Source organism: Streptomyces sp. NPDC048506 (assembly GCF_040651315.1).
GTDB lineage: Bacteria > Actinomycetota > Actinomycetes > Streptomycetales > Streptomycetaceae > Streptomyces.
In genome coordinates this window covers 1-114,381 of record NZ_JBEZIX010000014.1, presented here as the reverse complement: position 1 = coordinate 114,381, position 114,381 = coordinate 1, and the positions used below count along the sequence as shown (strand labels likewise).

Annotated in this window: 97 protein-coding genes, 6 pseudogenes and 1 riboswitch (1 of these 104 only partly in view); of the genes and pseudogenes, 50 read left to right on the top strand and 53 right to left on the bottom strand. The window is 72.1% G+C overall.

Annotation, left to right across the window (positions count from 1 at the left end; all coding sequences use genetic code 11):
• From AB0C96_RS14040 to AB0C96_RS13975, 14 genes are all read right to left on the bottom strand, one after another.
• Positions 1-71: the beginning of an ABC transporter permease gene (locus tag AB0C96_RS14040; RefSeq protein WP_362917012.1), read on the bottom strand. The gene continues 880 nt to the left of window position 1, outside the view; only the first 71 of its 951 coding nucleotides appear in the window; the start codon lies at positions 69-71; its stop codon lies beyond the left edge, outside the window.
• The gene (locus AB0C96_RS14035; protein ID WP_362917010.1) at positions 58-864 is read right to left on the bottom strand and encodes an ABC transporter ATP-binding protein; all 807 of its coding nucleotides are present in this window, start codon (positions 862-864) and stop codon (positions 58-60) included. The genes AB0C96_RS14040 and AB0C96_RS14035 overlap by 14 nt, the downstream gene beginning before the upstream one ends.
• 31 nt (positions 865-895) lie before the next feature.
• Positions 896-2,005: an aliphatic sulfonate ABC transporter substrate-binding protein gene (locus AB0C96_RS14030; protein ID WP_362917008.1), complete on the bottom strand. Its 1,110-nt coding sequence runs from the start codon at positions 2,003-2,005 to the stop codon at positions 896-898.
• A gap of 213 nt (positions 2,006-2,218) precedes the next feature.
• Positions 2,219-3,574 (bottom strand): GTP-binding protein, encoded by a 1,356-nt coding sequence (locus tag AB0C96_RS14025; RefSeq protein ID WP_362917006.1) that lies wholly within the window; start codon positions 3,572-3,574, stop codon positions 2,219-2,221.
• Between the two features lie 2 nt (positions 3,575-3,576).
• Positions 3,577-4,527 carry a sulfate adenylyltransferase subunit CysD gene (gene cysD, locus AB0C96_RS14020; protein ID WP_362917004.1) on the bottom strand — a complete coding sequence of 317 codons (951 nt, stop codon included), beginning with the start codon at positions 4,525-4,527 and terminating at the stop codon, positions 3,577-3,579.
• 91 nt (positions 4,528-4,618) lie between these two features.
• Complete coding sequence (cysC, locus tag AB0C96_RS14015; RefSeq protein WP_362917002.1) at positions 4,619-5,152, bottom strand: adenylyl-sulfate kinase; 534 nt, start codon at positions 5,150-5,152, stop codon at positions 4,619-4,621.
• 20 nt (positions 5,153-5,172) lie between these two features.
• On the bottom strand, positions 5,173-5,865 hold the full coding sequence (locus tag AB0C96_RS14010; RefSeq protein WP_362917000.1) for a phosphoadenylyl-sulfate reductase: 693 nt from the start codon (positions 5,863-5,865) through the stop codon (positions 5,173-5,175).
• Positions 5,862-6,062 carry a hypothetical protein gene (locus AB0C96_RS14005; RefSeq protein ID WP_362916998.1) on the bottom strand — a complete coding sequence of 67 codons (201 nt, stop codon included), beginning with the start codon at positions 6,060-6,062 and terminating at the stop codon, positions 5,862-5,864. The genes AB0C96_RS14010 and AB0C96_RS14005 overlap by 4 nt, the downstream gene beginning before the upstream one ends.
• Positions 6,059-7,756 carry a nitrite/sulfite reductase gene (locus AB0C96_RS14000; RefSeq protein WP_362916996.1) on the bottom strand — a complete coding sequence of 566 codons (1,698 nt, stop codon included), beginning with the start codon at positions 7,754-7,756 and terminating at the stop codon, positions 6,059-6,061. The genes AB0C96_RS14005 and AB0C96_RS14000 overlap by 4 nt, the downstream gene beginning before the upstream one ends.
• Positions 7,757-7,969: 213 nt before the next feature.
• Positions 7,970-8,053 carry a putative leader peptide gene (locus AB0C96_RS13995; protein WP_350257049.1) on the bottom strand — a complete coding sequence of 28 codons (84 nt, stop codon included), beginning with the start codon at positions 8,051-8,053 and terminating at the stop codon, positions 7,970-7,972.
• Positions 8,054-8,148: 95 nt separating this feature from the next.
• Positions 8,149-8,763 (bottom strand): GNAT family N-acetyltransferase, encoded by a 615-nt coding sequence (locus AB0C96_RS13990; RefSeq protein ID WP_362916994.1) that lies wholly within the window; start codon positions 8,761-8,763, stop codon positions 8,149-8,151.
• A 146-nt stretch (positions 8,764-8,909) separates the two neighbouring features.
• The gene (locus tag AB0C96_RS13985) at positions 8,910-9,488 is read right to left on the bottom strand and encodes a class F sortase (protein WP_362917108.1); all 579 of its coding nucleotides are present in this window, start codon (positions 9,486-9,488) and stop codon (positions 8,910-8,912) included.
• Positions 9,489-9,835: 347 nt separating this feature from the next.
• Positions 9,836-10,696 carry an LLM class flavin-dependent oxidoreductase gene (locus tag AB0C96_RS13980; RefSeq protein WP_362916992.1) on the bottom strand — a complete coding sequence of 287 codons (861 nt, stop codon included), beginning with the start codon at positions 10,694-10,696 and terminating at the stop codon, positions 9,836-9,838.
• A 140-nt stretch (positions 10,697-10,836) separates the two neighbouring features.
• Entirely contained in the window at positions 10,837-12,195 is a 1,359-nt protein-coding gene (locus AB0C96_RS13975; RefSeq protein WP_362916990.1) for a GAF domain-containing protein, read from the bottom strand.
• A gap of 278 nt (positions 12,196-12,473) precedes the next feature.
• On the opposite strand from AB0C96_RS13975, the gene AB0C96_RS13970 reads away from it, so the two are divergent.
• Positions 12,474-12,890, top strand: a complete 417-nt coding sequence (locus AB0C96_RS13970; protein WP_362916988.1) for a hypothetical protein — start codon at positions 12,474-12,476, stop codon at positions 12,888-12,890.
• A 195-nt stretch (positions 12,891-13,085) separates the two neighbouring features.
• Here the strand turns inward: AB0C96_RS13970 and AB0C96_RS13965 are convergent, their stop codons facing one another.
• Positions 13,086-14,729, bottom strand: a complete 1,644-nt coding sequence (locus AB0C96_RS13965) for an acyl-CoA dehydrogenase family protein (RefSeq protein WP_362916986.1) — start codon at positions 14,727-14,729, stop codon at positions 13,086-13,088.
• Positions 14,730-14,747: 18 nt separating this feature from the next.
• Between AB0C96_RS13965 and AB0C96_RS13960 the strand changes: the two genes are divergently transcribed.
• The gene (locus AB0C96_RS13960; RefSeq protein WP_362916984.1) at positions 14,748-15,692 is read left to right on the top strand and encodes a YihY/virulence factor BrkB family protein; all 945 of its coding nucleotides are present in this window, start codon (positions 14,748-14,750) and stop codon (positions 15,690-15,692) included.
• Positions 15,693-16,065: 373 nt separating this feature from the next.
• Positions 16,066-16,430: pseudogene (locus tag AB0C96_RS13955) on the top strand (protocatechuate 3,4-dioxygenase subunit alpha); the annotation flags it as partial.
• 112 nt (positions 16,431-16,542) lie between these two features.
• On the opposite strand, the gene AB0C96_RS13950 reads toward AB0C96_RS13955, so the two are convergent.
• A complete protein-coding gene (locus tag AB0C96_RS13950; RefSeq protein WP_362917106.1) occupies positions 16,543-17,547 on the bottom strand; it encodes a PP2C family protein-serine/threonine phosphatase in 1,005 nt (334 codons plus the stop codon).
• Between the two features lie 332 nt (positions 17,548-17,879).
• On the opposite strand from AB0C96_RS13950, the pseudogene AB0C96_RS13945 reads away from it, so the two are divergent.
• From AB0C96_RS13945 to AB0C96_RS13930, 4 genes and pseudogenes are all read left to right on the top strand, one after another.
• Positions 17,880-18,908: pseudogene (locus AB0C96_RS13945) on the top strand (NAD-dependent epimerase/dehydratase family protein); the annotation flags it as partial.
• Entirely contained in the window at positions 18,894-19,781 is an 888-nt protein-coding gene (locus tag AB0C96_RS13940) for a glycosyltransferase family 2 protein (RefSeq protein WP_362917104.1), read from the top strand. The pseudogene AB0C96_RS13945 and the gene AB0C96_RS13940, both read left to right, overlap by 15 nt.
• A complete protein-coding gene (locus tag AB0C96_RS13935) occupies positions 19,778-20,521 on the top strand; it encodes a DUF2064 domain-containing protein (protein WP_362916982.1) in 744 nt (247 codons plus the stop codon). Before AB0C96_RS13940 ends, AB0C96_RS13935 begins: the two co-directional genes overlap by 4 nt.
• A gap of 8 nt (positions 20,522-20,529) precedes the next feature.
• On the top strand, positions 20,530-21,348 hold the full coding sequence (locus tag AB0C96_RS13930) for a class I SAM-dependent methyltransferase (protein WP_362916980.1): 819 nt from the start codon (positions 20,530-20,532) through the stop codon (positions 21,346-21,348).
• Here AB0C96_RS13930 and AB0C96_RS13925 read toward each other — a convergent pair.
• Entirely contained in the window at positions 21,267-21,794 is a 528-nt protein-coding gene (locus AB0C96_RS13925) for a hypothetical protein (protein WP_362917102.1), read from the bottom strand. The genes AB0C96_RS13930 and AB0C96_RS13925 overlap by 82 nt on opposite strands.
• 44 nt (positions 21,795-21,838) lie before the next feature.
• Positions 21,839-23,170, bottom strand: a complete 1,332-nt coding sequence (locus AB0C96_RS13920) for a molybdopterin-dependent oxidoreductase (RefSeq protein ID WP_362916978.1) — start codon at positions 23,168-23,170, stop codon at positions 21,839-21,841.
• 157 nt (positions 23,171-23,327) lie between these two features.
• Here AB0C96_RS13920 and AB0C96_RS13915 point away from each other — a divergent pair, with 157 nt between their 5' ends.
• Positions 23,328-24,719, top strand: a complete 1,392-nt coding sequence (locus AB0C96_RS13915) for a hypothetical protein (RefSeq protein ID WP_362916976.1) — start codon at positions 23,328-23,330, stop codon at positions 24,717-24,719.
• A gap of 7 nt (positions 24,720-24,726) precedes the next feature.
• Here the strand turns inward: AB0C96_RS13915 and AB0C96_RS13910 are convergent, their stop codons facing one another.
• Positions 24,727-24,996, bottom strand: a complete 270-nt coding sequence (locus tag AB0C96_RS13910) for a hypothetical protein (protein ID WP_362917101.1) — start codon at positions 24,994-24,996, stop codon at positions 24,727-24,729.
• Between the two features lie 175 nt (positions 24,997-25,171).
• Between AB0C96_RS13910 and AB0C96_RS13905 the strand changes: the two genes are divergently transcribed.
• Entirely contained in the window at positions 25,172-25,708 is a 537-nt protein-coding gene (locus AB0C96_RS13905; RefSeq protein WP_362916974.1) for a MarR family transcriptional regulator, read from the top strand.
• A gap of 33 nt (positions 25,709-25,741) precedes the next feature.
• Here the strand turns inward: AB0C96_RS13905 and AB0C96_RS13900 are convergent, their stop codons facing one another.
• Positions 25,742-26,935 (bottom strand): serine hydrolase domain-containing protein, encoded by a 1,194-nt coding sequence (locus AB0C96_RS13900; RefSeq protein ID WP_362916972.1) that lies wholly within the window; start codon positions 26,933-26,935, stop codon positions 25,742-25,744.
• A 405-nt stretch (positions 26,936-27,340) separates the two neighbouring features.
• On the opposite strand from AB0C96_RS13900, the gene AB0C96_RS13895 reads away from it, so the two are divergent.
• Positions 27,341-27,958 (top strand): isochorismatase family protein, encoded by a 618-nt coding sequence (locus AB0C96_RS13895; protein WP_362917100.1) that lies wholly within the window; start codon positions 27,341-27,343, stop codon positions 27,956-27,958.
• Positions 27,959-28,095: 137 nt separating this feature from the next.
• Here the strand turns inward: AB0C96_RS13895 and AB0C96_RS13890 are convergent, their stop codons facing one another.
• Complete coding sequence (locus AB0C96_RS13890; RefSeq protein WP_362916970.1) at positions 28,096-28,914, bottom strand: lipase family protein; 819 nt, start codon at positions 28,912-28,914, stop codon at positions 28,096-28,098.
• 195 nt (positions 28,915-29,109) lie between these two features.
• Between AB0C96_RS13890 and AB0C96_RS13885 the strand changes: the two genes are divergently transcribed.
• The 7 genes from AB0C96_RS13885 to AB0C96_RS13855 all read left to right on the top strand — a co-directional run bounded on the left by AB0C96_RS13885 (position 29,110) and on the right by AB0C96_RS13855 (position 36,483).
• On the top strand, positions 29,110-29,496 hold the full coding sequence (locus tag AB0C96_RS13885) for a hypothetical protein (RefSeq protein ID WP_362916968.1): 387 nt from the start codon (positions 29,110-29,112) through the stop codon (positions 29,494-29,496).
• Positions 29,497-29,886: 390 nt separating this feature from the next.
• On the top strand, positions 29,887-30,432 hold the full coding sequence (locus AB0C96_RS13880; RefSeq protein ID WP_362916966.1) for an ATP-binding protein: 546 nt from the start codon (positions 29,887-29,889) through the stop codon (positions 30,430-30,432).
• Between the two features lie 122 nt (positions 30,433-30,554).
• Complete coding sequence (locus tag AB0C96_RS13875; protein WP_362916965.1) at positions 30,555-31,055, top strand: hypothetical protein; 501 nt, start codon at positions 30,555-30,557, stop codon at positions 31,053-31,055.
• A gap of 115 nt (positions 31,056-31,170) precedes the next feature.
• Positions 31,171-31,635, top strand: a complete 465-nt coding sequence (locus tag AB0C96_RS13870) for a hypothetical protein (protein WP_362916963.1) — start codon at positions 31,171-31,173, stop codon at positions 31,633-31,635.
• A gap of 80 nt (positions 31,636-31,715) precedes the next feature.
• Complete coding sequence (locus tag AB0C96_RS13865) at positions 31,716-32,900, top strand: PLP-dependent cysteine synthase family protein (RefSeq protein ID WP_362916961.1); 1,185 nt, start codon at positions 31,716-31,718, stop codon at positions 32,898-32,900.
• The gene (locus AB0C96_RS13860) at positions 32,897-34,192 is read left to right on the top strand and encodes an MFS transporter (RefSeq protein WP_362916959.1); all 1,296 of its coding nucleotides are present in this window, start codon (positions 32,897-32,899) and stop codon (positions 34,190-34,192) included. Before AB0C96_RS13865 ends, AB0C96_RS13860 begins: the two co-directional genes overlap by 4 nt.
• A gap of 233 nt (positions 34,193-34,425) precedes the next feature.
• A complete protein-coding gene (locus tag AB0C96_RS13855) occupies positions 34,426-36,483 on the top strand; it encodes a phosphocholine-specific phospholipase C (protein WP_362916957.1) in 2,058 nt (685 codons plus the stop codon).
• A 79-nt stretch (positions 36,484-36,562) separates the two neighbouring features.
• On the opposite strand, the gene metE is transcribed toward AB0C96_RS13855, so the two are convergent.
• Complete coding sequence (gene metE / locus AB0C96_RS13850) at positions 36,563-38,887, bottom strand: 5-methyltetrahydropteroyltriglutamate--homocysteine S-methyltransferase (RefSeq protein WP_362916955.1); 2,325 nt, start codon at positions 38,885-38,887, stop codon at positions 36,563-36,565.
• Positions 38,888-39,060: 173 nt separating this feature from the next.
• Positions 39,061-39,248: riboswitch (cobalamin riboswitch) on the bottom strand.
• A 141-nt stretch (positions 39,249-39,389) separates the two neighbouring features.
• On the opposite strand from metE, the gene AB0C96_RS13845 reads away from it, so the two are divergent.
• Positions 39,390-40,445 (top strand): aldo/keto reductase, encoded by a 1,056-nt coding sequence (locus AB0C96_RS13845; protein ID WP_362916953.1) that lies wholly within the window; start codon positions 39,390-39,392, stop codon positions 40,443-40,445.
• A gap of 88 nt (positions 40,446-40,533) precedes the next feature.
• Here AB0C96_RS13845 and AB0C96_RS13840 read toward each other — a convergent pair whose 3' ends face one another.
• Both AB0C96_RS13840 and AB0C96_RS13835 read right to left on the bottom strand, forming a co-directional pair.
• Positions 40,534-41,712, bottom strand: coding sequence for an Ig-like domain-containing protein (locus AB0C96_RS13840; protein ID WP_362916951.1), 1,179 nt, complete (start codon positions 41,710-41,712; stop codon positions 40,534-40,536).
• A 232-nt stretch (positions 41,713-41,944) separates the two neighbouring features.
• Positions 41,945-43,288, bottom strand: a complete 1,344-nt coding sequence (locus AB0C96_RS13835) for a DUF6777 domain-containing protein (RefSeq protein ID WP_362916949.1) — start codon at positions 43,286-43,288, stop codon at positions 41,945-41,947.
• A 219-nt stretch (positions 43,289-43,507) separates the two neighbouring features.
• Here AB0C96_RS13835 and AB0C96_RS13830 point away from each other — a divergent pair, with 219 nt between their 5' ends.
• On the top strand, positions 43,508-44,803 hold the full coding sequence (locus AB0C96_RS13830; RefSeq protein WP_362916947.1) for a streptophobe family protein: 1,296 nt from the start codon (positions 43,508-43,510) through the stop codon (positions 44,801-44,803).
• 22 nt (positions 44,804-44,825) lie between these two features.
• Here the strand turns inward: AB0C96_RS13830 and AB0C96_RS13825 are convergent, their stop codons facing one another.
• The 3 genes from AB0C96_RS13825 to AB0C96_RS13815 are packed head-to-tail and all read right to left on the bottom strand — an operon-like array spanning position 44,826 to position 48,863.
• Entirely contained in the window at positions 44,826-45,866 is a 1,041-nt protein-coding gene (locus AB0C96_RS13825) for a serine/threonine-protein kinase (protein ID WP_362916945.1), read from the bottom strand.
• Complete coding sequence (locus tag AB0C96_RS13820; RefSeq protein WP_362916943.1) at positions 45,863-46,504, bottom strand: hypothetical protein; 642 nt, start codon at positions 46,502-46,504, stop codon at positions 45,863-45,865. Before AB0C96_RS13820 ends, AB0C96_RS13825 begins: the two co-directional genes overlap by 4 nt.
• A gap of 16 nt (positions 46,505-46,520) precedes the next feature.
• Complete coding sequence (locus tag AB0C96_RS13815) at positions 46,521-48,863, bottom strand: FHA domain-containing protein (RefSeq protein WP_362916942.1); 2,343 nt, start codon at positions 48,861-48,863, stop codon at positions 46,521-46,523.
• A gap of 388 nt (positions 48,864-49,251) precedes the next feature.
• Here AB0C96_RS13815 and AB0C96_RS13810 point away from each other — a divergent pair, with 388 nt between their 5' ends.
• Positions 49,252-50,811: a nucleobase:cation symporter-2 family protein gene (locus AB0C96_RS13810; protein WP_362916940.1), complete on the top strand. Its 1,560-nt coding sequence runs from the start codon at positions 49,252-49,254 to the stop codon at positions 50,809-50,811.
• Positions 50,812-50,893: 82 nt separating this feature from the next.
• Here AB0C96_RS13810 and AB0C96_RS13805 read toward each other — a convergent pair whose 3' ends face one another.
• Entirely contained in the window at positions 50,894-51,619 is a 726-nt protein-coding gene (locus AB0C96_RS13805) for a transcriptional regulator (protein ID WP_362916938.1), read from the bottom strand.
• Positions 51,620-51,941: 322 nt separating this feature from the next.
• Between AB0C96_RS13805 and AB0C96_RS13800 the strand changes: the two genes are divergently transcribed.
• From AB0C96_RS13800 to AB0C96_RS13780, 5 genes are all read left to right on the top strand, one after another.
• Entirely contained in the window at positions 51,942-52,343 is a 402-nt protein-coding gene (locus AB0C96_RS13800; protein WP_362916936.1) for a hypothetical protein, read from the top strand.
• A complete protein-coding gene (locus AB0C96_RS13795) occupies positions 52,244-52,585 on the top strand; it encodes a glycosyltransferase family 2 protein (RefSeq protein ID WP_362917099.1) in 342 nt (113 codons plus the stop codon). The genes AB0C96_RS13800 and AB0C96_RS13795 overlap by 100 nt, the downstream gene beginning before the upstream one ends.
• Before the next feature lie 11 nt (positions 52,586-52,596).
• A complete protein-coding gene (locus AB0C96_RS13790) occupies positions 52,597-53,007 on the top strand; it encodes a glycosyltransferase family 2 protein (RefSeq protein WP_362916934.1) in 411 nt (136 codons plus the stop codon).
• A 527-nt stretch (positions 53,008-53,534) separates the two neighbouring features.
• A complete protein-coding gene (locus AB0C96_RS13785) occupies positions 53,535-54,722 on the top strand; it encodes a transposase (protein WP_362916932.1) in 1,188 nt (395 codons plus the stop codon).
• A gap of 139 nt (positions 54,723-54,861) precedes the next feature.
• Complete coding sequence (locus tag AB0C96_RS13780; RefSeq protein WP_362916930.1) at positions 54,862-55,212, top strand: hypothetical protein; 351 nt, start codon at positions 54,862-54,864, stop codon at positions 55,210-55,212.
• Here AB0C96_RS13780 and AB0C96_RS13775 read toward each other — a convergent pair.
• Positions 55,110-55,916: a TetR/AcrR family transcriptional regulator gene (locus AB0C96_RS13775; RefSeq protein ID WP_362916928.1), complete on the bottom strand. Its 807-nt coding sequence runs from the start codon at positions 55,914-55,916 to the stop codon at positions 55,110-55,112. The genes AB0C96_RS13780 and AB0C96_RS13775 overlap by 103 nt on opposite strands.
• Positions 55,917-56,081: 165 nt before the next feature.
• On the opposite strand from AB0C96_RS13775, the gene AB0C96_RS13770 reads away from it, so the two are divergent.
• A complete protein-coding gene (locus tag AB0C96_RS13770) occupies positions 56,082-56,303 on the top strand; it encodes a hypothetical protein (protein WP_362916926.1) in 222 nt (73 codons plus the stop codon).
• Positions 56,304-56,423: 120 nt separating this feature from the next.
• Here AB0C96_RS13770 and AB0C96_RS13765 read toward each other — a convergent pair whose 3' ends face one another.
• Positions 56,424-58,403, bottom strand: coding sequence for an amino acid transporter (locus tag AB0C96_RS13765; protein WP_362916924.1), 1,980 nt, complete (start codon positions 58,401-58,403; stop codon positions 56,424-56,426).
• Between the two features lie 250 nt (positions 58,404-58,653).
• On the opposite strand from AB0C96_RS13765, the gene AB0C96_RS13760 reads away from it, so the two are divergent.
• Positions 58,654-59,118 (top strand): DUF4118 domain-containing protein, encoded by a 465-nt coding sequence (locus tag AB0C96_RS13760; protein WP_362916922.1) that lies wholly within the window; start codon positions 58,654-58,656, stop codon positions 59,116-59,118.
• A gap of 42 nt (positions 59,119-59,160) precedes the next feature.
• Here the strand turns inward: AB0C96_RS13760 and AB0C96_RS13755 are convergent, their stop codons facing one another.
• The gene (locus AB0C96_RS13755; protein WP_362917097.1) at positions 59,161-59,649 is read right to left on the bottom strand and encodes a hypothetical protein; all 489 of its coding nucleotides are present in this window, start codon (positions 59,647-59,649) and stop codon (positions 59,161-59,163) included.
• A gap of 101 nt (positions 59,650-59,750) precedes the next feature.
• Positions 59,751-62,327, bottom strand: a complete 2,577-nt coding sequence (locus tag AB0C96_RS13750; RefSeq protein WP_362916920.1) for a SpoIIE family protein phosphatase — start codon at positions 62,325-62,327, stop codon at positions 59,751-59,753.
• 478 nt (positions 62,328-62,805) lie between these two features.
• Here AB0C96_RS13750 and AB0C96_RS13745 point away from each other — a divergent pair, with 478 nt between their 5' ends.
• Positions 62,806-65,412: a SpoIIE family protein phosphatase gene (locus AB0C96_RS13745; protein WP_362917095.1), complete on the top strand. Its 2,607-nt coding sequence runs from the start codon at positions 62,806-62,808 to the stop codon at positions 65,410-65,412.
• A gap of 171 nt (positions 65,413-65,583) precedes the next feature.
• On the opposite strand, the gene AB0C96_RS13740 is transcribed toward AB0C96_RS13745, so the two are convergent.
• Complete coding sequence (locus AB0C96_RS13740; protein WP_362916918.1) at positions 65,584-67,092, bottom strand: glutamate synthase subunit beta; 1,509 nt, start codon at positions 67,090-67,092, stop codon at positions 65,584-65,586.
• A gap of 379 nt (positions 67,093-67,471) precedes the next feature.
• Between AB0C96_RS13740 and AB0C96_RS13735 the strand changes: the two genes are divergently transcribed.
• Complete coding sequence (locus AB0C96_RS13735; protein WP_362916916.1) at positions 67,472-68,263, top strand: rhomboid-like protein; 792 nt, start codon at positions 67,472-67,474, stop codon at positions 68,261-68,263.
• Positions 68,264-68,297: 34 nt separating this feature from the next.
• Here the strand turns inward: AB0C96_RS13735 and AB0C96_RS13730 are convergent, their stop codons facing one another.
• Both AB0C96_RS13730 and AB0C96_RS13725 read right to left on the bottom strand, forming a co-directional pair.
• Positions 68,298-68,837, bottom strand: coding sequence for a response regulator transcription factor (locus tag AB0C96_RS13730; RefSeq protein ID WP_362916914.1), 540 nt, complete (start codon positions 68,835-68,837; stop codon positions 68,298-68,300).
• Positions 68,838-69,136: 299 nt separating this feature from the next.
• Entirely contained in the window at positions 69,137-69,487 is a 351-nt protein-coding gene (locus AB0C96_RS13725; RefSeq protein ID WP_362916912.1) for a VOC family protein, read from the bottom strand.
• A 674-nt stretch (positions 69,488-70,161) separates the two neighbouring features.
• On the opposite strand from AB0C96_RS13725, the gene AB0C96_RS13720 reads away from it, so the two are divergent.
• Positions 70,162-70,467 carry a hypothetical protein gene (locus AB0C96_RS13720; RefSeq protein WP_362916910.1) on the top strand — a complete coding sequence of 102 codons (306 nt, stop codon included), beginning with the start codon at positions 70,162-70,164 and terminating at the stop codon, positions 70,465-70,467.
• 162 nt (positions 70,468-70,629) lie between these two features.
• Here the strand turns inward: AB0C96_RS13720 and AB0C96_RS13715 are convergent, their stop codons facing one another.
• Positions 70,630-71,832, bottom strand: a complete 1,203-nt coding sequence (locus tag AB0C96_RS13715; protein WP_362916908.1) for an erythromycin esterase family protein — start codon at positions 71,830-71,832, stop codon at positions 70,630-70,632.
• Positions 71,833-72,293: 461 nt separating this feature from the next.
• Between AB0C96_RS13715 and rsgA the strand changes: the two genes are divergently transcribed.
• Positions 72,294-73,478 carry a ribosome small subunit-dependent GTPase A gene (gene rsgA, locus AB0C96_RS13710; RefSeq protein ID WP_362916907.1) on the top strand — a complete coding sequence of 395 codons (1,185 nt, stop codon included), beginning with the start codon at positions 72,294-72,296 and terminating at the stop codon, positions 73,476-73,478.
• Between the two features lie 355 nt (positions 73,479-73,833).
• Positions 73,834-75,438, top strand: a pseudogene (locus tag AB0C96_RS13705) (AlkA N-terminal domain-containing protein); the annotation flags it as partial.
• On the opposite strand, the gene AB0C96_RS13700 reads toward AB0C96_RS13705, so the two are convergent.
• Both AB0C96_RS13700 and AB0C96_RS13695 read right to left on the bottom strand, forming a co-directional pair.
• A complete protein-coding gene (locus tag AB0C96_RS13700; RefSeq protein ID WP_362916905.1) occupies positions 75,369-75,851 on the bottom strand; it encodes a DUF456 domain-containing protein in 483 nt (160 codons plus the stop codon). The pseudogene AB0C96_RS13705 and the gene AB0C96_RS13700 overlap by 70 nt on opposite strands.
• Positions 75,852-75,909: 58 nt before the next feature.
• Positions 75,910-76,281, bottom strand: a complete 372-nt coding sequence (locus AB0C96_RS13695; RefSeq protein ID WP_362916904.1) for a hypothetical protein — start codon at positions 76,279-76,281, stop codon at positions 75,910-75,912.
• Between the two features lie 195 nt (positions 76,282-76,476).
• Here AB0C96_RS13695 and AB0C96_RS13690 point away from each other — a divergent pair, with 195 nt between their 5' ends.
• The 3 genes and pseudogenes from AB0C96_RS13690 (at position 76,477) to AB0C96_RS13680 (ending at position 79,256) form a co-directional block, all read left to right on the top strand.
• The gene (locus AB0C96_RS13690; protein WP_362916902.1) at positions 76,477-78,072 is read left to right on the top strand and encodes a protein phosphatase 2C domain-containing protein; all 1,596 of its coding nucleotides are present in this window, start codon (positions 76,477-76,479) and stop codon (positions 78,070-78,072) included.
• A gap of 151 nt (positions 78,073-78,223) precedes the next feature.
• A pseudogene (locus tag AB0C96_RS13685) lies at positions 78,224-78,613 on the top strand (thiamine pyrophosphate-binding protein); the annotation flags it as partial.
• 13 nt (positions 78,614-78,626) lie between these two features.
• On the top strand, positions 78,627-79,256 hold the full coding sequence (locus AB0C96_RS13680; RefSeq protein WP_362916900.1) for a recombinase family protein: 630 nt from the start codon (positions 78,627-78,629) through the stop codon (positions 79,254-79,256).
• Positions 79,257-80,450: 1,194 nt separating this feature from the next.
• Here AB0C96_RS13680 and AB0C96_RS13675 read toward each other — a convergent pair.
• Positions 80,451-81,032, bottom strand: a complete 582-nt coding sequence (locus AB0C96_RS13675) for a DUF4352 domain-containing protein (RefSeq protein WP_362916898.1) — start codon at positions 81,030-81,032, stop codon at positions 80,451-80,453.
• Between the two features lie 39 nt (positions 81,033-81,071).
• Here AB0C96_RS13675 and AB0C96_RS13670 point away from each other — a divergent pair, with 39 nt between their 5' ends.
• From AB0C96_RS13670 to AB0C96_RS13660, 3 genes and pseudogenes are all read left to right on the top strand, one after another.
• On the top strand, positions 81,072-81,419 hold the full coding sequence (locus tag AB0C96_RS13670; RefSeq protein WP_362916896.1) for an HNH endonuclease: 348 nt from the start codon (positions 81,072-81,074) through the stop codon (positions 81,417-81,419).
• Positions 81,419-81,742: a hypothetical protein gene (locus AB0C96_RS13665; protein ID WP_362916894.1), complete on the top strand. Its 324-nt coding sequence runs from the start codon at positions 81,419-81,421 to the stop codon at positions 81,740-81,742. The genes AB0C96_RS13670 and AB0C96_RS13665 overlap by 1 nt, the downstream gene beginning before the upstream one ends.
• A 290-nt stretch (positions 81,743-82,032) precedes the next feature.
• Positions 82,033-82,605, top strand: a pseudogene (locus tag AB0C96_RS13660) (thiamine pyrophosphate-dependent enzyme); the annotation flags it as partial.
• A 1-nt stretch (position 82,606) separates the two neighbouring features.
• On the opposite strand, the gene AB0C96_RS13655 reads toward AB0C96_RS13660, so the two are convergent.
• Complete coding sequence (locus AB0C96_RS13655; protein ID WP_362916892.1) at positions 82,607-85,801, bottom strand: glycoside hydrolase family 38 C-terminal domain-containing protein; 3,195 nt, start codon at positions 85,799-85,801, stop codon at positions 82,607-82,609.
• A 325-nt stretch (positions 85,802-86,126) separates the two neighbouring features.
• On the opposite strand from AB0C96_RS13655, the gene AB0C96_RS13650 reads away from it, so the two are divergent.
• Positions 86,127-86,504, top strand: coding sequence for an ATP-binding protein (locus AB0C96_RS13650; protein WP_362917093.1), 378 nt, complete (start codon positions 86,127-86,129; stop codon positions 86,502-86,504).
• A 39-nt stretch (positions 86,505-86,543) separates the two neighbouring features.
• On the opposite strand, the gene AB0C96_RS13645 is transcribed toward AB0C96_RS13650, so the two are convergent.
• Both AB0C96_RS13645 and AB0C96_RS13640 read right to left on the bottom strand, forming a co-directional pair.
• Positions 86,544-87,644: a DUF2637 domain-containing protein gene (locus AB0C96_RS13645; RefSeq protein ID WP_362916890.1), complete on the bottom strand. Its 1,101-nt coding sequence runs from the start codon at positions 87,642-87,644 to the stop codon at positions 86,544-86,546.
• Between the two features lie 195 nt (positions 87,645-87,839).
• Positions 87,840-88,682 carry a (2Fe-2S)-binding protein gene (locus AB0C96_RS13640; protein ID WP_362916888.1) on the bottom strand — a complete coding sequence of 281 codons (843 nt, stop codon included), beginning with the start codon at positions 88,680-88,682 and terminating at the stop codon, positions 87,840-87,842.
• A gap of 174 nt (positions 88,683-88,856) precedes the next feature.
• Between AB0C96_RS13640 and AB0C96_RS13635 the strand changes: the two genes are divergently transcribed.
• A complete protein-coding gene (locus AB0C96_RS13635) occupies positions 88,857-89,555 on the top strand; it encodes a GntR family transcriptional regulator (protein ID WP_362916886.1) in 699 nt (232 codons plus the stop codon).
• Between the two features lie 41 nt (positions 89,556-89,596).
• Here the strand turns inward: AB0C96_RS13635 and AB0C96_RS13630 are convergent, their stop codons facing one another.
• From AB0C96_RS13630 to AB0C96_RS13620, 3 genes are all read right to left on the bottom strand, one after another.
• Entirely contained in the window at positions 89,597-90,478 is an 882-nt protein-coding gene (locus tag AB0C96_RS13630) for a hypothetical protein (protein ID WP_362916884.1), read from the bottom strand.
• Between the two features lie 438 nt (positions 90,479-90,916).
• Complete coding sequence (locus AB0C96_RS13625; RefSeq protein WP_362916882.1) at positions 90,917-91,771, bottom strand: hypothetical protein; 855 nt, start codon at positions 91,769-91,771, stop codon at positions 90,917-90,919.
• Between the two features lie 317 nt (positions 91,772-92,088).
• Entirely contained in the window at positions 92,089-93,750 is a 1,662-nt protein-coding gene (locus tag AB0C96_RS13620) for a PucR family transcriptional regulator ligand-binding domain-containing protein (RefSeq protein WP_362916880.1), read from the bottom strand.
• A gap of 265 nt (positions 93,751-94,015) precedes the next feature.
• Between AB0C96_RS13620 and AB0C96_RS13615 the strand changes: the two genes are divergently transcribed.
• From AB0C96_RS13615 to AB0C96_RS13580, 8 genes are all read left to right on the top strand, one after another.
• The gene (locus tag AB0C96_RS13615; RefSeq protein WP_362916878.1) at positions 94,016-94,903 is read left to right on the top strand and encodes an FAD binding domain-containing protein; all 888 of its coding nucleotides are present in this window, start codon (positions 94,016-94,018) and stop codon (positions 94,901-94,903) included.
• The gene (locus AB0C96_RS13610) at positions 94,894-95,499 is read left to right on the top strand and encodes a (2Fe-2S)-binding protein (RefSeq protein WP_362916876.1); all 606 of its coding nucleotides are present in this window, start codon (positions 94,894-94,896) and stop codon (positions 95,497-95,499) included. The genes AB0C96_RS13615 and AB0C96_RS13610 overlap by 10 nt, the downstream gene beginning before the upstream one ends.
• 2 nt (positions 95,500-95,501) lie before the next feature.
• Positions 95,502-97,889, top strand: a complete 2,388-nt coding sequence (locus AB0C96_RS13605; RefSeq protein WP_362916874.1) for a molybdopterin cofactor-binding domain-containing protein — start codon at positions 95,502-95,504, stop codon at positions 97,887-97,889.
• Positions 97,890-98,131: 242 nt separating this feature from the next.
• The gene (locus AB0C96_RS13600; RefSeq protein WP_362916872.1) at positions 98,132-99,619 is read left to right on the top strand and encodes an NCS2 family permease; all 1,488 of its coding nucleotides are present in this window, start codon (positions 98,132-98,134) and stop codon (positions 99,617-99,619) included.
• 41 nt (positions 99,620-99,660) lie between these two features.
• On the top strand, positions 99,661-100,902 hold the full coding sequence (locus AB0C96_RS13595) for an XdhC/CoxI family protein (RefSeq protein ID WP_362916870.1): 1,242 nt from the start codon (positions 99,661-99,663) through the stop codon (positions 100,900-100,902).
• Positions 100,903-101,060: 158 nt separating this feature from the next.
• Positions 101,061-101,186, top strand: coding sequence for a hypothetical protein (locus tag AB0C96_RS13590; protein ID WP_362916868.1), 126 nt, complete (start codon positions 101,061-101,063; stop codon positions 101,184-101,186).
• A gap of 106 nt (positions 101,187-101,292) precedes the next feature.
• Complete coding sequence (locus AB0C96_RS13585; RefSeq protein WP_362916867.1) at positions 101,293-102,471, top strand: winged helix DNA-binding domain-containing protein; 1,179 nt, start codon at positions 101,293-101,295, stop codon at positions 102,469-102,471.
• Positions 102,472-102,502: 31 nt separating this feature from the next.
• On the top strand, positions 102,503-103,759 hold the full coding sequence (locus AB0C96_RS13580; RefSeq protein WP_362916866.1) for a GNAT family N-acetyltransferase: 1,257 nt from the start codon (positions 102,503-102,505) through the stop codon (positions 103,757-103,759).
• Here the strand turns inward: AB0C96_RS13580 and AB0C96_RS13575 are convergent.
• Positions 103,753-104,337 (bottom strand): GNAT family protein, encoded by a 585-nt coding sequence (locus AB0C96_RS13575; protein WP_362916865.1) that lies wholly within the window; start codon positions 104,335-104,337, stop codon positions 103,753-103,755. The genes AB0C96_RS13580 and AB0C96_RS13575 overlap by 7 nt on opposite strands.
• A 91-nt stretch (positions 104,338-104,428) precedes the next feature.
• Complete coding sequence (locus AB0C96_RS13570; protein WP_362917091.1) at positions 104,429-105,262, bottom strand: helix-turn-helix transcriptional regulator; 834 nt, start codon at positions 105,260-105,262, stop codon at positions 104,429-104,431.
• Between the two features lie 368 nt (positions 105,263-105,630).
• Between AB0C96_RS13570 and AB0C96_RS13565 the strand changes: the two genes are divergently transcribed.
• Both AB0C96_RS13565 and AB0C96_RS13560 read left to right on the top strand, forming a co-directional pair.
• Complete coding sequence (locus AB0C96_RS13565; RefSeq protein ID WP_362916863.1) at positions 105,631-107,172, top strand: AMP-binding protein; 1,542 nt, start codon at positions 105,631-105,633, stop codon at positions 107,170-107,172.
• Positions 107,173-107,522: 350 nt separating this feature from the next.
• Positions 107,523-109,166 (top strand): AMP-binding protein, encoded by a 1,644-nt coding sequence (locus AB0C96_RS13560; RefSeq protein ID WP_362916861.1) that lies wholly within the window; start codon positions 107,523-107,525, stop codon positions 109,164-109,166.
• 60 nt (positions 109,167-109,226) lie between these two features.
• Here AB0C96_RS13560 and AB0C96_RS13555 read toward each other — a convergent pair whose 3' ends face one another.
• From AB0C96_RS13555 to AB0C96_RS13530, 6 genes and pseudogenes are all read right to left on the bottom strand, one after another.
• Positions 109,227-109,607, bottom strand: a complete 381-nt coding sequence (locus AB0C96_RS13555; protein ID WP_362916859.1) for an MmcQ/YjbR family DNA-binding protein — start codon at positions 109,605-109,607, stop codon at positions 109,227-109,229.
• Between the two features lie 53 nt (positions 109,608-109,660).
• On the bottom strand, positions 109,661-110,170 hold the full coding sequence (locus AB0C96_RS13550; protein ID WP_362916857.1) for a GNAT family N-acetyltransferase: 510 nt from the start codon (positions 110,168-110,170) through the stop codon (positions 109,661-109,663).
• A 70-nt stretch (positions 110,171-110,240) separates the two neighbouring features.
• Positions 110,241-110,981, bottom strand: coding sequence for a hypothetical protein (locus AB0C96_RS13545; protein ID WP_362916855.1), 741 nt, complete (start codon positions 110,979-110,981; stop codon positions 110,241-110,243).
• A 495-nt stretch (positions 110,982-111,476) separates the two neighbouring features.
• Positions 111,477-112,934, bottom strand: a complete 1,458-nt coding sequence (locus AB0C96_RS13540; RefSeq protein ID WP_362917089.1) for a catalase — start codon at positions 112,932-112,934, stop codon at positions 111,477-111,479.
• 207 nt (positions 112,935-113,141) lie between these two features.
• Positions 113,142-114,278, bottom strand: a complete 1,137-nt coding sequence (locus AB0C96_RS13535) for a thiamine pyrophosphate-binding protein (protein WP_362916853.1) — start codon at positions 114,276-114,278, stop codon at positions 113,142-113,144.
• Positions 114,279-114,281: 3 nt separating this feature from the next.
• Positions 114,282-114,381: pseudogene (locus AB0C96_RS13530) on the bottom strand (2-hydroxy-3-oxopropionate reductase); the annotation flags it as partial.

Here is a 114,381-nt window from a genome sequence, read left to right as displayed (position 1 = left end):
GCGTCGGGGGTTGCCGAGGCGTCGCCGGCCGGTGCGGCGGCGGACTCGGCCCGGGTCTCAGTGCTGGCCATGGCGGCGGATCTCCCCACGGAGCTGTTCGGTGATCTCGATGGACAGGTCGGCGACCGCGGCGTCCTCGATGCGTCGCGGCTGCGGGATGTCCACCCGCCACTCGCGGGCCACCCGACCCGGACGGGACGACAGCAGCACCACCCGCTGCGCGAGGCGCGCGGCCTCCCGCACGTTGTGGGTGACGAAGAGGACGGAGAGGTTGGTCTCGGTCCAGATGCGCGTCAGCTCGTCGTGCAGGACGTCCCGGGTGATCGCGTCCAGCGCGGCGAACGGCTCGTCCATCAGCAGCAGTTGGCTGTCCTGGGCGAGGGCCCGGGCCATGGCGACGCGCTGCCGCATCCCGCCCGACAGCTCGTGCACCCGCTTGCCGTACGCCCCCTTGAGCCGGACGAGTTCGAGCAGCCGCTCGGCCTCGCCCCGGCGCTCGGCGCGCGGCACCCCGCGCAGCCGCAGCGCCAGTTCGATGTTGCGCCCCGCGGTCAGCCACGGGAACAGCGCGTGTTCCTGGAACATCAGGGCCGGCCGGCCGCCGGGCGTCTCGATGGTGCCGGCGGACGGCGCGTCGAGGCCGGCCACGAGGTTGAGCAGGGTGGACTTGCCGCAGCCCGAGGCCCCCAGGAGGCAGACGAATTCGCCGGGTGCCACATCGATGCTGATGTCGTCCAGCACCTGCTGTTGTGCGCCCGGTCGACCGAACGACTTCGACACATGGTCGATCCGAGCCGCGTACGGCACGGTGGTGTCCGTGTCCGCCGTGGCGGGCTGCTGCTTCGTGAGCGTGGTGGTCGTCATCGGTGTCACCTCCTGGGGAGTGCGGTGCGGACTACTTGCTGCCGAGCCCGGCGTCGTCGACCGGCTGCTTGCCCTCGGCCTTGAGCACCTTGTTCAGCAGCGTGAGGTCGTAGATGCCGTTCAGGTCGGGCGCCTTCAGCAGGCCCGCCTTGACGGCGTGGTCCGCCTCCTCCTGGAGGGTGGCGGCCAGCGGGTCATCGGTGATGTCGATGTTCTTGAACGCCGGGTCGAGCACCTTGTCCGGCAGCGCCTTGCCCGCGATCTGGGGGTCGGCGAGCTTGTCGTTGAGCGCCTGCTTGGCCTCGGCCGGGTGCGACCGGATCCATTCGTTGGTCCTCACCGAGGCCCGCAGCACCGCCTCGACGGCCTTCGGGTGCTCCTTGAGGAACGTCTGGGAGACGATCACGTTCGTGATGACGAACTTGCCGTCCTTCCACAGCTTCTTCTCGTCCAGGATCGACTTGCCGCCGGCCGCGACGAGCTTGGAGGCGGTGGGCTCGGGCACCCAGGCGCCGTCGATGGAGCCCTGCTGGAACGCGGTCGGCGTCACCTTGTTGTCGGTGCGCTGGACGGTGACGTCGCCCTTGCCGGTGGTCGCGTCGACCTGGTAGCCCTTCTCGGCCAGGAAGTTCAGCAGCGCCACGTCCTGGGTGTTGCCCAGCTGCGGGGTCGCGATGGTCTTGCCCTTGAGGTCGTTCAGCCCCTTGATCTTCTTGGGGTTGACGACGAGCGAGACGCCGCCGGAGGCCGAACCAGAGATGATCTTCAGGCTCTTGCCGTGCGACTTGGCGTAGCCGTTGATCGCGGGGGAGGGGCCGATCCAACCGATGTCGATGGCCCGCGAGTTGAGCGCCTCGATCTCCGCCGGGCCGGCGTTGAAGACGGAGGACTTCACGGCCGTCCCGCCCAGTTCCTTCTGGAACAGGCCCTTCTGGAGACCGATCAGCGGGGTGGCGTGGGTGGTGTTGCCGAAGAACCCGATCTTCACCTGATCGAGCCCGTCGATCTTCGCGCCCTTGGGGGCGACATTGGCCGCGGCGTCCTTCTTCGCTTCGGAACCGTAGCCGCAGGCGCCCAGCGCGCCGATGAGCACGGGGACGGTGACGGCGGCCGCCAGCAGGCGGTGTCGAACGGCAGACACGGGAGGAGTTCCTCTCGGAGGGCCGGGGCTGTTCGCGCCCTCTACGGCGCGCCCGGCGGAGCGATGGATCTTCGGAAGGGTGGTGTGGGGGAGGCGGAGTCGAGCATCGTCAGCACACACATCGGCCGACTCCGCCCTGGCCGCTCCCCAGGACGCCGCTGCCGATACGGCCGCCCTCTTTCGCGAAGGTGGAGAACACGTCCTTGGCCATGTTCAGAAGTCCCATCCGTCGTCTTCGGCCTCGTCCTTGACCGGCTCCGGGGAGGCGAACGACTCGCCGACCATCCCCGCGGTGAGCGTGGTGCCGTCGTTCGGGTCGATCAGGATGAACGAGCCGGTGCGGCGCGAGTCGGCGTAGGAGTCGACCGGCAGCGGCTCGGCGGTGCGGATCTTCACCCGGCCGATGTCGTTGGCGACCAGCTGCCCCGGATGCGGGTGCAGGGACAGGTCGTCGAGGGTCAGCCGGGACGGGATGTCCTTGACGATCGCCTTGACCGTCCGGGCCCCGTGCTTGACCAGCACCCGGTGCCCCACGGTCAGCGGCTGGTCGGCGACATGGCAGACCGTGGCCTCGACGTCCTGCGTGGTCGCCGGCGCGTCCTTGCTCGGCACGATCAGGTCGCCGCGCGAGACGTCGATGTCGTCCGCCAGCAGGACGGTCACCGACTGCGTCGTCCAGGCCACGTCGACCGGCTTGCCCAGCAGGTCGATGCCGGAGATCGTGGTCGTACGACCGGAGGGCAGGACCGTGACCGCCTCGCCGACCCGGAAGCTGCCGGCGGCGATCTGGCCCGCGTAGCCGCGGTAGTCCGGGTGCTCGGCGGTCTGCGGACGGATCACGTACTGCACGGGCAGCCGCGCGTGGCAGTGCGCCAGGTCGTGGCTGACCGGGACGGTCTCCAGGTGCTCCAGCACCGTGGGGCCGCCGTACCAGTCCATGTGCGCGGACGGCTCCACGACGTTGTCGCCTTCGAGCGCCGAGATCGGGACCGCCGTGACCTCCGGGACGCCCAGCTCGGTCGCGTACGCCGTGAACTCCTCGGCGATCGCGGCGAACACGGGCTCCTGGTAGTCGACCAGGTCCATCTTGTTCACGGCGAGCACGACGTGCGGGACGCGCAGCAGCGCGGCGATCGCGGCGTGGCGGCGGGTCTGCTCGACGACGCCGTTGCGGGCGTCGACCAGGATCACCGTCAGCTCGGCCGTCGACGCGCCGGTGACCATGTTCCGCGTGTACTGCACATGGCCCGGCGTGTCGGCCAGGATGAACCGCCGGCGCGGGGTGGCGAAGTAGCGGTAGGCCACGTCGATCGTGATGCCCTGCTCGCGCTCGGCGCGCAGGCCGTCCGTCAGCAGCGCGAGGTCCGGGGCCTCCTGGCCGCGGCTGGCCGACGCGCGCTCCACGGCCTCCAGTTGGTCGGCGAGGACCGACTTGGAGTCGTGCAGCAGCCGGCCGACGAGTGTGGACTTGCCGTCGTCGACCGAGCCGGCGGTGGCGAACCGCAGCAGGGTGGTCGACGACAGCTGCTCGACCGACAGCGTCTCGGTGGGTTCGGTGGTGCTCGTCATGGCTAGAAGTACCCCTCGCGCTTGCGGTCTTCCATCGCGGCCTCGGACAGCTTGTCGTCGGCGCGGGTGGCGCCGCGCTCCGTCAGGCGCGATGCGGCGATCTCGGCGATGACCTGGTCCAGGGTCACCGCGTCCGAGTCGACGGCGCCGGTGCAGGACATGTCTCCGACGGTGCGGTAGCGGACGAGCCGCTTCTCGACGGTCTCGCCCTCCTTGGGACCGCCCCATTCACCGGCCGTCAGCCACATGCCGCCGCGCCGGAAGACCTCACGCTCGTGCGCGAAGTAGATCTCCGGGAGCTCGATGTCCTCCTGTGCGATGTACTGCCAGACGTCCAGCTCGGTCCAGTTCGACAGCGGGAAGACGCGCACATGCTCGCCGGGCGCGTGCCGCCCGTTGTACAGGTTCCACAGCTCGGGCCGCTGCCGGCGCGGGTCCCACTGCGAGAACTCGTCGCGCAGCGAGAACACCCGCTCCTTGGCCCGCGCCTTCTCCTCGTCCCGGCGCCCGCCGCCGAACACGGCGTCGAAGCGCTCGGACTGGATCTTCTCCGTCAGCGGCAGCGTCTGGAGCGGGTTGCGGGTGCCGTCGGGGCGCTCCTTGAGCACGCCGCGGTCGATGTAGTCCTGTACGGAGGCCACGTGGAGGCGCAGCCCGTGGGCGGCCACCACACGGTCCCGGTACTCCAGCACCTCGGGGAAGTTGTGCCCAGTGTCGACGTGCAGCAGCGAGAACGGAACGGCGGCCGGCGCGAACGCCTTCAACGCCAGGTGCAGCATGACGATCGAGTCCTTGCCGCCGGAGAACAGGATCACCGGCCGCTCGAATTCGCCCGCCACCTCGCGGAAGATGTGGACGGCCTCGGACTCCAGGACGTCCAGGTGGGAGAGGGCGTAGGGGGAGTCCGCGTCGCCCCGGTCGGATCCGGCGTCGGTGATGGCTGCCGTCGTCATGCTGCACCCCTTTCGTTCGCTTCTCCGCCCGCTCGGCGCAGCGGCGCGGCCGTCGTGGTTGTCTGCGGCCGAACGGCCTGGTGCGCGTCGTTCACAGGAGTCCCCTCTCGGTGAGCAGCGCCCGGACGGCCGCTGCGGACTCCTGCACGGTCTGGGTGTGCGACTCGATGCGCAGATCGGGCGTTTCCGGGGCCTCGTAGGGGTCGTCCACGCCGGTCAGACCGGAGATCTCACCCGCCGCCTGCTTGGCGTACAGCCCCTTCACATCGCGCTCGGAGCACACCTCGACGGGCGTGGCCACGTGTACCTCCAGATACGGGGTGCCCTCCACCTGGTGGCGCCCCCGCACCGCCTCGCGGCTGTCCGCGTACGGCGCGATCACCGGGACCAGCGCCTTCACGCCGTTGCGGGCCAGCAGCTCGGCGACGAAGCCGATGCGCTGGACGTTGGTGTGCCGGTCCTCGCGGGTGAAACCGAGACCGGCGGAGAGGAACTCGCGGATCTCGTCGCCGTCGAGCACCTCGACCCGGTGGCCCTCGCCCCGCAGCTGCCCGGCCAGTTCGCGCGCGATGGTCGTCTTGCCCGCGCTCGGCAGACCGGTCAGCCAGATCGTGGCGCCCGTCATGGATATCTCCTGATGCTCTGTCATCCGTGCAGCCCGCACTCGGTCTTGTTGCTCCCGGCCCAGCGGCCGGCCCTGGCGTCCTCGCCCGCCGACACCCGGCGGGTGCAGGGGGCGCAGCCGACGGAGGCGTAGCCGTCCATCAGCAGCGGGTTGGTGAGCACACCGTGCTCGGCCACGTACGCGTCCACGTCGGCCTGCGTCCAGCGGGCTATCGGCGAGACCTTCACCTTCTGCCGCTTGGCGTCCCAGCCCACCACCGGGGTGTTCGCCCGGGTCGGCGACTCGTCCCGGCGCAGGCCGGTCGCCCAGGCGTCGTACCCGGTCAGGCCCTCTTCGAGCGGCCTGACCTTGCGCAGGGCGCAGCACAGGTCGGGGTCGCGGTCGTGCAGCCGGGGCCCGTACTCGGCGTCCTGCTCGGCCACCGTCTGCCGCGGCGTCAGGGTGATGACGTTGACGTCCATCACCGCGGCGACCGCGTCCCGCGTCCCGATGGTCTCCGGGAAGTGGTAGCCGGTGTCCAGGAAGACCACGTCCACGCCGGGGAACGCCCGCGAGGCCAGGTGCGCCACGACCGCGTCCTCCATCGAGGAGGTGACGCAGAAGCGCGGACCGAAGGTCTCGGCGGCCCACGAGAGGATCTCCAGGGCGGGCGCGTCCTCCAGGTCGCGGCCCGCCTGCTCGGCGAGCTGCTGAAGGTCGGTAGCGGTGGTCACGACGTACCTCCGTCGGGGGAAGGGGAAGGGCCGGTGGTTCCCGGGGCCAGCAGGCCCAGGAACGACAGCCGGAACGCCCGGCTACAGGACCGGCATTCCCACGCTGCGCCCGCCCCGCGGGAGGCCCCCGCCTCGGAGGGGCGCAGGTCCTCGTCCCCGCAGTACGGGCAGTAGAACGGCGCGGCGCGTTCGCTCACTTCAGCGCACCCTCTTCCGCCCGGGCCGCCCACTGGGCGAACCGCTCGCCGTCGGTCCGCTGCTCCTGGAACGCGCGCAGCAACCGCTCGACGTAGTCCGGGAGTTGCTCGGCGGTGACCTTCAGGCCGCGGACCTTGCGGCCGAAGCCGGCCTCCAGGCCGAGCGCGCCGCCCAGGTGCACCTGGAAGCCCTCGACCTGGTTGCCCTGCTCGTCCAGCACCAGCTGGCCCTTGAGGCCGATGTCCGCGACCTGGATGCGGGCGCAGGCGTTCGGGCAGCCGTTGATGTTGATGGTGATCGGCTCGTCGAACTCGGGGAGCCGGCGCTCCAGTTCGTCGATCAGCGAGGCGCCGCGGCCCTTGGTCTCGACGATCGCCAGCTTGCAGTACTCGATGCCGGTGCAGGCCATCGTGCCGCGGCGGAACGGGGACGGCGCGACCCGCAGGTCGAGCGCCTCCAGACCGGCGACCAGCGAGTCGATCCGCGACTCGTCGATGTCCAGCACGATCATCTTCTGCTCGGCGGTGGTCCGCAGTCGGCCGGAGCCGTGCTCCGCGGCGAGGTCCGCGATCTTGGTGAGGGTGGCGCCGTCCACCCGGCCGACGCGCGGTGCGAAGCCCACGTAGTAGCGGCCGTCCTTCTGCCGGTGCACGCCGATGTGGTCGCGCCACTGCTGGACGGGCTGCTCGGGGGCGGGGCCGTCGGTCAGCTTCCGCTTGAGATACTCGTCCTCCAGCACCTGGCGGAACTTCTCCGCGCCCCAGTCGGCGACCAGGAACTTCAGGCGGGCGCGGGTGCGCAGCCGCCGGTAGCCGTAGTCGCGGAAGATCGAGATGACGCCCTCGTAGACGTCGGCGGCCTCCTCACGCGGGACCCACGCGCCGAGCCGGACACCGAGCTTGGGGTTGGTGGACAGCCCGCCGCCGACCCACACGTCGAAGCCCGGACCGTGCTCGGGGTGCTCCACACCGATCAGCGAGATGTCGTTGATCTCGTGCGCGACGTCCAGCAGCGGTGAGCCGGAGACCGCGGACTTGAACTTGCGCGGCAGGTTGGAGAACGCGGGGTTGCCGATGACCCGGCGCTGGATCTCCTCGATGACCGGGGTGCCGTCGATGATCTCGTCCTCGGCGATACCGGCCACCGGCGAGCCGAGGATGACGCGGGGGGTGTCGCCGCACGCCTCGGTGGTGGACAGGCCGACGGCCTCCAGCCGCTGCCAGATCTCCGGCACGTCCTCGATGCGGATCCAGTGGTACTGGACGTTCTGCCGGTCGGTGAGGTCGGCGGTGCCGCGGGCGAACTCCTGCGAGATCTCACCGATCACCCGCAGCTGCTCGGTGGTCAGCCGTCCGCCGTCGATGCGGACCCGCAGCATGAAGTACTTGTCGTCCAGCTCCTCCGGCTCCAGGATCGCGGTCTTGCCGCCGTCGATCCCGGGCTTGCGCTGGGTGTACAGGCCCCACCAACGCATCCGCCCGCGCAGGTCGTTGGGGTCGATCGAGTCGAAACCGGCCTTGGAGTAGATCGTCTCAATGCGTGTCCGCACATTGAGACCGTCGTCGTCCTTCTTGAACTGCTCGTTGCCGTTCAGCGGGGTGAAGTGGCCTACGGCCCACTGGCCCTCGCCGCGGTGGCGGCCGGCCTTGCGGCGGGTCGTGGCGGCTGCGGGGCTGTTCGGGGTGGCGGCCATGGGTGTACGTCCTTCTGGGCGGGCTCAAGGGATCCGGACCTGCGCCGAGCGCCCACGCCGACCTGCGCGGACACAGCGAACGGCGGCGCGTGGCGACGCGTGGCGGGGTCTGCGGGGCGTGGGGTCTCGGCGCGTCCGCGACGACGGGGACGGCGAGAGGTTCGGTGGTGCTGGGCGCTGTCGCGGGGGCTCGTGGCCCCGGACGGTACAGCCTCAGCCCGCCCGACAAATGGCGCTGGACATGCGGCCGAGGTCGACGTGCCGCCGACTCACCAAGGCAATTCCAGCTCGAGACATGACGGAAGCGTGGCACGCCGTTCTCCGGCCAGTCCACCGCTATCCAGAATATGGACATCACTGTCCCGAACTTCGAGACAGTGTGGCGTCGGTCACTACCCGGCGGTGGCGCCCGGTGCATCGGCCGCCCCCGGCAGCACGGGTCCCGCGCCAGGCCAGGGGCCCGGCGCCGGTACGTCGGGCTCCTCGGTCACCGTGGTTTCGTACAGCCGGAAGCCGCGCCGCTCGTAGTTGGCCCTCGCGTGAGCGCCGTCCAAGGTGCAGGTGTGCAGCCACACCCGCTTCGTCGGCACCTGCCCCGGCCACCGTTCGGCCAGGTCCCAGGCCCGCTCGACCCCGTACGTCAGCAAATGGCCGCCGATCCGGCGCCCGCGGAACGCCGGGACGAGCCCGAAGTAGACGATCTCCACGGAGCCGTCCGGCGCCGCCTCCAGTTCGACGAAGCCGGCGGGCGTACCGTGCTCGTACGCCACCCAGGTCTCCACGCCCGGTCGCCCCAGGTGCTCCGCCCACTGCGCGTGGGTCCACGGCAGCCGGTCGGTCCAGGTCACGTCGCCGCCGACCGCCGTATAGAGGAAGCGGCTGAACTCGGGCGAGGGCACCTCGGACCGGACGACCCGGACGTCCTGCTCGGCCGGCGGCCGCTGTGCGGCGGCCAGGTCGGCGCGCGACGTCTGCTCCAGGTACCAGGTGGTGACCGCGATGCTCATGCGGCCAGCACATCACACCGGTGCGCGGGGGCCGGGGCCGGCCCGGTGGAGGAGGAAGGGGCGGCGAGGCGCGATGGCGACCGACACGTCCGAATTGTGAGACATCGGCTCGCCGAGTGGAACGCGGGGGGCGTCCCGGCCCGCGCCTACGGATTCCCGTCGGCCGTCCCCGTCATCCGGGCGAAGACCACCACGTTGCCCGTGTAGCCCGAGCCTGCGGCGTAGACACCGCCGCAGGTCAGGACCCGGAGTTCGGCGCGCCCCGTGTCGCCGTAGACCTTCCGGGCGGGGAAGTTCCGCTTGTCGAAGACCTGGATGCGGTAGACCTCGAAGATCGCGGTCCGCCCGTCCACGCGGGTCACCCGGATCGTCCGGCCCTTCTCCAGGGCGCCCAGACCGTAGAAGACCGCCGGCCCGCTGCGACCGTCGACGTGCCCGACGAGGACCGCGGTGCCGCGCTCGCCGGGCGACGGCGCGTTCGCGTACCAGCCCGCCAGATCGGGGTCCCCGGCCGGCGGGGCCTCGATCCAACCGTCCCCGTCCAGGCCCACTGGCAGCAGCGGAGCCGACACCGCGATCGACGGGATCACCACCCGGGAGGGAACGGAGCGGGGCAGCGGCGGCGGGGCGGGGCCGTCCGGCGGGCGGTCGCCGGGGAACAGGGAGATCACGGCGCGCGGCTGTGGCGGCCCGCTCTCCTCGCCGGACAGCCCGTGCCGCAGCATCCCGAACCCGACGAGTCCGACCAGCGCCAGCACGCCCCACCGGGGACGGCGCCCGGCGGCCCGCCGCTGCGGAGGCGCCGCGGATCCTTCCGGCGCCTCCGCCCCGGGTATCGGGGTCATCACCTCACCTCCCGGACCACGCTCAGGGGCGCACGGTCCCCGGTCGGCACGCTAAGTCCCCACCCCGGCGGCGGCGAGCGCAGCGGGCCGGACGGGTGGCGGGGCACCGGGCACCCGGGCCGCCGGGGTGTCGGAGGTGCGGTGGCCCGCCCGCGCCACGACGGCGCGGGCGGGACGGAGGTGGACGACCGGAGGCGGGACGGAGGTGGACGGCCGAGGCGGGGCGGCTACTCCGTCCCGAACGCCGCGTCCGCCAGCCGCTCGACCTGGTCCGGGTCCGGACACCAGCAGTAGAGCATCACCTCGTCCGCGCCGATCGCCCGGTACGCGGCGACCGCGTCCCGGACCGCGGCGGGGGTGGTGAGCAGCCCGTTCGTGATGTGCTCGGTGTAGTCGTGCGGGCCGTAGTACGCGCGCAGCTCCCGCACGGCGCGCTCGGCGACCGGGTCGGGACCGAGCGCCACATTGACCTGCGCCAGCAGGCGCGGCCGGCCGGTGCGCCCGGCCCGGGCCCACGCCGCCTCCACCCCGCGGAACAGACCGTCCATCTGCCGGGGCGGCAGCGCGGCGCCGAGGAAGCCGTCGCCCCACCGGGCGACCCGCTCCACCACGGCCGGCACGAACCCGCCGAACAGCACCTCGGGCCCGCCGGGCCGCGCCGGAGCCGGCCCGATCGGACCCGCCTGAGCGGAGAGCGGCTCACCCGCCCAGAGCCGCCGCAGCGTCGCCATCTGCTCGTCGAGCCGGCGGCCCCGCCGGCGCAGGTCGACACCGGCGGCCAGATAGTCGTCCTCGCGCCCGCCGATGCCGACGCCGAGCGTGAAGCGCGAGCCGGAGAGCAGATCGAGCGTGGCGGCCTGCTTGGCCAGCAGCGCGGTGCGGTGCAGCGGTGCGAGCAACACCTCGGTCTGCACCCGGATCCGGGAGGTGGCGCCGGCCAGCGTGGCCAGCGTGATCAGTGGTTCGGGGTTGTCGTACACCAGCCGGTCGAGCAGCGCGACGGTGCGGAACGGGGTGGCTTCGGCGCGCCGGGCCCAGCTCAGCAGCTGTGCGGGATCGCCGATGGGAAGGCCGAGGCCTACGGACATGGAGGCTCCTCCAGAAAGGCGTGCGGGCATGCACGATCACGAACTGTCGTGTCGCCCACTCGTTCGGCCACGCGCGTGCCGTACGCGCGGGCTGCTCCCGTTCTGCGACGTCCTTCTGGAGAGCTGTCTTCAGAGCGCCGTCACTCTACGACCACCGCGCGCGCATCCGCACCCGATTTTGTCCCGAGGTCCCCGGTTCCGCCGGTCGACCCGCGCCGCCGCGCCGCCGCCACCGCCGGGGCCAGCGACTGCGGCAGCAGATGGACGGGCCGCGACGGCAGCCGGAGGTCCACCGTCACCCCGTCCGCGAAGCGGTACGGGCGGTGCGCCAGCACGCCCCCGAGGTGGCGGCGCAGCCGGGACAGCTCGGCGCGCACCGTGACCGTACGGCTCGGATCGCCGAACAGGTCCTGGGCGAGCTCGGCGGCGCTGCGCCCCTGCGGGTGCGAGGCGAGGAGGAACAGCAGCTCGGCATGGCGCGGCGTCAGCTCGTGCGACCAGCTGCCGGCCGGCCCGCTGACCGTGACCGTCGAGCCGTCCCGTCCGCTGACGTCCAGTTCCACCCGGCTCGGCCCGGCCTCCCGGTCCGGACGGCCCACCCGGATCAGCCAGCCGCCGGGCAGCGGTTCCAGGGTGCACATGCCGTAGCGCGGCAGCCACAGCGGACCGGCCTCGGGCGCCTTGGGCAGCGCCACCCGGTCCGGCGGCGTCAGGCCCGTCACCCCGGCCACCCAGCCGTTCGGGTCGACGGCCAGCGCCCGCCCGCCGAGCCGCGCCAGCACCGGCGCCGCGCTCGACCGCAGCCGCTCCAGGGACGCGTGGTGGCGGGTGCGCAGTTCACCCTCCGCCAGCCGGGCCACCGCGGACACCAGCGAGAGCGTGGTGGGGTGGAAGCCGTGCGCCGGACCGCTGACGTCCACGGTGCCCAACAGGCGCCCGTCGCGCGGGTCGTGCAGCGGCGCCGCGGCGCAGGTCCACTGGTGGTGGCTGCGGACGAAGTGCTCGGCGGAGTGCACCAGGACCGGGCGGCGGGCGACCAGTGCGGTGCCGATGGCGTTGGTGCCGACCACGCCCTCCGTCCAGTCCGCGCCCTTGTCGAAGCCGAGCCGGTCGGCCATCCGCCGGACCGGCGCACTGCCCTCCCGCCACAGCACCCGGCCCTCGGCGTCGGTGACCACCATGATCTGCTGCGCGGCGTCGGCGGCCGCCAACAGCCCCTCGTTGAGCACCGGCAGCACGGACGCCAGCTGGGACCTGTGTCGACGGTGCTCCAACTCCGCGACGGACAGCAGGTGTTGGGCCTGATCGCCGTCCGGGTCGACGCCCGAGCTCAGCGCCCGTCGCCAGGATTCGCCGATCACCGCACGGGGCGCGTCCGGCGGTGCGTCGGGCGCCACCTCGCCGGCGAGCGCGGCCTCGTGGACGGTCGCGAGACGGCGTGCCGTCGCGCGGGTCTCCTGGGCCGACCACACGGCGCCGTCGATCGGTCTCTCGCTCACGCTGCTCTCCGTTGTGCGACTGCCGCCCGGTCGGTGCCCATCGTGCCGTCACCAGGCCTCCCGGGAGGCGCCATTGTCGAGATCCGCCGCGATCCACTGCAACGCACTGCAACCGTTGTGGCCTATGACGCGTAACCGGGACGCTGGGGCAAGCGGCCGATGGCTTCTCGCCACCACGAGGTTCGCCGGTCACCCGTCGGAGAACCCGCGGGAATGTCGCCGGGATCCCATCGGCCGCCGCGCGCGACGTCGGTTCGGTGTGGGGGAGGGGGCTCACCATGGTGGCCGCTGCCCCGCGCGTCGTGGTGATCGGAGCGAGCGAGGGGGTAAGGATCACGCGTGCCGCCCGGCTGGCCGGCCACTACGGGGTCCCCCGGCTGCCCGCGGTCGACGTCCTGATCAAACGTCAACCACTCCCCGCCGACGGCTACGTCATCGACAGCACCCCCCAACTGCTCGACCGGGTGGCCGGGGTGGGCGGACTGCTGCCCGCACTGGCCTTCGCCGACCTCGTCGTGGCGCTGTGCGGAACGGAGTGGACCGGCACGGACGAGGCCAGCCGGGTGCTGCGGTACTACGAGGCGCGCGGGGTGCTGGTCGCCTTCCCACCGGACGTACCGGACGGCGAGATCATCGTGGCCATAGACGCGGCCCTGCGGGAGCGCACCATGGGCGACCTGCCCCAGGAGCCCTAGCGGGCCCACAGACCGGGAACGGCGCCGAGTCGGCGCGGCACCGCTCCCTGACCGGCGCGGCGGCGGTAACCCCCTGTCCCCGTCCCTCCGCGAGGCGAACGGCCCGGAGCGACGGGGAACCGCCGCCGCGCCGATGTCCTGCCGCTCCGGGGCGCCCCACGGACGTCGAGGGGCCCCGGAGCCGTCGATGGTCCGTCAGTCGTCGACCACCGGGCGCGCCCGCGCCACCACCGCCGCCAGGTCCAGGGTGTGCGGCAGCGTCCCGAATGCCGCCCCGGCGTCGCCGCCCAGTCGGGAGGCGCAGAACGCGTCCGCCACCGCGGGCGGGGCGTGGCGCACCAGCAGTGCGCCCTGGAGCACCAGCGCCATCCGCTCCACCAGGCGGCGGGCCCGGGCCTCGATGCCCTCCAGGTCGGCGAGTTCGGTGAGCATCCCCTTGATCGCCCGGTCCAGCCGGTGGTCCGCGCCGCGTGCGGTACCGATCTCGGTCAGGAAGGCGTTCAGCGCCTCCGGCTCGCGCCGCAGGGCCCGCAGCACGTCCAGCGCCTGGACGTTTCCGGCACCCTCCCAGATCGAGTTGAGCGGCGCCTCGCGCAGCAGCCGTGGCAGCCCCGACTCCTCGACGTAGCCGTTGCCGCCCAGGCACTCCAACGCCTCGGCCACCACCGGCGTGCACCGCTTGGTCACCCAGTACTTGGCCGCCGGCACCGCCAGCCGCAGGAAGTGCCGGTCCTGCTCGGTGCCGCCGTCGTACGCCGCCGCCAGCCGCAGCGCCACCGTGGTCGCCGCCTCCGACTCCAGCGCCAGATCGGCCAGCACATTGCGCATCAGCGGCTTGTCGACCAGCCGGCCGCCGAACGCCTCCCGGTACGCGGTGTGGTGCAGCGCCTGTGCCACCGCCTGCCGCATCACCGCGGCCGAGGCGGTGACGCAGTCCAGCCGGGTCGCCGCGACCATCTCGATGATCGTCGCCACCCCGCGCCCCTCCTCGCCGACCCGGCGCACCCAGGTCCGCCCGTCGAACTCGACCTCCGCGGAGGCGTTCGAGCGGTTGCCGAGCTTGTCCTTGAGCCGTTCGATCCGGAACGCGTTGCGGCTGCCGTCCGGCAGCACCCTCGGCAGCAGGAAGCAGGTGAGCCCTCCCGGAGCCTGGGCCAGCACCAGGAAGGCGTCCGACATCGGCGCCGAACAGAACCACTTGTGCCCGGTCAGCGCATACTCGCCGGGTGCGGCCAGCGGCTCGGCACGGGTCGTGTTGGCGCGGACGTCACTGCCGCCCTGCTTCTCCGTCATGGCCATGCCCGCCAGGGCGCCGCCCTTCTCCGCCGCCGGCCGCAGTTCCCGGTCGTAGATCCGCGAGGTCAGCAGCGGCTCCCACACGGCGGCCAGCTCCGGCTCGGCGCGCAGTGCGGGCACCGCCGCATGGGTCATCGACAGCGGACAGCCGTGCCCGGCCTCGGCCTGGGTCCATACCAGGAAGCCGGCGGTCCGGCGGAGGTGGCCGTCCGGCCGGGACCAGGCGTCGGTCAGGCCCGCCGAGACGGCGTGGCCGAGCAGCCGGTGCCAGGCCGGGTGGAACTCCACCTCGTCGATGCGGTGGCCGTAGCGGTCATGGCTGCGCAGCACCGGCGGGTGGGCGTTGGCCTGTTCGCCCCACTGCTGCGCGTGCGCCGAACCGGCCGCCCGTCCCAACAGGCCCAGCTCCTGCCGTACCTCGTCGAGGCGGGACTCGGCGACGTACCGGGTGACGCCCTCGGTGAGGGCCGCGTCGCTCGCGAAGACGTCGTAGCCGACCAGCGGCGGGGGCTGGTTCATGACGGTATGAGTGGTGGCTGCCATGGCAGATACGGTAAGGAGGTGAAGCCGGCAAACGAACCAACCGAGCGGGCGGGCCGCCTGACCAGGGCTCGCGCCCTCTACCGCAATGTCTCCAAGCGCCGGCTGGCCTGGCTGCTGCTCAAGGACATCGTCCACTCCTGCATGACCTACCGGGTCACCGGACTGGCCGCCGAGGCGGCGTTCTGGTGCCTGCTGTCGCTGCCGCCGCTGATCCTCGGACTCCTCGGGGTGCTCGGCTACACCCAGGCGTGGATCGGGCACGACACCATCGCCGGCGTCCGCCGGCACATCCTCGCCGCCGCCGGCACCGTGCTCTCCGACAAGGGCGTCGACCAGATCGCCCGCCCGCTGCTGAACGACGTCTTCACCGGCCGCCGCCCCGACGTCATCTCCCTCGGCTTCGCCATCGCCCTGTGGTCCGGCTCCCGGGCGCTGAACGTCTTCGTCGACACCATCACCATCATGTACGGCCTCGACGGGCGCCGGGGCATCGTCAAGACCCGGCTGCTGTCGTTCGTGCTGTACCTCGCCGCGCTGGTCGTCGGCGCCGTCGCGCTGCCGCTGATGGTGGCCGGACCGGACACCGTGGTGAGCCTGCTGCCGGCCAGCGAGCACATCATCCGGGCGCTGTACTGGCCGGTCGTGCTGCTGCTGTCGGTCGCCTTCCTCACCACCCTCTACCACCTGTCGGTACCGGTCCGTTCGCCGTGGCCGGAGGACATCCCGGGCGCGGTGGTCGCCCTCGGCATCTGGGTGCTCGGCAGCTTCCTGCTGCGGCTCTACCTCACCGCGACGGTCGAGGGCCCCACCATCTACGGCTCGTTGGCCGCCCCGGTCGCCGTCCTGCTGTGGATCGGGATCTCCGCGTTCGCCGTACTGGTCGGCGCCGCGATGAACGCCTCCCTCGACCGGGTCTGGCCGTCGGTCGCGACGGCGGCGGCGCGGGCGGAGCGAGACGCGTAGCTGCGCTTGGCTTGGCTTCCCACGTTTTTGTCTGCGGCGCCGCGCTTCTTCTCGCCGTTGCGCCTGCGGCGGGCGGGGTGTTGTCGGGTGCGGTGAGTGGGTGGTGAGAGGCCAGTGGGGGCTGGCATCGTCTGTCGACTGCCGGCAGGGGACCACTCGTGCGTGCCCCCACCGGCCTTCTTCCCTCCCACACCCGCAGCGAACAGCCCCGCGCAGCGGGCACCGCCCGCCGCAGACGCAACGGCGGGACAGCCAACAACCGGCCGGCCGCCAGGCCAAACGGCGAGCAACCAGCACGGCGCCGCAGACGAAAACGTGGGAAGCCAAGCCAAGCGCAGCGCCCGCACCGCTCGCCCCGACGCCCTCCCAGACCATCGGCCCGTTCTACGGCATCGCCCTGCCGTTCCCCGGCGGCGAGCGGATCGCGCCGGCCGGCCACCCCGACACGATCACCGTGCACGGCCGCGTACGGGACGGAGCCGGCGCACCGGTGCCCGACGCACTGTTGGAGTTCTGGCAGGCCGGCCCGGACGGGAGCCTCACCGGTGCCCCCGGGTCGCTGCGCCGCGACCCGGCCACCGGCACCGTCATCGGCCGCAACGGCGTGGACTTCACCGGCTTCGGCCGCGTCCCGACCGACGCCGACGGCCGCTACGTCCTGCACACCCTGCCCGCCACCGCACCCGCCGGACGCCCGGACGCGCACCGTACGTGGCCGTGTGCGTCCACGCACACGGCCACGAGGAGACGGTGTTCCTCGCCTTCGCCTGACCGGAGATCGCCGCCGCCCCGCACGTCGCGGCCGGACGCGCGGAGAACTGCACCGGGCTGCCGCTGAAGTGGGTCCGCTTCAGTGGTCGCCCCGGTAGCGGACCAGCAGCATCGCGGCGTCGTCGTTCAGCGGCCCCTCGGCGTGCTCGACCACGTCCTCGCGGACCGAGCGGAGCGCGGTCTCCGGATCGGGGTCCTTCAGGAGGGCGGCGCGCTCGTCGAGGGGGTAGAAGCGGCCCGCCGCGTCGCGCGCCTCGGTGACCCCGTCGGTGTAGAAGAGGAGTTGGTCGCCGGGGGTGAACGGCACCCGGTAGGGGACCGGGGTGTCCGAGCCGTGGAGGGTGAGGCCGAGCGGCAGGGCGCGGTCGGGGGGCGCGGCGAAGGCGACGTCGCCGTCGGGACGGACGACCAGGGGCGACGGATGGCCGTAGTTGAGGAGGGTGGCGTCGGGTCCGTCGCCGATCTCGGCGAGCACCGCGGTGACGAAGCGTTCGCCGGACAGATGGCGGTTCAGGGCCCGTTCGACGCGCAGGCCGACGGCCGGCAGGTCGGGTTCGTCGTGCGCGGCCTCCCGGAAGGCGCCCAGCACCACCGCCGCGCTCTCCACGGCCTCCAGCCCCTTGCCCTGGACGTCGCCGACGATGATCCGCACCCCGGCGGGCGAGGTCACCACCTCGTACAGATCGCCGCCGATCCGGGCCTCGGCCACCGCCGAGGTGTACGAGACGCCGATCCGCAGCGGGCCCGCGCTGCGCGGCACCGGGCGTAGCAGGACGCGCTGGGCGACCTCGGCGATCGAGCGGACGCTGGCCAGCTCCGCCTCCCGGCGCTGCCGCATCACCGCGGCGACCACACCGGCCGCGGTCACTCCGGCCACCGACAGCAGTGCGGTCAGCCCGCGCCGGCTCTCGAACAGGCCGTTGTAGAGCCCCAGACCGAGGCAGAGGACGAACGCCGTCAGCCCGACCAGCGCGGTACGCCGCCAGCCGCCGACCAGCCCCGCGAACGCGGGCCCGAGGGACACCAGCGGCAGGAAGCCCACGCCGGGCCCCGCGGTGAGGTCGACGACGCTGACCACGGCCATGACCGTGTAGGGGAGCACGGACAGCACACGGGAGTCGGTGTACCGCTCCCCGTTCTCCACGGCCAAGGTGTTCTCCGACGGTGTCAGTGAAGCGATCGGGAATGTTTCAGTGAGCGGGAGCCGTCGGCCGTCGGAGTGTCCGAAAATGGCTCCCCAGCCCCTGACCTGAGCATATGCAACATATGCCGTATCGAAATACCTCGGCGGCGCCTGTTACCGAATCGCAGTGGCCACGGTGATCAAGCGGTCACAGAGCCGCCGGATCTTACGGACCCATGACGCGCCGGTCGTGGCGCGCGCCGAAACGCGCTGCCGCGCCTAGCGTGACCGGCATGCGTGTATTGGTCACCGGCGGTGCCGGATTCATCGGTTCGCAGGTCGTCGCGGCGCTCCTCGCGCGCGGCCACGAGCCCGTGGTGCTGGACGCACTGCTGCCCTCGGCGCACCCCGTCCCACCGCCGCCCGTCCCCGGGGAGCAGCGCATCGTCGCGGACGTCCGGGACCGGTCGGCCGTCGACGCGGCGCTTCGGGGCGTCGACGCGGTCTGCCATCAGGCTGCCATGGTCGGCCTCGGCAAGGACTTCGCGGACGCGCCCGACTACATCGGCTGCAACGACCTGGGCACGGCCGTCCTGTTGGCCGCGATGGCCGCGGCGGGGGTGCGTCACCTGGTGCTAGCGGGGTCGATGGTGGTCTACGGGGAGGGGCACTACACCTGCCCCGACCACGGTGCGGTGCGGCCCGGTCCGCGGGCCGTCGCCGAGCTGGACGCCGGGCGCTTCGAGCCGCGCTGCCCGCGGTGCGGTGCGGAGCTGCGGCCGGGACTGGTCGACGAGGACGCGCCCACCGACCCGCGCAATGTGTACGCGGCCACCAAGCTCGCCCAGGAACACCTGGCCGCCTCCTGGGCACGGGCGACCGGCGGCCGGGCCGTCGCGCTGCGCTACCACAACGTCTACGGGCCCGGCATGCCGCGCGACACCCCGTACGCCGGAGTGGCCTCGTTCTTCCGCTCGGCGCTGGCCCGCGGCGAGGCGCCGACCGTCTACGAGGACGGGGGCCAGCGGCGGGACTTCATCCACGTCCGGGACGTCGCGGCGGCCAACGCGGTGGCCCTCGAGTCCCTGCCGGACCGCATGGCCGGCACCCTGACCGCGTACAACACGGGCAGCGGGGAGCCGCACACCGTCGGCGAGATGGCGCACGCCCTGGCCGACGCGTACGGCGGGCCGGCGCCGGTGGTGACGGGGGAGTACCGGCTGGGCGACGTCCGGCACATCACAGCCTCGTCGCGGCGGATCGCGGAGGACCTCGGCTGGCGGGCGGAGACCGGATTCGCGGCGGGAATGGCGGAGTTCGCACGGGAGGGGATGCGGGCCCCGGCAGGCCCGGCAGGCCCGGCAGGCCCGGGAGGCCCGGCCGGCGCGGCCGTTCGGGTCGGCGGATCGGCCGCTCCGCCCGGTGCCGCCGGCCCCGCTCCGGTGGACGTCGTGCTGCCGTGTCTGGACGAGGCCGCCGCGCTGCCCTGGGTGCTGGCGCGCATCCCGGACGGCTGGCGGGCGATCGTCGTGGACAACGGCTCCACCGACGGCTCGGCCCGCATCGCCCGCGACCTCGGCGCCACCGTCGTCCACGAATCGCGCCGCGGCTTCGGTGCCGCCTGCCACGCCGGACTGCTCGCCGCCGAGGCGGACATCGTCTGCTTCTGCGACTGCGACGCCTCCCTCGACCCGGCGCTGCTCGCCCCGTTCGTCCGCGCGGTCCGCGACGGCGAGAGCGATCTGGTGCTCGGCCGCCGGCGCCCCCAGGAACGCGGCGCCTGGCCGCCGCACGCCCGCCTCGGCAACCTCGCGCTGGCCCGGATGCTGCGCCGGCGCACCGGACTGCGGCTGCACGACCTGGGACCGCTGCGCGCCGCCCGGCGCTCCGCGCTGCTCGGACTCGGACTCACCGACCGCCGCAGCGGCTACCCCCTGGAGATGGTCGTCCGGGCCGCGGACGCCGGCTGGCGCGTCGCGGAACGCGAGGTGCCCTACCGGCCCCGCACCGGCCGCTCGAAGGTCACCGGCACCTGGCGCGGCACCTGGCAGGCGGTCCGCGACATGCGCACCGTCCTCAACCAGCCGCCGCTCGCGCCCCGTACGCAGGAGACGAGCCCTACGCGGGAGACGACCTCTGTGCAGGAGACGACCTCTGTGCAGGAGACGACATCTACGCAGGAGACGACCCGATGACCGACCAGCCCGCGGCGCGTTTGGTGCGTCCGGCGCAGCCCGCGCCGGGCGCGGCCCCACGGCGACCGACGCGCACCCGACACGCGGTGGACCCCCGGTCACCCGGGCCGACGGCGGTGCTGGTCATCGCCAAGGAGCCGCTGCCCGGCCGGGTCAAGACCCGCCTCACCCCGCCCTACACCCCCGACGAGGCGGCGCAGTTGGCCGAGGCCGCGCTGCACGACACCCTCCAGGCGGTGCGCGCCATGCCCGCCCGGCGGCGGGTCGTGGTGCTGGACGGCCGGCCGGGGAGCTGGCTGCCGGCCGGTTTCGACGTCCGGCCGCAGTGCGCCGGCGGTCTCGACGAGCGGCTGGCCGCCGCCTTCGCGGACAGCGCCGGACCGACGCTGCTGATCGGCATGGACACCCCTCAGGTCACCCCGCGACTCCTCGCCCCGGCACTGGCCCCCGGGGCCTGGGACGACTGCGACGCCTGGTTCGGCGCGGCCGAGGACGGCGGCTTCTGGGCGCTCGGCCTGGCCGTTCCCGACGCCCGGTTGCTGCGCGGCGTCCCCATGTCCACCGCCCGCACCGGCGCCGCCCAACGTGCCCGACTCACCGCCGCCGGCCTCCGGGTGCGCGACCTCCCGCCGTTGCGCGACGTCGACACCGCGGACGACGCCGAACGGGTCGCGGCCGCCGCGCCCGGCGGACGGTTCGCTGCCACCCTCGCCCGACTGCGGCCGGTCGCCGGCCGATGAGCTCCACCGTGCCGCCCACGACCACCGCCACCTGGGGCGCCGACCCCTTGAGCTCCACCGTGCCGCCCACGACCACCGCCACCTGGGGCGCCGACCCCTACGCGGAGGCCCTCCGCCGCGGTCGCGGCCCGCTGTTCCTGCGCCGCACCGACGGCTGGCTGCTGCCGCTGGAGGTCGAGCGCTGGTGCGCCGGCGCGGACGCCGCCGACCGCTCCGCACTGGGCCGCTGCGAGGGCACCGTCCTCGACATCGGCTGCGGCCCCGGGCGGCTGGTCGCCGCGCTCGCCGCACAGGGCCGCCGGGCGCTCGGCATCGACATCAGCCCCGCCGCGGTCGCCCGCACCACGGCGGCCGGCGGCGCCGCGCTGCCCCGCTCGGTCTTCGACTCCCTTCCGAACGAAGGCAGTTGGGGCACCGCACTGCTCCTCGACGGCAACATCGGCATCGGCGGCGACCCGCACGCCCTGCTCGTGCGGACGGCCGAACTGATCGACCGGGCCGGTCTGCTGATCGTGGAGACGGACCCGACGGACATCGACGAACGGTGCCAGGTCCGGCTCGACACCGGACGCCGGGCCGGCCGGCAGCTCTCCGGCCACCCCGGCGCGCCGCTCCGCCACGGGGGCCACCCCCGACCGGACGACCTCTTCCCCTGGGCCCGGGTCGGCACCCCCGCCCTGCTGCGGTACGCGGCCGCGACCGGCTTCAGCCCCGCCGAACAGTGGACCGTCGCCGGCCCGGTGGATCAGTCGCCGGGCGGCGCGGAGCGCTGCTTCGTCTCCCTGCGCCGGCGCCCCACGCCATCCCTCCCGGCCCCTCGCGGCTGAACCGCGCGGCACAGCAGCCACAGCGCGGAGACCGCGAACAGCCCGGCCGTGACCAGCAGCCAGCGGCTCAGGAACACCCCGCCCGGCAGCCCGGTGGCGCCCTCGTAGTGCGCCGCGGCCCCGCTCCCCGCCGAGCCGGCGATCAGCGGGAACCACACCAGCAGCAGCAACCCGGAGAGCGCGGCCGGCACCCGGACGTACGGGGTCCAGGCCCGGTGGTGGGCGGTCCCGGCCGTGTACCGGGCCACCGCGCGGTCGGCGAGCGTGTACAGCGGAAGCAGCACCAGATCGTGCAGCAGCGCCGCCCCGACGAACCAGACGACCACCAGCGGCCACTGCCCACCGGCCAGCAGCCGCACCCCCGCATAGCCGGCGAGCGCGAACGAGGCGAGCATCAGCAGAAGGTGTAACGGGCCCTCTCCGTACCAATGGTGACGGACCATCATCCGGCGGGCCCGGCCGGCCCGCTCGCGCCATCCCGTACGCACCCTCACCACTCCCCGAACGTCAGTCGCGACACCCACTTGGTGTTGAGCACCCCCGGCGCCGCCGGAACGATGATCCGCGCCGGGTAGCCGTGATCGACGGACAGGTCCGCACCGCCCACCCGCAGCGCGAGCAGCGACCGCGGATCGCTGACCTGATTGGCGCGCAGCGCGGCCCGGCGGAACGCCCCGTGCAGCTGGAGCGACTCCACCAGCAGGTCCGGCGGCTGCGCGCCGAGCCCCACCAGCGCGGCGAGGTCCCGCAGCCGCACCCCGCTCCACTGCTGGTCGTCGGTCGACCAGCCCTCCACACAGGCGATCGGCAGCGCCGCGGTGTGCTGCGGCAGTCGCAGCAGCGCGGCCCGGTCGAGCCGCACCCGCCGCCCGCCGCCCTCGATCGTCAACCGCCAGTCGGCGCCGGTGTCCTGGGTCCGGATCCCGACCGCCGCGGCCGTCTTGTTGATCTGGAAGCCGTTCGGCCCGCTGCCCGGATCGCGGGCACCGTGCGGCGCCAGCAGCGCGGTACGCCGCCACCACCCGCCGATGCTCTGTCCGGCGCTGGTCGCGAGCAGCAGCAGCGATCCGGCGCCGACCAGGGCCAGCGCACCCCGCCGGGACACGGTCGGCGGGGCCGGGCGGGCGGCCACCAGCTCGGTGTCGTCGGCGTCCGGTGCGGGGTCGGTGCGCTCCCGCAGCGCCCGCAGGGTCCGTGGGATCCGCAGTGCCACATGGGCGCCGAACGCGCCCATGAACACCCATGCGCCGTAGAAGTGCAGCGGATAGAACGACCCCGGGAAGACGTACTCCAGCTGGATGTTGAGGATGCCGGTGACGAACTCGAAGAGCGCCCCGCCGACCAGCAGCAGCAGCGAGAGCCGCTCCAGCGCATGCCCGGCCGACCGGGCCGGCGGCATCGTGAACAGCTTCGGGATCACCGACCACAGCTTCGCCAGCAGCACCGGCACCAGCGCGATGCCGACGGTGACGTGCAGCCCCTGGGTGAGCCGGTAGAGCCAGTGCGGGTCGGTCGGCCAGCTGAAGAGGTAGAAGCCGAGCAGTCCCTTGCCGGGCGTCTTGTCGTTGACGCCACCGGCCAGGTTCGGGTTGTAGGCGGCGTACGACAGCAGGCCGGTGACGAACAGCAGGGTGATCCCGGCCAGCAGGACGACGCCGAGCACCGCGGTCAGCCGGGGGCCGCGCAGCGAACTGCGCCAGAACGACGGATCGAACGGCGAAGCCGGCGGGCCCGAAGGCGGAGGAGAGGACGAAGAGGAGGAAGAGGAGGAAGCGGGCGGAGGAGGTGGGGGAGGCGGGGGAGTGAGGTGGTCTGCACCCATGCCGCGACGGTATGCCGTGGCCGGTGCGCCGAGGGGCTACGACCCATGACGAAACTCTGACGTCAGCGGATCGGCGGCACCGCCCGCGCCGCACTCGGCCTAACGTGCCGGTGTGACCCCGCGACCGACCTCCCGAGCGACCTGTGCACCACGCCCCGTGGCGACCGGCGACGGACGCGCCGCGCGCCGCGCCGATCTGCTGGCCGCCGCGGCCGGCGCCCTCCTCGTCGTGCTCGCCGCCGTCGTCGGCACCGTCATCGAGCGCGCCAACGGCAGCCTGCACGTCAACTGGCCACCGCTGTACGCCTCGTGGTTCCCGCACCTGGGGCCCGGCACCCCCGCCGCACTCGCGGTCGCCGTCCTGGTGATCGCCTACGGACCGCCGCTCGCGGCCCGACTGCCCTGGCGCGCCCTGGTCCCCGCCTCCTGGGCGGCGGCCATGGCCTGGACGTGGTCGCTGGCCCTGATCGACGGCTGGCAGACCGGCGTCGCCCGCCGCCTCACCACCGAGTACGAGTACCTGACCGTCATCCACCGCTTCGACGAACTGGGGCCGGCGCTACGCGGCTTCACCCACCACATCCTCAACAACGGACCGGACCACTGGCCCGCCCATGTCGCCGGGCACCCGCCGGCCGCCGTGCTCACCTTCGTCGGCCTGGACCGCATCGGCCTGGGCGGCGGCGCCTGGGCCGGCGCGTGGTGCATCACCGTCGGCACCTCCGCGGTGGCCGCGGTCCTGATCGCGCTGCGCGCCCTCGTCGACGAGCACACCGCCCGCCGGGCCGCCCCCTTCCTGGTGCTGGTCCCGGCCGCGGTCTGGGTCGGCACCTCCGCGGACGGCTACTTCGCCGGCGTCGCCGCCTGGTCGCTGGCGCTGCTGGCCCTCGCGGCCACCCGCAGTACCACCCCCGGACGACCGCTGGGAGCCCGCGGCGCGGCCGCCGCGCTGGCCTCCGGGCTCCTCCTCGGCCTGACCTGCTACCTCTCCTACGGGCTCACGCTCATCGCGTTGATCGCGGCGGCGGTGCTGTGGCTGGCGCGGTCCGTGCGACCGCTGCCCCTGGTCGTGGTGGGTGTGCTGGCCGTCGCGGCGGCCTTCACCCTCGCCGGTTTCTCCTGGTGGGAGGGGTACCGGCTGCTGGTCGAGCGCTACTACCAGGGCGCCGCGGCGGTCCGCCCGTACGCCTACTGGGTCTGGGGCAACCTCGCCTGCGCCGTCCTGATCACCGGCCTGGCCACGGTCGCCGGCCTGCGCCGCACCCTCGCCGTGGCCCCCGGCGCGCTGCGCCGGCTGCGTCCCTCCGCGGAACCCCTGCGCAGCCCCTCCGTGCGGCTCGCCGTCCTGCTGTCGGCCGTGCTGCTCGCCGTGTTGGCCGCCGACCTCTCCGGAATGAGCAAGGCGGAGACCGAGCGGATCTGGCTCCCCTTCGCCTGCTGGCTCCCGGCGGCCTGCGCCCTGCTGCCCGCGTCCCGGCGCCGGCACTGGCTCATCGCCCAGGCGACACTGGCTCTCCTGCTCAACCACCTTCTCTACACCGGATGGTGACGAGGCATCAGGGAAGGTTCAGGGTGTGGGTGTGGTACGTCCGGGCCGTGTTCACCCGGCCGGGGCGCAGGATCCGGATCGGTCCGAGGTAGCAGGACGGGCAGCCGCTGCGGGTCAGCGGGGAGGAGACCCGAACGCCGCGGGCGAAGTAGTCGGCCCGACGGTGGCCGGCGAGATCCGTGGTGTGCCGGATCTCGTACTCCTCTTCCCAGCCGTGTCCGCAGTGCAGACAGACGAACGCATACGCCTCGTGAACCGTCTCGCTGTCCCGTTCCATGGTCACCACGCCCTCTCCCCGGTCCCGTCGTGCTCGCTCCGGGGCCGGATGCATGCCGCACCTCCCATTATTGCGCCCTGCAACGGCATTCGCCGGAGTGGATTTCCCGGCCGCCGGCAGCCGCCGATCACGGCCGCCACCAGGCACGATGCCGGTACCGGGTATAAAGGCAGCCATGGGGCATGACGCGCGCGCACCGCGGCCGGCCGGCGCGGCCACTGCCGGCGAGGATCTCGACCACGACGTCGAGGAGGTCATCGCCGCGGTGCTGACCGCCTCCCGGCTGCTGGTCGGCATCTCGGCCCGCGCGCTCGCCCGGACGGCACCCTCGCTCACCCTGCCCCAGCTGCGCGCCCTGGTGGTGCTGGAGGGTCAGGGCCCGGTCAAGCTCGCCGCCCTGGCCGGCGCGCTCGGCGTCAATCCGTCCACCGCGATGCGGATGGTGGACCGGCTGGAGGCGGCCGGCAGCGTCGCCCGGCAGGCCAACCCCGGGAACCGCCGGGAGGTCGTGCTCAGCCTGACGGACGAGGGCCGGAACCTCGTCGAGCGGGTGCTCGCCCACCGGCACGCGGAGATCTCCGCGATCGTGGCCCAGCTGCCGGTCGAGGAGCGCGCCGGGCTGCTCCGCTCGCTCCGAGCGCTCACCGACGCCGCGGGTGAGCCGCCGGTCGCGCCGAGACCGGCACCCCCGCCGGAGTCGGCCGCCCCGTAGCGGGACCCGGCAGGGTGGCCGCGGCCGGCGCGGTCAGCCCGCGCTCTGCGCCAACGACCGGTACACCGCGGTGACCAGGCCGCCGTTGCGCGGGTCTTCGCCGGAGGTGCCACCGCCGTACTTGTTCATGGCGTACGCGTACGACAGCCGGTTCTCCGGGTCCGCGAAGGCGTACGAGCCGCCGGCGCCGCCGTGCCCGAAGGCCCGCGGGTTGGGGCCCACCAGGCCCTGGTGGTTGAGCATGTAGCCCAGGCCCCAGCGGTGTTCGTGGCCCGCCGGGATGAGCGCGTCGATGGTCAGGTCCCGTTCGCCGGGCCGGCTCTGTGACCGGCGCATCGCCTCCAGCGTGCCCGGGCCGACGAGCTTGCCGGTCACCAGCGCCCCGTAGACCGTCGCCAGGCCGTGCGCGGAGGCGTGCGCATTGCCCGCCGGGATCTCGGCCGAGCGGTAGGCGGCGCTGTTCACGTCGCCGGTGGGGATGGACGTCAGCGCCAGCATCACGATCGCCATCGGATGGTCGGCCAGCGACCGGAACGGGGGCATCGGCGCGCCCGGGAACTGCTCGCTGATCCGGGCCTCGTCCAGCTGCCCGACCATGTCGGCGCAGGAGGCGTGCTCCTCGACGGGGGTGCCGATGAACACCCGTGCGCCCAGCGGCCCGGTGATCTCGCTGCGCAGGAACGCCCCCAGGGACTGCCCGGTGATCCGGCGCACGACCTCGCCGATGAGGTAGCCGAAGGTCACCGCGTGGTAGCCCTGCGCGGTGCCCGGTTCCCACCACGGCTCGGTGGCCGCCAGGGTGGCGCACACCCGGTCCCAGTCGTAGGCGTAGTCGACGGGCAGCGGCTCACGGGGTGCGATCAGGCCGGCGCGGTGGCTGAGCAGCCAGCGCACCGGTAAGCCCTCCTTGCCGGCCTGGGCGAACTCCGGCCAGTAGCGGGCGACCGGCGCATCGAGGTCCAACTCGCCCCGGTCCACCAGTAGATGGGCGCACAGCGCGGTCATGCCCTTGGACGTCGAGTAGACGTTGACGAGGGTGTCGCGCTCCCAGGCGCGGGTCCGTGCCGCGTCCGCGTGGCCGCCCCACAGGTCGACGACCACCTCGCCGTCCAGGGTGACCGTGACGGCCGCGCCGACGTCGCCGTGCTCGTGGAAGTTCCGCTCGAACGCCTCCTGTACGCCGGCGAAACCCGGTGCGCAGTGGCCGTTGACGGTGGTTGGTCCCACGGTGGCTCTCCTCGCGTCTTCCCTGAGGTCATCCCATGCGTCTGTTCGTGTGCATTTGGTATCCGATGATCCGGTCAGATCGATGCCCATGGCAACCGTATGGGTCCGGACGGCTCAGCGGCGCGTGTCGGGACCCGTGCCCGCGGCACGCCGGTACGGCCTTCCTGCGGCGCTCCCGTACGGCCTCGCCCGAAGCTCCCTTGGCCGGAATCCGCCACCTCTCGGCGATCAACGCCCGACCGCGCCCGCACCATGGACACCGTGACCACGACGACCACCACGACGACCGTGACTGCCACGACGCCTGCGACCGAGACGACGGCCGTGACAGGGGCGACGGCCGTGACCGAGACGACGGCCGTGACCGACGCGACCGCCGTGGTCGGGACGACGGCCGTGACCGACGTGACTACCGAGACCGGCACCGGTGCCGCCGCCGAGGGCCGGGGGCCCGCACCCGTCGAGGCGCTCCTCCTCGTCGACCTCCAGACGGCCTTCGTCACCGGTCGCGAAGCGGTGCCGGACGCCGCGCGGGTGATCGACCGGAGCCGCGACCTGCTCGCCCGGGCCCGCGTCGCCGGCGCCCTGATCGTCCACCTCCAGAACGACGGTGAGCCCGGAACCGTCGACGAGCCGCACACCCCCGGCTGGGCGCTCCATCTGCCCGTCGAGCCCGGACCCCGCGAGGTCGTGGTCCGCAAGGCGGAGGACGACGGCTTCGAGGGCACCCCGCTGGCGGCTCTGCTCGCCGATGCCGACGTCGAGGCGCTGGCCCTCTGCGGGGTGCTCTCCGAGATGTGCGTCGCGGCCACCGCCCGTACCGCGCTGGCCCGCGGCTTCCGCGTGGTCCTGCCGCACGACGCCCACGCCACCTACGACATCCCCGCGGCCCCCGGCATCAGCGAGGCCGTCCCGGCCGCGATGTCCTCCCGCGCCGCCGAGTGGGCGCTGGGCGACGAGGTCGAGGTCATCGCCCGCGCCGCCGATGTCACCTTCGCCGTCGCCGCGTCCCACCCCGACTGATGAATCAACGCCGGCCGGCTGGAGGCCTTCTACCGCGATCCGCTCGGCGCCGAGGAGTTGACTCGGGTGCCCGAGGAGGATCCGGACCGGAGCGGGCCGGCTGCCGTGCTGTCGCGGCCGGCCCGCTCCGCCCACGGTCACTTCTGGTTCTTCTCCAAGGCCTCGATGTAGGCGTGCATGAAGTGGTCGCGGATGCCGTCGGAGGCCGGCGCCAGCGCATCGGCGGTGAACCCCTTGGCGTGGTCGAGCAGGCCGCTGATCACCGGCATGGTGTTGTGGATGGCGCCCTTGGAGTCGATGTAGCGCAGCGCGGAGACATGCTGGAAGGGCGGCTCCGGGGGAAGTTGGGGAACGATGTCGTTGTTGTTGACGAAGCGGTACATACGGTCGGCGAAGGCGGAGTTGAACTCCTTCGTCAGCAGTCGGTCGCAGGTGCGCGGCTGGCCGAAGGTGTAGACGCCGCTGGCCGTCACATAGGGCTCTTCGAAGTGCAGCCGGGCACCGGCCAGCATGGCCAGCGCACCGCCGAGACTGTGGCCGGTGAACCACACGGTCTGGTCGTTGTCGCGGAACTCGTCGATGGCGGCGCGGACCTGCGGCCAGACGGATTCCAGTGCCTCGCCGAATCCGTAGTGGATGAAACCCTTGCCGCTGGGGCCGGGCCAGGGCGGGGTGGTGGCGTCCGACAGCCAGTCGCGCAGGTTCGTCGGCTCCGTCCCCCGGAAAGCGGTGATGATCATGCCGTCGCCGCCGAGGGTGTACGCCTGGGTGTCCTCCAGCGGGAACGGTGGCTGGAACGTGGTGTGGTGATGGCGTACGCGGTCGAATCCCCAGGTGCGGGCGGTGGATTCGATGGTCTTCTCGTCCTTGTAGGCGAGCTCGGAGGCGCGCGCCATGCACAGTGCATGGCGGACGCTGTAGCCGGTGACCTTCTGGTCGATGGTCGCGCTGGTCAACGTGGGCTCCTGAATAATTCGACGGTGATTACGGAGCGCTCGCTCCAACTACCGAGCGTAACCTTGTCATGTCGCGCCGCAACCTTGCGCCCGTTCAAACCACTCGTTCGAGCCTCGGGTCGCACACACCCGGCCGCCGGGCGAGCCTGGAAGCGTTCGGCACCCGGAGGAAGGTCCACAGAGGAAGGCCCCACAGTGAACAGCGCGAAACAGGCGTCACATGCGGAACACGTATCGGCCGAGGTGGTGGTGGAGCTGGAGAGCTGTGCGACGCAGGACGCGCACGCCGTCTTCAGTGCGCTGCGCACCTCGTTCAGCTCCGACCGGGCCGCCGACGATGTGCCCGAGGAGATGGCGGGGCCAGGGGCGACGGTGTGGACCACGACCTTCGACGTGAGCGAGCTCAAGGCCACCGCCGAGCCCCGGCGGCTGACCGCCCCCGTCGTGGTCAGCCTCCAGGGTGGCTACTGGGCTGTCGACCAGCTGTGCAAGGGCCTTGAGTCGGCGTTCGCCGTGCACGTTCTGGGCATGGCCGCGGGCGACCAGGAGAAGGAGGTCGAGCTGCGGCTGGAGTCTCGCTAGCGGGGCCTCCCCCTCGCCGTGGCGTCGTGCGACGGCCCGCACTGCTCCTCTCCCCGGGGTCGGGTGTCCCGCCCGTCCGGGCCTGGCCTGCCCGTCCGGGCCGGGCCCACGGGACCCGTCATCGTGAACGCCGTGCGTCACGCCGCCGGAGTAAGGGCGCGGGACCTTCCGTTGGCGCCGGCCGGGGCCCTCCCGCATCTGCGCGGCGGCGTGGGCAGGTGAGCGCGGCGGGCTCCGGGGGACTCCGGTGGCCCATGATCAGTTGCGGGGGGTGCGCCTCGGGGTCACCATGTCACATGACCCATAGGTGATAGACGCTCACTCTTCGTGTTCGGGGTTCGTTGGTCCAACGAGGTGAAGGGCGTGAGCCTCGCGGTGAGGAGCCACGACATGACACGTCCCACCGACCGGCATTACACGGTCGAACTGCATGCCACGGCGGAGCGGGTACCGCGGATCCGGCGGATCCTCGCCGCGCACCTGCGGCACTGGAACCTCGAGCTCCATATCGAGCCCGTATGCCGGGGAGTGGCGGAGCTTCTGACCAACGTCCATCGCCACATCGGCCCCGAAGCCCGCTGTGTGGTCGAACTCCGCTGGTCCGGGCGGCACCTCACGGCCTCCGTCGCCGACCAGGGCCCGCGGCTGCCGAAGCTGGTGAGTGCTGCCGGCGGCGGGCTCTCCAGAGTGGCCGCGCTGAGCGACAGTTGGGGCACCTGCGGTACGCCGGACGGCAAGGTCATCTGGTTCACCCGGCGCGTCGAGGCGACCCGCAAGACCCCGCTGACGGCCCGCGCCCCGCTGCGCAGCGTGCCCGACGCCAAGGGGCAGCCGACGCTGCCGCCGGCCGTGCCGGTCGAGCCGCTGGTCGAGCCCGCGCCCGAGGTGGCCGCCGGGACGAGCCCGGCGGACTCGCCGGCGGTGTCCCTCGTCTGACGCACCCTCCGTGATCCGGCGCGGTGACGGCAGCCCCGCCCGCCCCTCGCCAACCGGCTGATATACGCCTGGCGGGTGCCCCGGTACCGGCGGTGGCCACCCGCCGCGGTTACGATCCAGGCATGGCATCGGCTCGGTCGACCAACGGCAGGGTGCGGGACCGCGGTTCAGCGGTTCCGTTCCGTGTGCTGTGGCTCACCGTGGTGCTGATCAGTGTGCTGGTGGCGCACGGAGCGCGGGCGGAGAGCGCCGAGGGCCCTCTGCTCGGTGCCGTGCCGGCCGCGGTCGCGTCCGCAGTGGCGGACCCCGACACGGCCGCCGCCGCGGACTCCGGCACGGCCGCCGCCGCGGACCCCGGCGTCCGGCGTGCGCCCGACGCCGGCATCCCTGCGGAACACGCCGATCACCCGGGCCACCCGGGGCACTCGGGTGAGCACTCCCACGAGCTCTGCGTGTCGGGCCATCCCCAACAGGGTGCCGCCGTCCCGCCGCCCTGCGCCCGGCCCTTGACGGGCTCCTCCTGGCGTACGCCGACGCAGGGCCGGCACGCGCCGCCGATGCCTGCGGCCGCCGCTCTTCCGCCGCCGGTCGGCGGCCCCGGCTCGGTCGTCCAGCAGGTCTAGATTCCGGCCAATTCCGGATCGCACCTGCTGCTCTCTCCTGCTGTTCGCTCCCGCCGCCCGCGCGTTCGTTGCGCTGCCACGGCGATGCGGCGGCCTTTTGCCGGAGGACCGACCCGTGCCTGCCCGCACTCCGTCCCACGTTCCGCTCCACCCGGCGCCCCGTCCGGCGCCACTGCTCCCCTTCCTCCTGCTCGTCGTCGGCCTGCTGGTGGCCCTCTTCCCGTGCCACGGCGGTGTCGCCGGGCACCCCCATCCGGCGGGGTCGTCCGCCGTCGTGTCGTCCGCGCCGTCGGGTGCCCCTGCCGGTGCGTCGTCGGGCCGGCCCGTTCCGGCGACCGTCGCGCCCGAGGAACGGGTCGAGGAGCACCACGGCACCGCATGTGACCAGGGGGCGTCCGGCCATCTGCCGCAGGGCCGCCCGACCGCGGATCCGCAGGGCGCCGGGTCCGGGCTGCTCGCGGCGGCCGTGCTCGGTACGCCGGTCCGGCGGCGGTCCGCCGTATGCCGCGGCGGTGTGCGCCGACGCCCGGCGCGCACCGGCCGATCCACTCTCGCCGCGCTGTGTCGGTGCCGGATATAGGAGCGCCCGGCCGCGCCCGGCCACCCGGCCGGGCCGAGACGAGCGTCCCTTTCCAGCCCCCCACAGAACGAGAGCGAGTCATGCACGCTGTTCCCGTCGTTCCCACCCCTGCCCCCGTTCCTGCCCCTACCCCCGGAACTCCGGCCGCCGGGATCCCCGGCCTGGTCGGCAACACCCCGGTACTGCACGTCTCCGAGCCGCTCACCCCGCCCGGACGCGGCTTCTGGGCGAAGCTCGAAGGCCGCAACCCGGGCGGCATCAAGGACCGGCCCGGCCTGCACATGGTGGAACGGGCCCGCGCCCGCGGCGCGTTGCGGCCCGGTGCGCGGATCATCGAATCCACCAGCGGCACCCTCGGCCTCGGCCTGGCGCTCGCCGGCATGGTCCACGGCCACCCGGTCAGCCTGGTCACCGACCCCGGCCTGGAGCCCTCGATGACCCGGCTGCTGGCCGCCTACGGCGCACAGGTCGAGCTGGTGGACGAGCCGCATCCGACCGGTGGCTGGCAACAGGCCCGCCGCGACCGGGTGACCCAGTTGCTCGCCGCACACCCCGGTTCGTGGTGCCCGGACCAGTACAACAACCCCGACAACACCACCGCCTACCTGCCGCTGGCGCTCGAACTCGCCTCCCAGTTGGGCCACATCGACGTCCTGGTGTGCAGCGTCGGCACCGGCGGGCACTCCGCCGGCGTGTCCCGGGTGCTGCGCCAGCTCTACCCGGACCTGCGGCTGGTCGGTGTCGACACCATCGGCTCGACCATCTTCGGGCAGCCCGCCCGCCCCCGGCTGATGCGCGGACTGGGCTCCAGCATCTATCCGCGCAACGTCGCCTACGACCAGTTCAGCGAGGTGCACTGGGTCGCACCGGGCGAAGCGGTGTGGACCTGCCGCCAGTTGGCATCCTCGCACTACGCGACCGGCGGCTGGAGCGTCGGCGCGGTCGCGCTGGTGGCCGGCTGGCTCAGCCGCACCGAGCCGGCCGGCACCCGCATCGTGGCCGTCTTCCCCGACGGACCGCAGCGCTATCTGGGCACGGTGTACGACGACGAGTACTGCGCCGCACACGGCCTGCTCGACGCCCCGCCGGCGGACGAGCCGCAGACGCTGGAACGCCTGGGAGAGCGGGAGGTCACCGCCTGGACCCGGTGCACGGACGTCGTCGATCCGCTGAGCCTGCCGGGGGCGGCCGCGGTGACCGGTTCCGGGCGTCCCGGCGATGCGGTCCGGGCCACCACCGGCCGCCCGCAGGAGGCGGCCCGGTGAAAGGCGTCCTCACACAGGTGCGCTCCTACGAGCGCAGCGTCCAGTTGTTGATGGTCAATCAGTTCACCATCAACCTGGGCTTCTACATGCTGATGCCGTATCTGGCCGCCCATCTGTCGGGCACCCTGGGCCTGGCCGGCTGGCTGGTCGGCCTGGTGCTGGGCGTGCGCAACTTCAGCCAGCAGGGGATGTTCCTGGTCGGCGGCACGCTGGCCGACCGGTTCGGTTACAAGCCGCTGATCGTGGCCGGCTGTGTGCTGCGTACGGCCGGCTTCGGCACGCTGGCACTGGTGGACTCGCTGCCCGCGCTGCTGGCGGCGTCCGCGGCGACAGGCCTGGCCGGGGCGCTGTTCAACCCGGCGGTCCGGGCGTACCTGGCGGCCGCGGCGGGAGAGCGCAGGCTGGAGGCGTTCGCGCTGTTCAACGTCTTCTACCAGGCGGGGATCCTGCTCGGCCCGCTGGTGGGCATGGTGCTGACCGGAGTGGACTTCCGGGTCACCTGCCTGGTCTCGGCGGGCATCTTCGCGCTGCTGAGCGTCGTGCAGATCCGTGCGCTGCCGGCCTGGGAGGACGGGGCCCCGCGGGCGGACGGTGCCGGCCGGCGGACCGGTGTGCTGTCCCAGTGGCGCGGGGTGCTGGCCAACCGGCCGTTCCTGCTGTTCTCCGGCGCCATGATCGGCTCCTACGTGCTGTCCTTCCAGGTCTATCTGGCGCTGCCGTTGGAGGTGCGGCGACTGGGCGGCGAGGGACGGTTCGGCACGGCCGCGGTGGCGGCGCTGTTCGCGGTGTCCGGGCTGAGCACGATCCTGGGGCAGACCCGGGTGACCCGCTGGTGCAAGGCCCGGATGCCGGCCGGACGGGCGCTCGCCTGGGGCCTGTTCACGATGGGCCTGGCGTTCCTGCCGCTGCTGGTGGCCAGTGCGCTGCCGGTTCCGGCCGGCGGTCCCGGGCGCTGGGCGCTGGCGGCCGTCCCGCCCGCGCTGTGCGCGCTGCTGCTGGCCGTCGGCACGATGATCACCTACCCGTTCGAGATGGACACCATCGTCCGGCTCTCCGGTGACCGCCTGGTCGCCACGCACTACGGGCTCTACAACACCATCTGCGGGGTCGGCATCACGCTCGGCAACCTGTTGACCGGTGGCGCACTGGACGCCTCCCGGGCCGCCGGTCTGCCCGCCCTGCCCTGGCTCGCCCTGCCGGCCCTCGGCCTGGCGTGCAGCGCGGCCCTGTACGGGCTGCACCGGACGGGGCGGCTGACCCGGGCCGGTGGGCTGGCCGCGGTGCCGGGCTGAGGAAAATGGGTGGCCGCCCCGCCCTGCCCCGGCGGGGCGGGGCGGCCACTCCTGGCCGGGGAGTTCGCCGCGCGTACGGCGAACTGTCACACCTGGGACACCCCCACTTCCCAGACACTCGTTCCTCTTGGAACACTCTGCTGACTGCTGTGTCCCCACAGCTCCCAGCACAACTGCACAGCACCGTCCCCAACACCGCGAACTTCCCCACACCCGAAGAGGTTCACAGACTCATGCCTGAACTCAATCGGCGGCGTTTCCTCCAGATCGCCGGCGCCACCGCGGGCGTCTCCGCCCTGTCGAGCAGCATCGCCCGTGCCGCGGCCATCCCCGCCAAGCGGCGCACCGGCTCCATCAAGGACGTGGAGCACATCGTCGTCCTCATGCAGGAGAACCGTTCCTTCGATCACTACTTCGGCACGATGAAGGGCGTCCGCGGCTTCGGCGACCCGCGCCCGGTGACGCTGCCGAACGGCAAGCCGGTGTGGAACCAGCCCGACGGCGGCAAGGAGGTGCTGCCCTTCCACCCGGACGCCGAGGACCTCGGCATGCAGTTCATCGCCGGCCTCGACCACGACTGGGCGGGCGGCCACAAGGCGTTCAACAACGGCAAGTACGACCAGTGGGTGCCGGCCAAGTCGGAGCGCACCATGGCGTATCTGACCCGCAAGGACATCCCGTTCCACTACGCCCTCGCCGATGCGTTCACCATCTGCGACGACTACCACTGTTCGTTCATCGGGGCGACCGACCCCAACCGCTACTACATGCTGTCCGGGCACGTCGGCAACGACGGCAAGGGCGGCGGTCCGGTCCTCGGCAACCAGGAGGCGGGGTACGACTGGACCACGTACGCCGAGCGCCTGGAGCAGGCCGGGGTGTCCTGGAAGGTCTACCAGGACATCGGCGACGGCCTGGACGCGAACGGCCAGTGGGGCTGGATCGACGACGCCTACCGGGGCAACTACGGCGACAACTCCCTGCTCTTCTTCAACCAGTACCGCAACGCCAAGCCCGGCGACCCGCTCTACGACAAGGCCCGCACCGGCACCAATGCCAAGGCCGGCGACGGCTACTTCGACGTGCTCAAGGCCGATGTGAAGGCCGGCAAGCTCCCGCAGGTCTCCTGGATCGCCGCGCCCGAGGCGTTCAGCGAGCACCCCAACTGGCCGGTGAACTACGGCGCCTGGTACATATCGCAGGTGCTGGACGCGCTGACGTCCAACCCCGAGGTGTGGAGCAAGACCGCCCTGTTCATCACCTACGACGAGAACGACGGTTACTTCGACCACATCGTGCCGCCGTACGTCCCGTCCTCCGCCGACCAGGGCAAGTCGACCGTCGACACGAGCCTGGACTACTTCCCCGGCAACGCCAGCTACGCCGCCGGCCACTACGGCATGGGCATGCGCGTGCCGATGATCGTGGTCTCGCCGTGGAGCACCGGCGGGTACGTGTGCTCCGAGGTCCTCGACCACACGTCGATCATCCAGTTCATGGAGAAGCGCCACGGGGTCAAGGAGCCGAACATCTCGCCGTGGCGGCGCACCGTCTCGGGCGACCTCACCGCCGCCTTCGACTTCGGCGGCAAGGACACCGGCCCGGCGGCCCTGCCGGACACCGCCGGCTACCAGCCGCCGGACCACGAGCGCCACCCCGACTACGTCCCGCACGCCCCCGCCAACCCGGCCCTGCCCAAGCAGGAGTCCGGCTCCCGCCGCACGCGCCCGCTGCCGTACGCGCCGCTGGTCGACGGCTCCGCGGACCCGGCGGCCGGCACGTTCACCCTCACCTTCAGCGGCGGCGACGCGGCGGGCGTCTGCTTCCACGTCCGCTCCGGCAACCGCACCGACGGCCCCTGGACCTACACCACCGAGGCCGGCAAGAAGATCTCCGACACCTGGAACTCGGCGTACTCCAAGGGCGCCCACGACCTGTCGGTGTTCGGTCCGAACGGCTTCCTGCGCGTCTTCAAGGGCCCCGGCAAGACCGCCGGCCCCGAGGTGACCGCCCGCCACGACAAGGCCAGCGGCAACATCAAGCTGACCCTGAAGAACGCGGGCAGCGCCGCCGCCAACCTCACCGTGACGAACGCGTACGGCGGCGCCGCGGAGACCTTCAAGGTGAAGGCGGGCGCCACCGTGGAGCACACGGTCGACCTGCGGGCCAGCAAGCGCTGGTACGACCTGTCGGTCACCTCCGACACCGACAAGACCTTCCTGCGCCGGTTCGCCGGCCACGTCGAGAACGGCCAGGCGGGCGTGAGCGACCCGGCACTCATCACCGGCTGACCGCCGGCGACGAGGTTCGCGCGCTCCCCCGCACCGCGGGGAACGGGGCGCCCGCCGATCCGGCGGGCGCCCCGTGGCGTCAGGAGGCCGCGTCCGGCAGGCCGGCGCGGACCTCCCGCGCCGCCGCGACCAGGTTCTCCAGCGCCGCGCGGACCTCGGGCCAGCCACGGGTCTTCAGCCCGCAGTCCGGGTTGACCCACAGGCGCTCGGCGGGGATCGCCTCAAGTCCCTTGCGCAACAGGCCCGTTGCCTCCGCGGCGCTCGGTACCCGCGGGGAGTGGATGTCGTAGACGCCGGGCCCCACCTCGCGGGGGTAGTCGGCCGCGGCCAGCTCGTCGGCGACCTGCATATGGGAGCGGGCCGCCTCCAGGCTGATCACATCGGCGTCCAGGTCGTCGATGGCCCGGACGATGTCGCCGAACTCCGCGTAGCACATGTGGGTGTGGATCTGGGTGTCCGGGCGGACGCCGCCGGTGGTGAGGCGGAAGGCCTCGGTGGCCCAGGCGAGGTACCCCGCGCGGTCGGCGGCGCGCAGCGGCAGCGTCTCGCGCAGCGCCGGCTCGTCCACCTGGATGACCGAACTGCCCGCCGCTTCGAGGTCGTCGACCTCGTCGCGCAGGGCCAGCGCCACCTGGCGGGCGGTGTCGCCGAGCGGCTGGTCGTCGCGGACGAAGGACCAGGCCAGCATGGTGACCGGACCGGTCAGCATGCCCTTGACCGGCCGGTCGGTGAGCGACTGGGCGTAGGCCGTCCAACGCACCGTCATCGGCCCGGGGCGGGCGACGTCCCCGGCGAGGACCGGCGGCCGGACGTAACGGGTGCCGTACGACTGGACCCAGCCGTGCTGGGTGGCCAGGTAGCCGGTGAGCTGTTCGGCGAAGTACTGGACCATGTCGTTGCGTTCCGGCTCGCCGTGCACCAGCACGTCCAGGCCGGCCTTCTCCTGGAAGGTGAGCACCTCGCGGATCTCGGCCGCGATCCGCTCCTCGTACCCGGCGGTGTCGATCCGGCCGGCCCGCAGCTCGGCGCGGGCGGTGCGCAGCTCGGCGGTCTGCGGGAACGAGCCGATGGTGGTGGTCGGCAGCAACGGCAGTCCCAGCCGGGCGCGTTGGGCGGCGGCCCGCTCGGCGTACGGCAGGGTCCGGCGACCGTCGGCCTCGGTGACGGCCGCGGCGCGGGCGCGCACCGCCGGGTCGTGGGTGAGTGCCGAGCCGGCCCGGGAGGCCAGCGCGGCGCGATTGGCGGCCAGTTCGGCCGCGATGGTGTCGGTGCCCCGGAGCAGGCCGCGGGCCAGGGTGACGATCTCCGTGGTCTTCTGACGGGCGAAGGCCAGCCAGCGGGCGATCTGCGGGTCGATCTCCCGCTCGGCGGTGGCGTCGAGCGGGACGTGCAGCAGCGAGCAGGAGGACGCGACGTCGACCCGGTCGGCGAGGCCGAGCAGGGTGCCCAAGGTGGTCAGGGACTTCTCGAAGTCGTTGAGCCAGACGTTGCGGCCGTTGACCACGCCGGCGACCAGGCGCTTGCCGGGGAGCCCGCCGACCGCCGCCAGATCGTCCAGGTTGGCCGCCGCGGATTCGGTGAAGTCCAGCGCCAGGCCGTCGACGGGCGCCTTGGCCAGTACCGGCAGCGCCTCGCCCAGCCGGTCGAAGTACGAGGCGACCAGCAGCTTCGGGCGGTCGGTGAGGGTGCCCAGGTGGTGGTAGGCGCGGGCGGCGGCGGCCAGTTCGGCGGGGTTGCGGTCCTGGACGAGAGCGGGCTCGTCGAGCTGCACCCACTCGGCGCCGGCCGCCCGGAGGTCGGCGAGCACCTCGGCGTAGACGGGCAGCAGCCGGTCGAGCAGCGTCAGCGGTTCGAACCCGGCGGCGACACCGGGCGCGGGCTTGGCCAGCAGCAGGTAGCTGACCGGCCCGACCAGGACCGGGCGGGCGGCGAGGCCGAGTGCGAGGGCCTCGGTCAGTTCGCCGACCTGCTTGGCGGAGTCCGCGACGAAGACCGCCTCCGGCCCCAACTCCGGTACGAGATAGTGGTAGTTGGTGTCGAACCACTTGGTCATCTCCAGCGGCGCCAGGTCCTGGGTGCCGCGGGCCATGGCGAAGTAGCCGTCCAGGGGATCGGCGGCCACCGCGGCACGGTGCCGGGCCGGGATCGCGCCGACCATCACGCTGGTGTCCAGGACGTGGTCGTAGTACGAGAAGTCGCCGGTCGGCACCTCGTCGATACCGGCCGCGGTGAGCTGCTGCCAGGCCGTGCGGCGCAGCCCGGCGGCGGTGGCCCTCAGGGCGTCCGCGTCGACGCGGCCCTTCCAGTACCCCTCGATGGCCTTCTTCAGTTCGCGGTGCTGCCCCTGCCGGGGGTAGCCGTGCACGGTGGCCCGTACTGCCGCGGCTGTGGACGTGCTGGTCACGGAACTCTCCTTCGCGAGCGTGCCTCTGTGGACCCCGGGACGGGGGAGGGCGCGAAGGGGTGGCCCACCGGGCGGGTCGCGGGTGCGCTGCCGCCGCCCGTGCCGCCTGGTGTGTCCGCCGACCCGCCCTCGAAGGTCACCGAGATCACCCCGCACACCGGTCGTGCGGGGGCACTGGCAGGTCTTCGGACTCGCGGGCACGTCCGCCAAGGGCGGATACCTACTGGCCGTCGCTTCCCAGGCCCGGACGGGCCCAGTGCGTGTGACGGCGGTCGTTCCCACTCACCGCTGCGGGGCAGTCCCGGATTTCCACCGGGTTCCCTCTTACGACGCACCTGCCTGGCGGGCAGGGCGAACCAGACGCAAGGGCCAGCCTAGGCGATGCCCTCCCGACCCCTGTAGGCCCTCCCCGGTGATCCGGTCACCCGCGCCGGGCACGCCTCGCGTTGGAGAGCGCTTCAACTCCTAGCGTGGTGATCACCTACCGAGCGAAGGGAACACCGTGCGCTACACACTGTTCGGCAAGACCGGCCTGCGGGTCAGCGAGCTGAGCCTGGGGACCATGACCTTCGGCGAGGAGTGGGGATGGGGCGCGGCCAAGCACACCAGCAGCCGGATCCTGGACGCCTACGCCGACGCCGGCGGCAACTTCCTCGACACCGCCAACAACTACACCGACGGCGCCGCCGAGCAGTTGCTCGGGGAGCTGCTCGAAGGCCGCCGGGACAGCTTCGTGCTGGCCAGCAAGTACACCTGCGCGACCCGTAAGGGCGATGTGAACGCGGCGGGCAACCACCGCAAGAACCTGGTCCGGTCGGTGGAGGCGAGCCTGGACCGGCTGCGCACCGACCACCTCGACGTGCTGTGGGTGCACGCCCGGGACAACTTCACCCCGGTCGACGAGCTGATGCGGGCGCTCGACGACCTGGTGCGCTCGGGCAAGGTGCTCCACCTGGGCGTCTCCGACTGGCCGGCCTGGGAGATCGCGCAGGCCAACACCCTCGCCGAGCTGCGCGGCTGGAGCGCGTTCGCCGGCTCGCAGCTGCGCTACAACCTGCTGGAGCGGACACCGGAGCGGGAGTTGCTGCCGCAGGCCCGCGCCTTCGACCTGGCCGTACTGGCGTGGGCGCCGCTGGCGGCCGGCAAGCTCACCGGCAAGTACCGCCGCGGCGAGACCGGCCGGCTGGACGTCACCGGCAGCCACACAGGGGACCACAACGAGGACGAGACCCTCACCGCGGTACTGGAGATCGCCGAGCAGGGCGGCTGGAGCCCCGCGCAGGTGGCGCTGGCGTGGCTGCGCAGCCGGCCCGGCAACGTCATCCCGATCATCGGCGCCACCAAGGAGAGCCAGCTCGCCGACAACCTCGCCGGCCTCGACGTCGAGCTGGACGGGGCGGCGCTGGCACGGCTGGACGCGGCGAGCGCGGTGCCGCTGGGCTTCCCGCACGACTTCCTGCGGCAGCCCGGCATCACCGAGAACGTCTACGGCGACCGCTGGGCCGACATCGAGGACAAGCGCTCCACCTACCGCCGCACGGTGCACGAGGTCCGCTGACCCGGCGCAGCCCGCCGGGAGCCGGAGCGTCGAACGCCGCCGCCCGGATGCCGGGCGGCGGCGTGCGCTCAACTCCCCGGTCGGGGGCCTACTTCAGGGCGCTGCGCTGCTGCCACTGCTGCCAGGTCTCCTGCCAGACCTCCAGGCCGTTGCCGACGTCGGTCTTGTTGGGGTTGGTGGTGCCCTTCACCTCGACCGTGGAGCCGATCGTCAGGAAGTCGTAGACCTTCTTGGCGTCCGAGGTGGTCATGCCGAAGCAGCCGTGGCTGTTGTTGACCACGCCGAGCGACTTGTTCCACGGGGCGGAGTGCAGGAAGGTCCCGGAGGCGGTGAGGTGGGTGACCCACTGCGAGTCCAGCATCCACTCGTCGCCGTGGCCGATGGTGGCGGAGTCCATCGTCTCCGCCGCGTTCTTGCTGCGCACGGTGTGCACCCCACCGCGGGTCGGGTCCTGCGGGGAGCCCGCGGAGCCGGTGATGCTGCCGACGTTCTTGCCGTTCTCGTACATGGTCAGGGTGTGCGAGGGGACGTCGATGACGGCCTTGCGGTCGGCGCCGACGGTGAAGCCGAAGGTGTAGTCCCGGGCGAACCAGCCGCCGGCCGTCCCGGAGTTGATACCGCCCAGCGCGCCGTTCACCGAGACCTTGGTGCCGGCCGGCCAGTAGTCCTTGGGCCGCCAGTCGATCCGGTCCTTGCCGGACCAGTCCTTGACCCAGCCCCAGGAGCCCTCGACCTTCGGCTGGGAGGTGACCTTCAGTGCCTTCTCGATCTCGGCGCGCCGGTCCTTGGCTATCGGGTGGTCGAAGAGGATCGATATCGGCATGCCGGTGCCGACGGTCTGGCCGCCGCCCGGGGTGTTGGTGAGCTTGTTGACCTTGTCGGCCTGCTCCGTGGTGAACGTCGAGGTGGCGGAGGACTCCTTGCCCTGCGTCGACTTCGCGGTGGTCTTCACGGTGTAGGTGGTCTGCGGCCGGACCTTGCCGTCAGAGGTCCATGAGGCGCCGCCGCCGGCCAGCCGCCCGGCGACCTTGGCGCCCTTGTCGTCCTTGACCTCGACCGCGGTGAGCTTGCCGCCGGAGGCCCGTACGGATATCTCCGAGCCGAGCTTGACGGACTTGCTGCCCGCGGACGGGGTGACGGTCACCTTCGCCGCCGGCGCGTCCTCCTTCGCCGCGTCGGTGCCGCCGTCGCACGCGGTCATCAGTCCGGCGGCCGCTATCAGGGCGGGTATGAACCGGGCGGGGTGGCGTCGGAGTGCGGCGTGCACGGGAGTCCCTCCAAAGCAGAACGGCTGGCAGTGGCGGGGTCGGGCCCAGTGAGGGCGTAACCGTCAAAGGTCGCCAATGCCCCCGCCGCACAGGGAGAGGGGATGTTCGCTGCGATGGTTGTCCGATGCACCGGATATTCAGGACACAGTTCGATATCGACGCCGGTGGAGCGCGAGGTTCCGGTCCTTCCGCCGGTTTCCTCGCGCCGTCTCCCGGCCTCCGGTCCCCGCGTCAGTAGCCGGGGGCCGATGTCCCGCCGCCGGTCGTCGTGCCACCGCCGGTCGAGGTTCCGCCGGTGGCGGCGGACTCGCCGCCCGTCGTGGTCCCGCCGCCGGTCGAGCCGCCCGTCGAGGTGCCGCCGCCGGTGCTGGACTCGCCGCCGGGAGTGGTGCCCCCGGTGGTCTCGGTCGGCCCACCGGTGGTGCTGGTGCCCCCGGTGGTCTCCGGCGGGGTCCCGGAGCCGGTGGTGCCGGCCGTCTCGGACGTGCCCGGCCCGGAGGGCGAGGTGCCGGAGGGCCCGGTGGGGGTCTCGCCCGGTGGCGTCGATCCGTAGGGCGGGGGCTGGGACGACGGGGGGCCGCTGGGGGTGTCGGCCGGTGGGGCCGTCGGCTGGTCGTGGGTCGGGCCGGTGTCGCCCTTGGGCCGCTTGAACCACGCACCGGTCTTGGGGTTCCGCAGCACGAACTCCTTGACCGGGGCCTTGGCGGGCTCCACGACGACCGCGTTGGAGGGCTGGTATCCGTGCCACGTCTGGCCGCGCTGCTGCCACTGCTTGAGCATCTGTGGCTTCGTCAGGGGGTTGCCGCACTTGCAGCGCACCCTCGGCACTCCCCACGAGTCCACCATCACCGCGCTGCCGGCCTGAAGCACCGACTGGAACGCGTAGGCCTTGCCGTCCTTGTAGCCGTGGTTGGTGATCCGGGTGTCGTACGCCAGCTGTACGGACGTCAGCGACCGCAGATAGGCCGGCACCTCGCCCGGCTTCATGCCCAGCACGCCGGCGAACGCCGCGTTCTTCGCCGGGTTGCGCTGAAGGAAGCGGATCTGCTTCTCGACGTCGCAGCTCGCGCTGTTCTGGGTGCCGCCGTACAGGCCGGCCGTCGCGCCCGAGAACGTGCTGTTGCTGCCGCGGGAGGGGCGCTTGGGCGTGGCGGACGGGGCCGCGGTGGAGTCGTTCGCCGAGGAGTCGGTGACCGGGTTCTGGCCGGTCGACCCGGCCGGCTCGGCGAACAACTCGGTCGAACCCGAGCCGCCCGGCCGGGTGAGGACGAGGGTGAGGACCACGGCCACCACCACCGCGGCCGCGATGATCGCGATCCGGGGCACCGACCGCCACCAGGGCCCGCCGCCCCCCTCGCCGCCTCCGCCTCCGCCTCCGCCGCCGCCCCCGTCACCGGGGCCGCTGGGCGGGCCGGGCGGTCCCTGGTGGGTGGGCTTCGTCCGTCGCCGCGGTCCGGTGTCCACCTGCGTCGGCTCGCGTGAGGGGCCGCCGGACGGGGCGCCGGAGGGAGGACCGGCGAGCGGGCCGGTGGGCGGCCCGGTGGGGTGGCTGTCCGGCGGCGGTGGAGCTGTCACGGGTCCCTCTTCCGGCGTGTATGGGCCATCCGGCGATGCGAATTTTGCCCGCATTTATTGATGTCTAAGACATTGTGTGCCCGGTATCAGCACCGTCCGCAAGCGGGGCGGTACACCGCGTGCTTACGGTGGTGCGTGCCCGCGCGCATGCACCGACCCGCGTGCCCGCGCCGCCCGTTCCGATGACGCCCAGGTCCCGCCGCGCGAGGAGACAGCCAGATGCCAGGCACCGCGTCCACCGGCCCTCCGGGACCGGTGCGTGCCCCGGGCCTCCCGCCCGCCGTACGGGCCTGGGCCCAGGCGCTGGGTACGGCCCTGGCGGGCGTCGTCACCATGATCGTGGTCGCCGCGCTGGGGCTGTGGGCGGCGGGCGCCGCGGACCTGCCCGGTGGGGCGTTCCCCTCGGTGGTCGCGGCCACCGTGGTGATCGCCGCCGGCGGCTCGGTCGGCCTGTCCGGTGAGGCCGGCATCATCGGACAGGCGAACGCCGGCCTCGACGCGGTACCGCTGTCGGTCACCCTGGCCGGTGCCCTGGTGACCGCCGCGGTCTTCCTGCTGCCGCTGCGCCACCGCGCGGTGGCCGGCACCTCCGAGCTGCTCGGCCGGGTCGCCCGCACGGCGGCCTGCTGGCTGGTGCTCCTGCTGCTCGTGGCGCTCGCCGCCCGGCACGACTTCCGGATCTCGGTGGGCAACGAACTCGCCGACCAGATCGGTGCGGAGCTGGGCAGCACACCCACCGTCGGCTTCCGCGCCGACGTCGGTGCGACACTCGGCTTCGGGTTGCTGTGGGTGCTGGCCCTGCTCGTACTGACCTTCCTGGTCTCGCGCCGGGCACCGCTCTCCTCCCCGCTGCTGCACTTCCAGGACTCGTTCCGGCCGCCCGCCTTCGCGATGCTGGTGACGCTGCTGACCTACGTGGCGATCGGGCTGGTCGTCGGCGTCGTCGAACTCTTCACCCGGGGCCGCCCCGCCGACACCCTCGCCGTGCTGCTCCTCGGGCTGCCGAACCTGGCCTGGATGGCGCTGGGCATCGGCACCGGCGGCGGCTGGGTCGGGCATGTCGACAAGGCGATCGGCCTGCCCCTGCCGCACGTCCTGGACCAGGTGCTGCGCGCCCACGGGCAGCGGACGCTGGACCTCGGCGCGATCGCCCGGCACGACGGCCGGGTCTGGTTGCTGGTGGCGGTGGCGGCCGTGGTGCTGCTGATCGCCGCGTTCGCCGCCGCGGTCCGTTCCCCGGCCCGGTTGCCGGCCTGGCGGCACGCCGTCGAGATGGCCCTGGCGCTCGGTCTCACCCTGCTCGTGGTCGGGCTGCTCACCCGGATCACCGCCCACTACGGGCTCTCCCTGATCGGCGTCGGCGACCTCGGGGGCAACCTGGGCGGCGAGGTCACCCTGGAGCCGCAACTGCTCCGCCTGGTGGGCGTGGGCATCGTCTGGGGGCTGGTCACCGGCTTCCTCGGCAGCCTGCTCGCGCGCGGCGTCCGGCATCCGGGCCAGGTGTCCGCGCCCTGACCGCGGCCGCACCCGGTGACGGCTATGCGGGACGGCCGGGGAACATCGGGGTCGCCCAGCGCGGTGGCGGCGGGGGAGCCGCGCTGCGCCGACCATCCGAGGCCGGGCGGGGATCCACCTGGGTCATCGAGTGGCCCGGCGCGACAGCGTCCGACGGCTCGGGCATCGGGGCGCGGCCGGCCGTCCGGAGCGCCTCCACGAAGCCCCGGCAGGTCTCGTAGCGCTGCTCGGGCCCCTTCGCCAGGGACCGGGCCATCACCTCGTCGACGGTCGGCGGCAGATCGGGGCGCAGTTCGGTGAGCGCCGGCGGAGGGTCGTACTGGTGCGCCCACAGCAGCGCCAACTCGTCGTCGCGCCGGAACGGCGGCGCCCCGGTGAGCATCTCGAACACCACACAGCCCAGGCTGTAGACGTCGCACCGGCCGTCCACCGGCCGGCTGGAGATCTGCTCAGGGGCCACGTAGTCCAGCGTGCCGACGAACTGGCCGGTCCTGGTGAAGCCGGTCAGCGACAGGGACCGCTTCGTCAGTCCGAAGTCGGTCAGGTACACGTGCTCGGGGCGGTCGCTGTCGGTGCCCTCGTCGATCAGGATGTTGCCCGGTTTGACGTCCCGGTGCACCAGCTCGTGGGCGTGGGCGGCGTCCAGCGCGGAGGCCACCTGGAGGGCGATCCGGCAGGCGGTCTCCAGGGGCAGCCGCCCGTCCCGTTCGAGCAGCGCCGCCAGGTCCTGCCCCGGCACGTAGCGCATCGCGATGTACAGCAGGCCCTCGGCCTCACCGGCCGCGAAGACCGGCACGATGTTCGGATGGTCGATCGCCGCCGCCACCCGTGACTCATGGGTGAAGCGCCGGCGGAAGGTGTCGTCGCGGGCGAACTCGGGGGCCAGCAGCTTCACCGCCACGGTGCGACCGAGCTCCGTGTCCTGGGCCCGGTAGACCACCGCCATCCCGCCGCGGCCGATCTCGTCCTGCAACAGGTACGTGGCGATCCGGCGCCCGCGCAGCCCGGAGGAGTCGGGCGCGGTGGACCGCTCCCGGCTGCGGCCGGGCGGCTCGCCGTTCACCGGGCCTCACCCGGCGGGGCCGGCGGGCCCGGTGCGAACTGCGGCGCCCGCGGCGGGGCGTCCGGCCAGGACCCCGCGGACGCCTCGGGCGGTGCTCCGTGCTGCTCGCCCGCCCCGGACGCCGGCGGTGACTCCTCTCCGGAGCCCCGGGACGACGGTCCGGAGGCCACCGCGTAGGTCTGCAACGACCCCCCGTCGCAGTAGCACCACCGCTCGTGCCGCGCGTCGTAGAGCCAGAGCGCGTCGCCGTCCACGACCACGCCCAGCCGGGTGCCGCGGGTCTGCTCGGCGAACGACTCGCCGTCGAGCTGCCCGCCGGCCAACTCCTCGACCAGCCGCCGGTACCGGCCCAGTGCGCCCTCCACGTCGCCCAGCAACGGCCGGGGGTCCGCGGTCCGGGCGGCGGGCTGCCCGGCGGCCGGCGGGTCGTGCGGTACGGACAGCAGCAGTCGGCCGTCGACCCAGGCGGACCAGCCGTTGGAGCACAGCGCCAGCGCCCAGTCGCCACGGCGGTCGATGACCTGGACGGGCAGCAGCGGATCGAGCGGGGTGCTCGGCCGGGTCGCGTCCGGTGCCGACCACGTCGCCATACCCTCCGGCGGGACGACATGGCTGGGAAGGAAGTCTGGGGAGGTCACAGGCGGCTCCTCGGTACTACTCGCGCATGATCTCCGGCTCGTGCCGCCGCAGCAGCCTGGTCACCACGAACCCCGAGACCAGAGAGAGCACGACCATCATGCCCATGTTGAGCAGCCAGGTGCCCGGCGTGTGGTGGAACAGCGGGTCCGAGGTGAGGCCCTGCGGTACGAGCCGGTGCAGGTCGATGGTGCCCGCCATGGCACCGAGTGCCCACCGGGACGGCACCAGCCACGCCAGCTGCTCCAGCCCCGGCACGCCGTGCAGGGGGAGCAGTGCACCGCAGAACACCACCTGGATGATCGCGAGCAGGACCAGCAGCGGCATGGTGACCTCCTCCTTGCGCACCAGCGCGGAGACCACCAGGCCCAGCATCATGGCGGTGAACGCCAACAGCGCGACAGCGAGGGTGATTTCGATCAGTGGCGGCATCAACACCCCCTTGCCGCCTGGTGCGTTCAGTTTGACGCCGCCCAGCCCCACCATCGTCAGCACCACCGCCTGCACGACCGTGATCACGCCCAGGACCAGCACCTTCGACATCAGATACGCCGTGCGGGACAGGCCGACGGCCCGTTCCCGCTGGTAGATCGTCCGCTCCTTCACCAGCTCGCGCACCGCATTGGCGGCGCCGGTCAGCACGGCGCCGACGCACAGGATCAGCAGCCCGTTGAGCGCCGAGTCCGGTGTCAGGCTGGAGCCGGCCAGCGCGTGCGCCATCGCGCCCATCACGAACGGCAGCGCGACCATGATGATCAGGAAGGTGCGGTCGGAGCTCAGCGCCGCCGCGTACCGCCGGACCAGGGTGCCCAACTGCCCGCCCCAGCTCTGTGCCGTGTGCGCCTCCACCGGGCCCTTCGGCGGTTCCGGGGCGCGCGGTGGCTGGTGGGAGTCCATGGCGATGTAGCGCCGGTGCAGCGGCGAGGCGCGGTACTGGCCCGCCCAGTCCCGGCCCCTGTCGTTCTCGAAAGCCTCGAACGCCTCCGGCCACTGCGCGTACCCGAAGTACGGCAGCGCCTCCTCCGGCGGCCCGTAGTAGGCGATCGTCCCGCCCGGCGCCAGGACCAACAGCCGGTCACAGACGTCCAGGCTCAGCACGCTGTGGGTGACGACGATGACGGTACGGCCGTCGTCCGCCAGACCGCGCAGCATGTGCATCACGGACCGGTCCATACCGGGGTCCAGCCCGGAGGTCGGCTCGTCGAGGAAGAGCAGCGAGGGCTTCGTCAGCAGCTCCAGGGCCACGCTGACCCGCTTGCGCTGGCCGCCGGAGAGGCTGTGGATGGGCTGGTCCACCCGCTGGTCGAGGCCCAGTTCATGGATCACCTCGTCGACCCGCGCCTGCCGTTCGGCCTTCGCGGTGTCGCCGGGGAAGCGCAGCTGGGCCGCGTAGGTGAGGGCCCGGCGCACGGTCAGTTGGAGGTGCAGGATGTCGTCCTGCGGCACCAGCCCGATACGCTGGCGCAGCTCCGCGTAGTCGCGGTAGAGGTCACGGCCGTCATAGAGCACCGTGCCGTCGTCCGCGGGGCGCAGCCCGGTCAGCGCGTTGAGCAGCGTGGACTTGCCCGCGCCGCTCGGACCGACCACGGCCAGCAGCGACCTCTCGCCCACCGGGAACGACACCTGGTCCAGCAGCGTCCGGCTGCCGCCGTTGACCCGTACGGCCAGGCCCTGTACGTCCAGCGACACCTCACCCGTGTCGACGAACTCCTGGAGCTCGTCGCCGACCAGGGCGAACGCGGAGTGGCCGATGCCGACGATGTCGCCGGGGATCATGGGCGCCCGGTCGACCGGCTGGCCGTTGAGGTAGGTGCCATTGTGACTCTCCAGGTCGACGATCTCGAAGCCCTCGGGTCCGGCGCGCAGCTCGGCGTGCCGGCGGGAGACCGAGAGGTCGTCGACGACCAGGTCGTTGTCGGGCGCTCGGCCGATCCGGGTGGTCCGGGCGGCCGGGATCGGCCGCACCGCGCTGGGGCGGCGGAAGGTGTGGGTGCCGTCGGGGTGCGAGACGGCGGAGGGCCGCCCGATCCGGGTCGGCCGCGGCACCGTGGAGAGCACCGCGCACGGCCCGTCGGCGGGGTTGCCGAACCGGATCACGCTGCCCGGCCCGACGCCGGACTCGGTGATCCGTCGGCCGTCGGTGAAGGTGCCGTTCGTGCTGCCCTCGTCCTCCACCAGCCAGTGGCCGGCCTCGGCCCGCAGGACCGCGTGATGCCAGGAAACCCTGGCATCACTCAGGACGACTTCGCTCGCGGGGTCCCGCCCCACGTGATAGATGCGGCCAGGCTCCATCACCTGAGTGCCGCCGTCGGACTCGACGACCAGTTCAGGCGCGGTGGGCGCATTCGGCCGCTCAGCCATATCAGAATTTTACGGCTCCGGGCTCCGCCCCGCCTGTTCTCGCCGCCCCGTCAGGCACCACAAAGCCCCTACTCAAAACGGCATTTCGGGGCATCATCCCCCTTTATGCGAGCGAACACGGGCGGTTACTCGCGCGGAAGGTCGCAGGTCAACTAGGGTGAGCGCGCCGATTAGCCGCACCTGCAAATTCCATGCAAATTCTGGACTTTGCCGCGCTGATCGAAGGAAGTCCTGTCGAACCAGGACGCAATGTGCAGCGCAGGGCTACGTGGTGTCGGCAACACCGCTCAACGTCGGCTTTGTAGGACCCAGCCGGCCCGTCCGCCCCTCCAGGGTGCGACGGCGTCGGTCCCTTCTTATTCACCTACCTCGTGAAGGCAAGGCAGAGATGGCACGAGTCTCCCGACAAGACCCCCAGCAGTTCTCCCGCCAGCAGGCGCACCCCGTCGATGAGGTGCTCCCGGTCGGGAAACTCACCCTGTACGGATTCCAGCACGTCCTCGCCTTCTACGCGGCCGCGGTCATCGTTCCGATCCTGCTCGGAAACGCCCTGGAGCTCTCCCACGAGCAGCTCGTCTACCTGATCAATGCGGACCTGTTCACCTGCGGTATCGCCTCGATCATCCAGGCTCTCGGCGTCTGGAAGATCGGCGCCAAGATGCCGCTGGTCCAGGGCGTCACCTTCACCGCGGTCTCGCCGATGATCGCCATCGGGCAGGGCGCGGGCGGCGGCACCGCCGGGCTGCTCGTGGTCTACGGCGCGGTGATCACCGCGGGCATAGCCACCTTCCTGTTCGCCCCGTTCTTCAGCAAGTTGGTGAAGTACTTCCCGCCGATCGTCATCGGCACCATCCTCACCATCATCGGTCTGACCCTCATTCCGCAGGCGCTCCAAGACGCCGCCGGCGGTGCGCAGCTGATCGGCCACCCGGAATACGGCGACCTCAAGAACCTCGGATACGCCCTGGGCACCCTGCTGTTCATCCTGGCCGTGGTCCGGATCGGTAAGCCGTACCTGAGCAGCCTGGCCGTACTGCTGGGCCTCGTCGCCGGCACCACGGTCGCCTGGTTCCTCGGCGACGTGGACTTCAGCGCGGTGCAGAAGGCGGACTGGTTCGGCGTCAGCACGCCCTTCCACTACGGAATGCCGAAGTTCGAGCTGTTCCCCATCATCGCGATGGTCGTCGTCATGCTGATCACGATGGTGGAGACCACCGGTGACGTCTACGCCATCGGGGAGATCACCGACAAGCGGGTCGACAACGACACCGTCGCCCGGGCCCTGCGCGCCGACGGTGTCGCCACCGTTCTCGGCGGAGTCTTCAACTCCTTCCCCTACGTGGCCTTCGCCGAAAACATCGGCCTGGTGCGGATGTCCAAGGTGATGAGCCGGTTCGTGGTGGTCGCGGCCGGCGGCTTCATGATCGTGCTGGGGCTGCTGCCGAAGGCGGGCAGCCTGGTCGCCGCGATTCCGCACCCGGTGCTCGGAGGTGCGGCGATCTCGATGTTCGGCATGGTCGCCACGGTCGGCATCCAGATCCTGGGCAAGGTGGACCTGCGCGAGGAGCGCAATGCGCTGATCCTGGCCGTCAGCCTGGGCGCCGCGATGCTGCCCAGCGCGGTCGCGCCGTTCTTCGAGCGGATGCCGGAGGGGGTCCGGGCGGTCCTCAACAGCGGTATCACGCTGGGGGGTCTGACCGCGATCGTGCTGAACCTGCTCTTCCACGTCACCGCCCGCGGCAAGGCGGTGGAGATCGACTGGGACGAGATCGAGGGCGCCGAGGAACCGGCCGACGGGCACCCCGGGGCGGATCTGCCCGGACCGGCCGGTGCGCACGACCCGATGGGCGCCTACGCCCCGGCGGACCCGTACGACCCGCAGTTCCCGCAGCATCCGCAGGGGCCGCGGCACCCGCAGGGCCCGCACTGGGGAGCCCCCAACCGCTGAACCGGTCAGGCGGCCGACGGGCGACGCGGACCCCCGCGGTGGGGTCCGCGGTGCGGCCCGTCCCGTCCGTCGGCGCGGCGTGTCAGTGCGTGGGCACGGTGTTGAACGGCGGTGCCTCGCCCGCATCGCCGATCAGCTCCCAGAAGTGGTCGACCAGCCGGCGCAGGAACGCCGAGCGCTCGGCGGCGACCTCCTTGAGCCGGGCGTCGTCGTTGCGCGCCACCAGATGCCCCATGTAGCGCTCGGAGAACTCCGCGAACTCGGCGTGCATCGTGCGCAACGCGTCGCTCACCCGGGTCTTGTTCAGCGTGGTGATCTCGACGACCGGTCCGACGTGCGCCTTCCAACGCCCTTCGATCGCCGCTCGCAGGTGCCCGGCCAGCTCCTCGTCCCGCCCCATCACCCCGATGAGCTTCCGCAGCGACAGCCCCAGCGCCTCGACCAGCGCCTTGGTCTGGCGGTAGTCACCGTTCCACTGCTGTGCCGTCTCCGCCGCGTAGTAGGCCGCCGGGTCCATCCCGATCAGCTGGGCCAGGCGCTCCACGCTCATCTGGCGGGACATCCGGTGCTCGCCGAGCGTCCGCGGCTCCACGCCCATCAGCACGGTCGGCGCGCACCACAGCACGTCGGCCAGCACGAACAACTGGTGCTCGGTCGGTGCCTGCGAGCCGTACTCCCAGGCCTCGATGAGCTCCGGGCGGACCGGCGCACCGCAGGCCGTCATGGACTGGGCGACCTGAGCCGTACTCAGGCCCACCCGGGCCCGCGCGGATCTGGCCTCGGCGGGGGAGAACGGAGTGCTGTACACGTACGGGACACCTCGCTGCACCCGGCGATGGAGGGGTGCTTTGGGGGCGGGGAGATGGAGGAACATCCAGGGGCGGGCAGATTAACAGATCGTCCATAGGTACGAACCTCCAGTTCGCCCTTCGAGTTGGCGGCGCGGAGGGCGAGGGCGGCGGCGCGAGCGGGAAGTGCGCGGGATGCACACCATCTGTCCCATTTCAGTCATCAACTCGCTTACTGGGTATAGCCGATGGGTCGGTGCTTACCGGGTGGTAGTGACCGCTCGGAGGGTTGTCTGTAATGAGAGCGTTACGCGGCGACCGGACCCGCTTTCGTATGTCTCCTTGAAGGTCGCAGCGACCGTGGCCGGCACCCGGTTCGTCGTCGCGGACGAGAACGTCCGCCTCACCCCGGCGATCGGCTGGTTGCCGCTGACCGGCTGCGCCGACCGCACCCGAGCCACCGACCAGGCCCGGGACGCCGTACGAAGGGCGCTCCGGCACCGGGACCTGCGGCCGGTCGAGGACACCCTCCGCGAGATCGCCGCCCGCGACCCGCGGTTGGTGCTGCTGCCGGTCGCCGGCTCCACCTCCAAGGCGCAGAACATCAACGCCGCGGTGACCGCGTCCGCGGCGAGTTCGTCGGGATCTTCGACGCCGACCACCATCCCGCCCGCTCCGCCTTCGAGGACGCCTGGTACTGGCTGTCCAACGGCCATGACGTGGTCCAGGGCCACTACGCCATAGGGAACGGCGAGAGCTCCCGGTTCGCCGAGTTGGTGGCGGTGGAGTTCGAGGCGATCTACGCGGTCAGCCACCCGGGCCGCACCCGGCTCTCCGGCTTCGGGGTCTTCGGCGGCTTGAACGGCTTCTGGCGCATCGACCTGCTCGCCCGTACCCGTATGCACAGCTCGATGCTCACCGAGGACATCGACTCCACCCTGCGCGCGCTGGCCGAGGCGCCCCGTTCGCCGTCGACCGCACCCTGATTTCCCGCGAGTTGGCGCCCACCACGCTCAAGGCGCTGTGGAACCAGCGCTCCCGCTGGGCGCAGGGCTGGCTCCAGGTCTCGCTCAAACACCTCTGGCGGGGGCTGCGGTCACCGGCCTTCACGGCCCGTCAGAAGCTGGGCCTGTTCGTCCTGTTGGGCTGGCGGGAGGTGCAGCCGTGGCTGACCCTTCAGATCCTGCCCATCCTCATGTACGCGGCCTGGAAGGCCGGTGGTCTACAGCACCTCGACCGGGCGGTGCCCGTCTGCGTACTGGCCATGGCCTTCACCCTGGTGGCCGGACCCGTGCAGGCGCTCTTCGCCTGGCGGCTGGCGGTTCCTGAACTCCGGTCGCGCCGAAGGTGGTTCTGGTCGTACTTCCTGGTGTCGACCGTCTTCTACAGCCACTTCAGGCCCATCTGAAGGAGGGTCTGGTCGCTCTCGCTGGAGGTGCTGTTGTACCTCGTGTTGGTGGTGCTCGGGCCGCTGGCGGTCCGCGCCTGCCGGCCACTGTGGCAGCGCCGCACCCGGGTGGCGGTGTGCGCCGCGGGCTGTGTGCTGCTGTTCGCGGTCGCACACTACGCGTTGCAGGTGCCGCGCACCGACTGGGTGGTGTACTTCGGTCCGCCGGCCCGCTTCGGGGGGTTCGCGGCCGGGATGGGGCCGGCCGTGGCGACGGCCGCGCTCGGGGGCCGGGGGCGGCTCGGTCCGCGCACCGCGCCGCCGCTCGCCGCCCTCGCCCTGGCCGGCCTGTTCACGCTGTCCCTGGAATCCGGGCCGGAGAACGCCACCTTCACCGGATCTCTACCAGGAGCCGCGGCCTTCAGGCCGGGGAGGAATGGGTCCTCGGTCCGGAGTCGCGAAGCAGCGGGGTTCCCTTCGATACATGCTCTGGCCTGTGCTTTCTCTGATATGTTCAGTCAACTGGTAAGGAACGAAGGGGTGTTGGGATGTCTGCCGAGTCGGCTCATGCCCGGTACGCCTTCCGTCTTCGGGTGTCGTCCAGTGCGCTTGCCCGGCTCGATGCCGAGTGGGCGCGCTGCCGGTGGACGTGGAACGAGTGCGTGGCGATGTCCCGCAAGGTCCACCGGCACAACAAGGCCACCGGCGAGAAGACGACGTGCGGTCCGGCGCAGCTCGACAAGATGCTGACCGAGGCCCGGTGGTCGATGGCGTGGCTGCGTGAGGGTTCGAGTGTTCCTCAGCAGCAGATCATCCGGGACTTCGCGAAGTCCCGGGCCAAGGCGTTGAAGGACATCAAGGCGAAGTTGCCGATGCGGCAGCGGGCCGGGATGCCCCGGATCAAGCGGAAGCGTGAGGCGGCGCCGTCGCTGAACTACACCCAGCGTGGTTTCCGCCTCAAGGACGGGCGTCTGTGCCTGGCGGGCGGGATCGTGCTGAGGGTGGTGTGGTCCCGTGACCTGCCGTCTGCTCCGTCGTCGGTGCGGGTGTACCGGGACAGCATCGGCCACTGGTACGCCTCGTTCGTCGTGACCGCCCAGACAGAGCCGCTGCCGGCCACTGGCCGCGTGATAGGTATCGATTGGGGCGTGAAGGAGATTGCGACGACCACGTCCGATGCCCATGACCTGCCGCATGCCGGGCACGGTAAGACGGCTGCACACAAGCTTGCTCGTTATCAGCGGATGATGGCCCGGCGCCGTACGCCGAAGAACCGGCCCGACACCGCCGGGTACCGCAAGGCCCGCAAGGCGGCGGCGAAGGTGTCAAAGAAGATCGCCAGGCAGCGACAGGACACCGGCCGCAAGTGGGCCAATACCGTGGTCCGTGACCATGACGCCCTGGCGGTGGAGGACTTCCGGCCGAAGTTCCTTGCGAAGACCACCATGGCCCGCAAAGCGGCCGACGCCGCCATCGGCGCCGTGAAGCGAGCCTTGGTCGAGATGGGCCGTAAGCACGGGCGCGACGTGCGCCTCGTGCACCCCGCGCACACCACCATGGACTGCGCACACTGCGGAGCGAGAGCCAAGCACGCACTCCCCCTGTCCGAGAGAACGTACACGTGCACCGCGTGCGGAGCCGTCTCGCCCAGAGACAAGAACTCCGCCCGCGTGATGCTCGTCCGGGCTGGTCTCAACCCGGCTAGTGCTGATCCTGTAAGCCCTGCCACCTGCTAGGTGCCAGGCAAAGTGAGCTAGGAATCCCCCTCCCTCAGGAGGGGGAGGATTCAACTTCTACCACCCGATCGCATCGGCCCTGTGGGTGGTGCTGCTCTTCAGCACCCTCCATGTACGTCAACACACCGTCTGGCAACGCATGTTGACGGCCCGTTGGCTGACCGCCGTCGGACTGGTCAGCTACAGCCTGTTCATCTGGCACGAGCCGGTGATGCTCCAGCTGCACCACGCGGGGCTGCTCCCCACCGGCCAGTCGGGCTTCCCGCTCGCGCTGCTGATCGAGTTCCTCGTGGCGGTGCCGGTGGCGGCGGTCAGCTACTGGCTCCTCGAATACCCGGCCAGCATGCTCGGCCGTCTCAAGGACGGCTCCGGCCGGCCGCGCGAGTTCTATCCGGAGCCCGCCGCCCGCCGACCGCCGCCGCCGTCCGTTTCGCCGGGGACCCGCGCCGTGCGCGCCGGGTCCCCGGCGAAAATCCTGTCCAGGTGGTAGTCCAGGGTGCGCCATACGTCCTCGAGCGTGCGGCGTTCGTGCAACACATCGCTGCCCAGCCCCACCGCCCCCGAGACCAGCAGATCGGCCTCGCGCCAGGCGTCGAGGCCCGGCGCGGTCTGTCCGGCCGCCTGTGCCACCCCGATCAGCTCCGCCACCAGCCGCTCCAGGGGCTGCTCGGCGGCGAGGAAGACCGCGGCGAGCGCGGGGTCGGTCAGGCTGCGGGCGTAGTAGGCCGCGAACACCCGCAGAGCGGTGGTGCGTTGGGCGTCGACGGGCAGGAACTCCGCCAGCACCGCACGCAGCAGAGCGCGGGGGTCCGCCGGGTCGGGGGCGATGCGGGAGCGGGCGATCCGCTCGTTCTCGGCGTGGAGCATGTGCAGCGCGGCGACCAGCAGCTGGTGCTTGGTCTCGAAGTGGTACTGGACCGCCCGCAGCGACACCCCGGCCTCGGCCGCCACCTCCCGCAGGCTCGCCGCGTGCAGCCCCTGCTCGGCGGCGATCCGCCAGAGCGCCTCGGCGATCTGCCGTCGCCGGCGGGCCTGCGCCGCGCTCGCCGCCGGCCGCCCGGCCGTCGTGGCAGGCGCCTGCTTGCGCCGCCGGTAGGCCTTGGCCTGGCAGCTGCGCGAGCAGTAGAGCGCCGGCCGGCCGCGTCCCGCGGGGGTGACGGACGTGCGGCACATCCGGCACGCAGGGCCGGTCACCCGCCTCTTTTCCTCACGCACAATTCCCCTCCAGGGCACCTGAAATTGTGTGACGTAAATCGAATTCCGCAGTAATTGCAGCGCCTTTGGCGACTTTCCCAATGATACGTTCGTAACGTCCTGATGGGGGACAACAGAACTCTTTCGAGAGGACTTCGAGGACCGATGAAGTACGACGTCCTACAGATCATCGGCGCGGCCACCATGGTCGTCTTCGCCCAGGGAGCGGTCCGGCTGCTCTTCGACCACGGCAACATCGGACTGCTCGGCTGGCTCGGTACCGGCTTCGCGGCCACCCTGGCCGCCCATGTGCTGTTGGTGGTCGTCGGTGTGCTGCTCACCGGCTGGTCGCACGCCCGGGCCAAGGCACTGGGCCGACGGACCTGACCTACCCGGCACCTCGGGCGCGTCGGCCGGTCACGGCGCTCCCGCACGCACAACGGCTGGGCCACCCGACACATCGGGTGGCCCAGCCGTCGAGGTTCTCGCGTCTGCGCGGGGGCGCGGTCAGCCCACGTGGACCCGCGGGCGCCGGGCCGGGTCGGGCTCCGCGCGGCGCAGCACCTCCCGGGCGACCGGAGCGACCTCACCGTCGCCGAAGACCAGGAAGCGCAGCAGGTGGCTGAACGGATGGCCCTCGGTCCAGTTGAAGTACGCGTGCGGGACCTGACCGGTGTGCTCGCGCAGCTGCATCAGCACGGCGGCGATGGTGTTGGCCACGCCGGCGCCCTCCACCCGCAGGATCTGCGCCCCGTACCGCTCCTCGCCCCGGACGTGCAGGTTGGCGGTGAAGTCCGACGAGTCGGTGACCGTCACCTCCAGGAAGAGCACCGGGCGGCCGTCGGGGATGTGGGTCTGCTCGCGCTGGCTGTACTCCTTCTCCCGGTACTGCTCCTCGTTCTGCTCGTCGGGCTCGTTGGCGATCACCCGTAGCGGCCCGGCCGCCATCGCGGTGTCGATCAGCCGGGCCGCGGTCTCGTCGAAGTCGACCTGTACGGCGCGGAGTTCGAAGGCGCGGTGGATGCGGGAGGCGAACGAGGTGAGCAGCATGCCGAGGATGAACAGCAACGCGATCTTCAGGCCGTCCGGCCGCTCGATGACGTTGGTGACCAGGGTGTAGCCGAAGACCAGGGTGATGGCGCCGAAGCCGATGGTGGCCGCGCGGTGACGGCGGTGGCGGGCGGCGACCGCGGAGGCGAAGGACGCCGAGAGCATCAGCACCAGCACGCCGGTCGCGTACGCCCCGCTCTGGTCGTCGACGCTGGCGTTGAAGAAGAAGGTGATGCCGAAGGCGATGGCCAGGAAGATCAGCACCAGCGGACGCACCGCCCGGGTCCACTCCGGGGCCATGCCGTAGCGCGGCAGATAGCGCGGGACGAGGTTGAGCAGCCCGGCCATCGCCGACGCGCCGGCGAACCAGAGGATGGCGATGGTGGAGATGTCGTAGACGGTCCCGAACGCCTCGCCCAGATGCTCGTGCGCCAGGTAGGCCAGCGCCCGGCCGTTGGCCGAGCCGCCGGTCTCGAACTCCTTCTGCGGGATCAGCAGGGTGGTGGCCAGGCTCGACAGCAGCAGGAAGACGCTCATGATCAGCGCTGCGGTGGTCAGCAGCCGGCGGGTGCCGCGGATCCGGCCGACCGGCTTCGCATCGGTGTCCGTGGCGCCGCCCTGGATCTGCGGCATCACCGCGACACCGGTCTCGAAGCCGGACATGCCCAGCGCCAGCTTCGGGAAGACCAGCAGCGCCACTCCGACGATCGCCAGCGGCGAGGAGTGCCCGGCGGTCATCGCGTGCCACCAGTCACCGACCACGACGGGGTGCGTGAGCACCTGCCAGGCCGAGGTGGCCAGGACGACGACGTTGAGCACCAGGTAGATGCCGACCAGCCCGACGGCGATGCCGATCGCCTCGCGGAAGCCCTTGAGGAAGACCGCGCCCAGGGCCGCCAGCAGCACCAGGGTGATCCACAGGTTCGCGCCGTGCAGCGCCGCCGGGGCGAACGGGTTCTCCACCACGTGCGCCGAGGCGTCGGCGGCCGACAGCGTCATGGTGATCACGAAGTCCGTGGCGGCGAACCCCAGCAGCACCAGGACCAGCAGCTTCCCGGCCCACCAGGGCAACAGCCGCTCCAGCATGGCGATCGAGCCCTCGCCGTTCGGGCTCTCCTTGGCGACCCTGCGGTAGACCGGCAGCGCACCGAGCAGCGTCAGGGCGATCAGCACGAGGGTGGCGAACGGCGAGAGCAGTCCGGCCGCCAGTGCGGCGATGCCCGGCTGGTAGCCCAGGGTGGAGAAGTAGTCGACGCCCGTGAGGCACATGACGCGCCACCAGGAGTGGCCCTGGTGCTCCGCCGGCGGGGTGCCGTGCGGCCCGGGGTGTCGGGCGGTCTGGCTGCTCAGCCCGTCCAGCAGCCAGCCGCGCCACCGTTGGATGGCGGGGGCGGGCGCCGGAGGCGCTGGTTGTTCCGCCTGGGTGGGGGTGGTCATGCGGGATCGTCCTGTCGTTCGTCGGTCGTCGGTTCGAGCAATGAGGAGCGAGTATGCATCACCGGTGGCCCACTGCCGCGCCCCACCCCGCCGCCGACGACATCGGCGCCGCAAGTGCCCCTGCGTCAGGGCGGCGTCAGCATGAGCCGGCACCCCGTATGGAGCGCGTTAAGAGACCGTGTGGCGCCTGGCCCGACCCGCCGCCGGCCCCCCATCCTGACGACAGGGTCCACGGCAGGAGGTGTTCTCCATGGCCACCCTTCACCCCCCGACCCCGTTCCACCGCCCGCGCGTTCCCCGCGCCCCGCGCGTGGTGGCGCCGCCCCGCTTGCGCCCCGCCCGTCGGGTGCCGCGCCGTCGCACCCTCGCCGGCGAGCTCGCCCTGCCGCTCGGCGCCGTCGCCGCGGCGCTGGTGGTGACCGCCCTGCTGTTGACCGGCGGGCGGCCCCACACGGCCGTCGCCCTCGGCGTCCTCACCCTGCTGACCGTGCTGGTGGCCGCGCTGGCCAGACCGCTGCTGGTGCCCGCCGTGGCCCTGGTGTCCTGGCTGTTCTACGACGGCTTCGTGCTCAACCAGCGCTCCGACCTGGCCTTCCGGCAGCCGGACCGGACGGGTCTGCTGGTGCTGCTGCTCGCCGGACTGGTGGGCGCGGGCTGCGCCGCCGCCCTACGGGCCGTCCGCCGGCACTCCGCCCCGCCCGACCCGCCGCGCTGACCTCCGGCCGTCCCGCGCCCGCCAGGGACTACGGGACGACCCTCAATGGCACCGACACCGGCACCGGCCGTGCCGATGGCCGCCGACGCGCCGGAGGCGGGAGGCCGCCGCCCGCCGGCGGCTGCACGGCGCGGCCAGCAGGCCCAGCCCGATGCCCAGCATCCAGCTGTCCTTGGCCAGCGGAATCCCGTCCGGGGTCGGGCGCAGGCTGCCGGACTCCCGCATTCCGGGGAGCCGCAGGTACAGGCCGACCAGCCCGCCCGAGAAGCCGGTCAGCGCCAGCCCGGCCAGCCGGGGCGGCACGAACGGTGCCAGCAGCGCGCCACCGACCGCGATCTCCGAGCAGGCCAGCAGCCGGGTGAACCGCTCGGCGGGGATCGCCCGCAGGAACGGGTACGCCGCACTGGCCGTCCCGTGCACGCCCTCGGCGGTCGCCGGGTCCGCCCGCAGCATCGTCAGACCGGCGTTCAGGATGAACGCACCGGTGGCCAGCCGGGGGGCCACATCGCGCGCTTCGAGCCGCAGCACCATCGGAGCCTCCATGATCGGGTCCTCGGCCCCCCGCCCGAGCGTAACCAGGCCGCGCCAGGGGCGCATCCGGCCGCCGGCGCCCGCCGCCACCCGGTGGTGGGTCACAGGGTGGGCGCGTCGTCCCACTGGTCGAGGGCATCATCGACCGCTTCCGGACCGGGCTCCGGTCGGCCGTCGTCGAGGGACTGCTCGGTCCAGATGACCTTGCCGCCCGGCGCGTAACGGGTACCCCAGCGCTGGGCGAACTGGGCGACGAGGAACAGGCCACGGCCGCCCTCGTCGGTGGTGGCGGCCCGGCGCAGGTGCGGGGCGGCGCTGGTGCCGTCGGAGACCTCGCAGATCAGGGCGTGGTCGTAGAGCAGCCGGACCCTGATGGGCTGCGCCCCGTAACGGATGGCGTTGGTGATCAGCTCGCTGAGGATCAGCTCGGTGGTGAAGGCGATCGCCTCCAGCCCCCAGGACTCCAGGGTGCGCAGACAGGCGGACCGTACGGGGGCGACGGCCGCCGGGTCGGAGGCCACCTCCCACTCGGCGACCCGGGACGGGTCCAGCAGCCGGGTACGGGCCACCAGCAGCGCGATGTCGTCGCTGGGATGCTCGGGCAGCATGGCGTCGAGGACCGCCGTGCAGATCTCCTCGGGAGCGCGGTCCGCCCCGGAGGCCAGCGCGGTGCGCAGCAGCGCGAGTCCGGTGTCGATGTCGCGGCCGCGGTCCTCGATCAGCCCGTCCGTGTACAGCACCAGCCGCGAACCCTCGCCGAGCGTGAGCTCCGCGGTCTCCACCGGCACGCTGCCGCCCAGCCCCAGCGGCGGGGACACCGGCACCTCGGGGAAGACGACGCTCCCGTCGGGGCCGAGCACGGCCGGCCCCGGGTGGCCCGCCAGGGCCAGCGTGGCCCGGCCCTCGACCGGGTCGTAGATGGCGTACAGGCAGGTTGCGCCGGTGATGCCGGTACGCCCGGCGTCCGGGCGCACCTCGCCGTTGTCGCTGCCGATGCCGGGCCAGACCCCCTGGTCGCCGCCTGCGCCGCCCTCGCCGCCGTCCGGTGCGCCCGCGCCGGCCGCCCGCGCCTCGTCGGTGTCGATGTGGCTGACCAGCTCGTCCAGGTGGCTGAGGAGTTCGTCGGGCGGCAGGTCGAGGGCGGAGAAGTTGTGCACCGCGGTGCGCAGCCGGCCCATGGTGGCGGCGGCGTGCAGACCGTGCCCGACGACGTCACCGACGACCAGCGCCACCCGGGCACCGGGCAGCGGGATGACGTCGAACCAGTCGCCGCCGACCCCGGCGTGTGCCGGCAGGTAACGGTGCGCCACCTCCAGGGCGGACTGCTCGGGCAGCGTCTGCGGGAGCAGGCTGCGCTGGAGGGTGACGGCGGTGGTGTGCTCGCGGGTGTAGCGGCGAGCGTTGTCGATGGAGACCGCGGCCCGTGCGGTGAGCTCCTCGGCGAAGGAGAGGTCGTCGTCCTCGAAGTCGTCGGAGTCGTCGGACCGCCAGTAGTTCGCCAGCCCCAGCACCACGCCCCGGGCCTGAAGCGGCACGGCGATCAGCGAGCGGATACGGGCGTCCAGCACCCGCTGGGTGCCCTCCAGGTCCTGCCGCCGCCACGCGTCCGCGCCGCGCAGGTCCGGGACCAGGACCGGCCGGCCGCTCGCCAGGGCGGCGGCCATCGGGGTGCCGGGCACGAACCGGACCACCTCGCCGACCTGGTAGATCGCCGACGCCGGCGGGACGCCCTCGACCGCCATCCGCTGGAGATCGGTGTCGACCGGCGCATCGGGCTCCGCGCCCCGCAGCACCGGCTCCAGCAGTTCGACGGTGACCACGTCGACGAACCGGGGCACCGCGACGTCGGCCAGCTCCTGGCAGGTGCGCGCCACGTCCAGGGTGGTGCCGATCCGCAGCCCCGCGTCGTAGATCAGGCTCAGCCGCTCCTGGGCCACGTCCGCCCGGCCGCTCAGCGCCCGCAGCTCGGTGGTGTCCCGCAACGTCACCACGCACCCGGCCGGTCCGCCGTAGGGGGCGGTGGGCCGGACGTTCACCGCGAGCAGCCGGTCACCGGCCAGATGGACCTCGTCGGTCGCCTCCCGCCCGGACGTCAGCAGCGCGCTCAGCCGCGGCTCCAGGCCCAGCTCGGTGAGCGGACGCCGCTCCACCTCCGGGGGGAGCCGGAGGAGCCGCCGCGCCTCCTCGTTGGCCAGCAGCAGCCGCCCGTCGCTGCCGACGATCAGGACGCCCTCCCGCACGGCGTGCAGCACCGCGTCGTGGTGGTCGTACATCTGCCGCATCTCGGCCGGGTCCGGCCCGTGCGTCTGGCGCCGCAGCCGGCGGTTGATCAGCACCGTACCGCCGGTGACCAGCAGGAGCGCCGCGGCGGCCGATCCGAGCAGCAGCGGCAGCTGGTCGATCACCTGCTGCTCGGCGACGACGTGCTTGCCCGGGGCGTGGGCGAAGGTCTCCGCGCCGACGATCGAGCGCTGAGGGGCCTCCTGGAGCGTCGCACCGCGCGCCTGGAAGGCGAGGGCCAGCACGGCGGCGACCACCAGCAGCAGCACGAGGGCCGGCTGCAACACGAACACCCGGCCCGCGACGCTGTGGACGGTCGGCAGCGGGCGGAGGCGTCGCCGGGAGGAGGGTGACGAACCCAGCGGTTCGTCACCCTCCCGCCGGAAATTTTCCGTCATGCCCCATATTTAGCATTGTGCTCGGCCGCGGGGTGATCGGCAGTGTCGGCGTCGTGCGCCACGGCGGGGCGGTCCACCCGCGGGGGCGCGGTGGCCCCGATGGTCACGTCCGACAGGTGAAGTGACGAGGGATCAGCTCGGCCGGGACGATGTGCGTGTACCTGGCATATGCCAGGACGTGCTTCCCGGTCGCCCGGTCCGACCGCCCGCACGGTCGCCACCTGCACCTCCCTGGGCCGGGGCTCCGCCGTACGGTCATGTGATAACCCGGCGTGGTGCGTATCGGTACGGATGGGGTGCAGGGTACATATGGAGTATGGCCCGAATTCTCGGCCGCTTTCCGTGGCCACCTTCGGGGCGCTGGTTCACCGGTCGGCGCCCGGGCCGCAGCAACCGGCGTGAGCGGAGCGACGGCTCGTCGAAGCCCTCGGCGCGGCGCCTGCGCTCGGTGGCGGGCGGCCGCAGCGTCGCCGGGCAGATGTTCGTCCTCCAGATCCTGATCGTGGTGCTGCTCGTCGTGGCCGCGGTGACCACCCTGCTCGTCCAGTCCCGGAGCGACCGGTTCCAGGGAGCGCGGGACCGCTCGCTCGCCGCGGCCGAGGCCTTCGCCCACAGCCCCGGCCTGGTGGACGTGATGCGCGGCCACGACCCCAGCAAGGTGCTCCAGCCGCTGACCGAGGCCGCGCGCAAGCAGGGCGGCGTCGACTTCATCGTCGTCATGAACCGCGACGGCATCCGCTACACGCACCCCAAGCCCGGCGAGATCGGCAAGCACTTCGTCGGCACCATCAAGCCCTCGCTCGCCGGACACGTCACCATCGAGAGCGTCCACGGCCCGCTCGGCAACGAGGTCCAGGCCGTCGTCCCGGTCAAGGACGCCCGGGGCAAGGTCGTGGGCATGGTGTCGTCCGGCCTGAAGGTCCACCGCGTGAGCAGCGCCATCGACCGCCAACTGCCGCTCGTCCTCAGCGCCGGCGCCGCGGCGCTCGCCCTGGCCACCGCCGGCACCGCCCTGGCCAGCCGACGGCTGCGGCGGCAGACCCACGGGCTCGGCCCGGCCGAGATGACCCGCATGTACGAGCACCATGACGCGGTGTTGCACGCCGTGCGCGAAGGCGTGCTCATCGCCGACGCGGACGGGCGGGTCGTGCTGGCGAACGACGAGGCCCACCGGCTCCTCGGCCTGGTACCGAACGCCGAGGGGCGCCGCGTCACCGACCTCGGACTCCCTCCGCGGATGGCCGACCTGCTGGTATCCGGTCGGGTGGCCACCGACGAGGTGCTGCCGGTCGGGGACCGGTTGCTGGCGGTGAACAACCGGCCCACGGACCGCCGGGGCGGCCCGCCCGGCAGCGTGGCCACCCTGCGTGACTCCACCGAACTGCTCGCCCTCGCCGGAAAGGCCGAAGCCGCCCAGAGTCGGCTGCGACTGCTCTACGACGCCACCATGGGCATCGGCACCACCCTCGACGTGCAGCGCACCGCCGAGGAGCTGACCCAGGTCGCCCTGGTCTGGTTCGCCGACTACATCACCGTCGACCTCGCCGAGCCCGTCCTGATCGGCGAGGAGCCCCCGGCGGGCTCGTACCGCGAGGCGCCGGAGCTGCGCCGGGTGGCTCTCGCCGGCATCCGCGACGACCACCCCCTCTACGGGGTCGGCGAGCTGCACACCTACCCCGCACCCACCCCGATGGCCAAGGGCTTCGTCACCGGACAGTCCGTGCTCGTCAGCGACCTGGGGGCGGACGACGACTGGCGCGCCCAGGACCCCGAGCGCTTCCAACTGGTCGAGGAACACGGGTGTCGGTCCCTCGTCACCGTTCCCCTCCAGGCGCGCGGCGTCCTGCTCGGGGTCGCCAACTTCTGGCGCTCCCAGGAGAGGCCGCGCTTCGAGGACGGGGACGTCTCGCTGGCCGAGGAGATGGCCGCGCGGGCGGCCGTGTGCATCGACAACGCCCGCCGCTTCACCCGTGAGCACGCCATGGCGGTCACCCTCCAGCACAGCCTGCTCCCGCGCGGCCTGCCCGAACAGAGCGCCCTCGACATCGCCCACCGCTATCTGCCCGCGCAGACCGGTGTGGGCGGCGACTGGTTCGACGTCATCCCGCTGACCGGCTCCCGGGTCGCCCTGGTCATCGGCGACGTGGTGGGCCACGGTCTGCACGCCGCGGCCACCATGGGCCGGCTGCGCACCGCGGTGCAGAACTTCTCCACCCTCGACCTGCCGCCCGACGAACTCCTCAGCTACCTCGACGAGTTGGTCAACCGCATCGACCAGGAGGCGGGCGCGGTGAACGAGGAGGCCGTGCTCGCGGGCGCCACCTGCCTGTACGCGATCTACGACCCCGCCGGCGGGGTGTGCAGCCTCTCCCGCGCCGGCCACCTCCTCCCGGCGCTGGTCCGCCCCGACGGCACCGTGCAGTTCCCCGAACTCCCCGCCGGACCGCCGCTCGGCCTCGGCGGCCTGCCCTTCGGAGCGGTGGACGTCCAGCTGCCGGAGGGCAGCAGCATCGTCCTGTACACCGACGGTCTGGTCGAGGACCGCAACCGGGACATCGAAACCGGGCTGCGCATCCTCGCCACCGCGCTGGCACAACCCGGCCGGACGCCGCACGAGACCTGCGACGCCGTCCTCGGCGCCCTCCTCCCGGACCGTCAGCGCGACGACATCGCCCTGCTCGTCGCCCGCACCCGTCTCCTGCCGCCCGACCGCATCGCGGCGTGGGAGGTGCCCTCCGACCCGGCGGCCGTGGCCGACGCGCGGGCGGACCTCTCCCGGCAGCTGGCGCGCTGGGACCTGGAGGAGATGGTCTTCACCACCGAACTCGTCCTCAGCGAGCTGATCACCAACGCCATCCGTTACGCCACCGGCCCGATCCAGGTCCGCCTGCTGTACGACCGCACCCTGATCTGTGAGGTCTCCGACACCAGCAGCACCTCCCCGCACCTGCGCTACGCCGCCGACGAGGACGAGGGCGGCCGGGGCCTCTTCCTGGTCTCCCAGCTCACCCAGCGCTGGGGCACCCGCTACACCCCCGAGGGAAAGATCATCTGGGCCGAACAGTCCCTCGGTCCGCCGCTGTAGGCCCCACCACACCGGCCGGCGCGGCCGCACCGATCCGTCCGTCGCCCCAGCCCTTCCGCACCTCGCCGCGGAGGGCGGGAAGTGGGCCGGCAGCGGGAACACGGCCGGCCCGGCGGGCCGGGCCGCCCTGATCACGCGCGGCGACGGATCCGCAGCGGCACGCCGGCGGCGTCACGCCGCCAGCGGCCGGTCGGTCGGCGCGATGGGCGCGGGCAGTGCGGTGGAGCCGGTCAGATAGCGGTCGGCGGCCGCCGCGACGGAGCGTCCCTCCGCGATGGCCCACACCACCAGGGACTGCCCGCGCCCCGCGTCCCCGGCGATGAAGATCCCGTCCGCCGCGGCGCCGCCCACCCGGTCGGTCCGCTCTCCCACGACGGCCTCGAAGCCGGCGCCCCGGGCGAAGTTCCCCCGGCCGTCCAGGGTGAGCCCGAGCTGCGGGATCAGCCCGGAGTCCCGCTCCGGGCCGGAGAAGCCGAGGGCGATCAGCACCAGCTCCGCCGGGAGCGCCCGCTCGGTGCCGGGCCGCGGGCGTCTCGCCGTCGGTTCCACCTCCGCCAGGAGCAGCGCCCGCACATCGCCGGCCGTGTCCCCCTCGAAGCGGAGGGTGGCCGACGCGAACAGCCGCGGGTCGCTGCCCGCCCGGCCGCGCGCCTCCTCATGGGCGTGGGAGATCCGGTAGACCTTCGGATACGTGGGCCAGGGCTCGGCCTCCGACCGGGCGTCGCCCGGCTCCGGGTTGATGTCCAGTTGCAGCACGGACGCCGCGCCCTGGCGCAGGGCGGTGCCCAGACAGTCCGACCCGGTGTCCCCGCCACCGACGATCACCACGTGCTTGCCCTCGGCGGTGACCGGAGGCGCCTCGTAGTCGCCCTCCCCGACCCGGTTGGCCAGGGTCAGGTAGTCCATCGCCTGGTGGATGCCGCGCAGTTCACGGCCCGGGACCGGGAGCTCCCGCTGCTCCAGGGCGCCGACGGCGACGATCACCGCGTCATGGCGCCTGCTGAGTTCACCGGCGTCGAGATCGGTGCCGATGTCCACACCCGTGCGGAACTTGGTGCCCTCCGCCCGCATCTGCTCGATCCGTCGGTCCAGCTGCTGCTTCTCCAACTTGAACGCGGGGATGCCGTAGCGCAGCAGCCCGCCGATCCGGTCGGCGCGCTCGTAGACGGCGACGGTGTGGCCGATCCGGGTGAGCTGCTGCGCCGCCGCCAGCCCCGCGGGTCCGGAGCCGACCACGGCAACGGACTTCCCGCTGTGTCGGTCCGGCGGACGCGGCGACGTGTACCCGCGTTCCCAGCTCTGGTCGGCGATGGTCTGCTCGACGTTCTTGATCGTCACCGGATCGGCGTTGAGCGCCAGCACACAGGCGTCCTCACACGGTGCCGGGCACAGCCGTCCGGTGAACTCGGGGAAGTTGTTCGTCGCGTGCAGCCGCTCGGACGCCGCCCGCCAGTTGCCCCGGGTCGCGTACGCGTTCCACTCCGGGATGAGGTTCCCCAGCGGACAGCCGTTGTGGCAGAACGGGATGCCGCAGTCCATGCAGCGCCCGGCCTGCTCGGACACCAGCGGCAGCAGTGCCTGACCCGCGTAGACCTCGTTCCAGTCGCTCAGCCGTTCCGCGACAGGGCGCGCCGGCACGGGCCGACGGGGGATCTTGAGGAAGCCGAAGGGGTCGGTCATGCGCCGCCTCCATCGCCCACTCGCGGTGCACTACGGCGTCCCGATCAGCGTACGCCTCCGCTCGGGTTTCATCATTTTTCTGCATATGGCGACGGGCTCCCGGACGGCGCCTCATGGCCCGGACGGTCCGGCGCGTTCGGCCCGCGGGGCTGGGCGGGGGAGGGATCGCGCGAGAGATCGGGGGAGAGATCAGGGAGGGACGTCAGTGCACACTTCGGGTGCCTATCGTGCCCATCACCCGGCATGGGGGTTGCAGGGGGGCATGGCGTGGCGGGACGGTGAGGACGGTGACCCCCTTCTCGGCGAGGTCCGCCTCAGCGGAGGTACCGCCCCGGAGGCAGGCTCATCCCCCCACGAAATCCCAGGAGTTCCGCACATCGTGATCGATACCTCCCAGAGCGACGGCGCCCCCGGCGCAAGCGTCCTCGGCCGTTCCCTCCGGGCCTTCGCCCGATACCCACGCCACAGCCCGGCCACCGCCGCCTACCTCGTCGTGCTGGCCGTGGACACCGTCGTCGTCAAGCGCCTCCTGCCGGAGGCGACCGCCGGCCGAATACTGCACGAGATCAGCACCAACCTGGACAACCTCCCGCGCCGCCCCTTCACCAGCCTCTTCGGCAGCCTGCTCGTCGTGGACCACGGCACGTGGCTGGACTACCTGCTCGTCATCGGACTCGGCCTCGCCGTCTGCCTCGCGCTCCTGGAGCGCCGGATCGGTACCCGGCGCGCGCTCGCGGTGGTCCTGTTGGGGCACGTGGGCGCGACGCTCATCACGTCCGTCATCGTGGCGGAGGCGACCCATGTGGGGACGTATCCGCTGGCCATCCGGCACGCGCTGGACTACGGCGTGAGCTACGCGTCGAGCGCGGCCGTCGCCGCCATCACCCCGTTGCTACCGCGCCTCGCCCGTCCCTGGTGGGTCGTCGGCGCCGTGGTGTATCCCCTCACGGCGGCGGACTGGTACGGCCGGCTCCCGGACTTCACCACGATCGGCCACGTCAGCGCCGCGCTGATCGGACTGACGGCGGCGATCGTCATGATCCCGGCGGAAGCGCGGCGGAAGGGCGGCGACAGGGCCAAGTCCAAGGTCAGGGCCAAGGCTGGAGCCCAAGCCCAATCCCAAGCCCAACCCCAAGCGGAGGCCGAAGCAGAGGCCAGGGTCAGGGGCTGAGCCTCCGCCCCGCCCTCGTCCTCGCCCCGGACCCTCAGATCAGCCCCGACCGTATGGCGTAGGAGACCGCGTGTGCGCGGTTGCGCAGGTTGAACCGCTTCGTCATTCCGTAGAGCACCTTCTTGACCGTGCGCTCGGAGTAACGGAGTTGCTGGGCAACGTAGTTGAGGTCATGACCTTCCGCCACGAGCCGCAGCACCTCGACCTCACGGGTGGTCAGCCCCGAGGCGGTCAGCCCGCGCGGGGCCAGGACGTCGCGGTGGGTGCGCCGGACCTGGTCCATCAACCTGCCCTGAAGCGCGGCGGGCAGGTCGCCCTGGCCCTCACCCACCGCCCGGATCGCCTCGCCGAACCCCGCCCAGGTGAAATCCGAGCGGAAGAGGACGGCGCGGACGCCTGTGTCGAGGGCCCGGTGCAGGTCGGCGTACCAGTTGCCGTCGACGATGACGAGGAAGCGGGGATCGGGTGCGGCCGACAGCTGGCGCAGCGCGTCCACCGCGGCGTCGTCCGCGTGCTCCACGGCGGTCACCACGACATCCGCCGAGCAGGCGGGGCCCGTGGGTCTCAGCATCATGTGGGGCCTGTGCCGCACATAACTCACCAGAGCGTGCCGGGTGATCCGATCGGCCGCATGCACCGCCACACTGACCGTGCGCAAGCTCGCCTCCTGTCGTGGACGTCCTCGTGCATGCCCACAGGGACGGGCGACTGCCGGTGTTCCGTGAGGGCGGCTCCAGCATCGAGGTCGATACGCCACGGCACTACGGTGCAACTACCCGAATGCCTACCTGCCCGAATGCCTACCTGCCCGAATGCCTCCCGGCTGGCAGCGAGCGACTGAAGAGGGTCGGTTCGCGCTGGATTCCGGGCGTCTCAGAGGTCGGTGGCCCGCTGGTGGCGGGGCTCGTACATGCCCACCTCGCTGCCGCTCGGCAGCCGGAACTTGGTCAGCCGTCCCCAGCTGAGCTCGGTGACCGGCTGCGTGAACGCGATGCCCTTCGCCGTCAGGTCCCGCACGGTTGCCTCGACGTCGTCGCACATGAAGTAGAACTGGTGTGCCGTCGGGCCGTCCGTGGAGTGCAGGGCGAGTTCGGCCGGCGGCAGCTTGAAGATCAGCCAGCCGCCACCCGCATCGACGTGCGGATAGCCCAGCACGTCCCTGAAGAAGGTCCGGTCGGCTTCCGCATCGCTGCTGTACATGACGATATGTCCACCATTGATCACGCGCGGAGCATAGACGCCGACATGGTCGAGGTACGGCTCCCTGGCGAAAGGGGAGCGGGAGTCGCCCGGTATGGCGGACGCGCACGGTCCCCCGCCCCGACGCGGTGAGCAGCCCTGTCCTTCACCCGCGACGCCCTCGGCCAGGAACTCGTCCGCAGGCTCGGCGACATCACCTTCACGCACAGCTACGACGCGCCCAGTCGCGTATGTCGACAACCCGCACCTGTGGATGGACGCGCTCGGCCTCGCTCCCGGAAGATGCCCTCGGACCGGGCGGCAGATCAATCCTCGCGGGTATACGTCGCTCTTCGAAATGGAACTGGACAGAGCCGACTACGGGCGGAGCCGCAGTGTGCACTTCAACCGGGCCAATGAAGCTCTCGACGCCGCGATACGGGCCGATCCTGAACTCGGCAGGCATTTGGATCAGTTCTCACCCGGAATCGCGCAAAGAGTGAGTTCGGCCGGAGGCAGGCGGACGCCGGTGGGGCACGCCTGGCAGCGCGAGCCGTCGTCCAACGCCGGTGGCCGTAACGGTGTGATGCGTCTGGTGCCGACCTACCAGCACTCCCCGGGCTCTCCCTGGTGGGATGTCCTGCAACCCGGCAACTCGGGTGGATGCGCTGAGTGGGCCATACCGAACGGTGCGCCCCGAATCGTAGGAGTAGGTAGCCGTGACCTATTTCATGTACACCACTATGGGAGAGTCCATTGACGAGCCCGACGCATCACATATGCGTCGGATCCTGTCGGAACTTCAGAACGCCGATGACGAACATTCAGATGTCTCCCTGAACCACGAATCCGGCTGGTCGCTGACCGTATACCCGGACAAGGGCGTGCTGTGGGAGAACGTCGAAGACGCGGACGTGCCACCCCGTGAGGCAGTGCCTGCTTCATGGGACGACGTCGTGGCCCTGCTCCTGGAGATTTCGCAAGGCAATTTCGCCGCGGTCGAGTCCATCGACTGGACATCTTGAGTGTGACCCGGTTCGTCGGCGATTCGGGCGAGGGCGGCCACGTCGGCGTCCGGCCTGCCCCGCCTGTATATGCGCCGTTGCCGGTCGGGACGCCTCCCGTGCATCCGAGGCGTCCCGACCGGGCGGACCGGTGAGGGCGGCACCAGTGCTCCGGCAGCGGCACTAGGTCTGCGGGACGTCCTTGACGAACACGATCCCGTCGCTGTCCGCCAGATGGGCCGGGTCAAACGGGGCGTAGCCGAACCAGGGGGATACCCGGGGCACGGGTCGCGGGTCGTCGAGGGCGGTGGCCAGCCGGGAGGCGTCGACGATGTAGCGGTCCTCCGGGAGCGCGTACAGGAGTCCTTCAAGGGTGTCCGGTGGCGGGGTGTCCACTCCCTGGTGCCGGATCGTGCCGAGCGCCGTGGCCAGGAAGGCGTACTCCTCGCCCAGATGGGCGCTGACGAGCGCTCCGGCGCTCCACCACTCCAGCGGCCGGCCACCCATCCGCATCGAGCTCTTGTCCCGCTGGAGATGGCCGTTGTGGGCGTACAGCAGTGTCGGGCCCCGTTCGGCGAGGGCGAGGAGGTTGTCGGCCATCATCCGGTCCCGCAGGCTCACCAGCCACGTCATGCGGGCCGGTGAGGTGTCGGCCATCCAGAAGTGGTAGCGCAGCAGGCCGGTGGCGGTGCGCCCGTAAAGGCGTGCCCGGTCCCATTCCTCCCGCGAGGTCGCCGTGATCAGGTGCGGCGTCTGCGTATCGAGCATCGCCACCAGATCGTCGGCGAGCAGCCGCAGCTCCCTGGCCTCGGCCGACTGCCCCACGGATTGGGCCGGGTCCATCATCGCGGCGGGATGGGTCCACCGGTCGTCGGTGCCGAGCAGACGGTCGAGTGTCTCCGCGGTGCAGGGGAGCAGGTCCGCTTCCACCCGGATCGAGAGGTAGCCGTGGAGTGCGGTGAGGGCCTGACGGGGGCTCGCGGCGCCGGTGATCTCCAGTGGACCGTCGAAACCGGCGAAGCGGAGCTGCTCGGACGCGGGCCGGTCGTCGTTGTGGGCGCGCATCCAGCGCACGAGCTCGCGGTTGGCCGCGGAGGTGCCCCAGCCGTGGCTGAATCCGTGCTCCATGACCTCGTCGAGGGTGCCCGTGCCCGTGGTGACGTACTCGTCCACGACCAGGCCCATGAGGCAGTCGCTCTCGATCGCGATCGTCCGGTAGCCCTCCTGCTCGACGAGCTGTCGGAAGAGCTCGTTACGCAGGTCGAGCAGAGTGTCCTCGCCGTGGGTGGGCTCGCCCAGGGCGAGCAGCCGCGGCCGGGCCTGGAGCAGCCCCATGACGGCGGCGGCCTCCACGGCATGGGTGGTGTCCTTGATGTCAGTAGCCATGGCTTCAACCGTATCGTTGAACGTTCGGTTGAAACTTCTCGAAACTTCTCCGCGATATCGGCAGGACCATGGGGCGAAACCTTCAAAACGGCGAACGGGTCAGGCCGGTTGGCCCGACGCTCGACGCCGGGGTGGTGCGCCCGCGCACAAGGGCCGCCAATGGTTCCGGCTCGGCTTGCCGGCCGCCGTGCCCCGGCTGTGCGCAAAAAATGGTTGGCGTTGCTGCGCGGCGACGGAATACGGTTGGCTCCGTTACGGACGACGGCCTGGGTTGAGGCCGTTGTCGTCGGCTGTTGAGGAATCCGGGAGGTGAGTACTGATGGCCGTCATTGCGATGGGCGCTGCCCGCATCCAGAAGTTCATCAATTCCACCTCCGTGGTCTCCGGCTGACTCGACCGTTCACCTCTTCTCGCGCTGCGTGCGCGTTGCCGGGACCGCTCCTTCTTGAAGGGTCATCCCGTTGTTCGACCTCAACATCTCGAACTTCTCCGCTGCGCACCCGCTGGCCTCCTATGGCTGGGACGACGGGTTCGCGGAGAGCTTCACCCCGTTCGCCGGGCAGGGGTTCGTGCCCGGCCGTATCGTCCGCGTGGACCGCGGGCGCGTGGATGCCGTCGTGGCTGACGGCGACGGCATCCGAACGGTGCTGGCGGACACCGCGCTGGTGGCGACCAGCGATCCGCTGCGCGTGCCGTGCACCGGTGACTGGGCCGTCGTCGACTTCGAGAACGGCCGGGTGGGCGACCATGTCGACGGCGTTGTACGGGCGTTGCTGCCGCGCCGTACGGCGTTTGTACGGTCGGCTTCGTCCAAGCGTTCCGAGGGCCAGGTGCTGGCCACCAACATCGACAACATCGTCATCTGTGTGTCGCTCGCGGACCAGTTGGACCTCGGGCGGATCGAGCGGTTCCTGGCGCTGGCGATGTCCAGCTCGACGGGTGCGGGAGCGGTGCACCGGTCCGCACTCACTCCGGAGAGCGGGCCGCAGCCGCTGGTGGTGCTGAGCAAGGCGGATCTGGCCGGGGACCCGAGCGGGCTGGCGCACCTCGTGGCGGATGCCGAGTCCGTGGCTCCCGGGGTGCAGGTGCTGGCGGTCAGCTCGGCGACGGGGGAGGGGCTCGATGTGCTCTCCGCCGTGCTCGTCGGGGGGACGTCCGTACTGCTCGGGCAGTCCGGTGCGGGGAAGTCCACGCTGGCCAATGCGCTGGTCGGGGCGAACGTGCAGACGGTGCAGGCCATCCGGGACCGGGACGGCAAGGGGCGGCACACCACCACGACGCGGGATCTGCACGCGCTGCCCGGCGGTGGCGTGCTGATCGATACACCGGGGCTGCGCGGCGTCGGGATGTGGGACGCGGAGGGCGGGTTGGCGCGGACGTTCTCCGATGTCGAGACGCTGGCCGAGGAGTGCCGCTTCCACGACTGCGCGCATCAGACGGAGCCGGGGTGTGCCGTCCAAGAGGCCGTGGAGTGCGGTGAGTTGGCGGTACGTCGGCTGGAGAGCTACCGCAAGCTGCTCCGTGAGAACCAGCGGATCGTCGCCAAGACGGACGCCCGGATGCGGGCCGAAATCCGACGGGACTGGAAGCAGAAGCAGGCACTGGGCCGGCACATGATGGAGCGGAAGCGGGGGACCGGGCGGTGAGGTGAGGGGCGAGGGGCGAGGGACGAGGGGCCGCTTCCGGTAGTCGTCCGGCCGTCCACGGCGGAGGAGCGGAGACCGGTTCTGGCGGTCCCTCAGCCCGGGTGCCGGGTGCCGGGTGCTGGGTGCCGAGTGCCGGCGGCCGGCACCCTGGCAGTGGCCGGCTTCGGGTCCCGCGTCAGTGGCCGGCTTCGGGGCCCGTGTGAGGAGCCCGCGCCGGCGGATGTTCCTGCCGGGCTGGATTCTGCGCGGTGTGGTTTCTGTGCGGGGTGGATTCCGCCGGGGTCGGCGGCTGCCGAGCGCCATGTCCGATTTCCGCCAGCGAGGGCGCTGCCCGGGGCGCACACTGAAGAGTGTGATGGACGACGAGACCAGGTACCAGGCGGTGTCCGGCCGGGATGCGCGGTTCGACGGGGAGTTCTTCTTCGCGGTGGTGACGACCGGTATCTACTGCCGGCCGAGCTGCCCCGCGGTCACTCCCAAGCGGGTGAACGTGCGGTTCTTCCCGTCGGCCGCCGCGGCCCAGGCGGCGGGCTTCCGGGCCTGTCGTCGGTGCCGGCCGGACGCGGTGCCCGGTTCCGCGGAGTGGAACCTGCGGGCGGACCTGGTCGGCCGGGCCATCCGGCTCATCGGGGACGGCGTGGTCGACCGGGAGGGCGTCGGCGGGCTGGCCCGACGGCTGGGGTACAGCACCCGCCAGGTGCAGCGGCAGCTGATGGCCGAGCTCGGCGCCGGACCGGTGGCGCTGGCGCGGGCCCGACGGGCGCACACCGCACGGGTGCTGCTCCAGACCACCCGGCTGCCGGTCACCGACCTGGCGTTCGCGGCCGGATTCGCCAGCATCCGTCAGTTCAACGACACCATGCGGGAGATCTACGCCGGCACGCCGAGCGAGCTGCGGGCGGCGGCCGCGCGGCGGGGCGGTACGGCGGACGTCGAGGGCGGGGACGGGGAGCGGGCCGCGCCCGGTGGGATTCCGCTGCGGCTCGCCTACCGGGGGCCGTACGCGGCGACCGAGGTCTTCGACTTCCTACAGGTACGGGCGGTGCCGGGGGTCGAGGAGATGCGCGGGGAGCGCGGTGCGCGCACCTATCGCCGGACGTTGCGGCTCACCCACGGCAGCGGGATCGTCGAGGTCGACGAGCCCCGCGGTCCGCGCGGGCGGCGCCGACCGCCGGCCGGGCTGGTGTGCCCGGCCGCGCGCGGTGCGGACGGTGGCTGGCTGGAGTGCCGGCTGCGGCTGACCGATCTGCGGGACCTGTCGACGGCCGTCCAGCGGATGCGTCGACTGTTCGACCTGGACGCCGACCCGTACGCCGTGGCCGAGTGCCTCGGCCGGGATCCGCTGCTCGGCCCGCTGGTGGCAGGGTGCCCGGGGCTGCGCGCGCCGGGCGCCGCGGACCCCGAGGAGTTGGCCGTACGCATCGTCCTCGGCGGACCGCCGGAGCGCGCCGCCGCGCTCGTCCGGGCATACGGGAAGCCGCTGGACGCGCCGGACGGCGGGCTCACCCACTGCTTCCCGGCGCCCGCGGAGCTTACCGGCGGGGAGGTCGTCGAACCGGTGCGGACGCTGTGCACCGCGCTCGCCGACGGCACGATCCTGCTGGACGCGGGCGCGGACCGGGACGCGGCCGAACGGGCCCTGGCCGCGCTTCCCGGCGTCGGCCCGCGGGCGGCCGCGTACATCCGGATGCGGGCGCTGGGCGACCCGGACGTGAGGGACGGCGGACCCGGTGCGGCGGGCGGCACGGGTCCGGAAGCGGAAGCGGGAGCGGGAGCGGGAGCGGGCGGCGGGGCCTGCGCTTGGCGTCCCTGGGGAGCGTATGCGCTGCACCATCTGTGGCAGGCCGGGCTGCTGCCGGAGGGTGAACTGCCGCCGGGCGGGCGGATACCTCAGCCCGCGAGCACGGCACCCGCCCAGGCGCCCACGACCACCAGGCAGGCCATCAGCTCGATCAGCACGCTCAGCCCGATGGTGCGCATGACCGTGCGCACCGAGGACCAGGCGTCGCCGTGGCTGCCGAGCCGAGTCCGTTCCAGCAGGTAGAGGCCGCCGATCGCGCCCAATGGGCCACCGATGACCGGGACCACGAAGAAGCCGGCGATACCGGCCGCGCCCGCCAGGAACAGGGTGCGGTACGGCGCGCCCGCGGCACGCAGGTCACGGGTCGGCAGCAGCCACTTCAGCGCCTGGTTCAGCAGGAGGACGGCGGTGGCGCCGATCAGCACCGCCCAGGCCAGGACGGACTTCTCGGTCACCGTCCACCACAGCACGCCGGCCCACACGATCAGCGGCCCGGGGATACCCGGCACCAGCACGCCGATCAGGCCGAGCAGCATGACCAGCCCGACCGCGATCAGCTGCCACGCATTCATCCGCCGGCCCCACTCCCGGCGGGCGCACGCCCCGTGACGGCTCGTGCGCTGCGCTCTCTCATGGCCCAAGCCTGCCGGACCCGGGCGGGATGCGCTTGCCGACGGCGCGGCGGGAGCGTAGCGGCGGAGCACGCTGCGGGCGTGCCGGACGCAGGGGGCGGACGCCGTGGCGGGCCACGGGCTCCCCGGATTCGTCGAGGCCGGCACTGACGCCAGTACTGGTACGGGCACCGCTACTGGCATTGGCATTGGCATCGGCACCGGTTTTGGCGTGGGCGCCGGCACCGGCATCAGCACTGGCATCGGCATCGGCATCGGCACTGGCATCGGCATCGGCACGGGCGCCGGCAGCGGCGCGGCCGCTGCCCTCCCGAGGCGCCTGCTCGGCCTGCGACCGCAACTGGCGGCGCTCGCAGGTGACTTCGCACACGATGTCGTACGCGACCGACTCCCACGGCGACCCGGTCGGCCATGTCGTGGTCCGTGCCTGCGACGGGCGCTGCCGGGCGCGGGGAGGCGCTGACCACCGCAATCCGCCGGGTGGTCGCCCGTGGGGGCCGGTCGCCCGGCGGAACGCCTTTTCGCGCCCTGTTTCGGCGGCGGCGGGCCAGGAACAATACCCGCCATGAACGAGCAGGGGGCGGCACGGCGGCGTGGTCGCGAGGACGACTGGTGGCGGCAGTTGTACGGCGAGGACGGCGGGACGGGGTGCGACACCGGAGACACCCGGTCGTCCGGCACGTCCTACGACGGTGGCTTGGCCTGCGACGGTGGCTCGGCCTACGTCGTCGGCGGGACCGACGACGTCGGCGCGACGGACGACGTCGGCGCGACGGACGACGTCGGCGCGACGGACGACGTCGGCGCGACGGACGACGGCAGCATGACCGACGGCCACAGCGCGACCGGCGGCCGCCACACGACTGGCGACGGCGGCACGACCCACGGCACCGGACCGGCCGGCACCGGACCGGCCGGCACCGGACCCGCGGGCGCCGACGCCGCCTCCTCCGTTCCTCGCGACGTCGGTCCGTCCGATGCGCCGGACACCCTCGACGACCGGGTCGCCTCCGCGCTGCGCGCGGTGGGTGCGCCGGGGTGGGCGGAGCCACCGGACGAGCCGGTCCAAGAGCTTCCCGCCCCACCGGCCCCGACCGCGCGGAAGCCCTGGGAGGCGCCCGTACGGCGGGTGCCGCCACCGCCCGCGCCCTCGACGCCGATCCCGCTCCGGGCCACCGGTCCCGGCGGGCGCCCGGGGCTCGCCGGCTGGAGCGCACCGCCGCCCCTCACCACCGACTTCATCGGCGACCGCCCGCCCACCTACGAACCCGAGCCGGGCACACTGCCCGCCGCCGACCCCGCCGCGCTCGACGAGCTGGTGCCCGACACCGCGCTGGACGGCGCCCGATACGGTGCGCTGACCCTCCGTGCCGCCTCCCAGCGCGGCGACTCCGCCCGCTACCGCGGAGAGGTGCGGCGGGACGCGCTGCTCACCGCCCGCTTCGGCGCCGGCCGGCAGGCCCTGATCCTGGTCGCCGTCGCCACCGGCCGGCCGGACGCCGAGGGCACCCACCGCGCCGCCCGCGACGTCTGCACCTGGATCGGCGGCGCGGTCGGCCGGAACTACACCCGACTGGCCGAGGACATCCGCACGGACCATCGCGGCGCCCTGAAATCGGGGCTGCAACGGCTCACCGACCGCAGCTTCGGCAAGCTGCGCGGCCGGGCACTGGAACTGGGCACCGTGCCGGAGCACTACACCGCGGCCCTGCGCTGCCTGCTGCTGCCCGCCGATCCCGATTGCCGCACCCGGGTCTTCTTCGGCGTCGGCGCGGGCGGCCTGTTCCGGCTGCGTGACGGCGCCTGGCAGGACCTGGAACCCGCCACGACGGACCACGACGTCCACGATCCACCCCCCTCCGACGGCGGCCTGCCCCGCCCCGCTCCGGGGCTCCCCCACGGCCCCTACACAGCGGAACGGCCGGCGCGTCCGGAGCCATTCCTCTTCCGCGCCGCATTCGCCCGTCCGGGTGACGCCCTGCTGCTGTGCAGCGTCGGTCTGGCCGAACCGCTGCACCAGGAGCCCGCCTTCGCCGCCCGCCTCGCCGCCCAGTGGTCCACCTCCGAACCCCCGGGCCTGGCCCCCTTCCTCGCCGCCGCCCAACTCCGCGCCGCGGGCCACGCGAAGGACCGCACCGCTGTCGGGGTGTGGGAGTCGTAGTCGTGGGGGAGGCATCGCGCCGCACGGAGCGAACGGCCGCGCAGCCGCGGGGCGGGGCACCCGGAGGCGGGCCCCCGCCGTGCGTGGGTACATGGGAGGGAAGCCATCGGGAGCCCCCGACCCGCACCCCCGTCGAAGGAGCGACAGCGACATGGCGAAGCAGACCGTGGCCGAGCAGTTCGTGGACATCCTGGTGCGGGCGGGGGTGCGCCGGCTCTACGGGGTCGTCGGCGACAGCCTGAACCCGGTGGTGGACGCCGTCCGCCGGAACTCCGCGCTCGACTGGATCCAGGTCCGGCACGAGGAGGTCGCGCCCTTCGCCGCCGGGGCCGAGGCGCAGCTCACCAACAAGCAGATGCCCCGGGTGCTGCAAACCGCGATCCAGCACGCCATCGGCCGGAGCGGCGTCTCGGTCGTCTCCCTGCCGGGGGACATCGCGGCCGAGCAGGCCCCTGAACGCGCCTTCGAGCACGCCCTGGTCACCGACCGCCCCTCCGTACGGCCCGGCGACGACGAGATCGACAAGCTGGCCCGGATGATCGGACGACCTCGACGTGAGCGCGGCAAAGGTCGCTCCCAAGGACCGCCCAGAGCTGGGGCCTTGGTTTGATCGGCCCGACGAATTTGACGCTATCGCCTGGTGGCGTTTGGACCGTGCCGTACGGTCCATGCGAGACATGGCATGGCTGGCTGGGTGGGCGCGCGGGAACAAAAAGCGCTTGATCTTCGCTGAGGGGCCCGGGGGTGGGCGCCTGGAGCTGGATATGACGTCGCCCATGTCGGAACTGATCCTCATGATCCTGGCGTTCGCTGCCCAGATGGAGGTTCAAGCCATCCAGGAGCGCACGCAGGGTGCCTCCGCATATCTGCGCACCGTCGGGCGCTGGAAGGGCGGCAGGGTGCCGTTCGGACGCGTTCCCGCACCACACCCGGAGGAAGATGAAGGGTGGTGGCTGGCCCGTCACGAAAAGACGGCCGACATCATCGACGACATGGTTCGTCTGGTGCTGGACCAGAAGAGCTACCACGTCATCGCAGCATGGGTGAACAAGGAGCACCCCGGACTCACGCCGGCAAACCACCGCCGGATGGTGGCCACCCCACCGCGCGACGTGGATCCTGCAGCGCGCTGGAATCCGGGCATGGTCAGCTCGCTCCTCTCCTCCTGTGTTGAAGCGCGGTAGAGCGGCCCGGGTGCTCATAGGTTTCCCGTGTGCGTCCAGGGGACGTGCGACGGGGGGAGCGTGAAACGCGGCCGTCTGCGGGCGGGAAACCTCCGCACCCTGTGCGCTGGTACAACCAGTCGACGTCAACGGATCGTGTAGCCCAGAGGTCGAAGAAGGCATGCAGCAGTGATCGAGTTCCGTTCTTCGGAGCAAGTGGCCACGCTTGCGGTAGCGCCGGTTTGAATCCGGCTGTGATCACGCATGACAGCGACTCGGGTAACGAGGCCCCGTCTGCACAGAGCTGACGGGGCGACTATCTAGGTCGTTAACCTACCTTAGGGGCGGAGAGTGGTCATGCCTGCGTGCCCCATGATGGAGTCACCGGTGGCGATACCGACCCGGACACCCTCAGGCAGCGACAGGTTCCAGTCTCGGCGTTCACCGTGATGCAGAACCATGTTCACTGCGGTGTGGACCCTTCCGGAGCCGTCCCTCCACTGCAGTACGAATTTCATTGGGCGGTGCGCGTGGTTGATGGCGTGGAACTTCTCGCCGTTGGCATCAAATATCGCAAAGGCTCGCACAGAAGGGACGCTGTTCGGGTAAACCTCGACGCTGCCTGAGACACCGCCGGCGTCTCCGTCATCGGTTTGGCGACGGCAGAGCGCGCGTACCCGGGCCCCTGTAAAGCGGGGCGGCCCGTAATGAGCCGCCCCGATGGTTGCTTAAGCGTTGCGCCGAACGTGGCTAAGGATGTTCATCCCAGCGCCGATTGCGGCGACAAAAGTGCTGCCGCCCGCCCCGAAGACGGCCAGGGGCGGACCGCTGAACGCCATCACGACAATGGTGGCGGCGAGCGATACCACGGCAGAGCTGAGAGTGACGATCGCTACGTCCCGGGCCGGATGGTTGCACCTCTGCTGCGTCGAAGTGGTCGACACGGTACCTCCGTTGACTTGTTCGCTCGCTGGATTTGGACACACCACTCCTGTGAGAAGTGGTCACCCAGCTACACGCAACGGGCTATGGAGCCCGCAACCAGCCGGTTGCCGGTTGACGCGCGATAAGCGACGAAGTCAACGGATCCTCCTGTGTGTAGGCGTGTGCTGAAGCTACCATGTCGGGTGCTCAACTCGCCTACCGCTGCGTGCACTTCATGCGCTAGCCCCGACATGGAGGAGGGATCCCGCACTGGGGCATTTCCATGCGTGGCTACTTCGACGGCAGTGCGAAGACAATGGACTCCGGCCCCAACTGGTCGCGGTAGAGGGCCTTCCCGCCTTTCCGCGGCACGTCCAGGACGACGTCCCCTGTGACGGCCTGGCCCGGGTGGTACGTCGTGTCGACGTCCTGAGTGCCGGTGTTCTCCAGGGTGGAGGCCTCTTGGGCTGCCGTGGATGCGTCCTCCCACTTCATCATGCCGTATGGATGGAAGCCGCCGTCTTTGCTACCGACGTTCTTCACTTCAACGGTGAGGACGGCGAAGCGGCCCTTCGGTGTTGACCCGCCGATTTCATCCGGCGTCACGTACTTCACGGAGTGGAGCGTTACGGACATGGTCGTCTTGGCGCCCGAGTAGCTGTCGACGGTCGTGTACGTGCCGGACTTTCCGACGCCGATAACGGGCGCCTTCACATCGCCCTTCGGAGCCTTCGCGGGCTTCTCCTGCTTCGGCGTGGGAGCGGACGTGTGCGCATCGCTGGGTGCCTCCTCAGGTGAAGAACAGCCGGCGATCGGCCCGATGATACCTAGCGCGACAGTAACCGCCGCACACGCGCGCATAGATGGGCGCATGGCGTCCCCCTGAGTTTCCAGCGGACCCTCTGTCCGCGAATGAGCGAACACTACGACAAGCCCGACATGATCGGAGTCGAAATAGCTTGGGACGGAAGTGCCCGACGAGGCCGGCTTCTGTCGAACTGGGCGACCATCGTGAAGCGGGTCAAGTGCCGTGACGGCTACCGCTGCACCATGGTCTACGAGATAGGCGGGCGCTGCACGCAGCTCGGCACCGACGTGGACCACATCGTCCCTGGCGACGATCACAGCGACGACAACCTACGGCTGCTGTGCCGCTGGTGCCACGCCAGGAAGAGCGGGCAGGAAGGTGCCGTAGCAGCGGCCCGCAGCAGGGTGCGTACAGAGCGGCCCTCCACTACTCACCCTGCGCTGGAGGACTGATGGCTGATGGCGCAGTGGTGGAGGTCGTGGAGGCCAATCACGAGCCAGGAACTCCGCTCATCCCAACGCGCGTGCGTGTGAACGGCATCGACGTCGGAGCGCTGGCGAAGGCGCCAAAGGAGCGCCACGCCATGTGGTCCAAGGGGCAATGGACGCTCGTCGCTGAAGTGCGGCCCCGCGCGGCTAAGTTCGGCGCCACGCCGGAGGGCCGTGACCGCTTGAAGCTGAAGGTCGACGACCCGACAAGCAAGCCGGCAGCCCCGACGGTCACTGGCGGCAATGTCTCCGACATCAACTCGCGCCGTCAGCGCCTCACCAGTTAGGCCACCGGATGCCGCGCGCTATCGTGCGCGCCCCCGGTCACGACCGCTCCCGCTCTCCGGGCTGGCTCGCGGTCGCATGGACGGAACATTTTGTCCGCCACGGCCCCGGCGACGTACAGGGCGAGCCCGTGAGGCACGGTGACGAGTACACCGGCCTTGTAGTTGACTGCTACGCGGTCGATCACAACGAGGGCCGACTCCTCTACGACTCCGCGTTCTTCTCCCGCCTGAAGGGCTGCGACAAGAGCGGACTTGGCGCCCACGTCGGCCGCTTCGAAGCACTCGGCCTGGCGGCCCGCTACCTCACCCCCAACGGCCGACGCCGGGTGATCGGTTCGTTCAGCCACGGCTCGATGGCCAACGCGTTGCCGCAGGCGATCGGCGCCCAGTTCATCGACCGCGGACGCCAGGTCGTCTCGATGTCCGGCGACGGCGGGTTCTCCATGCTGATGGGCGACTTCCTCACCCTGATCCAGTACGACCTGCCGGTGAAGGTGGTGCTCTTCAACAACTCCTCGCTGGGCATGGTCGAGTTGGAGATGCTGGTCTCGGGCCTGCCGTCGTACGGCACGACCAACCGCAACCCGGACTTCGCGGCGATCGCCCGCGCGGCCGGGGCGCACGGCGTACGTGTGGAGAAGCCCAAGCAGCTGCGCGGCGCCCTGCGGGAGGCCTTCCGGCACAAGGGCCCGGCGCTGGTCGACGTCGTCACCGACCCCAACGCGCTGTCCATCCCGCCGAAGATCAGCGCGGAGATGGTGTCCGGCTTCGCGCTGTCGGCCGGCAAGATGGTGCTCGACGGCGGCGTCGGCCGGATGCTCCAGATGGCCAGGTCCAATCTGCGCAACATCCCCCGGGTGTAGCTCACTTGGCGGCCGGCCGCCGCTGGGGACGCAGTCGGAGCGTCAGGATCTGGAACGGGCGCAGGGCGAGCGTCACCTCCGCGGTCGGGCCCTCCTGTTCGTCGTGCAGCGGGCGCTCCAACAGATCGGTCACGGTGACCCGTTCGACGGGGAAGCCGGGACAGAGCGTGCCAGTGGCCCGGCCGCCCCGGGACTCGTACAGCCGCACCACCACGTCGCCGCTGCGGTCCTCGGCGAGCTTGACCGACTCGACGGTGATGGCCGGGTGGTCGACGCGGATCAACGGCGCCACCGGCGGTGCTCCGGTGGCGGTCCGCAGGGGCAGGTTGAGGGCCAGTCCCTCGGCCACGGCCGTGCCGACGCCGGCTCCGGGCAGCAGCGCGTAGGTGAAGCGGTGGGTGCCCTGGTCGGTCTCCGGGTCGGGGCTGTGCGGGGCACGCAGCAGCGTCAGCCGTACGGTCGTGCCCAGGCCCTCGGGGTGCGGGGCGCGGGTGACGTCATGGCCGTAGGTGGAGTCGTTGACCAGCGCGACGCCGTAACCGGGCTCGGCGACCCGCAGCCAGCGGTGTGCGCAGATCTCGAAGCGCGCGTCGTCCCAGCTGGTGTTGGTGTGGGTGGGCCGGTGCAGATGCCCGAACTGCACCTCGGAGGTGGACCGTTCGGCGTGCACGTCCAGCGGGAAGGCGGCCTTGAGGACCTTCTCCGACTCGTGCCAGTCGACGTCGGTGCGGATGTCGAGCCGGCGTGAGCCCGCGCGCAGGGTCAGCACCTGGTCGATCCGGGACCCGGCGCCGAACGCCTTGGTCACCCGGACCGCCGCGGCCAGCGGCCCGGACGCGGTGAGCTCGACGGACTCGGCGTCGGTCAGATCGGTGTGCCGGTTGCGGTAGTGCCGGTCGAGGTCCCAGGCGTCGTACTTGTTCGGGTGGTCGGGGTGCAGCTGCAACAGGTTGCCGCGCGCGCCCGGTGCCAGGACCTCCCGTCCGGCGTGCAGGTCGTACACGGAGGTCAGCAGTCCGTCGCGGTCGATCCGTACGCGGAGGAGCCCGTTGTCGAGGGTGACGGTGCCGGTGGGATCGGTCGCCGCGCGTACCGGCGGGAGCGCCGGGGTGGGGGAGCCGGCGCCGGCCGGGTGGACGGCCGCCGAGCCCAGCGCGGGCACGTGGACCGCGACGGCGGTGCGCTCGCCCGTGCCCTCGCCGGCCGCCCCGGACGGCAGCTCGACGATCTCGTCCCGGTCGTACGGCGACGCGTTGAACACCACGGGCGACCCCGCCCCGGTCGCACCGGTCCCGCCCAGCGCTCCGATCGCCGCCTCGATGATCCCGGTCAGCTCCGCCGCCACCGCCGCGTAGGCGTCCCGCGCCTCGCGGTGCACCCAGGCGATCGAGGAGCCCGGCAGGATGTCGTGGAACTGATGCAGCAGGACGGTCTTCCAGATCCGGTCGAGCGCGTCGTACGGGTAGGCGTACGCGGCGCGCCGGTCCGCCCGTACCGCCGCGGTCGCGGCCCACAACTCGGCCTCGCGCAACAGGTGTTCACTGCGCCGATTGCCCTGTTTGGTCTTCGCCTGCGAGGTGTACGTACCGCGGTGGTACTGGAGGTAGAGCTCGCCCGACCAGACCGGTGCCGCCGCGCCGTACTCCGCGTGGGCGGACGCGAAGAACCGGGCCGGCGGTTCGATCTCGACGCGCGGTGAGCCCTCCAGGGAGCGCAGCCGGCGGGCCCGCTCCAGCATCTCGCGGGTCGGGCCGCCACCGCCGTCGCCCCAGCCGAAGGGCACCAGAGAGCGGGTGGCGCGGCCCTTCTCGGCGAAGTTCCGTTCGGCGTGGGCGAGTTCGGTGGCGTGGAAGCGGGCGTTGTAGGTGTCGACGGGTGGGAAGTGGGTGAAGACCCGGGTGCCGTCGATGCCCTCCCACCAGAAGGTGTGGTGCGGCATCCGGTCGCTCTGGTTCCAGGACAGCTTCTGGGTCAGGAACCACTTCGCGCCGGCCAGTCGGGCCAGTTGCGGGAAGGCGGCGGTGTAGCCGAAGGAGTCCGGTAGCCAGACCTCCTCGGTCTCCACCCCCAGCTCCTCCAGGAAGAACCGCTTGCCGTGCGCGAGTTGTCGGGCCAGCGCCTCGCCGCCCGGCATATTGGCGTCCGACTCCACCCACATCGAGCCGACCGGCGCCCAGGTGCCCTCCCGTACGGCCTCCTTGATGCGCTCCCAGATGTGCGGCTGGTGCTCCTTGACCCAGGCGTACTGCTGGGCCTGGGAACAGGCGAACACCAACTCCGGGTATTCACGGGCTAGTTGGGTTACGTTGGCGAAGGTTCGGGAGGCCTTGCGCACGGTCTCGCGCAGCGGCCACAGCCAGGCGGAGTCGATGTGGGCGTGCCCGGTGGCCGAGACGCGGTGGGCGCTGGCGGCGGCCGGACGGTTCAACACCTCCGTCAGCGCGGCCCGCCCGGCGGCCGCGGTGCCGCCGACGTCGTGGAGGTCGAGCGCGTCCAGCATGTCCTCCAGGGCGCGCAGGATCTCGTGCCGGCGCGGCCGGTCGGCGGGCAGCTCGTGCATCAGCTCCGACAGCACCTCGACGTCGAGGACGAGATGCCAGACGGTCTCGTCGAGGACGGCCAGGTCCGCCGAGGCGAAGCGGTACAGCGGGCGGTGCGGGGCGGTGCGGACGTCGCCGAGGTCGGTGGGGCGGAAGTCGCGCAGTACTGCCGGGTTCGCGGCGGCCTCCAGCAGCAGCCGGACCTGCTCGCCGCCGTGGACCGGCGCGCCGACCGGGACATGCCGGTTGCGGGGGTGGATGCCCTTGAGGGGAACCCCGTCGTGGTCGTACACCAGGCCCTCGGCCTGGAACCCGGGGCCGTCGCCGCTGAAGCCGGGGTCGATGACCACCTCCACCCGCCGCCCGGCCCAGTCGGCGGGCACCTCGCCGGTCAGCCGGAACCAGCTCGTCGACCACGGCGGGCCCCACTCTCCGCCCGCCGCGAACGGCTCGTACGTCGCCCGCAACGCCTCGCCCACCGGCACCGGCACCGTTCCCCAAGCTCTCGACTCCGCTCGACCAGGGGAGGCCCCACTTCCCGGCGCGTGCCACACCGCGAGCCGCAGCGGCACCCGCGACGGGTACTGCGCGGGCCGGATGAACTGCTCCAGCGCCCGCTCCAGGCGCCCCTCCACCAGCAGTCGGTCGTCGTGCACAGCGGCTCCTCACGCTCGTCGTCCGCCAGGTGTCCCAGGCCCTGTTGGGGGCCCGGATCCACGGCGGCCCCGGGTCAGGCATACCCGTTGGGGCCGGTCCGGCCCACCCGGCGCGCGGGTGCGGTGCGACGACCGGGCGGCCCGAAGCATGGCGACTGATCGGATGGGCATGCTGACCGTGAGGCTGTTCGAGACCGGGCGCCGATGTTCGTTGGGGGCGGGGGAGAGTATGCGTCAGCCTGTGCGGCGCGAGGAGCGGGACAGACAACAGGGGACGACCGAAGGGGGCCGCGGTGGGGGAGTCGCCGCACGAGCGCCGAGGGTGTTGCAGCGGAGGGTGCGGCACGCGGATCTGCGCGCGGTCGGCGAGGTGCGCCGGGAGCTACGGCAGTTATTGAGCCGCTGGGCGGCGCCCGGCGGCGGCGATGTGGCGGAGGTCGCCACGCTGCTCACCAGCGAACTGGTCACCAACGCCCTGGTCCATGCGGACGGCGGGGCCGTGGTGACGGCGCGGGTCGGCGACCGACTGCGGGTCGAGGTGCGGGACTGGGCGCCGGGGAACCCGGAGGTGCAGCCGGCGACCACGGACGGGACGTCCGGACGGGGGCTGATGCTGGTGCGTTCCCTGGCCGACGCCTGGGGCATCCGCGCCGAGGGGTTCGGCAAGTGCGTCTGGTTCGAGCTGGGTGGCGGACCGGCCTGACCCTGTGCGGGGGTGTCGGTCGGCCCGGTCCGCCACCGGTCAACCGAATTGCCGTTCGATCTCGGCGAGTTTCTCCTCAAGGGAGTCCAGACGGGGCAGCGTCTGGGTGTCGTCCTCGGCGGTGAGGTCCACGGCCCGCCAGGGCCCGGGCGGGCCCTCGACGGTATCGGTGGCTGTATCGGCATCAGCGCCTGACACGGCCTTGAGGGCCGGGCGGGAGCGCACGGGCATATCCATGGTGGGTGGGGGCGGCGGGTCGCCGGCTATGGCAGAGTCCGCGCCGGCCACCTCGGACGGGGCGGCCGTTGCGGACGTGACCGCGAGTTGCCGGCCGCCGGTCCGGCCGATGCTCCAGGAGCGGTGCTGCCGGTTGATGGCTTTGATGCGCGCCCGGTCGATCTTGCCCTGCTCGCGTCTGCGCAGCCGGTTGAGCTCCTTCTGGCGCCGGTCCTCGCGGACCTCCTCGACCGCCTCGTCCAGCGACCGTACGCCCTCCAGCAGCATCAACGACCAGGCCGCGAAGGTCTCGCGGGGCGCGCGCAGCCAGCGCACGACCCGGATCTGCGGCAGCGGACGGGGCACCAGCCCCTGTTCGCGCAGCGCCGCCCGGCGGGTCTGTTTGAGCGCCCGGTCGAAGAGCACCGCCGCGGACAGGGACATCCCGGCGAAGAACTGCGGGGCGCCCTCGTGGTCCAGGCCGCGCGGCGCGTGCACCCAGTTGAACCAGGCGGCGGCGCCCGCGAAGGTCCACACCAGCATGCGGGAGCCGAGCGCGGCGTCGCCGTGGCTGGCCTCCCGTACGGCGAGTACGGAGCAGAACATCGCGGCGCCGTCGAGGCCGAACGGCACCAGGTACTCCCAGCCCCCGGAGAGGCTGAGGTTCTGGACGCCGAAGCCGACCAGTCCGTGGAAGGACAGCGCGGCGGCGACCGCGGCACAGCAGAACAGCAGCAGATAGGAGGCGGAGGCGAAGACGGCCTCCTTGCGTCGGCGACGCTCCTCGTTGCGTTCCCAAGAGTCGTCACCGCCGGCCAGGGCGGTGCGTTTGCCGCGCAGGACCACTACCCCGGCAGCGAGCACACCGGCGAGCATCAGGGCGCCCGGGATCAGCCAATCCAGCGATATGTCCGTCGTTCTCATTTCCTCGATCCCTTGCTTCGGGTACGCGATTGCGCGCGTCATCCTGGCGGAATCCGGCCCTCCCACAGGGGGTTTCGGGGCAAGAGAACGCCAAGGAGGTGCAGGGAACGGGAGATAGCGGGTGTGGCGTCGAACTCTCCTGTGAACAGGGGGAGTTGAGTTCGAATTTGATGGACCGAAAGGGTGGTGTGCGGGTCAGGTGGTTGCGGTGAGACGCCTGATGCGATCCGCGTCGCAGGTGCGCGGGCAGGTGACGCAGGTGTCCTCGGGACGCAGCGTGTAGAACATGCAGCAGCTGGCCCGGTCCCGGGTCGGCAGCGCCGCGCCGTCCGGGCCGGCCAGCGTACGGAACCCGGCGCCGCCCACGTACGGGGCGGTGGCGCCGGGCAGCAGTTGCTCCAGCTCGGCCACCGCCCGTGGCTCCTCGCCGAGCAGGTGCCCCAGGTACCAGAGCCCCTCGACGATCTCGTCGGAAGCCATGCCCCACAGTGCCCGCGGCCCGCGTCGCATCCGGGTGCGGAACCCTTCCAGCACCGGCTGGAGGTGCTCGGCCACCGCCGCCCGCACCTCGGCGCGCAGCGCCTCCTCGTCCGGTACCACCCGGGCCCCGGGCAGCTCGGCCGCGGGATCGTCCGGGAGGCACCCGAACGAGCCGACGCGCACTGCCATCCGGCCCAGCTCGCGCTGGAAGGAGACGTCCTGCACCGGCAGCCGCGGCACCCGGCGGTGCAGGAACCAGGGGATGGTGATCAGCAGGCACGCGGGCCAGGCGTAGCGGTGCAGCGCGAAGCTGGCGACCACATCGGGCCGGGCGCGCTGTCCGTAGTCCCGCTGGATCTGGGCGTCGTCCCAGGCGAGGAAGGCGTCGAGGGAGTCGCCGCCGGCCGCGAGCCCGGCAGCGCACACCCAGCCGTCACCGGCGGGCGGGGCCGCGTCCCAGGTGGTCACCCGCAGGCCGGGGAACACCTCGGAGAGCCGGGCGTAGGCGTCGGTGACGGGGTGGGTGGCGGCGAGCGGGGCGGCGGGGGCAGACGTCATGCGGAAGACCACCGAATCGCGATCGTTAGCAGGTAAGGCTTACCTTATCCGAAGACTTTACCCGCGCCTGCCGTGAGCCAGTCCCCGGCGGACCGCCGGCCGTCGGGACCGGTTCCCGGATTTGCACCGCGGCCGAGGCCGCCTATGGTGCTGGGAACGTCAGGAGGAGCCGTCATGGAGCAGGGCACTGCGGAGCAGCAGCCGCGGGCACGGGTCTGGCTGCCCGCGCAGGCCGGCCCCGTCGCGCCCCAGCGGCACTCGGTCCGCGGCCAGGTGCTGGCCGCCCTGCGCCATGCGCTGGTCGGTGGGGAGCTGCTCCCCGGCGAGGTCTACTCCGCGCCCGCCCTCGCCGAGCGCTACGGCGTCTCCGCGACGCCGGTCCGTGAGGCCATGCAGCAGCTCGCCGGCGAGGGCGCGGTCGAGGTCGTGCCCAACCGCGGCTTCCGGGTCGCCGAGCACAGCTCCCGCGACCTCGCCGAACTGGCCGAGGTCCGCACCATGCTGGAGGTGCCCGCGATCGTCCGGTTGGCCCGGGCGCTGCCCCCGGAGCGCTGGCAGGAGCTGCGTCCGCTCGCTGACGCGGGTGTGGCGGCCGCCGCCGGCGGGGACCGCGTCGGCTACGCCGAGGCGGACCGTGCCTTCCACCACGCGCTGCTCTCGTTCACCGGCAACCGCCGGCTCACCGAGACGGCCTGCGACCTGCTGCACCGTGCCCAGTGGGCGGCGGCCGGCGGCTCCCGGTTGCGCACCGCCGAGCTGCTGGCGGACGCCTCCGAGCACACCGCGCTGCTCGACGCCCTGATCGCCCAGGAGCACACGGTCGCCGAGCGGATCGCCCGTGAGCACGTCTCGGCGGCACGCCACCCGCACTGACGGCTCACGGTGCGTCCGCCGGCCGGCGGACCGGGCACGCCTCAGGGCGTGTCCGCCAGCAGCTCCACCAGAGGGAGCGCCGCGATGTCGGCGGCGGGTCGGGAGAGGTAGAGGTCGGCGTGGTAGAAGCCGTCGGCCTCCTTGCCGGCGATGGACAGCCCGCGTGCGGCCAGCGCGGCCAGGGCCGCCCGCCGCTCGTCGCCGTCCGCGAACCGGCGCTGGCGGAACGTACGGCTGGTGAGCTTCTCCGTCACCAGGCCGGCCCGGGCCAGCAGCGCGGAGACCGGTCGGTAGGACACCTCGCGCAGTACGAACGCGGCTACCCAGGGTGGCGACGCCACGCAGGCGAAGAGCCGACCGAAGGTACGCTCGGTGATGTAGCCGACGCCGCCGGTCACCGTGATCAGGTCGGTGTCCTTCATCGCCCGCCGCAGGGCCGGGCTCGGCTCGTCCAGCTCCAGGTTCTCCGCGAAGCCGTGGTCGAGCAGGCCGACCGCCCGGGCGTAGCCGACGGCGCGCTCCGCCGCGTCCAGGCCGGTCACCCGGACGGCTCGGTCGCGTCGCCGGGTGGCGAAGAACGTGCGGTCCGCCTCGGAGAGTTGGCGGGTCGTGGGGGTGTCGGGACGGTACCCCGTGTAGCGGTGGTAGAGGTCGGAGAGGGACAGCCGGTGGTTGAGCAGTGCTGCATTGACCCCGTATGAGCAGCACAGGTCCACGACGTTCAGCGGCGGGTGGTCGCCCCGGCGCCGTTGCAGGCTCTCCACCACGGCGCGGAACACCGCCTGGCCGTGGTGCGGAATCTGGTAGTCCAGGGGTTGCAAAGTGGTGAAGTACCGACGGGGATCAGGGCAGTTGTATATCGCCTCGAAATCTGCCTTGCCCCAGTCGGTTCCAGCGGTCGTCTTCGTCACTCCTGCTGCCACGGCGCCTCCTGCAAGGGCTCGGTGAATGGGAGGGGGCCCAGCTGGTCCTGGACCAGCATCCAGTCCCCACTGCCGCGTCACAGTGCGACTTGCGGCCATTCTCGGTGCCAATGAGGCCTCATGGGGCGCCGCTGCCCCTGGGGCCTTCGCTCATCGTCCCACCTCACGCTTCGCTCGGCGCGTCGAAGCCCGGCCCGTGCGGCAACCGTCGTGCCCCGGCCGATCCGTCGCGGGGACCGTCACGATCCGGCCAATCGCTGCTCGCGGCCGCATGGCTGACGACGGGGGGTTGACTGTGAGCGGGTGGCGGGGGCATAGGGCGGCGCACGGGAACGGCCAACCAGCCGCCGTGCGCGGAGGGTTGGCCGTCGGTCCTGCCCGTTCGCCCGTCGGTCGGCCCGGTCGCCCGGCCGTCCCCGCGGGAGCCTTGTCGTTGCGCTACGTAGCCGCCGTGGCCGCGGAGAGGTGGTCGGCGAGCCAGGTCGGGACGCCGCCCATCAGGCGGAAGAGTCGGGCCGCCTCGGCGCGCAACCGGTCCGCGTCGGCCTCCGGAGCGGCGTCCGCCAGCGCGGCCAGGGCCGGGGCGGTGCCGACCAGGAAGCCCAGCTCCTCGCGGATCCGCAGCGACTCGGCGAAGCCGTGCCGGGCCTCGGTCAACTCGCCGTCCCGCAGGGCGAGTCCGGCCAGATGCCGCCAGGTGAAGGAGAGCAGCAGGGCGTCGCCCTGCGCGGTGGCGCCGGCGTGCGCCCGGCGGTAGGCGGCACGGGCGGCGTCCGGACTGTCGGCGATGTGCTCCGCCATCAGCCCGCGGCGGAAGTCCAGCAGCGGACGGCCGGCCGCGGTGGGGGCCAGCAGCGCGGCGGCCCGGCCCAGCGCCGAGCGGGCCTCGTCGGCCCGGTCCCGCACGCCCAGGACCGTGGCGGCGTAGGCGAGGTGACCGCGTTCGCAGGCCGCTCCGCCGCGCTCGTCGTCGCCGCCGGCCAGCGCCTCGGCGGAGCGCAGCGCATCCTCGGCCTCGGCCCAGCCGGTGGCCGTGAACATGCAGCGCTCCACCAGGAGCGCGGCCCGGCGCAGCGCTAACGGGGCGTGCCGGGCGGCGTGTGGTTCCAGGAGCGCGGCCGCGTCGTCCCAACATCCGCGGGAACGCAGCCGCCAAACGGCGCGGTCGAGGGGATCATCCCCCTCGACCGCTCTGGCTGCCGGTACTTCCGGTACGGGTGCCGGTCCCGGTACCACCACCGAAACCCGATCCACAGCATTGACCGGCTCCGCGGAATCCGCGGATCCTGACATGGCGGTATCCGCCACATTGCCCTCCCCGAGCGCGCCATTGAGCTGGAAATGGAAGCCGTGGGGCGAATCTCAGCACGAACTCCGTTGCCGGGCCAAGGGGGTGGGTGAATGATTTCACAATCGCCGGGAGGGCGCATCGAGCCGCTCGCACGGCGCTGATCGGCCGTACTGCGGCGCAGTGGGCACGATGCCGCGGCGTGCGCCGGTGACACCGTGCCGCCCGATCGGATTACCCCGAACGGCGTAGGGAAGGGTCTTTGCGATCTTCGTGGACCTGCGAGCGCGGGTGGTGTGCGGACCGCGGACCCGCCCCGCGGTCAGCTCATCCGCAGCGCCAGGAAGAAGTCCAGCTTGTCCTCCAGCCGGGACAGGTCGCGGCCGGTCAGCTGCTCGATCCGGCCGACCCGGTAGCGGAGCGTGTTCACGTGCAGGTGCAGCCGGGTGGCGCAGCGGGTCCAGGAGCCGTCGCAGTCCAGGAACGCCTCCAGGGTGGGGATCAGCTCGGCGCGGTGCCGGCGGTCGTAGTCCCGCAGCGGGTCCAGCAGGCGGGCGGTGAAGGCCCGGCGGACGTCGTCGGGGACGAACGGCAGCAGCAGGACGTGGGAGGCCAGCTCCTCGTGCCCGGCGGCGCAGACCCGGCCCGGGCGGGCCGCGGCGACCCGACGGGCGTGCCGGGCCTCCTCCAGGGCGCCGCGCAGGCCCTCCGCGGAGTGCACCGAGGCGCTCACCCCGACCGTCAGCCGGCCGTCGCCGTCCAGACCCCGGCCGAGCGGCTCCTGGACGACGGAGAGCAGCGCGTCGGCGTGCAGACCGGCCGCCGAGGAATCGCCGGACTCGTCCGGGACGGGCAGCGGCACCAGAGCCACCGCCTCGTCGCCGGTGTGCGCCACCGCGATCCGGTCGGACGGCTCCGGGCCGAAGGTGCCCGGGTCGACCAGCATCTCCTCCAGCAGGCTCTGCGCCACCGGGCCGCCGGGGACGTCGCCGCCCTCCCACTCGACCCGGGCCACCACGATCTGCCAGTGCGGGGCGGTGCCCAGACCGGGCAGCAGGACCGGGGCCGCCACCCGCAGCCGGGCCGCGATCTCGGCGGGCGGCGCGCCGGTCTGGACGAGCTCCAGGACCTCCTGGGCGAGTCGTCGGCGCACCGTGCGGGCGGCGTCGCGACGGTCGCGTTCCACCGCGATCAGCTGGGTGACGCCGTGCAGCAGGTCGAGGCGCTCCTCGGGCCAGTCGCCGGCGTCCGCCTCGACCGCCAGCAGCCAGTCGCTGAGCAGCGTCTGACGCAGGTCACGGCCCTCGTAGCGGATCGGGAAGAGCGAGTAGGTGGCGCCACCGAGGGTGACCCGGTGCGGGCCGCGGCGGCCGGAGCGGGCGGCCGCCAGATGCTCACCGGCGAGCCGGGCGGACAGCTCGCCGGACAGCTCGGGGCCGGAGTCGGCCAGCGTCGAACCGGCGATCTGCCGGCCCGTGGGGGAGAGCACCCAGGCCCGCAGGTCCAGGTCCGATCCCAGCAGGTCCAGCACCACCTCCGGGCCGCCGCCCGCCGGGCCCGACGTCATCAGCCGGCGGTGGCGGTCCACCACGGCCGCCAGGTCGCCGGCCCGCTCGCTGGAGACCTGGCGCACCACGTGCTCGGTGATGGAGGCGAAGGAGACCGCCTCCTCCACCGAGAACAGCGGCAGCCGGTGCCGGGCGCAGGCCTGCACGAGATCGTCCGGGATGGCGCCCAGCTCGGCCTCGCCCGCCGCCAGCCCGGCGACGCCGGCGCCGGCCAGGATGCGCACGAAGCGTTCGGAGTCCTCCGGCTCGCGGCGCCAGGCCAGACCGGTCAGCACCAGCTCGCCGCCGGAGAGGTAGCGGCTGGGATCGCGCAGGTCCGTGGTCATCACGCCGCGTACAGTGCGGTCCAGCTCGTCCTCGCCGCCGAGCAGCCGTAGGCCCAGTGATGGGGTGTCCAGGAGTGCGCGGAGCCGCATGACCTCGCCCGCCGTTCTTTGCTGTCTGGTGTTGCCGGTGGAATGCCGCGAGGTTTCAGAGCCTCGTCTTTCGTTCGAATCTACAAGACGGGTGGCTTGGCCAGCCAACCGCTTCATGTTTTCGGTGACTGCACCGGGTGGGGCCCCTGAGCGTTCACTAAGGCCAACCGCGTTAACAAGACATGAACGGCTCCATGGCGACGAGGTCCTCGCGTCCTCACCATGAGTAGCGAACGTCCCGATATTCTCGTAGAAGAGGCCAACCATGGACTTCCTTCGCCCCGCCAGCTGGGAGGAGGCGCTCGCCGCGAAGGCCGAGCACCCCACAGCTGTGCCGATCGCGGGCGGCACGGACGTGATGGTCGAGATCAACTTCGACCACCGCCGCCCCGAGTTTCTGCTCGACCTCAACCGCATCGCCGACCTGAGCGAGTGGGAGGTCGGGGAGAGGACCGTACGCCTGGGCGCCTCCGTTCCGTACACCCAGATCATGGAGAACCTGCGCGGCGAACTCCCCGGCCTGGCCCTGGCGTCGCACACGGTCGCCTCCCCGCAGATCCGCAACCGCGGCGGCGTCGGCGGCAACCTCGGCACCGCCTCGCCGGCCGGCGACGCGCACCCGGCGCTGCTCGCCGCCGGCTGTGAGGTCGAGGTCGAGTCCGTCCGCGGCGTCCGGATGATCCCGATCGACGAGTTCTACCTCGGGGTCAAGCGCAACGCGCTCCAGCCCGACGAGCTGATCCGTGCGGTGCACCTGCCCAAGGCCGACGGCCCCCAGCAGTTCTCCAAGGTGGGCACCCGCAACGCGATGGTGATCGCGGTGTGCGCGTTCGGCATCGCGCTGCACCCCGAGACCCGCACCGTCCGTACCGGCATCGGCTCGGCCGCGCCGACGCCGGTACGCGCCAAGGCGGCCGAGGAATTCCTCGCCGCGGCACTGGACGAGGGCGGCTTCTGGGAGTCCGGCAACCCCATCCCGCCGTCCGTGGCGAAGCAGTTCGCGCAGCTCGCCTCCGGCGCCTGCAACCCGATCGACGATGTGCGCGGCAGCGCCAAGTACCGCCGGCACGCGGTCGGCATCATGGCGCGCCGCACCCTCGGCTGGACCTGGGAGTCCTACCGCGGAAATGAGAGGAGCGCACAGTGCGCGTGACATTCACCGTCAACGGCCGCCAGCAGGAGGCCGACGATGTCTGGGAAGGCGAGAGCCTGCTGTACGTCCTCCGCGAGCGGATGGGCCTGCCGGGTTCGAAGAACGCCTGTGAGCAGGGCGAGTGCGGTTCCTGCACGGTCCGCCTGGACGGTGTGCCGGTGTGTTCCTGCCTGGTCGCCGCCGGCCAGGTCGAGGGCCGCGAGGTGGTGACCGTCGAGGGTCTGGCGGACTACGCCAAGCAGCGCGCCGAGCACGCCGGGTGCGCCTCCGGCACCTGCGGTACGAGCGTCGACGAGGCCCAGCGGTGGCAGGCCAAGCCGGCCTCGGCCGACAGCCAGACCGGCGAGCAGGTCGAACTCTCCCCGATCCAGCAGGCGTTCATCGACGCCGGTGCCGTGCAGTGCGGCTTCTGCACCCCGGGCCTGCTGGTCGCCGCCGACGAACTGCTGGAGCGCAACGGCTCCCCGTCGGACGCCGACATCCGTGAGGCGCTGTCCGGCAACCTGTGCCGCTGCACGGGCTACGAGAAGATCCTCGACGCGGTGCGGCTGGCGGCGGCCCGCGGCGAGAACCACACCGCCGGACAGGGGGCCTGATCATGGCTGGTGCCACCCGCACACCCACCAACCTCACCCAGGGCGGCAAGACCGACGCCGGGATCGGGGCCTCCACGCTCCGCCCCGACGGCACCCTCAAGGTGACCGGCGAGTTCGCGTACTCCTCGGACATGTGGCACGAGGACATGCTGTGGGGCTTCACGCTCCGGTCCACCGTCGCGCACGCCGAGATCGTCTCCATCGACACCTCGGAGGCGCTCGCCCAGTCCGGCGTCTACGCCGTGCTGACCTACGACGACCTGCCCACCGACGTGAAGAACTACGGCCTGGAGATCCAGGACACGCCGGTCCTCGCGCACGGCAAGGTACGCCACCACGGCGAGCCGGTCGCGCTGGTCGCCGCCGACCACCCGGAGACCGCGCGCCGCGCCGCCGCGAAGATCAAGGTCGAGTACAAGGAACTCCCCGTCATCACCGACGAGGCCTCCGCGCTCGCCGAGGGCGCGATCCTGGTCCACGAGAACCGCGACGACCACCACATCGGCCATGTGCCGCACCCCAACATCGTCCACCGCCAGCCGATCGTCCGCGGCAACGCCGACGAGGCCGCCAAGCGGGCCGACGTCATCGTCTCCGGCGAGTACGTCTTCGGCATGCAGGACCAGGCCTTCCTCGGCCCGGAGTCCGGTCTCGCGGTACCCGGCGAGGACGGCGGCGTCGACCTGTACGTCGCCACCCAGTGGCTGCACTCCGACCTCCGCCAGATCGCCCCCGTCCTCGGCCTGCCCGAGGAGAAGGTGCGGATGACGCTCTCCGGCGTCGGCGGCGCGTTCGGCGGTCGCGAGGACCTGTCGATGCAGATCCACGCCTGTCTGCTGGCGCTGCGCACGAACAAGCCCGTCAAGATCGTCTACAACCGGTTCGAGTCCTTCTTCGGACACGTCCACCGGCACCCGGCGAAGCTCTGGTACGAGCACGGCGCCACCAAGGACGGCAAGCTCACCCACCTGAAGTGCCGCATCGTGCTGGACGGCGGCGCCTACGCCTCCGCCTCCCCGGCCGTCGTCGGCAACGCCTCGTCCCTCTCGGTCGGCCCGTACGTCGTCGACGACGTCGACATCGAGGCCATCGCGCTCTACTCCAACAACCCGCCCTGCGGTGCGATGCGCGGCTTCGGTGCGGTCCAGGCGTGCTTCGCCTACGAGGCGCAGATGGACAAGCTCGCCAAGAAGCTGGGCATGGACCCGGTCGAGTTCCGGCAGCTGAACGCCATGGAGCAGGGCACGATCATGCCCACCGGCCAGCCGGTCGACTCGCCCGCCCCGGTCGCCGAACTGCTCCGCCGCATCAAGGCGATGCCGCTGCCGCCGGAGCAGCAATGGCTGGCGGCCGGTGAGGGCGCCGACGTCCGGGCGCTGCCCGGCGGCCTGTCCAACACCACCCACGGCGAGGGCGTCGTCCGCGGCATCGGCTACGCCGTCGGCATCAAGAACGTGGGCTTCTCCGAGGGCTTCGACGACTACTCCACCGCACGGGTGCGGATGGAGGTCGTCGGCGGCGAGGCCGTCGCCACCGTGCACACCGCGATGGCGGAGGTCGGCCAGGGCGGCGTCACCGTCCACGCCCAGATCGCCCGTACGGAGCTGGGCGTCGAGCAGGTCACCATCCAGCCGGCCGACACCCAGGTCGGCTCGGCGGGCTCCACCTCCGCCTCCCGGCAGACGTACATGACCGGCGGCGCGGTGAAGAACACCTGCGAGGCCGTACGGGAGAAGGTCCTGGAGATCGGTCGTCGCAAGTTCGGCACCTACCACCCGGCCTGGGCCACCGCCGAACTGCTGCTGGAGGGCGGCAAGGTCGTCACCGACGGCGGTGAGGTGCTGGCCGACCTCGCGGACGTCCTCGAAGGCGAGGCGGTCGACCTGGAGCTGGAGTTCCGGCACCGGCCCACCGAGCCGTTCGACCTGAAGACCGGTCAGGGCTTCGGCCACGTCCAGTACTCCTTCGCCGCGCACCGCGCGGTGGTGGAGGTGGACACCGAGCTCGGCCTGGTCAAGGTGATCGAGCTGGCCGTCGCCCAGGACGTCGGCAAGGCGCTCAACCCGCTGTCCGTCGTCGGCCAGATCCAGGGTGGTACCACCCAGGGCCTGGGCGTGGCGGTCATGGAGGAGATCATCGTCGACCCCAAGACCGCGAAGGTGCGCAACCCCTCCTTCACGGACTACCTCATCCCCACCATCCTCGACACCCCGACCATCCCGGTCGATGTGCTCGAACTCGCCGACGACAACGCCCCCTACGGGCTGCGCGGCATCGGCGAGGCCCCGACCCTGTCGTCCACGCCGGCCGTCCTCGCGGCGATCCGGAACGCGACCGGGCTGGAGCTCAACAAGACACCGGTCCGCCCTGAGCACCTGACCGGTACCTAGAAGCCGTCCGGGGGCGATCCCCCGGACCCCGGTCTCCGGGCGGTGCGTGTCAGGGGTGTCCTGTCCGTCCTCCTCCGCGTACCGCCCGGAGTCCCTTCCCGCACCACGCAGTCGCTGCTGTCCCCCACGCAGCCAGCACCCCGTTCGTCTCGGGCCGTCCCCCGGGTCGTGCAGCCGAAGATCCATCCCAAATCTCGCACCCCCCTCGCGAGTGCCCCTGTGAACCTTGGGAGTTAGGCACCATGACCCAGCAGTCCACTGAGCCGAGAACCACGGCGGAAGACGCGGGCGACGGCACGCGTCAACCAGCCGGCCGGTCCTGGCTCGACCGGTACTTCCACATCTCCGACAGAGGGACGACAGTCGGCCGGGAGGTGCGTGGCGGCGTCACCACCTTCATGGCGATGGCGTACATCGTCCTCCTCAACCCGGTGATCCTGACCACGACCAAGGACATCACCGGCGCCACGCTCAGCGCAGATCAGGTGACCACGGCGACCGCGCTGGCCGCCGCCGTCACCACGATCGCGATGGGCTTCCTGGGCAACGTCCCGCTCGCCCTGGCCGCCGGCCTCAGCGTCTCGGCCGTGATGTCGTTCCAGGTCGCCCCGCAGATGACCTGGGACAACGCCTGGGCGATGTGCGTCATCTACGGCGCCGTGATCGTCCTGTTGGTCGTCACCGGTATGCGCGAACTGATCATGAACGCGATACCGTTGCCGCTCAAGCACGCGATCACCATGGGCATCGGCCTGTTCGTCTGCCTCATCGGCCTCGTCCAGGCGGGCTTCGTCACCTCGATGCCCGGCCCGGGCGGCCTCGCCGGCGCCAAGCCGATCCAGCTCGGCACCGCCGACATGCTCACCGGCTGGCCCGTCCTGTGCTTCGCCTTCACCGTCCTGCTGATCTTCCTGCTCCAGGTCCGCAAGGTGCCCGGCGCGATCCTCATCGGCATCGTCGGCGGTACGGTCTTCTCCGCGATCGTGCACCAGGTCGCCGGGCTGACCGTCAAGGACTGGGGCGGCCGCAACGCGCCGGTGATCTCCGGCTCCATCGTCTCCAAGCCCGACTTCGGACTGCTGGGCCATGTCTCCTTCAGCGGACTGGGTGGCGTCGGCGGCATCACCATCGGCGTCATCGTCTTCACCCTCGTGCTCGCCGGCTTCTTCGACGCCATGGGCACCATCATCGGCATCGGCCAACAGGCCAACCTCGCCGACAAGGACGGCAAGATGCCGGGCCTGAACAAGGCCCTGGCCATCGACGGTGCGGGCGGTGTCATCGGCGGCCTCACCGGCGCCTCCGGCCAGACCGTGTTCGTCGAGTCCACCGCGGGCGTCGGCGACGGTGCGCGCACCGGCCTCGCCAGCGTCGTCACCGGCCTCGGCTTCGCGCTCTGCCTGTTCTTCACCCCGCTGGCCCAGGTGATCCCCACCCAGGTCGCGGCCGCCGCCCTGGTGGTGATCGGCTCGATGATGCTGACCAACGCCAAGCACATCAACTGGGACGACCCGGCGACCTCCATCCCGGTGTTCCTGACGACGGTCCTCATGCCGTTCACGTACTCCATCACCGCGGGCATCGCGGCCGGCGTCATCGCGCACGTGGCGATCAAGGCCGTCCAGGGCAAGTGGCGCGAGCCCGGCTGGCTGATGTGGGTGCTCTCCCTGGTGTTCCTGGCCTACTTCTCGCTCAACCCGATCGAGCACTGGCTGGGCGTGCACCACTGACCCGCCCCTTCCACCCTTCCGCAATCCGTAAGGAGACCGACATGCTGGACATCGCCGAAGAGCTGCACCGGTGGGTCGAGCAGGGCCGTGAGTTCGCGGTGGCCACCGTGGTGGCCACCAACGGCAGCGCGCCCCGCCAGCCCGGAGCCGCCCTCGCGGTCGACAGTGACGGTACGGCGATCGGGTCGGTCTCCGGAGGATGTGTGGAGGGAGCGGTCTACGAACTGTGCCAGGAGGCGCTTCAGACCGGTCAGCCGGTTCTGGAGCGCTTCGGGTACAGCGACGAGGATGCCTTCGCCGTCGGCCTGACCTGTGGCGGCATCATCGACATCCTCGTCCAACCGGTGCGGACGAGCGTCCCGCGCTCCGCAGACAACGGCGGAGCGATGGGGGAGTTGGTGGACAGCACTGCCGACACGCTCGCCGCCGGGCTGGCCGCCGCCGCCACGGGTGCGGCGGCGGCCCTCGCCCGGGTGATCCAGGGCCCCGCCGAACTCCTCGGCCGCGCCCTGCTGGTCCGCCCCGACGGCAGCCACACCGGCACCCTCGGCGGGCACCCGGCCCTGGACCACACCGCGGTCGAGGAGACCCGCGCCCTGCTGGACGCCGGCCGCACCACGACGGTCGAGATCGGCACGGGCTTCGCATCCGAGGACGCGTCAGAGGGCGAAGGCGGAGCGCAGCGGAGCGGCTCGCGGTGCGGCCAACCGGTCGTCCTCCTCGTCGAATCCTCCGTCCCCGCCCCACGGATGATCGTCTTCGGCGCGATCGACTTCGCGTCCGCGTTGGTGCGGGTCGGCAAGTTCCTCAACTACCACGTCACCGTGTGCGATGCGCGACCGGTCTTCGCCACCCGGACCCGCTTCCCGGAGGCCGACGAGATCGTCGTCGACTGGCCGCACCGCTACCTCGACTCCCAGGAACTCGACTCGCGCGCGGTGCTCTGCGTCCTCACCCACGACGCCAAGTTCGACGTCCCCCTGCTGGAGCGGGCGCTCAGGCTCCCGGTCGCCTACGTGGGCGCCATGGGGTCGCGCCGCACCCACCTCGACCGCCAGCAGCGGCTGCGCGACGTCGGCCTGACCGAGCTCGAACTCAACCGGCTGCGCTCGCCGATCGGCCTCGACCTCGGTGCGCGCACGCCCGAGGAGACCGCCCTGTCCATCGCCGCCGAGATCGTCGCCAACCGCCGTGGCGGCACCGGCACCCCGCTGACCGGCGCGCACACCCCCATCCATCACGACACGACCCGGCCGGTGGGGCGGATCGGGTCGGTGGCCTGAGGGCCGGGCCGGAGGTCTCCGATCACCCGAAGGCCATCGGAGGGCGTCGCCGCGGGCGGCGCCCTCCGCCTTTTCCCTGCGGCCGTGCCCAGTGAAAACGAAAACTTGGCCAAAAGGATGAGGGGGCACTGTACCTGCCGTTCTCGCCGGTGGCCGGCGTGCTGGGCATGCAGGCGCTGCCGGTGAGCTACTCCCCCTGGCTGCTGGCCACCCTGGCCGCGTACTGCCTGCTCACCCAGGGCGTGAAGACCTGGTACGTGCGCAGGTTCCACGCCTGGCTGTGACGGCGGCGCGCGCCACGGGCCCTCGCGGACAGAGCCGGGCCCTCGCGGACAGAACCCGGGCCCTTGCGGACAGAAATCGTCCGCAAGGGCCCGTACCGTTGTCGGTATGACGCAGCGCCCCACGACCCCCGTGCTCACCGCCCGCGCCCTGGGCCGCGCCACCCTCGCCCGCCAACTCCTGCTCCACCGCAGCGACCGGGACGTCCTCGACGCCGTGGAGCGGCTGGTCGGACTCCAGGCCCAGGCGCCCCGCCCGCCCTACCTCGCGCTCGCCGCCCGGCTGGCCGACTTCCGGCCGCAGCGGCTCTCCGACCTCCTCGCGGACCGGCGGGCCGTCCGGATCTCGGTGATGCGCTCCACCCTCCACCTGGTCAGCGCCCGTGACGCCCGGCTGCTGCGTCCGCTCCTGAAGCCGGTACACGACCGCACCCTGCGCAGCAACTTCGCCCGGCGGCTGACCGGCGTCGACCTGGACCGGCTGGCCGCGGTCGCCCGTGCGCACGTCGACGAGCGGCCGCTGACGTTCCAGGAGTTGGGGGAGCGGCTCCAGGAGGAGTGGCCGCGGCACGAGGGTCGGTCGCTGGCCACGGCCGCCCGTCAACAGCTGCCGCTGGTCCAGGTCACCCCGCGGGGTCTGTGGGGGCGCGGCGGCCGGGCGGCGCACACCACCCTCGACACCTGGCTGGCCGGCGCGCCCCGACCGGTACCGGAGCCCGCGCCCGCCGACGCGGACCCCCAACAGGCCCTGGCCTCCGTCCTGTTGCGCTACCTGGCCGCATTCGGACCGGCATCCGTCAAGGACATGCAGACCTGGTGCGGTCTGACCCGGCTGGGCGAGGTGGTCGAGCCGCTGCGGCCACGTCTGCGCACCTTCCGCGACGAGAACGGCGTCGAGCTCTTCGACCTGCCCGAGGTGCCACTGCCGGACCCGGACGCCGATGCACCGGTCCGCTTCCTGCCGGAATTCGACAACGTGGCGCTCTCGCACGCCGACCGCACCCGCATCCTCGCGCCCGAACACCAGGGCCGCACCTGGGACCGCAACATCGCCTACCGCGTCGTCCTCGTCGACGGGACCATCCGCGCGCTGTGGAGCATCGACACCCGCGGCGACCGCGCCCAGTTGACCGTCGAACCGTTCGTCCCGCTCACCGCGGCGGAGCGCACCGAGGTGGAGGACGAGGCGGCCGGCGTGCTGCGGATGACGGCACCGGACGCGGCGGCGTACGACGTCCGCTACGGCCGGGTCGCCAAGGGCGGGCCGGGCCCGGCGAAAACGGGATGACGCCCCCGGCGCGGCGGGTTAGCGTCCCGGCGTGACCAGTGACGACCACTCCACCGCCGGCATCGACGTCCGGGACGTTCCCGAGACCGATATCGACCAGGCCCTGGACCTCTCCTACCTCGCCTTCCACCTCAAGCCGTCCGACGCCACCCGCAAGTACCACCACGACCTGCTGCGGGCCTGTGTCCGGATCGGTGCCTACGACGGCGGGCGGCTGGTCGGACTGGTCGCCGCGCACCGTCTCTCCCTCACCGTCCCGGGCGGTCAACTCCCCTGTGTGGCCGTGGACTTCGTCAATGTCGCACCCACGCACCGGCGCCGCGGGGCGCTCACCTCGATGATGGACGGGCTCTGGCGCCGCTGCGCCGACGAGGGGCGGCCGATCGCCTGCCTCTGGGCGTCCGAGAGCGCCATCTACGGCCGCTTCGGCTTCGGCATCGCCACCGAGGCGTACCACGTCGAGGTGGACTCGTCCCGCCCGCTCGCGCTGCGCGTCGCCCCCGACGGCCGGCCGTTGCGCCTGGTCGACCCGGCCGACGCGCCCGCGCTGCTCGCCCCCTGCTACGACGCCGGTCTGCCGCACCGCGCCGGCCGGTTCACCCGCGACGAGCAGTGGTGGCGCCAGCAGGTACTGGACCTCGAAGGCACCGCGTCCAACGCCGACCAGCACGGCTTCGGAGCGCTGCGCGTGGTGGTGCTCGGTGCGCCCGGCGAGCAGCCCGGCGGCTATGCCCTCTACCGCACCCGCGGCCCGGGCGACGGCCGTCCCGGCACGGTCTCGGTCGAGGAACTGGAGGCGGAGTCCGCCCCGGCCACCGCCGCCCTGTGGGCCTACCTCGCCGCGATCGACCTCACCTCGACCGTACGGGGCCCCCGGCCCGCCGACGATCCGCTGCTGTACCTGGCCGCCGACCGCGACCAGGTGCGCGTCACCAGCCAGGAGCCGTGTCTCTGGGCGCGGTTGGTGGACGTCCGAGCCGCGCTCACCGCCCGCTCCTGGGCGTCCCCCGTCGACCTCGTCGTCGACCTCACCGACGCCGTACTGCCCGCCAACGAGGGCCGCTTCCGCCTGACCGCCGGCCCCGACGGCGCCACCTGGGAGCCCTCCACCGACGCCCCCGACATCGTCCTGGACGTCCGGGAGTTGGCCGCCTGCTACCTGGGCGGCACCCCGCTGCGGCGCTTCGTGCAGGCGGGCCTGGCCACCGAACGCACCCCGGGCGCCGTCCGCCGCCTGGACGCCGCCCTGGAGACCGCCTGGCTGCCCTTCACCGGGGAGAACTACTGAGTCCCCGGCGCGGGCCGCTCACCCGCATCGCCCCGCCGCGACCCCAGCGCCGCCATCACCACCACGTCGTGCCACGCGCCGTCCCAGAACAGCGCCTCCCGCATCCGCCCCTCCACCTCGAAGCCGCACTTCTCGTACGCCCGCCGGGCGCGGTCGTTGAAGGCGAAGACCTCCAGCTGCACGCGGTGCAGCCGCACACGGTCGAAGGCGTAGTCGAGGAGCAGGCGGATCGCCTCGGTGCCGATACCGCGACCGGTGGCCTCCGCGGCGAGGGCGATGCGGAAGGTGCCGTGGGCGTTGTGCCGGTCGATCTGGCTGAGCGCGAGGTCGCCCAGGTAGGTACCGGTCTCCCGGTCCTCGATGGCCAGGTCGAGGCGGTCGGTGCGCTCGGCGGCGCCGGCGCACCAGTCCTGTAGCTCCGTCAGCGTCCAGTGGTGGTGGGTGCCGGTCAGCCGGCGGGTCTCGGGGTCCAGGAAGGTGGTGTGGAAGGCGGCCGCATGCCGTAGCGACAGCGGCGCCAGCCGTATCCGGGCGCCGGTCAGTACGGGCTTCTCGGCGAGTGCGGTGGTGTCGATCATGCGGCGCATGATGTCTGTGCCACGGCCGTACCAGCAAGGGAATTGCCCAGGCCAACGCCGGGGAACCGCCCGGTCCGCCCGGCTTCCCCTACTAGGGCAGCACCCCCGCCCGCCGTGCCTCGACGACCGCCTGGAGGCGGGTGTGGGCGTTCAGTTTGCGCATGGCGGAGCGGAGGTAGCCCTTCACGGTTTCCGGCCGCAGGCCGAGGCGGTCCGCCACCACGGCGTTGGTGGCTCCGGACGCCACGCAGGCCAGGACGTCGATCTCGCGCGGGGCGAGGGCGGGGCCCGGCTGCGTACGAGGGCCCCCGGACGCCGCGGCGAGACGGCCGCAGGCCGCCAGCATCTGCTCGCGGAGAAGCGGGTCGGCGACCCGCTGGGCCAGGGTGCGCAGTTCGCCGTGCGCCGCGCGGACCTCCTCCCACTTCGCGGGGTCGTCGGCGGTCGATGGTGGTCCCGCGTGCGCCTCACGAGCGTGGGGGAGGGCGACCGCGAGCAGGCGGGCCGCCTCGTCCTGCACCAGTAGTGCCTGCTCCAGTTCACGAGCGGCTTCCACTGCGGCCGACAACGGGCGGTCGCCGAGCCGTACCGGGTGGCGCAGCGCCCCGTACAGCACCCCGCGCACCCGGCGCCGGACGATCACCGGAACGGCGAGCACCGACCGCAGCCCCTCGGCCGCGACCGCCGCGTCGTACTCGTGACTGATGGCAGAGGACGCGGCGTAGTCGGCCACGGCGAAGGGGCGGCAGCGGGCCACCGCTTTGCCGCCCAGGCCGTTGCCCCGGAGGATGTCCAGCCCGCGCAGCGCCGCGGTCTCGGTGCCGGAGAGTTCGTCGATGCGGTAGCGACCGCTACCGGCCAGCAGCCCGCCGAAGGCCACCGGCAGCCCGCAGTCCCGCCGTAGCCGGGAGAGCGCCGCCCGCACGTCCACTGAATCGTCCGCCCCCGACCGCAGCTGCACGCCGAAACCTCCGCTTCCCCCCGTTCGGGGGTGGTGAGACCTGCGCCAGTGATTACACGATGGCAGGAGGCGGTGCGCAACCTGGAGGACGTATGACCCACACGGAATCCGGTGCGACGGGCCACCGGATCTCCCCCACGCCCGGGAGATCCTGCCCCACCGTGCGGATGACCGCGTGACCGCGTGACCGCGTGACCCGCGGCGCCCTTGCCGCCGTGAAGGCCGTTGCGCCACCCCCTGCCGGCCCTCGGCCACTGTCAGACTCAAACCCCGGTTGCAGCGTGCAGTAGACGCGTCTGTGCCGAGATCATCCGAGCGCAGGAGAGAACAGCATGCGGACACCGATGACGATCGCGGACTTCCTGGACCGGGCCGAGCTGGGCTTCCGCGACAGCCCGGGCGTGGTCGACGAGCCGCATCAGCCCGCCCCGCCGGTGCCCGAGACGACCTACGGAGGGTTCGGCGACCGGGTGCGGGCCTGGCAGGCCGGACTGGACGCGCTGGGAGTCGGCGAGGGCGAGCGGGTGGCAGTGGCCGGCCACAACTCCGCACGCCTGCTGGAGCTGCTGTTCGCGGTGCCGATGAGCGGCCGGATCTGCGTCCCGGTGAACTTCCGCCTCAAGCCGGAGGAAGTCGCCTACATGGTGGCGCAGAGCGGGTCCTCGGTCCTCCTCGTCGACCCGGAGCTGGACGAGGCGCTCTCCGACGTCAAGGTGCGCCACCGCTTCGTCCTCGGCGAGCAGACCGAGTCGGAGGTGATGCGGTTCGGCGTGGAGCCGCGCCCCTGGTCGGCGCCGGACGAGGACGCCACCGCGACCATCAACTACACCTCGGGCACCACCGCCCGCCCCAAGGGCGTACAGCTGACCCACCGCAACATCTGGGTCAACGGCATGACCTTCGGCCTGCACACCCGGGTGTGGGAGCGCGATGTGTACCTGCACACGCTGCCGATGTTCCACTGCAACGGCTGGGGCATGCCGTATGTGATGGCGGGCCTCGGCGTGAAGCAGGTGGTGCTGCGCAAGGTCGACGGCACGGAGATCCTCCGGCGGGTCGACGAGCACGGCGTCACGCTCATGTGCGGTGCGCCGGCGGTGTGGAACCTGGTGCTCGACGCCGCGGCGTCGTGGGAGGGCGAGATCCCGGGACGGGACCGTGTGCGCGTCGTCTGCGCGGGCGCTCCGCCGCCGACCAGGACGATCCAACGGATGGAGGAGGAGCTGGGCTGGGAGTTCACCCAGATCTACGGCCTGACCGAGACCTCGCCCCTGCTCACCTTCAACCGCACCCGGCCCGCGGACGCCGACCTGCCCGCCGAGGAACGGGCGCGCAAGCTCTCCCGCGCCGGCCTGCCCGCGCTCGGGGTGAAGCTGAAGGTGTCCGGGTCGGGTGAGGTCCTGGCCCGCTCGAACACGGTGCTCAACGGCTATTGGGACAAGCCGGAGGAGACGGCGGAGGCGCTGGAGGACGGCTGGTTCCACACCGGCGACGGCGGCACCCTCGACGAGGCCGACGGCTACCTCACGATCTCGGACCGGAAGAAGGACGTGATCATCACCGGGGGCGAGAACGTGTCGTCCATCGAGGTGGAGGACACGATCTTCAGCCATCCGGCGGTCGCCGAGGTCGCCGTCATCGGCGTTCCGCACGAGAAGTGGGGCGAGACGATCAAGGCCCTGGTCGTCCTGGCCGAGGGCGCGACGGCCCTGGAGTCCGACATCATCGCCCACTGCAAACGGCACATGGCCGGCTACAAGGCTCCGACGTCGGTGGAGTTCCGCGACTCCATTCCCCGCACGGCCACCGGAAAGATCCAGAAGTTCAAGCTGCGACAGCCGTACTGGTCCGGGTTCGACCGCGGGGTCAACTGACCGGGGCTCGTACGGGGCTCGTACGGGGCATGCCGGGCGGGCCGGTGTGCCCACGCCCGCGGGCGACGCCGAGGCGAAATCCGAACATGACTTCGCAAGGCGCAAGGGCGGGCGACCCCGAGGCCCTCGGGGCACGGGGTGCGCCCTGTTGGGCACGGCGCGTACCGGTTGTTCGTGGAGTGGCAGGTCTCCGGCGGGCAACCTTGAGTCCTGGCCCCCTACGGGCCCGTCCGGCGGCTGGAGTTCGCCGACCTGCCGAAGACCGTCTCCGGTGAGATCCGCCGTATCGCGCCGCGCGAACGCACCGCGCAGCGCGACGGTGGCGCCGCGTACTGGGAGGAGAACCACCGATGACCCCGTCGCACGAGGAACTGTCGTACGCCAGCGGGGCCGCCGAGCGGCCGCTGCTCGGGCGCACCATCGGCGCCGACCTGGCCCGCACCATCGCCCGGTTCGGCGACCGCGAGGCGCTGGTCGAAGTGGCGACCGGCCGCCGCTGGACCTACGACGAGCTGGGCCGCGCCGTCGACGAGGTGGCGCTGGGACTGCTGGCCAAGGGGCTGCGCAAGGGTGACCGGGTGGGTATCTGGGCGCCCAACTGCGCCGAATGGGTGCTGGTCCAGTACGCCACCGCCAAGATCGGCGCCATCCTGGTCAACGTCAACCCGGCCTACCGGGTGCATGAGTTGGCGTATGTGCTCCAACAGGCCGGCATCACCGTCCTGGTGTCCGCCATCCATCACAAGGCCAGCGACTACCGCCGGATGATCGAGCAGGTGCGCGCCGACTGCCCGGCGCTGCGCGACGTCGTCTACATCGGCGACCCGACGTCCTGGGGCGGGCTGCTGGCCGCCGGCGCCGCCGTGCCGTCCGCCCGGCTCGGCGAGTGCGAAAGGGCCCTGACCGCGGACGACCCGGTCAACATCCAGTACACCTCGGGCACCACCGGCTTCCCCAAGGGGGCCACCCTCTCGCACCACAACATCCTGAACAACGGCTACTGGGTCGGCGAAACCCTCGCCTACACCGAACACGACCGGGTGTGCCTGCCGGTGCCCTTCTACCACTGCTTCGGCATGGTGATGGGCAATCTCGGCGCCACCTCGCACGGTGGCTGCATCGTCATCCCGGCCCCCGCCTTCGACGCCACCGCAACCCTGAAGGCCGTCCAGGACGAGCGCTGCACCTCCCTCTACGGCGTCCCCACCATGTTCATCGCCGAGCTCAACCACCCGGACTTCGCCTCGTACGACCTCTCCTCGCTCCGCACCGGCATCATGGCGGGCTCGCCGTGTCCGGAGGAGGTGATGAAGCGGGTGGTCACCGAGATGCACATGGGCGAGGTGTCCATCTGTTACGGCATGACCGAGACCTCACCGGTCTCCACCCAGACCCGCCGTGACGACGACCTGGAACACCGCACCGCGACCGTCGGACGGGTGCTGCCGCACATCGAGGTCAAGGTCGTCGACCCGGCGAGCGGGGTGACCGTGCCGCGCGGCACACCGGGCGAACTGTGCACCCGCGGCTACAGCGTGATGCTCGGCTACTGGGAGGACGCCGAGCGCACCGCCGAGGTCGTCGACACCGCCCGCTGGATGCACACCGGGGACCTCGCGGTGATGAACGACGACGGCTACGTCCGGATCGTCGGCCGCATCAAGGACATGATCATCCGGGGTGGCGAGAACGTCTACCCGCGCGAGATCGAGGAGTTCCTCTACTCCCACCCCAAGATCGCCGACGTCCAGGTGGTCGGCGTGCCGGACGAGAAGTACGGCGAGGAGATCGCCGCCTGCGTCATCCTCCGTGACCCCGAAGACCCGCTCACCCGCGACGAGTTGGCCCGCTACTGCCGCTCCCGGCTCGCGCACTACAAGGTGCCGCGCTACCTGGAGATTCTCGACGCCTTCCCGATGACCGTCAGCGGCAAGGTCCGCAAGGTCGAGCTGCGCGAGCGGCTGGCGGCGGGGCTGGGGCGGGTGCCGCAGTGACGCCGGGGCGGCGAACGGCCTGGGGCTGAAGACCGACTGGGCGGGGGCGGGGGCGGCTCCTCAGCGCTGCCGTTCTCCCGGCCAGTCGAGCAACAGCCGCTGAGCGCGCGGCAGTGAGGCCACCACCAGGTCGTAGGAGTCCTCGATCATGTCGAGCACCAGCCGGTCGGGCAGCTCGCCGTCCAGCGAAACGGTGTTCCAGTGCCGCTTGTTGAGGTGGTAGCCCGGCACCACCTCCGGATGCGCCGCCCGCAGCCGTTGGGCCAGCTCCGGGTCGCACTTGAGGCTCACGGTGAGCGGCCGGTCCGTGAGCGTCGTCAGCGCGAAGATCTTGCCGCCGACCTTGAATGTCGATACGTCCGGGTGCCGGGGGAAGGGGAATTCCTCGGTCGAGCCGTTGAAGTCCAGGCAGGCGGACCGGAGGGTGTTCGCGTCGATCATGGCGTCATTATGACGGCCCCTTTGAGCTTTCTGACGGGTCGTCATATGCATCGTCATGCGGTGTGACGGCACGGCTCGCGTCGCATGGCGACCCGTGGCCAGCGGTCCAGTCCCAGCTCCACCTCATGGGCGCGAACGGCCCGCAGCTCCGGGCCGAGTTCGCCCTCGCCGAGCACCCGGAAGCCGATCCGTGCGTAATACGGAGCGTTCCACGGCACCTCGGCGAAGGTGGTCAGGGTCACCGGGACCGCGCCGCCGTCCCGCTCCGCCCGGTCGATGAGCGCCCGGCCGACACCGCGGCGCGCGTGGTCCGGATGCACCGACACCTGCTCGACGTGGGTGCAGCCGTCGACCGGCTCCCAGAGCAGATAGCCGATCGGCCGATCATCCTCGTACGCGGCCAGCGCCCGACCGGCCTGCTGGTACTCCCTCAGCCGGGCCAGTGAGGGCGGCTCGTCGTCCGCGACCGGCGCCATGCCCAGCGCGCGGAAGGGCTCCCCGGCGGCGCGTTCGATGGCGCGCAGGGCGGACAGCTCGGCCTCGGTCGGTACTTCGATGATCACCGGGTCAGTGTTGCCGCCGGTGCCGGGCGGCGCGACCGGGTTTCCGGCGGGCGGGGCCGTGGACGCCGGCTCAGCGGCCCGCCGCACCGTACTTGATCAGCTCGTCGGCCGGGTCGTTGACCGGCTGCGGGGTGCCCGTGAGGTCCATGACGAACAGCGGGATGTGCAGTTCGTCGGCGCGTGCCCGGGCGTCCCGGGCATAGCCGGCGAGGGAGAAGAAGACCGCGATGGCCGAGTCGTTGAGGCCGTTGAGCCAGACGCACTCGATCTCGCGCAGTTGGGTGGCACGGGTGGTCGGGTCGACCTGGGCCACCACTCCCGTGCCGCGCAGGTCCACGCCGGAGGCGGTGCGCTCCTGGGCCCGTGCCACATCGGTGTAGCCCAGCCACTTCAGATACTGCTCGGCGGCGGTGACGCAGTCGCGGGCGGTACGGATCGTGACCGGGCGGAAGGCGGGCCGCAGGATGGCGCGCGGAGTGTCGGCGGGCGTCGGCGTGCGGCTGGGCGCGGGTCTGCCGAGCGAGGGGAAGGTGGGCGGTGGCGGGCTGGGTGCCGGGACGACCGGGACCCGGACGACCGTGCCGCAGGCGCACCCGGACTCCGGCGCCGGCCATTCGTCCTGGCGCCCACAGACCTCGCAGCGCACCTCCACCCAGGAGGCCTGCCAGGTGCGGTGCAGTATCTCCACGGGCACCCCGCCCCGCAGGACGGGCATGGTCAGCGGGGCGCCGCAGGCGCACGGGAAGGTGGGCGGGGTGAAAGCGTTCTCGCGGCGGCACGTGGGGCACCGCACCGGCACGCTGTCGGCCATGGTCGGCTCCTGGCGGATAGGGCGAGCATGCGGGGTGATTCCGCTGCTGCTCCCATCGTCTCTCCAAAACCCGGTACCGGTGGCTGATTTGCGCCGAGCGCGCCCGTTCTCAGGGAGAAATCAGGGGAGCCGGGGCGCACGCGGGGCGCATGGCGGCGCACACCGGCGGGCTCCCGGTGCACCCCCGATGCTCACGACGCACAGGGCCCGGAATCCGTGACCGTACGAATTCCGGGCCCTGTGCCGTGGTTCCCGTCCGACAGTGCGAGAGATGGGCGCGACAGGACATCGCACCGCCGGACGGAGTCTGTGGGGGAGGGGTGAGGGAGGCGGGCTCCGCGGCCGGGGGAGGTGGCTCGCCCTTCCTGTCGGGCGAGCACTGCCACCGCACTGGAATCTCCCCGGAAGCCGCGGAGCTCGCGCTCCGTCTCCGTACCGGCCGACCACCCCTCAACGGGCCGGCCGGTACGGATGCGCAAGGAGGCCGACCTCCCGTCAGTCCTCGCGCAGCTCGCGGACCCTGGCTTCGACGCGCTTGCCGTAGTCCGGGTCGGCGGCGTGGAAGTGTGCGAGGTTCTTCTCGACCAGGTCGTCGCGGCCGACCTGGGAGAGGCCGCCGGCGATGTTGTCCACCAGGCGCTTCTTCTCGTCCTCGGACATCAGGCGGTAGAGCTCACCGGCCTGGAAGAAGTGGTCGTCCTTGGTGTGGGCCGGTGCCTCGTGGGTGCCGGTGTAGCCAGAGACGGCGAGCGGGGCGGAGAGCGCCTCGTTCGTCTGCACCGGGCCGCCGTAGGAGTTCGGCTCGTAGTTCTTGGCGTGCCGGTCGTAGCCGTTGGTCGCCATGAAGCCGTCCCGGCCGTAGTTGTTGGCCTCGGTCGCCTTGGGGGCGTTCACCGGCAGCTGGGTGTGGTTGACGCCCAGGCGGTAGCGGTGCGCGTCGGCGTAGGCGAACAGCCGGCCCTGGAGCATCTTGTCCGGGGACGGGCCGATGCCGGGCACGAAGTTGTTCGGCGAGAAGGCCGACTGCTCGACCTCGGCGAAGACGTTGTCGGGGTTGCGGTCCAGGACCAGCCGGCCGACGCGCTGAAGCGGGTAGTCCGCGTGCGGCCACACCTTCGTCAGGTCGAACGGGTTGAAGCGGTAGTCCGCCGCCTCGGCCGCCGGCATGACCTGCACGTACAGCGTCCAGGAGGGGTAGACACCCCGCTCGATGGACTGCAACAGGTCGGTCTGGTGGCTGTTGGGGTCCTTGCCCGACAGCTCGGCGCCCTGCTCGCTGCTCAGGCAGCGGATGCCCTGGTTCGTCTTGAAGTGGTACTTGACGAAGAAGGCCTCACCCTCGGCGTTCGTCCACTGGTACGTGTGCGAGCCGTAGCCGTTCATGTGGCGGTACGAGGCCGGGATGCCGCGGTCGCCCATGAGCCAGGTGATCTGGTGGGTGGCCTCCGGGGCGTGCGCCCAGAAGTCCCAGACGTTGTCCGGCTCCTGCTTGCCGGTGAAGGGGTCGCGCTTCTGCGAGTGGATGAAGTCCGGGAACTTGATCGGGTCCTTGATGAAGAACACCGGGGTGTTGTTGCCGACGAGGTCGTAGTTGCCCTCTTCGGTGTAGAACTTCAGGGCGAAGCCGCGCGGGTCGCGGGCCGCGTCCGGGCCGCCCAGGTTGTCGGCGACGGTCGAGAAGCGGATGAACGTCTCGGTGCGCTTGCCGACCGTGCTCAGGAACGCGGCGCGGGTGAAGGCGGTGACGTCGTCGGTCACCTCGAAGTAGCCGTACGCCCCGGAACCGCGGGCGTGCACGACGCGCTCCGGGATGCGCTCGCGGTTGAAGCGCGCGAGCTTCTCCAGCAGGTGCTGGTCCTGGAGGATGATCGGGCCGCCGACGCCGGCGGTGGCGGAGTTCTGGTTGTCGGCGACGGGGGCGCCAGCCTCCGTAGTGAGAAAGCGCGCCGTCAGCGTGGGCTTCGACATGGTGACCTTCCGTACGAGAGCGCGGAAGTTGGCTTCCGCATGTCGGAGCGTAAGAAGCACTCCGACCAAACGTCAACAGTTTGTTGAAACAAACCTGGGTGGGTGTGGGACGGGTGTTCCGGGCGGCGGCCGCGCCTGGGCGCGACAGGACAGGTGTCGGCGCGGCCGCCGCCCGGAAGCTGGTGGGAAGCCCTACCCGGCCCGGACCTCGATGAGGACCGGTCGCCGCATGGAGACGGCTTCCTTGCGGGCCCACTCGGCTGCCGAGCGGAGATCCGCCGGATCGAGGACGTCCCGGCCTGCGCAGCCGTAGGCCTCGGCGAGCTTCACGGGGTCCGTGAAGTCCGCTTCGCGGTCGGGCGGGGCGAGCGCGATCAGCACGAAGGACACCTCGTACTGCGCCGCGGCCGCCAGTTCCCCGGCCATGAACGGGACGTCGTGGCCGTCGACGACCACCACGACCTCGGTATCCCGCTCGCCCCGGGAGTCCAGCGCCTTGCGCACGCCGATCGCGGCCGGCACCTCCCAGCCGGGAGGGCCGCTGCGGGCACAGGGGCCCAGCGCGCCGCTGACGACGTACGGGTCCGCCCCGAAGAACCCGGCCAGCTCCTCGACGAGGGCGGGCACCGGAGGACGGAGCCCGACGGAGTCGACGGGGCCGGCGGGGCCGGCGGAGTCGACGGGGCCGGCGGGTCGGGACCGGGGCGCCGCGGCCGGCAGCCGCGGCTGCCCACCCCCGTGCACCGCCCGCGGCGACCGGGGCCCGACCACCGGGCCGCCCTCGGCGTCATGGGCGATCTCCGTCGTGGCCAACTCGGCCGGGACGTCGATCAGTACCGGACCGGGCCGGCCTTCCTGCGCGATCCGGAAGGCCTCGCGGAAGGCCCCCGGAATCCGTGCCGGATCCTCGATCCGCTCGGCACGCTTGGTGACCGGGCCGGCCAGCCGGAAGAGGTCCGGCGTCCGGAACCCCGCGTGGCTCGCCGGCCCGGCCTCCCGGCGCGGAGCGGTCCCCTCCCGACCGGTGATGCACACCAAGGGGACCGCGTCCTGCTGCGCCGCGTACAGCCCGGTGAGCAGCCGTGCCGCTCCCGGACCCGTGGTCACCGCGGCGACGCCGGCCTTGCCGCTCGTACGGGCCCAGCCGTGCGCCATGTGCGCGGCGGCCTCCTCGTGGCGCACCGACAGATGCGCGATGCCGCCGATCTCCTCCATCGCCGCGTACAGCGGGAGGAGGGCGGCACCGGGGCAGCCGAAGGCGATCTCCACGCCCTCGTCCCGCATGATCTGCACGGCCGCCTGGATGGCGGGAATCCGCTGCGCTGCCATGGACTACTTCTCGGTGGTGTGTCCGGAGAGGCGTTCGACGCCGCGGAGGAGGGCGGAGTGGTCCAGGCCGCCGTCGCCCTGGGCGCGGAGGGAGGCGACGAGG

What these genes read in the sequence shown, in the direction of transcription:
- AB0C96_RS14035 (WP_362917010.1), bottom strand. Translation starts at nt 864, where the DNA reads ATGACGACCACCACGCTCACGAAGCAGCAGCCCGCCACGGCGGACACG.
- AB0C96_RS14025 (WP_362917006.1), bottom strand. Translation starts at nt 3,574, where the DNA reads ATGACGAGCACCACCGAACCCACCGAGACGCTGTCGGTCGAGCAGCTG.
- cysD (WP_362917004.1), bottom strand. Translation starts at nt 4,527, where the DNA reads ATGACGACGGCAGCCATCACCGACGCCGGATCCGACCGGGGCGACGCG.
- cysC (WP_362917002.1), bottom strand. Translation starts at nt 5,152, where the DNA reads ATGACGGGCGCCACGATCTGGCTGACCGGTCTGCCGAGCGCGGGCAAG.
- AB0C96_RS14000 (WP_362916996.1), bottom strand. Translation starts at nt 7,756, where the DNA reads ATGGCCGCCACCCCGAACAGCCCCGCAGCCGCCACGACCCGCCGCAAG.
- AB0C96_RS13995 (WP_350257049.1), bottom strand. Translation starts at nt 8,053, where the DNA reads ATGTCTCGAGCTGGAATTGCCTTGGTGAGTCGGCGGCACGTCGACCTC.
- AB0C96_RS13990 (WP_362916994.1), bottom strand. Translation starts at nt 8,763, where the DNA reads ATGAGCATCGCGGTCACCACCTGGTACCTGGAGCAGACGTCGCGCGCC.
- AB0C96_RS13985 (WP_362917108.1), bottom strand. Translation starts at nt 9,488, where the DNA reads ATGCTGCGGCACGGGCTGTCCGGCGAGGAGAGCGGGCCGCCACAGCCG.
- AB0C96_RS13980 (WP_362916992.1), bottom strand. Translation starts at nt 10,696, where the DNA reads ATGTCCGTAGGCCTCGGCCTTCCCATCGGCGATCCCGCACAGCTGCTG.
- AB0C96_RS13970 (WP_362916988.1), top strand. Translation starts at nt 12,474, where the DNA reads ATGGTGGCCGCTGCCCCGCGCGTCGTGGTGATCGGAGCGAGCGAGGGG.
- AB0C96_RS13965 (WP_362916986.1), bottom strand. Translation starts at nt 14,729, where the DNA reads ATGGCAGCCACCACTCATACCGTCATGAACCAGCCCCCGCCGCTGGTC.
- AB0C96_RS13950 (WP_362917106.1), bottom strand. Translation starts at nt 17,547, where the DNA reads ATGGCCGTGGTCAGCGTCGTCGACCTCACCGCGGGGCCCGGCGTGGGC.
- AB0C96_RS13940 (WP_362917104.1), top strand. Translation starts at nt 18,894, where the DNA reads ATGGCGGAGTTCGCACGGGAGGGGATGCGGGCCCCGGCAGGCCCGGCA.
- AB0C96_RS13935 (WP_362916982.1), top strand. Translation starts at nt 19,778, where the DNA reads ATGACCGACCAGCCCGCGGCGCGTTTGGTGCGTCCGGCGCAGCCCGCG.
- AB0C96_RS13925 (WP_362917102.1), bottom strand. Translation starts at nt 21,794, where the DNA reads ATGATGGTCCGTCACCATTGGTACGGAGAGGGCCCGTTACACCTTCTG.
- AB0C96_RS13920 (WP_362916978.1), bottom strand. Translation starts at nt 23,170, where the DNA reads ATGGGTGCAGACCACCTCACTCCCCCGCCTCCCCCACCTCCTCCGCCC.
- AB0C96_RS13910 (WP_362917101.1), bottom strand. Translation starts at nt 24,996, where the DNA reads ATGGAACGGGACAGCGAGACGGTTCACGAGGCGTATGCGTTCGTCTGT.
- AB0C96_RS13905 (WP_362916974.1), top strand. Translation starts at nt 25,172, where the DNA reads ATGGGGCATGACGCGCGCGCACCGCGGCCGGCCGGCGCGGCCACTGCC.
- AB0C96_RS13880 (WP_362916966.1), top strand. Translation starts at nt 29,887, where the DNA reads ATGACACGTCCCACCGACCGGCATTACACGGTCGAACTGCATGCCACG.
- AB0C96_RS13875 (WP_362916965.1), top strand. Translation starts at nt 30,555, where the DNA reads ATGGCATCGGCTCGGTCGACCAACGGCAGGGTGCGGGACCGCGGTTCA.
- AB0C96_RS13865 (WP_362916961.1), top strand. Translation starts at nt 31,716, where the DNA reads ATGCACGCTGTTCCCGTCGTTCCCACCCCTGCCCCCGTTCCTGCCCCT.
- AB0C96_RS13855 (WP_362916957.1), top strand. Translation starts at nt 34,426, where the DNA reads ATGCCTGAACTCAATCGGCGGCGTTTCCTCCAGATCGCCGGCGCCACC.
- AB0C96_RS13830 (WP_362916947.1), top strand. Translation starts at nt 43,508, where the DNA reads ATGCCAGGCACCGCGTCCACCGGCCCTCCGGGACCGGTGCGTGCCCCG.
- AB0C96_RS13815 (WP_362916942.1), bottom strand. Translation starts at nt 48,863, where the DNA reads ATGGCTGAGCGGCCGAATGCGCCCACCGCGCCTGAACTGGTCGTCGAG.
- AB0C96_RS13810 (WP_362916940.1), top strand. Translation starts at nt 49,252, where the DNA reads ATGGCACGAGTCTCCCGACAAGACCCCCAGCAGTTCTCCCGCCAGCAG.
- AB0C96_RS13785 (WP_362916932.1), top strand. Translation starts at nt 53,535, where the DNA reads ATGTCTGCCGAGTCGGCTCATGCCCGGTACGCCTTCCGTCTTCGGGTG.
- AB0C96_RS13780 (WP_362916930.1), top strand. Translation starts at nt 54,862, where the DNA reads ATGTTGACGGCCCGTTGGCTGACCGCCGTCGGACTGGTCAGCTACAGC.
- AB0C96_RS13770 (WP_362916926.1), top strand. Translation starts at nt 56,082, where the DNA reads ATGAAGTACGACGTCCTACAGATCATCGGCGCGGCCACCATGGTCGTC.
- AB0C96_RS13765 (WP_362916924.1), bottom strand. Translation starts at nt 58,403, where the DNA reads ATGACCACCCCCACCCAGGCGGAACAACCAGCGCCTCCGGCGCCCGCC.
- AB0C96_RS13760 (WP_362916922.1), top strand. Translation starts at nt 58,654, where the DNA reads ATGGCCACCCTTCACCCCCCGACCCCGTTCCACCGCCCGCGCGTTCCC.
- AB0C96_RS13755 (WP_362917097.1), bottom strand. Translation starts at nt 59,649, where the DNA reads ATGGTGCTGCGGCTCGAAGCGCGCGATGTGGCCCCCCGGCTGGCCACC.
- AB0C96_RS13750 (WP_362916920.1), bottom strand. Translation starts at nt 62,327, where the DNA reads ATGACGGAAAATTTCCGGCGGGAGGGTGACGAACCGCTGGGTTCGTCA.
- AB0C96_RS13745 (WP_362917095.1), top strand. Translation starts at nt 62,806, where the DNA reads ATGTTCGTCCTCCAGATCCTGATCGTGGTGCTGCTCGTCGTGGCCGCG.
- AB0C96_RS13740 (WP_362916918.1), bottom strand. Translation starts at nt 67,092, where the DNA reads ATGACCGACCCCTTCGGCTTCCTCAAGATCCCCCGTCGGCCCGTGCCG.
- AB0C96_RS13730 (WP_362916914.1), bottom strand. Translation starts at nt 68,837, where the DNA reads ATGATGCTGAGACCCACGGGCCCCGCCTGCTCGGCGGATGTCGTGGTG.
- AB0C96_RS13715 (WP_362916908.1), bottom strand. Translation starts at nt 71,832, where the DNA reads ATGGCTACTGACATCAAGGACACCACCCATGCCGTGGAGGCCGCCGCC.
- AB0C96_RS13700 (WP_362916905.1), bottom strand. Translation starts at nt 75,851, where the DNA reads ATGAATGCGTGGCAGCTGATCGCGGTCGGGCTGGTCATGCTGCTCGGC.
- AB0C96_RS13690 (WP_362916902.1), top strand. Translation starts at nt 76,477, where the DNA reads ATGAACGAGCAGGGGGCGGCACGGCGGCGTGGTCGCGAGGACGACTGG.
- AB0C96_RS13675 (WP_362916898.1), bottom strand. Translation starts at nt 81,032, where the DNA reads ATGCGCCCATCTATGCGCGCGTGTGCGGCGGTTACTGTCGCGCTAGGT.
- AB0C96_RS13670 (WP_362916896.1), top strand. Translation starts at nt 81,072, where the DNA reads ATGAGCGAACACTACGACAAGCCCGACATGATCGGAGTCGAAATAGCT.
- AB0C96_RS13665 (WP_362916894.1), top strand. Translation starts at nt 81,419, where the DNA reads ATGGCTGATGGCGCAGTGGTGGAGGTCGTGGAGGCCAATCACGAGCCA.
- AB0C96_RS13645 (WP_362916890.1), bottom strand. Translation starts at nt 87,644, where the DNA reads ATGAGAACGACGGACATATCGCTGGATTGGCTGATCCCGGGCGCCCTG.
- AB0C96_RS13640 (WP_362916888.1), bottom strand. Translation starts at nt 88,682, where the DNA reads ATGACGTCTGCCCCCGCCGCCCCGCTCGCCGCCACCCACCCCGTCACC.
- AB0C96_RS13635 (WP_362916886.1), top strand. Translation starts at nt 88,857, where the DNA reads ATGGAGCAGGGCACTGCGGAGCAGCAGCCGCGGGCACGGGTCTGGCTG.
- AB0C96_RS13625 (WP_362916882.1), bottom strand. Translation starts at nt 91,771, where the DNA reads ATGTCAGGATCCGCGGATTCCGCGGAGCCGGTCAATGCTGTGGATCGG.
- AB0C96_RS13620 (WP_362916880.1), bottom strand. Translation starts at nt 93,750, where the DNA reads ATGCGGCTCCGCGCACTCCTGGACACCCCATCACTGGGCCTACGGCTG.
- AB0C96_RS13615 (WP_362916878.1), top strand. Translation starts at nt 94,016, where the DNA reads ATGGACTTCCTTCGCCCCGCCAGCTGGGAGGAGGCGCTCGCCGCGAAG.
- AB0C96_RS13605 (WP_362916874.1), top strand. Translation starts at nt 95,502, where the DNA reads ATGGCTGGTGCCACCCGCACACCCACCAACCTCACCCAGGGCGGCAAG.
- AB0C96_RS13600 (WP_362916872.1), top strand. Translation starts at nt 98,132, where the DNA reads ATGACCCAGCAGTCCACTGAGCCGAGAACCACGGCGGAAGACGCGGGC.
- AB0C96_RS13595 (WP_362916870.1), top strand. Translation starts at nt 99,661, where the DNA reads ATGCTGGACATCGCCGAAGAGCTGCACCGGTGGGTCGAGCAGGGCCGT.
- AB0C96_RS13585 (WP_362916867.1), top strand. Translation starts at nt 101,293, where the DNA reads ATGACGCAGCGCCCCACGACCCCCGTGCTCACCGCCCGCGCCCTGGGC.
- AB0C96_RS13575 (WP_362916865.1), bottom strand. Translation starts at nt 104,337, where the DNA reads ATGATCGACACCACCGCACTCGCCGAGAAGCCCGTACTGACCGGCGCC.
- AB0C96_RS13565 (WP_362916863.1), top strand. Translation starts at nt 105,631, where the DNA reads ATGCGGACACCGATGACGATCGCGGACTTCCTGGACCGGGCCGAGCTG.
- AB0C96_RS13560 (WP_362916861.1), top strand. Translation starts at nt 107,523, where the DNA reads ATGACCCCGTCGCACGAGGAACTGTCGTACGCCAGCGGGGCCGCCGAG.
- AB0C96_RS13555 (WP_362916859.1), bottom strand. Translation starts at nt 109,607, where the DNA reads ATGATCGACGCGAACACCCTCCGGTCCGCCTGCCTGGACTTCAACGGC.
- AB0C96_RS13545 (WP_362916855.1), bottom strand. Translation starts at nt 110,981, where the DNA reads ATGGCCGACAGCGTGCCGGTGCGGTGCCCCACGTGCCGCCGCGAGAAC.
- AB0C96_RS13535 (WP_362916853.1), bottom strand. Translation starts at nt 114,278, where the DNA reads ATGGCAGCGCAGCGGATTCCCGCCATCCAGGCGGCCGTGCAGATCATG.